This is a genomic window from Leifsonia sp. 21MFCrub1.1 (genome assembly GCF_900107895.1).
Lineage (GTDB): Bacteria > Actinomycetota > Actinomycetes > Actinomycetales > Microbacteriaceae > Leifsonia > Leifsonia soli.
In genome coordinates this window covers 3,224,910-3,340,252 of record NZ_LT629867.1, presented here as the reverse complement: position 1 = coordinate 3,340,252, position 115,343 = coordinate 3,224,910, and the positions used below count along the sequence as shown (strand labels likewise).

The 115,343-nt window shown below is 68.2% G+C and carries 102 protein-coding genes, 1 tRNA gene and 2 pseudogenes (2 of these 105 cut by a window edge); 73 read left to right on the top strand and 32 right to left on the bottom strand.

What is annotated here, in order from left to right:
* Positions 1-293: the 3' portion of a hypothetical protein gene (locus tag BLW09_RS18965; RefSeq protein WP_157696965.1), read on the top strand. Its footprint begins 103 nt before the window's first position; the window shows 293 of its 396 coding nt (coding positions 104-396); the start codon falls outside the window, past its left edge; it ends in the stop codon at positions 291-293.
* 43 nt (positions 294-336) lie between these two features.
* Here the strand turns inward: BLW09_RS18965 and BLW09_RS15700 are convergent, their stop codons facing one another.
* Together BLW09_RS15700 and BLW09_RS15695 are read right to left on the bottom strand one after the other, a co-directional pair.
* Positions 337-3,072 (bottom strand): AAA family ATPase, encoded by a 2,736-nt coding sequence (locus BLW09_RS15700; RefSeq protein WP_231946902.1) that lies wholly within the window; start codon positions 3,070-3,072, stop codon positions 337-339.
* Between the two features lie 593 nt (positions 3,073-3,665).
* Positions 3,666-4,691, bottom strand: a complete 1,026-nt coding sequence (locus tag BLW09_RS15695) for a LacI family DNA-binding transcriptional regulator (RefSeq protein WP_231946900.1) — start codon at positions 4,689-4,691, stop codon at positions 3,666-3,668.
* A gap of 159 nt (positions 4,692-4,850) precedes the next feature.
* Between BLW09_RS15695 and BLW09_RS15690 the strand changes: the two genes are divergently transcribed.
* Genes BLW09_RS15690 through BLW09_RS15670 form a run of 5 tightly spaced genes read left to right on the top strand, consistent with a single transcriptional unit; the run spans position 4,851 to position 12,006 of the window.
* Complete coding sequence (locus BLW09_RS15690) at positions 4,851-6,767, top strand: glycoside hydrolase family 127 protein (protein ID WP_231946898.1); 1,917 nt, start codon at positions 4,851-4,853, stop codon at positions 6,765-6,767.
* Positions 6,768-6,815: 48 nt separating this feature from the next.
* Positions 6,816-8,057, top strand: a complete 1,242-nt coding sequence (locus tag BLW09_RS15685; protein WP_089914805.1) for an ABC transporter substrate-binding protein — start codon at positions 6,816-6,818, stop codon at positions 8,055-8,057.
* A 57-nt stretch (positions 8,058-8,114) separates the two neighbouring features.
* Entirely contained in the window at positions 8,115-9,083 is a 969-nt protein-coding gene (locus BLW09_RS15680) for a carbohydrate ABC transporter permease (RefSeq protein ID WP_089914803.1), read from the top strand.
* On the top strand, positions 9,083-9,913 hold the full coding sequence (locus BLW09_RS15675) for a carbohydrate ABC transporter permease (RefSeq protein ID WP_089914801.1): 831 nt from the start codon (positions 9,083-9,085) through the stop codon (positions 9,911-9,913). The genes BLW09_RS15680 and BLW09_RS15675 overlap by 1 nt, the downstream gene beginning before the upstream one ends.
* On the top strand, positions 9,910-12,006 hold the full coding sequence (locus BLW09_RS15670; protein ID WP_089914799.1) for a hypothetical protein: 2,097 nt from the start codon (positions 9,910-9,912) through the stop codon (positions 12,004-12,006). Before BLW09_RS15675 ends, BLW09_RS15670 begins: the two co-directional genes overlap by 4 nt.
* A 29-nt stretch (positions 12,007-12,035) precedes the next feature.
* On the opposite strand, the gene BLW09_RS15665 is transcribed toward BLW09_RS15670, so the two are convergent.
* Positions 12,036-13,064 carry a LacI family DNA-binding transcriptional regulator gene (locus BLW09_RS15665; protein WP_089914797.1) on the bottom strand — a complete coding sequence of 343 codons (1,029 nt, stop codon included), beginning with the start codon at positions 13,062-13,064 and terminating at the stop codon, positions 12,036-12,038.
* Positions 13,065-13,226: 162 nt separating this feature from the next.
* Here BLW09_RS15665 and BLW09_RS15660 point away from each other — a divergent pair, with 162 nt between their 5' ends.
* Genes BLW09_RS15660 through BLW09_RS15640 form a run of 5 tightly spaced genes read left to right on the top strand, consistent with a single transcriptional unit; the run spans position 13,227 to position 19,243 of the window.
* Positions 13,227-14,519 carry a sugar ABC transporter substrate-binding protein gene (locus BLW09_RS15660; RefSeq protein ID WP_157696964.1) on the top strand — a complete coding sequence of 431 codons (1,293 nt, stop codon included), beginning with the start codon at positions 13,227-13,229 and terminating at the stop codon, positions 14,517-14,519.
* Between the two features lie 20 nt (positions 14,520-14,539).
* Positions 14,540-15,481, top strand: coding sequence for a carbohydrate ABC transporter permease (locus tag BLW09_RS15655; protein WP_089914794.1), 942 nt, complete (start codon positions 14,540-14,542; stop codon positions 15,479-15,481).
* Positions 15,481-16,353, top strand: a complete 873-nt coding sequence (locus BLW09_RS15650; protein WP_089914783.1) for a carbohydrate ABC transporter permease — start codon at positions 15,481-15,483, stop codon at positions 16,351-16,353. Before BLW09_RS15655 ends, BLW09_RS15650 begins: the two co-directional genes overlap by 1 nt.
* A 14-nt stretch (positions 16,354-16,367) precedes the next feature.
* Entirely contained in the window at positions 16,368-18,278 is a 1,911-nt protein-coding gene (locus BLW09_RS15645) for a glycoside hydrolase family 127 protein (protein WP_331712806.1), read from the top strand.
* Positions 18,269-19,243: an NAD-dependent epimerase/dehydratase family protein gene (locus BLW09_RS15640; RefSeq protein WP_089914777.1), complete on the top strand. Its 975-nt coding sequence runs from the start codon at positions 18,269-18,271 to the stop codon at positions 19,241-19,243. Before BLW09_RS15645 ends, BLW09_RS15640 begins: the two co-directional genes overlap by 10 nt.
* 220 nt (positions 19,244-19,463) lie before the next feature.
* On the opposite strand, the gene BLW09_RS15635 is transcribed toward BLW09_RS15640, so the two are convergent.
* Positions 19,464-20,345, bottom strand: coding sequence for an ArdC-like ssDNA-binding domain-containing protein (locus BLW09_RS15635; RefSeq protein ID WP_089914775.1), 882 nt, complete (start codon positions 20,343-20,345; stop codon positions 19,464-19,466).
* A gap of 512 nt (positions 20,346-20,857) precedes the next feature.
* Between BLW09_RS15635 and BLW09_RS15630 the strand changes: the two genes are divergently transcribed.
* On the top strand, positions 20,858-21,163 hold the full coding sequence (locus BLW09_RS15630) for a hypothetical protein (protein WP_089914771.1): 306 nt from the start codon (positions 20,858-20,860) through the stop codon (positions 21,161-21,163).
* A 48-nt stretch (positions 21,164-21,211) separates the two neighbouring features.
* Here BLW09_RS15630 and BLW09_RS15625 read toward each other — a convergent pair whose 3' ends face one another.
* Both BLW09_RS15625 and BLW09_RS15620 read right to left on the bottom strand, forming a co-directional pair.
* Positions 21,212-21,571 (bottom strand): hypothetical protein, encoded by a 360-nt coding sequence (locus BLW09_RS15625; RefSeq protein ID WP_089914769.1) that lies wholly within the window; start codon positions 21,569-21,571, stop codon positions 21,212-21,214.
* Positions 21,559-22,305 (bottom strand): hypothetical protein, encoded by a 747-nt coding sequence (locus BLW09_RS15620; protein WP_089914761.1) that lies wholly within the window; start codon positions 22,303-22,305, stop codon positions 21,559-21,561. The genes BLW09_RS15625 and BLW09_RS15620 overlap by 13 nt, the downstream gene beginning before the upstream one ends.
* A 347-nt stretch (positions 22,306-22,652) precedes the next feature.
* On the opposite strand from BLW09_RS15620, the pseudogene BLW09_RS19350 reads away from it, so the two are divergent.
* A pseudogene (locus tag BLW09_RS19350) lies at positions 22,653-23,042 on the top strand (IS110 family transposase); the annotation flags it as partial.
* A gap of 53 nt (positions 23,043-23,095) precedes the next feature.
* Here the strand turns inward: BLW09_RS19350 and BLW09_RS18960 are convergent.
* The 3 genes from BLW09_RS18960 to BLW09_RS15605 form a co-directional block, all read right to left on the bottom strand.
* On the bottom strand, positions 23,096-23,299 hold the full coding sequence (locus BLW09_RS18960) for a nitronate monooxygenase (RefSeq protein WP_157696963.1): 204 nt from the start codon (positions 23,297-23,299) through the stop codon (positions 23,096-23,098).
* Positions 23,300-23,398: 99 nt separating this feature from the next.
* Complete coding sequence (locus BLW09_RS15610; RefSeq protein ID WP_089914754.1) at positions 23,399-24,709, bottom strand: ABC transporter permease; 1,311 nt, start codon at positions 24,707-24,709, stop codon at positions 23,399-23,401.
* Entirely contained in the window at positions 24,706-25,410 is a 705-nt protein-coding gene (locus BLW09_RS15605) for an ABC transporter ATP-binding protein (RefSeq protein WP_089914751.1), read from the bottom strand. The genes BLW09_RS15610 and BLW09_RS15605 overlap by 4 nt, the downstream gene beginning before the upstream one ends.
* Before the next feature lie 166 nt (positions 25,411-25,576).
* Here BLW09_RS15605 and BLW09_RS15600 point away from each other — a divergent pair, with 166 nt between their 5' ends.
* From BLW09_RS15600 to BLW09_RS15590, 3 genes are all read left to right on the top strand, one after another.
* Complete coding sequence (locus tag BLW09_RS15600; RefSeq protein WP_157696962.1) at positions 25,577-26,761, top strand: sensor histidine kinase; 1,185 nt, start codon at positions 25,577-25,579, stop codon at positions 26,759-26,761.
* On the top strand, positions 26,758-27,426 hold the full coding sequence (locus tag BLW09_RS15595; protein WP_089914745.1) for a response regulator transcription factor: 669 nt from the start codon (positions 26,758-26,760) through the stop codon (positions 27,424-27,426). Before BLW09_RS15600 ends, BLW09_RS15595 begins: the two co-directional genes overlap by 4 nt.
* A gap of 94 nt (positions 27,427-27,520) precedes the next feature.
* Entirely contained in the window at positions 27,521-29,092 is a 1,572-nt protein-coding gene (locus BLW09_RS15590) for an MDR family MFS transporter (RefSeq protein WP_231946897.1), read from the top strand.
* Positions 29,093-29,121: 29 nt separating this feature from the next.
* Here BLW09_RS15590 and BLW09_RS15585 read toward each other — a convergent pair whose 3' ends face one another.
* Complete coding sequence (locus BLW09_RS15585) at positions 29,122-30,147, bottom strand: LacI family DNA-binding transcriptional regulator (protein WP_172824228.1); 1,026 nt, start codon at positions 30,145-30,147, stop codon at positions 29,122-29,124.
* A gap of 179 nt (positions 30,148-30,326) precedes the next feature.
* On the opposite strand from BLW09_RS15585, the gene uxaC reads away from it, so the two are divergent.
* The 3 genes from uxaC to BLW09_RS15570 are packed head-to-tail and all read left to right on the top strand — an operon-like array spanning position 30,327 to position 34,314.
* Entirely contained in the window at positions 30,327-31,715 is a 1,389-nt protein-coding gene (gene uxaC, locus BLW09_RS15580; RefSeq protein WP_089914738.1) for a glucuronate isomerase, read from the top strand.
* Positions 31,712-33,097, top strand: coding sequence for a mannitol dehydrogenase family protein (locus BLW09_RS15575; protein WP_089914735.1), 1,386 nt, complete (start codon positions 31,712-31,714; stop codon positions 33,095-33,097). Before uxaC ends, BLW09_RS15575 begins: the two co-directional genes overlap by 4 nt.
* Positions 33,094-34,314, top strand: a complete 1,221-nt coding sequence (locus tag BLW09_RS15570; RefSeq protein ID WP_089914732.1) for a glycoside hydrolase family 1 protein — start codon at positions 33,094-33,096, stop codon at positions 34,312-34,314. Before BLW09_RS15575 ends, BLW09_RS15570 begins: the two co-directional genes overlap by 4 nt.
* 78 nt (positions 34,315-34,392) lie before the next feature.
* Here BLW09_RS15570 and BLW09_RS15565 read toward each other — a convergent pair whose 3' ends face one another.
* Positions 34,393-37,029 (bottom strand): family 78 glycoside hydrolase catalytic domain, encoded by a 2,637-nt coding sequence (locus tag BLW09_RS15565; RefSeq protein WP_442911294.1) that lies wholly within the window; start codon positions 37,027-37,029, stop codon positions 34,393-34,395.
* Between the two features lie 126 nt (positions 37,030-37,155).
* Between BLW09_RS15565 and uidA the strand changes: the two genes are divergently transcribed.
* The 5 genes from uidA to BLW09_RS15540 are packed head-to-tail and all read left to right on the top strand — an operon-like array spanning position 37,156 to position 43,807.
* Positions 37,156-38,958: a beta-glucuronidase gene (gene uidA / locus BLW09_RS15560; RefSeq protein WP_089914725.1), complete on the top strand. Its 1,803-nt coding sequence runs from the start codon at positions 37,156-37,158 to the stop codon at positions 38,956-38,958.
* A gap of 32 nt (positions 38,959-38,990) precedes the next feature.
* Complete coding sequence (manD, locus tag BLW09_RS15555) at positions 38,991-40,229, top strand: D-mannonate dehydratase ManD (RefSeq protein WP_089914720.1); 1,239 nt, start codon at positions 38,991-38,993, stop codon at positions 40,227-40,229.
* Between the two features lie 41 nt (positions 40,230-40,270).
* Positions 40,271-41,644, top strand: coding sequence for an MFS transporter (locus tag BLW09_RS15550; RefSeq protein ID WP_089914716.1), 1,374 nt, complete (start codon positions 40,271-40,273; stop codon positions 41,642-41,644).
* Between the two features lies 1 nt (position 41,645).
* On the top strand, positions 41,646-42,182 hold the full coding sequence (locus tag BLW09_RS15545; protein ID WP_089914713.1) for a gluconokinase: 537 nt from the start codon (positions 41,646-41,648) through the stop codon (positions 42,180-42,182).
* On the top strand, positions 42,179-43,807 hold the full coding sequence (locus BLW09_RS15540; RefSeq protein WP_089914709.1) for a hypothetical protein: 1,629 nt from the start codon (positions 42,179-42,181) through the stop codon (positions 43,805-43,807). The genes BLW09_RS15545 and BLW09_RS15540 overlap by 4 nt, the downstream gene beginning before the upstream one ends.
* Before the next feature lie 14 nt (positions 43,808-43,821).
* Here BLW09_RS15540 and BLW09_RS15535 read toward each other — a convergent pair whose 3' ends face one another.
* Positions 43,822-44,403: an acyl-CoA-like ligand-binding transcription factor gene (locus tag BLW09_RS15535; protein WP_172824227.1), complete on the bottom strand. Its 582-nt coding sequence runs from the start codon at positions 44,401-44,403 to the stop codon at positions 43,822-43,824.
* A 120-nt stretch (positions 44,404-44,523) separates the two neighbouring features.
* Here BLW09_RS15535 and BLW09_RS15530 point away from each other — a divergent pair, with 120 nt between their 5' ends.
* A complete protein-coding gene (locus tag BLW09_RS15530) occupies positions 44,524-45,357 on the top strand; it encodes an SDR family NAD(P)-dependent oxidoreductase (RefSeq protein WP_089914704.1) in 834 nt (277 codons plus the stop codon).
* A 7-nt stretch (positions 45,358-45,364) separates the two neighbouring features.
* Here the strand turns inward: BLW09_RS15530 and BLW09_RS15525 are convergent, their stop codons facing one another.
* The gene (locus tag BLW09_RS15525) at positions 45,365-45,994 is read right to left on the bottom strand and encodes a TetR/AcrR family transcriptional regulator (protein ID WP_157696961.1); all 630 of its coding nucleotides are present in this window, start codon (positions 45,992-45,994) and stop codon (positions 45,365-45,367) included.
* A 178-nt stretch (positions 45,995-46,172) separates the two neighbouring features.
* On the opposite strand from BLW09_RS15525, the gene BLW09_RS15520 reads away from it, so the two are divergent.
* The 10 genes from BLW09_RS15520 to BLW09_RS15475 all read left to right on the top strand — a co-directional run bounded on the left by BLW09_RS15520 (position 46,173) and on the right by BLW09_RS15475 (position 58,856).
* Positions 46,173-47,498, top strand: a complete 1,326-nt coding sequence (locus tag BLW09_RS15520; protein ID WP_089914699.1) for an ABC transporter substrate-binding protein — start codon at positions 46,173-46,175, stop codon at positions 47,496-47,498.
* Positions 47,495-48,436, top strand: coding sequence for a carbohydrate ABC transporter permease (locus BLW09_RS15515; RefSeq protein WP_089914695.1), 942 nt, complete (start codon positions 47,495-47,497; stop codon positions 48,434-48,436). Before BLW09_RS15520 ends, BLW09_RS15515 begins: the two co-directional genes overlap by 4 nt.
* A gap of 19 nt (positions 48,437-48,455) precedes the next feature.
* Entirely contained in the window at positions 48,456-49,355 is a 900-nt protein-coding gene (locus BLW09_RS15510; protein ID WP_089914692.1) for a carbohydrate ABC transporter permease, read from the top strand.
* A 39-nt stretch (positions 49,356-49,394) separates the two neighbouring features.
* Positions 49,395-51,614, top strand: coding sequence for a beta-galactosidase (locus BLW09_RS15505; RefSeq protein WP_089914689.1), 2,220 nt, complete (start codon positions 49,395-49,397; stop codon positions 51,612-51,614).
* Complete coding sequence (rhaI, locus tag BLW09_RS15500) at positions 51,607-52,770, top strand: L-rhamnose isomerase (protein ID WP_089914686.1); 1,164 nt, start codon at positions 51,607-51,609, stop codon at positions 52,768-52,770. The genes BLW09_RS15505 and rhaI overlap by 8 nt, the downstream gene beginning before the upstream one ends.
* Before the next feature lie 7 nt (positions 52,771-52,777).
* On the top strand, positions 52,778-53,152 hold the full coding sequence (locus tag BLW09_RS15495) for a hypothetical protein (RefSeq protein ID WP_157696959.1): 375 nt from the start codon (positions 52,778-52,780) through the stop codon (positions 53,150-53,152).
* A gap of 49 nt (positions 53,153-53,201) precedes the next feature.
* The gene (locus tag BLW09_RS15490; RefSeq protein WP_089914680.1) at positions 53,202-55,238 is read left to right on the top strand and encodes a bifunctional aldolase/short-chain dehydrogenase; all 2,037 of its coding nucleotides are present in this window, start codon (positions 53,202-53,204) and stop codon (positions 55,236-55,238) included.
* Positions 55,235-56,665, top strand: a complete 1,431-nt coding sequence (locus BLW09_RS15485) for a rhamnulokinase (protein WP_089914677.1) — start codon at positions 55,235-55,237, stop codon at positions 56,663-56,665. The genes BLW09_RS15490 and BLW09_RS15485 overlap by 4 nt, the downstream gene beginning before the upstream one ends.
* A gap of 11 nt (positions 56,666-56,676) precedes the next feature.
* A complete protein-coding gene (locus tag BLW09_RS15480; protein ID WP_089914674.1) occupies positions 56,677-57,918 on the top strand; it encodes an alpha-hydroxy acid oxidase in 1,242 nt (413 codons plus the stop codon).
* Between the two features lie 512 nt (positions 57,919-58,430).
* On the top strand, positions 58,431-58,856 hold the full coding sequence (locus BLW09_RS15475) for a hypothetical protein (RefSeq protein WP_089914671.1): 426 nt from the start codon (positions 58,431-58,433) through the stop codon (positions 58,854-58,856).
* A 19-nt stretch (positions 58,857-58,875) separates the two neighbouring features.
* On the opposite strand, the gene BLW09_RS15470 is transcribed toward BLW09_RS15475, so the two are convergent.
* The 6 genes from BLW09_RS15470 to BLW09_RS15445 form a co-directional block, all read right to left on the bottom strand.
* Complete coding sequence (locus BLW09_RS15470; protein WP_089914668.1) at positions 58,876-59,211, bottom strand: hypothetical protein; 336 nt, start codon at positions 59,209-59,211, stop codon at positions 58,876-58,878.
* A 111-nt stretch (positions 59,212-59,322) separates the two neighbouring features.
* Positions 59,323-60,846, bottom strand: a complete 1,524-nt coding sequence (locus tag BLW09_RS15465; protein ID WP_089914665.1) for an ATP-binding cassette domain-containing protein — start codon at positions 60,844-60,846, stop codon at positions 59,323-59,325.
* The gene (locus BLW09_RS15460; RefSeq protein ID WP_089914662.1) at positions 60,843-61,733 is read right to left on the bottom strand and encodes an ABC transporter permease; all 891 of its coding nucleotides are present in this window, start codon (positions 61,731-61,733) and stop codon (positions 60,843-60,845) included. Before BLW09_RS15460 ends, BLW09_RS15465 begins: the two co-directional genes overlap by 4 nt.
* A 1-nt stretch (position 61,734) precedes the next feature.
* Positions 61,735-62,775: an ABC transporter permease gene (locus tag BLW09_RS15455; RefSeq protein WP_089914660.1), complete on the bottom strand. Its 1,041-nt coding sequence runs from the start codon at positions 62,773-62,775 to the stop codon at positions 61,735-61,737.
* A 21-nt stretch (positions 62,776-62,796) separates the two neighbouring features.
* A complete protein-coding gene (locus BLW09_RS15450) occupies positions 62,797-64,344 on the bottom strand; it encodes an ABC transporter substrate-binding protein (RefSeq protein WP_089914657.1) in 1,548 nt (515 codons plus the stop codon).
* A gap of 31 nt (positions 64,345-64,375) precedes the next feature.
* Positions 64,376-65,170 carry a DUF427 domain-containing protein gene (locus BLW09_RS15445; RefSeq protein WP_089914654.1) on the bottom strand — a complete coding sequence of 265 codons (795 nt, stop codon included), beginning with the start codon at positions 65,168-65,170 and terminating at the stop codon, positions 64,376-64,378.
* 146 nt (positions 65,171-65,316) lie between these two features.
* Here BLW09_RS15445 and BLW09_RS15440 point away from each other — a divergent pair, with 146 nt between their 5' ends.
* The 3 genes from BLW09_RS15440 to BLW09_RS15430 are packed head-to-tail and all read left to right on the top strand — an operon-like array spanning position 65,317 to position 69,007.
* The gene (locus tag BLW09_RS15440) at positions 65,317-66,345 is read left to right on the top strand and encodes an LLM class flavin-dependent oxidoreductase (protein ID WP_157696958.1); all 1,029 of its coding nucleotides are present in this window, start codon (positions 65,317-65,319) and stop codon (positions 66,343-66,345) included.
* Positions 66,342-67,673: an LLM class flavin-dependent oxidoreductase gene (locus BLW09_RS15435; RefSeq protein ID WP_089914647.1), complete on the top strand. Its 1,332-nt coding sequence runs from the start codon at positions 66,342-66,344 to the stop codon at positions 67,671-67,673. The genes BLW09_RS15440 and BLW09_RS15435 overlap by 4 nt, the downstream gene beginning before the upstream one ends.
* Complete coding sequence (locus BLW09_RS15430) at positions 67,670-69,007, top strand: NtaA/DmoA family FMN-dependent monooxygenase (protein ID WP_089914644.1); 1,338 nt, start codon at positions 67,670-67,672, stop codon at positions 69,005-69,007. Before BLW09_RS15435 ends, BLW09_RS15430 begins: the two co-directional genes overlap by 4 nt.
* Before the next feature lie 246 nt (positions 69,008-69,253).
* On the opposite strand, the gene BLW09_RS15425 is transcribed toward BLW09_RS15430, so the two are convergent.
* A complete protein-coding gene (locus BLW09_RS15425; protein ID WP_089914641.1) occupies positions 69,254-69,673 on the bottom strand; it encodes an SRPBCC family protein in 420 nt (139 codons plus the stop codon).
* 246 nt (positions 69,674-69,919) lie between these two features.
* Between BLW09_RS15425 and BLW09_RS15420 the strand changes: the two genes are divergently transcribed.
* The 9 genes from BLW09_RS15420 (at position 69,920) to BLW09_RS15380 (ending at position 79,645) form a co-directional block, all read left to right on the top strand.
* Positions 69,920-70,483 carry a flavin reductase family protein gene (locus tag BLW09_RS15420; protein WP_089914638.1) on the top strand — a complete coding sequence of 188 codons (564 nt, stop codon included), beginning with the start codon at positions 69,920-69,922 and terminating at the stop codon, positions 70,481-70,483.
* 82 nt (positions 70,484-70,565) lie between these two features.
* Complete coding sequence (add, locus tag BLW09_RS15415) at positions 70,566-71,660, top strand: adenosine deaminase (RefSeq protein ID WP_089914635.1); 1,095 nt, start codon at positions 70,566-70,568, stop codon at positions 71,658-71,660.
* Between the two features lie 11 nt (positions 71,661-71,671).
* Positions 71,672-72,385 carry a GntR family transcriptional regulator gene (locus BLW09_RS15410; RefSeq protein ID WP_089914632.1) on the top strand — a complete coding sequence of 238 codons (714 nt, stop codon included), beginning with the start codon at positions 71,672-71,674 and terminating at the stop codon, positions 72,383-72,385.
* A gap of 144 nt (positions 72,386-72,529) precedes the next feature.
* Positions 72,530-73,552 carry a BMP family ABC transporter substrate-binding protein gene (locus BLW09_RS15405; RefSeq protein ID WP_089914629.1) on the top strand — a complete coding sequence of 341 codons (1,023 nt, stop codon included), beginning with the start codon at positions 72,530-72,532 and terminating at the stop codon, positions 73,550-73,552.
* A gap of 20 nt (positions 73,553-73,572) precedes the next feature.
* Positions 73,573-75,087, top strand: a complete 1,515-nt coding sequence (locus BLW09_RS15400; RefSeq protein WP_089914626.1) for an ABC transporter ATP-binding protein — start codon at positions 73,573-73,575, stop codon at positions 75,085-75,087.
* Positions 75,080-76,165 carry an ABC transporter permease gene (locus tag BLW09_RS15395; RefSeq protein WP_157696956.1) on the top strand — a complete coding sequence of 362 codons (1,086 nt, stop codon included), beginning with the start codon at positions 75,080-75,082 and terminating at the stop codon, positions 76,163-76,165. Before BLW09_RS15400 ends, BLW09_RS15395 begins: the two co-directional genes overlap by 8 nt.
* On the top strand, positions 76,162-77,121 hold the full coding sequence (locus BLW09_RS15390; RefSeq protein WP_089914617.1) for an ABC transporter permease: 960 nt from the start codon (positions 76,162-76,164) through the stop codon (positions 77,119-77,121). Before BLW09_RS15395 ends, BLW09_RS15390 begins: the two co-directional genes overlap by 4 nt.
* Positions 77,118-78,266: an acyl-CoA dehydrogenase family protein gene (locus BLW09_RS15385; RefSeq protein ID WP_089914614.1), complete on the top strand. Its 1,149-nt coding sequence runs from the start codon at positions 77,118-77,120 to the stop codon at positions 78,264-78,266. The genes BLW09_RS15390 and BLW09_RS15385 overlap by 4 nt, the downstream gene beginning before the upstream one ends.
* A 2-nt stretch (positions 78,267-78,268) precedes the next feature.
* Entirely contained in the window at positions 78,269-79,645 is a 1,377-nt protein-coding gene (locus tag BLW09_RS15380; protein ID WP_231946895.1) for an LLM class flavin-dependent oxidoreductase, read from the top strand.
* Positions 79,646-79,829: 184 nt separating this feature from the next.
* On the opposite strand, the gene BLW09_RS15375 is transcribed toward BLW09_RS15380, so the two are convergent.
* The 5 genes from BLW09_RS15375 to BLW09_RS15355 all read right to left on the bottom strand — a co-directional run bounded on the left by BLW09_RS15375 (position 79,830) and on the right by BLW09_RS15355 (position 84,450).
* Positions 79,830-80,618 carry an ATP-binding cassette domain-containing protein gene (locus BLW09_RS15375; RefSeq protein WP_197682028.1) on the bottom strand — a complete coding sequence of 263 codons (789 nt, stop codon included), beginning with the start codon at positions 80,616-80,618 and terminating at the stop codon, positions 79,830-79,832.
* Positions 80,615-81,715 (bottom strand): ABC transporter permease, encoded by a 1,101-nt coding sequence (locus BLW09_RS15370; RefSeq protein ID WP_157696955.1) that lies wholly within the window; start codon positions 81,713-81,715, stop codon positions 80,615-80,617. The genes BLW09_RS15375 and BLW09_RS15370 overlap by 4 nt, the downstream gene beginning before the upstream one ends.
* An 89-nt stretch (positions 81,716-81,804) precedes the next feature.
* Positions 81,805-82,821: a substrate-binding domain-containing protein gene (locus BLW09_RS15365; RefSeq protein ID WP_157696954.1), complete on the bottom strand. Its 1,017-nt coding sequence runs from the start codon at positions 82,819-82,821 to the stop codon at positions 81,805-81,807.
* A gap of 130 nt (positions 82,822-82,951) precedes the next feature.
* On the bottom strand, positions 82,952-84,040 hold the full coding sequence (locus BLW09_RS15360; RefSeq protein WP_089914605.1) for a transaldolase family protein: 1,089 nt from the start codon (positions 84,038-84,040) through the stop codon (positions 82,952-82,954).
* The gene (locus BLW09_RS15355; protein ID WP_089914603.1) at positions 84,037-84,450 is read right to left on the bottom strand and encodes a tautomerase family protein; all 414 of its coding nucleotides are present in this window, start codon (positions 84,448-84,450) and stop codon (positions 84,037-84,039) included. Before BLW09_RS15355 ends, BLW09_RS15360 begins: the two co-directional genes overlap by 4 nt.
* Before the next feature lie 131 nt (positions 84,451-84,581).
* Between BLW09_RS15355 and BLW09_RS15350 the strand changes: the two genes are divergently transcribed.
* The 9 genes from BLW09_RS15350 to BLW09_RS15310 all read left to right on the top strand — a co-directional run bounded on the left by BLW09_RS15350 (position 84,582) and on the right by BLW09_RS15310 (position 95,317).
* Entirely contained in the window at positions 84,582-86,024 is a 1,443-nt protein-coding gene (locus tag BLW09_RS15350) for a sugar porter family MFS transporter (protein ID WP_089914598.1), read from the top strand.
* Positions 86,025-86,114: 90 nt separating this feature from the next.
* Positions 86,115-87,074, top strand: a complete 960-nt coding sequence (iolC, locus tag BLW09_RS15345; protein ID WP_197682061.1) for a 5-dehydro-2-deoxygluconokinase — start codon at positions 86,115-86,117, stop codon at positions 87,072-87,074.
* Positions 87,061-87,981, top strand: coding sequence for a class I fructose-bisphosphate aldolase (locus tag BLW09_RS15340; RefSeq protein ID WP_089914596.1), 921 nt, complete (start codon positions 87,061-87,063; stop codon positions 87,979-87,981). Before iolC ends, BLW09_RS15340 begins: the two co-directional genes overlap by 14 nt.
* A 34-nt stretch (positions 87,982-88,015) precedes the next feature.
* A complete protein-coding gene (locus BLW09_RS15335; RefSeq protein ID WP_089914593.1) occupies positions 88,016-89,554 on the top strand; it encodes a CoA-acylating methylmalonate-semialdehyde dehydrogenase in 1,539 nt (512 codons plus the stop codon).
* Positions 89,555-89,573: 19 nt separating this feature from the next.
* Entirely contained in the window at positions 89,574-90,485 is a 912-nt protein-coding gene (gene iolB, locus BLW09_RS15330) for a 5-deoxy-glucuronate isomerase (protein ID WP_089914590.1), read from the top strand.
* Positions 90,482-92,392, top strand: coding sequence for a 3D-(3,5/4)-trihydroxycyclohexane-1,2-dione acylhydrolase (decyclizing) (gene iolD / locus BLW09_RS15325; RefSeq protein ID WP_089914587.1), 1,911 nt, complete (start codon positions 90,482-90,484; stop codon positions 92,390-92,392). The genes iolB and iolD overlap by 4 nt, the downstream gene beginning before the upstream one ends.
* A gap of 35 nt (positions 92,393-92,427) precedes the next feature.
* Positions 92,428-93,372, top strand: a complete 945-nt coding sequence (locus BLW09_RS15320; protein ID WP_089916980.1) for a sugar phosphate isomerase/epimerase family protein — start codon at positions 92,428-92,430, stop codon at positions 93,370-93,372.
* A gap of 37 nt (positions 93,373-93,409) precedes the next feature.
* Positions 93,410-94,438 (top strand): Gfo/Idh/MocA family protein, encoded by a 1,029-nt coding sequence (locus BLW09_RS15315; protein ID WP_089914584.1) that lies wholly within the window; start codon positions 93,410-93,412, stop codon positions 94,436-94,438.
* Between the two features lie 9 nt (positions 94,439-94,447).
* On the top strand, positions 94,448-95,317 hold the full coding sequence (locus BLW09_RS15310; protein ID WP_089914581.1) for a sugar phosphate isomerase/epimerase family protein: 870 nt from the start codon (positions 94,448-94,450) through the stop codon (positions 95,315-95,317).
* 15 nt (positions 95,318-95,332) lie between these two features.
* On the opposite strand, the gene BLW09_RS15305 is transcribed toward BLW09_RS15310, so the two are convergent.
* Positions 95,333-96,091 (bottom strand): GntR family transcriptional regulator, encoded by a 759-nt coding sequence (locus BLW09_RS15305; protein WP_089916977.1) that lies wholly within the window; start codon positions 96,089-96,091, stop codon positions 95,333-95,335.
* A gap of 325 nt (positions 96,092-96,416) precedes the next feature.
* On the opposite strand from BLW09_RS15305, the gene BLW09_RS19215 reads away from it, so the two are divergent.
* The 6 genes and pseudogenes from BLW09_RS19215 (at position 96,417) to BLW09_RS15280 (ending at position 100,073) form a co-directional block, all read left to right on the top strand.
* Positions 96,417-96,713, top strand: coding sequence for a flavin reductase family protein (locus tag BLW09_RS19215; protein WP_231946894.1), 297 nt, complete (start codon positions 96,417-96,419; stop codon positions 96,711-96,713).
* Positions 96,596-96,934 (top strand): flavin reductase family protein, encoded by a 339-nt coding sequence (locus BLW09_RS19315; protein ID WP_331712805.1) that lies wholly within the window; start codon positions 96,596-96,598, stop codon positions 96,932-96,934. The genes BLW09_RS19215 and BLW09_RS19315 overlap by 118 nt, the downstream gene beginning before the upstream one ends.
* Before the next feature lie 328 nt (positions 96,935-97,262).
* Positions 97,263-97,339 (top strand) — tRNA-Met (locus BLW09_RS15295).
* 164 nt (positions 97,340-97,503) lie between these two features.
* A pseudogene (locus BLW09_RS19210) lies at positions 97,504-97,829 on the top strand (glucosamine-6-phosphate deaminase); the annotation flags it as partial.
* On the top strand, positions 97,786-98,226 hold the full coding sequence (locus BLW09_RS19345) for an SDR family oxidoreductase (protein ID WP_089914578.1): 441 nt from the start codon (positions 97,786-97,788) through the stop codon (positions 98,224-98,226). The pseudogene BLW09_RS19210 and the gene BLW09_RS19345, both read left to right, overlap by 44 nt.
* Positions 98,223-100,073, top strand: a complete 1,851-nt coding sequence (locus BLW09_RS15280) for a glycoside hydrolase family 2 protein (RefSeq protein ID WP_197682027.1) — start codon at positions 98,223-98,225, stop codon at positions 100,071-100,073. The genes BLW09_RS19345 and BLW09_RS15280 overlap by 4 nt, the downstream gene beginning before the upstream one ends.
* A 7-nt stretch (positions 100,074-100,080) precedes the next feature.
* On the opposite strand, the gene BLW09_RS15275 is transcribed toward BLW09_RS15280, so the two are convergent.
* The gene (locus tag BLW09_RS15275) at positions 100,081-101,166 is read right to left on the bottom strand and encodes a LacI family DNA-binding transcriptional regulator (protein WP_172824225.1); all 1,086 of its coding nucleotides are present in this window, start codon (positions 101,164-101,166) and stop codon (positions 100,081-100,083) included.
* A gap of 180 nt (positions 101,167-101,346) precedes the next feature.
* Here BLW09_RS15275 and BLW09_RS15270 point away from each other — a divergent pair, with 180 nt between their 5' ends.
* From BLW09_RS15270 to BLW09_RS15250, 5 genes are all read left to right on the top strand, one after another.
* The gene (locus BLW09_RS15270; RefSeq protein WP_089914573.1) at positions 101,347-102,720 is read left to right on the top strand and encodes an ABC transporter substrate-binding protein; all 1,374 of its coding nucleotides are present in this window, start codon (positions 101,347-101,349) and stop codon (positions 102,718-102,720) included.
* Positions 102,721-102,724: 4 nt separating this feature from the next.
* Positions 102,725-103,648, top strand: a complete 924-nt coding sequence (locus tag BLW09_RS15265; RefSeq protein ID WP_197682026.1) for a carbohydrate ABC transporter permease — start codon at positions 102,725-102,727, stop codon at positions 103,646-103,648.
* Positions 103,645-104,538 carry a carbohydrate ABC transporter permease gene (locus BLW09_RS15260; protein WP_089914570.1) on the top strand — a complete coding sequence of 298 codons (894 nt, stop codon included), beginning with the start codon at positions 103,645-103,647 and terminating at the stop codon, positions 104,536-104,538. The genes BLW09_RS15265 and BLW09_RS15260 overlap by 4 nt, the downstream gene beginning before the upstream one ends.
* Before the next feature lie 39 nt (positions 104,539-104,577).
* Positions 104,578-105,609 (top strand): DUF2804 domain-containing protein, encoded by a 1,032-nt coding sequence (locus BLW09_RS15255; protein WP_089914567.1) that lies wholly within the window; start codon positions 104,578-104,580, stop codon positions 105,607-105,609.
* A 181-nt stretch (positions 105,610-105,790) separates the two neighbouring features.
* Positions 105,791-106,111, top strand: a complete 321-nt coding sequence (locus tag BLW09_RS15250; RefSeq protein ID WP_089914564.1) for a hypothetical protein — start codon at positions 105,791-105,793, stop codon at positions 106,109-106,111.
* A 61-nt stretch (positions 106,112-106,172) separates the two neighbouring features.
* On the opposite strand, the gene BLW09_RS15245 is transcribed toward BLW09_RS15250, so the two are convergent.
* On the bottom strand, positions 106,173-107,189 hold the full coding sequence (locus BLW09_RS15245) for a DUF2804 domain-containing protein (RefSeq protein ID WP_089914561.1): 1,017 nt from the start codon (positions 107,187-107,189) through the stop codon (positions 106,173-106,175).
* Positions 107,189-108,442, bottom strand: a complete 1,254-nt coding sequence (locus BLW09_RS15240; RefSeq protein WP_089914558.1) for an MFS transporter — start codon at positions 108,440-108,442, stop codon at positions 107,189-107,191. The genes BLW09_RS15245 and BLW09_RS15240 overlap by 1 nt, the downstream gene beginning before the upstream one ends.
* A gap of 56 nt (positions 108,443-108,498) precedes the next feature.
* On the opposite strand from BLW09_RS15240, the gene BLW09_RS15235 reads away from it, so the two are divergent.
* Complete coding sequence (locus tag BLW09_RS15235; RefSeq protein WP_197682025.1) at positions 108,499-108,978, top strand: SDR family NAD(P)-dependent oxidoreductase; 480 nt, start codon at positions 108,499-108,501, stop codon at positions 108,976-108,978.
* A gap of 61 nt (positions 108,979-109,039) precedes the next feature.
* A complete protein-coding gene (locus BLW09_RS15230) occupies positions 109,040-109,480 on the top strand; it encodes a helix-turn-helix domain-containing protein (RefSeq protein ID WP_197682024.1) in 441 nt (146 codons plus the stop codon).
* Positions 109,481-109,502: 22 nt separating this feature from the next.
* Here the strand turns inward: BLW09_RS15230 and BLW09_RS15225 are convergent, their stop codons facing one another.
* The 3 genes from BLW09_RS15225 to BLW09_RS15215 form a co-directional block, all read right to left on the bottom strand.
* Positions 109,503-110,357: a serine/threonine-protein kinase gene (locus BLW09_RS15225; RefSeq protein WP_157696953.1), complete on the bottom strand. Its 855-nt coding sequence runs from the start codon at positions 110,355-110,357 to the stop codon at positions 109,503-109,505.
* 793 nt (positions 110,358-111,150) lie between these two features.
* Complete coding sequence (locus BLW09_RS15220) at positions 111,151-111,342, bottom strand: hypothetical protein (protein WP_089914550.1); 192 nt, start codon at positions 111,340-111,342, stop codon at positions 111,151-111,153.
* 4 nt (positions 111,343-111,346) lie between these two features.
* A complete protein-coding gene (locus tag BLW09_RS15215; RefSeq protein WP_157696952.1) occupies positions 111,347-111,583 on the bottom strand; it encodes a hypothetical protein in 237 nt (78 codons plus the stop codon).
* A gap of 180 nt (positions 111,584-111,763) precedes the next feature.
* Between BLW09_RS15215 and BLW09_RS15210 the strand changes: the two genes are divergently transcribed.
* The 4 genes in view from BLW09_RS15210 to BLW09_RS15195 are tightly spaced (at most 40 nt apart) and all read left to right on the top strand, a layout consistent with a single transcriptional unit that may run on beyond the window.
* Positions 111,764-112,705 (top strand): ABC transporter permease, encoded by a 942-nt coding sequence (locus BLW09_RS15210; RefSeq protein WP_231946893.1) that lies wholly within the window; start codon positions 111,764-111,766, stop codon positions 112,703-112,705.
* Positions 112,705-113,541: an ABC transporter permease gene (locus BLW09_RS15205; RefSeq protein WP_089914544.1), complete on the top strand. Its 837-nt coding sequence runs from the start codon at positions 112,705-112,707 to the stop codon at positions 113,539-113,541. The genes BLW09_RS15210 and BLW09_RS15205 overlap by 1 nt, the downstream gene beginning before the upstream one ends.
* Before the next feature lie 40 nt (positions 113,542-113,581).
* Positions 113,582-114,649, top strand: coding sequence for an ABC transporter substrate-binding protein (locus BLW09_RS15200; RefSeq protein ID WP_089914541.1), 1,068 nt, complete (start codon positions 113,582-113,584; stop codon positions 114,647-114,649).
* A gap of 33 nt (positions 114,650-114,682) precedes the next feature.
* Positions 114,683-115,343 carry the 5' portion of an ABC transporter ATP-binding protein gene (locus BLW09_RS15195; RefSeq protein ID WP_089914538.1) on the top strand. The gene runs 476 nt beyond the window's last position, so the window shows 661 of its 1,137 coding nt (coding positions 1-661); its start codon is at positions 114,683-114,685; its stop codon lies beyond the right edge, outside the window.

Genomic DNA, 115,343 nt, shown 5'->3' with positions numbered 1-115,343 from the left:
TGATCGCGTCTGCTCACGTCCGCCAGACGTGTGACCTCTACAGCAATCGCTTCATTGCCTGGGTGGATCATCATCGCGGAAACTTGGAGCCCGAGCTTGTCGAGCATGCCGCGAGGGTCTCATCTGTAGATGGACGCCGCCCACTGATTTTCACGCGGGGTGGTGTGCTCCCGGACGCCCAAATGCGAGCCGATGCGCTTGGAGTTGCCCTTTTTTGCTATGTGGCTATCGACGGCTCACTTGAGGGCGCAAATGGGCTTGGCTATCAGTTGCGCGATAGCGGCCTGTCTTGACGAGCTCCGCAATCCTCAACGCTGAGCCGACGTTGCGCAGTCCTCAACGCTGAATCGACGCTGCGCGACCCTGAGGTTCTGGCGAGGACGGGGCCGGACCGGTCACCGACGGATCAAGAGTCGCAGCGCGGCGAAGCTCCTGACGCGCCGCCGCTCGCGATTTCTCGAGTGTCTCCTCGATCGGTTGCCGCTGCATCATCTCCACTAGCTCGCGCTCGGCGGCTGATGGCGTTGGAGCGACGAGGACGATGTCGTTGCGCTCGCGTCCGCGAGTAAGCCCTACGTAGAGGCCAGACGCATCAACGCCGGGACCAACAAGCGACCTGTCCGTCGTTTCGCCTTGCACGCCGTAGACGGTCGATGCGTAACCCAAGTGCACGTACTCGGCGGCATACGACATGCTGACCCTCCGAACGTCTGACGAGTTGCCGGCTGCACCAAGAACGACGTGCTCGTCCGTAATCTTTTGCACCGTCCAGGACCGGCGATTATCGACGCCGGTCGTCGAGTCGTTGCGCCGCGTCTGAACGATGTCGCCAATGCCAATCACCTGTCCGGCTTGTCCGATGAACTGGCGTCTTCTCGACACCTGGCCGGCCGCGAGCCGGCGGGCTTGGATGGCCTCGCTGATGCTTTGCGATTCGGCGTGAGTCGCGGTCACGAGGGCAATCGTTTCACCGCGCCGACTGGCCTGGAACCACGCATCGACCATCGCCGCACCCGCATCCGCATCGCTGTTGACACGGGCCACGTGTCCGGTCTCAATCAACTCCTGTGCGATTGCGTGCATGTCTTCAGAGCTGTCCGGCTCCCGGAGCCGCAAGCTCAATTGCGCCCACCCGGGATCACGGAATCGATGAATAGTGGTGAGCTCGATGCGACGGGGCGCGCGGTTCCAGAACAGCGCCATGGCGCCGGAATGTCCGACCGGAAGGGCCTGGCGCTGATCACCAACCATCGCGACTCCAGCTCCGGTTCGCGCGATAACGTCGAGAAGCGCGTTGGCAGCTTCGAGTTCGAGCATGCCTGCTTCGTCGACGACGATCCGGTCACCTGGACGAATTGCCTGAGTCGGGCCTCGATAGGTGACGCCAGAATCCCGATCGACGTCTCCCGGATTCAGCTTGCTCCAGCCCACGCTGCCCGCGTCGTTCGTCTTCCAGCGCCACCCGAAGTCGTAAAGGAGCTGGTGAAGAGAGGATGACGAGCTGTTGGCCTCCCTGCCTGCGACGGACGAAGCCTTCTTTGTCGGCGCGACGATGATCATGTTCCTGCCGCTCTGTCGGAGCGCAGCACTCGCGACCTTGAGCATTGTGGTCTTACCAGCCCCAGCCGCACCGCTGATGCAAACGATCCCGGCGGTTCCCGCGAGCGATGAAGCACCCGCAAGCTGCTCGCCGGTCAATTCCTGTTCCGGTTCAACGCGGAGTGCGATTGCGATGACTTCGTTGCGCGCTCTATCGTCTCCGTCATACGAAAGCGGGTCAATCCTGTGGGCAACTGTGGTCTTCAAGGCCGCTGTCGACGTCGCCATTCGGTGTTTGACGTGGTGCGGAACCCCCGGTGAATCAATCAACGTGACGGTGCGCGATCGTGCGGCCAGGCTGGTGACTTTGTCAACGATGAATTCAAGTTCGGACCGGTTCGCTCGTACCCGGCTCCCCGCGACTGCGCGGATTGCTCCTGCTCGGATGTCCATATCGCTAAACCGTCCTCCAGTTCCTGTGGACCGCGAGTCGGCGTCAACGATGGCCTTCGCCGCAAGCAGGTCGATGTCGAGATCATCGAATGCCACCGACCGAATTGCGTTCTCGCCGCGGTGGTCTGCAAGTTCCGGGTCCGCGCGCAAGAGTTCGGTCATCACGACGGATGCCCAATCGTCCTCATCCAGGTGCCCCGGCTTGTTCGGTCGGCCCGCAGCCCAGGCCCACTGATCGATCTGAGTTAGAACGGTGGCAGAGGGCTCTTCACCGGGGTGCTGCTCTTTCCATTGACGGAGATGCACCGTCTTGTTGGATTCGATCTGCGCGGAGCGCTTCGATAGCGGCCGCACCAGGTGCTGGAGCTGCGCAATCTCTCCGTCCGAGTTCAGGGTAAAGCTCTTTGCAGCCAGTGCGGCGATCCAGGTTGGGTCGGTCCGGCAGGCTAGGTCGCCTTCTGCGTTGACGACGTTCTGGAACCTGAGCGCGACGCGAGTGTCGACGTTTGACCACTTTCCGTCGAGCCCTTGGACCTTGACGTTCAGCCACAGGTGGCGGTGCTTGTGCGGGTCCAACGAGCGGGATCGTTCGTGTCGCAGCTCGACGACCTCGATGCGAGCCAAGTCCTCACGGAAACAACCCTGCTTTCCGCGTCGCGCGTTGAGCTCGGTCTGCCACAGCTTGATAATCCTGTCCCGCAGCCGGTCCTGCAAGTCTTCGTACGCGTCCGCCAACGCGGGGTCCAGCATCGCCGCGATCGAGAACGACTTCGGCGCGTTGATCGTCGCATCAAGAATCAGATCGGCAACCGGCGACTCGAGATCGCGACCCCGACGTTCGCCGGTGAGCGGGTCGACACCGTCGACCCAATCCTTCAACTGTGAGCGGGTCAGCAGGTCGTCGCGGATGGCCCCGTTCTCCACGATGTAACGGGTCATCACCGCATCCGCATAGCCGGCCGCTGCCAGCGCACCGCCGGCAGTCTTAGCCGTCAGGGTGGCGTCGCAGACGCCGCCGAAGGCGTAGTGCACCGCCTGCTTGACCCCTTGGGCTGCCTGACCGCGCTTCCAGCGCGCCACTCCGCCTCTCACACTTAGAACTTCCGGTTTCGCGCGCATTTTGGCGCGCACGGAGCGCGCACACTCGAAGAGTGCCTACGTGCATTGCAGTTTCGACTTTGTTTGTAGTTCCTGTCCCTGTTCCGTCAGTACTCCCTACGTACTCCTTATGGCTTGGCCTTGCTCTTGAGCTTTTCCCGTGCCTCTACTCTTTGTGGCTGGCCCTCCAGTGCCCGCCCGACCACTTCCCCTAGAGGCGCTGTCGACGGCTCGGTGATCGCGCGCGCCGCCACGAACACTCGCGCACTGCCGCATCTGAATAACGGCTGACTTCCTTCTCGCCTAAACGATGAATTGGCCGACACTACGCTCTGGGTGTCGAGGTCGGTCCCGCCCGCGAAGTCGAGCGAGTGGTTCGCAGGGGACCCAGATCTCTCACCGAGCAGCTTGGAGCGAAGGCGGCTTCTGCTCGTCGCACCGCCACCCGGTCCCGGAAAGGCTGGACGATGGAGAATCAACACTGTCCGGGACGCGAGTCGTCTCGCAACGGCGTCGGTGCCAGCGCGTGGCCAAGCGGGTCGAGTAGTTCTCGGCTGCTGGAGAAGTCCTGAAGGTTAGCTCGTCGCGACAGTTGAGTCACGCGTAATTAGACGGGGCGCAACCGCGCGTACGCCACCGACGAGCTCGTTCGCACCATCGTCGAGCAGGGCGTGGGCGGCGAGTCGGCCTAGTTCTTCTAGACCCATGTCGATGCTGGTCAGGCGCGGGCGGGCGTTCTCGGTGACGACGCTCCAGTTGTCGAAGCCGATCACGGCGACATCGTTCGGGGCGTCCTTGCCGACGGCGTGTAGTGCTTCGAGCGCGCCGCGCGCGACGAGGTCACTTCCGCCGATCACAGCGTCGATGGTCGGATCCTGGTTGAGGAGCGCGCGGGTCGCGCCCCGGCCCCATGCCTCGTCCCACGGACCGAACCGAGGGGGCGCCGCGAGCGAGAGGCCGTGGGAGGCGAGGGCCTCCTCGACGCCGTGGGCGCGGTCGCGCGCGGCCTGGTACTCCTCCTCGCCGTCCACCAGCGCGATCCGCGACCGGCCCGAGGCGAGCAGATGTTCGACCGCGAGGCGGCCGGCCGCGACGTCGTCGGTGACCAGCGAGGTGTCGTCGGGGTCGTCGGAGGGGGCGTAGACGTAGACCGTCGGGACCGGCAGCGGGCCGAGGGTCGTCCGCGGGTCGGTGCGGGAGCCGACGATGATGAGGCCGTCGACCCGGCGCGAGAGCAGCGCCTGCAGGTGGTACTGCTCGCGGATCGAGTCGCCGCGGGCGTCGCACAGGAACACCGCGGTCTTGCCCGCGCCGAAGGCGTCTTCGGCCCCCATCATGATCGGGATGGAGAACCGGCCTTCGAGGTCGCCCGTGATCAGGCCGACGGTGCCGGTGCGGCCGGCAAGCAGGCCGCGGGCCATCTGGTTGGGCGAGAACGACAGGCGCTCCGCCACAGCGACGACGCGGTCGCGGGTCTCGGGCGCGACGCGGTCGCGGCCGTTGAGGGCCTTGGAGGCGGTCGCCACTGAGACGCCCGCCTCGCGCGCGACGTCGCTGAGGGTCGCCGCCCGGTTCCGGGCCGCGCGCGACTCGATGCTCACGGTGTCGCCCCTTTCGCTTGACGGCGTGCCGGACATCACTCTATCGTAGAGAAAACCTTTTCGCATTTGTTTCGCAGACCGCCGGAGATGTCGAGTTAATCCGCGCATCCGGCGGAGCGGTGGCGCGAAACGCTTTGATAGAGAACGAGTGAGTGCAGAGTGGCAATCGAACAAGCGACACGGCCGGAGGCCGCATCGGCCGTCGTCCCGTCCCGCGGCCGGCTGACGCCGGTCGGTGCGTCCGACGTCGAGATCACGGGCGGGTTCTGGGCCGACCGTCAGGCCGTCAACGCGGCGACCACGATCGACCACTGCCTCACCTGGATGGAGCGCCTCGGCTGGATCGCGAACTTCGACCGCACCGCCGCGGGTGCAGGGCCGGACCGCGACGGCCGCGAGTTCGCCGACTCCGAGATCTACAAGCTTCTGGAAGCGATGGCCTGGGAGCTCGGCCGCGCCCACGACGACGACCTCGAGCGGGCGTACGACGCCCTGGTGGCCCGCGTCGCCGCAGCCCAGCAGCCGGACGGCTACCTCGGCACCCGGTTCGGGTCGCCCGGGCAGCCCGCCCGCTACTCCGACCTGGAGTGGGGGCACGAGCTGTACTGCGCCGGCCACCTCATCCAGGCGGCCGTCGCCCGCCTCCGCACCGCCGGCCGCGACGCCCTCGTCGAGACCGCGCTCCGCGTCGCGGACCACGTGTACGAGGAGTTCGGGCCGGACGGGCGCCAGGCCGTCGACGGCCACCCGGTGATCGAGCCGGCCCTCGTGGAGCTGGCCAGGGCCACCGGCGAGCAGCGCTACCTGGAGCTCGCGAAGCTCTTCGTCGACCGGCGCGGTCACGGAACCCTCGACGGCGGCGAGATCGGGCTCGCCTACTTCTCGGACGACGTGCCCGTCCGCGACTCCGACGTGCTGCGCGGGCACGCCGTCCGCGCCCTCTACCTGGCCGCCGGAGCGGTGGACGTGGCGATCGAGTCCGGCGACGACGAGCTGCTCGACGCGGTGAGGACCCAGTGGGATACCACGGTCGCCCGCCGCACCTACCTCACCGGCGGCATGGGCTCCCGGCACGAGGGCGAGTCGTTCGGCGACGACTTCGAGCTCCCCAGCGATCGCGCCTACTCGGAGACCTGCGCCGGCGTCGGCTCGGTCATGCTCAGCTGGCGGCTGCTGCTCAGCGAGAGCGACGCGAAGTACGCCGACCTCATCGAGCGCACCCTCTTTAACGTGGTCGCCACCGGCCCCGACTCGCGCGGCGACGCCTTCTTCTACGTGAACCCGCTGGAGCGTACGGTCCTCGGCGTGGAGGCCGATCCGGACCACCCGAGCGAGCGTGCAGCGTCGAGCCAGCGGGCCTCCTGGTTCGCCGTCTCGTGCTGCCCGACCAATATCGCCCGCACGATCGCGAGCCTGTCGGCATACGTCGCGACCGTGGACGAGAGCGGGCTGCAGCTGCACCAGTTCGCGCCGGCGCGCATCCGCACCGCGCTTCCGGGCGGCGAGTCCGTCGCGCTGACCGTCGCCACCGGCTACCCCTACGACGGCACCGTCGAGGTCACGGTCGACGAGGCTCCCGCGCGCGAGTGGACGCTGTCGCTGCGCGTCCCGTCGTGGGCGCGGGGCGCCGCGACGGTCGACGCGGTCGACGCGACCACGACGATCGAGGGCGGCTACGCCCGCGTCTCCGGCGCACTCCCGGCGGGCTCGCGCGTCACGCTGCGCCTGCCGCTGGAGCCGCGTGTGACGGTACCGGACGCGCGCATCGACGCCACCCGCGGCTCCATCGCCGTCGAGTCCGGACCGCTGGTCTACGCCGCCGAGACGCTCGCCGACGACCCGGTGCAGCTCGAGCGCGTGCGTGTCGCGCGCGACGCGGCACCGATGCGCGGCGACGCCGACACCATCACGCTTCCCGTCGCGCTCGACACCCGTCCCGACGACGCCTGGCCGTACGGTCAGGCGGACGAGGACCGGGCGGAGCCCGCCGGGCAGACCGAGCTCCAGCTCATCCCGTACCACCGCTGGGCCGAGCGGGGACCGTCGCGCATGCGCGTCTGGCTCCCGCTCGCCTGAGCACCCTCCATCCATCACTCCCGAACACAGCAGGGCAAGGAGGCCCACATGAACAGATCAACCCGAACCGTCATCGCGCTCACCGCGGTGGCCGCAGCGTCGGCGCTCGCGCTGAGCGGCTGCAGCGGCTCCGGAGGCGCGTCCTCCGAGCCGAAGACGCTCACCATCGGCTACTCCGGCGGCGGCGTCGTCGACACCTACATGAGCCAGATCATCGCGCAGGCGAAGAAGGACGTGCCCGGCGTCACGCTGAAGACGCAGGTGTACCCGACCTACGACGACCAGCTGAACCAGCTGCCGACGCAGTTCGCCTCCGGCACCGCGCCCGACATCATCCTCTGGGACAACTCGGCCCCGATCGCGCAGTTCGCCGACGGCGGCGCCATCAAGCCGATGGACGACCTGGTGAAGGGCACCGACGTCGAGCTCTCGAACTACCCGGACGCCCTGGTGAAGGGCTGGACGATCGACGGCAAGCTGTACTCGGTGCCGTCGTACCTCCAGAACTCCGGCTTCGCCTACAACCAGACCGTGCTCTCGGCGGCCGGCGTCACCGACCTGCCCCAGACGATGGACGAGGTGGGCGCGGATGCGGCGACCGTCAAGAGCGCGACCGGCAAGGCCGGTGTCGTTGTGCTCGACAACCTCTTCCACCTGACGCAGTACGCGATCGCGTTCGGCGGCGGCTGGGACTACGGCAAGGCGATCGACTCGACCGAGAACGTGAAGGGCCTCGACTTCCTGCTCGGGATGATCAAGAAGGGCGACGCCGCCACCGCGAAGCAGCTGGGCGCCACCTGGGACGGCGAGGCCTTCGGCAAGGACCAGGCCGCGATGGCCGACGCCGGTCCCTGGTACATCGGCTTCATGTCGACCACCGCGCCGAACACGAAGTACTCCCTGCAGCCGATGCCGGGCACCGAGAAGGGCAAGGAGGTCGTCGCCACGTACGGCGGCGGGTTCAGCATCTCGGCGAAGACGAAGTCGCCGGAGACGGCCGCGAAGGTGATCGCCTCCCTCACCGGCGACAAGGCCCAGAAGGCGATCATCACGACCGGCCTCGGCTACGTGCCCGCCATGACGAGCTACGCCGCCGAGTACCGCAAGGCCACGCCCGCGTACGCCGCGTTCACCGACAAGGTCCTCGCCGACGGCAAGGGGCTCGACTACCCGAAGCAGGCGACGGAGTTCGGCAACGCGCTGGTCTCCGGCTTCCAGCAGCTCGTCGCCGACGGTTCGACCTCCTCGAAGGCGCTGCTTCAGGACCTGCAGAAGAAGTACGGTCAGTAGACCCAGACCGGGCGGGCGCGCCCCCTCGCGCCCGGCCGCCGATCGGAGACACCCCCAGTGAACCCCACCCCCACGACTGCGACGGCGGCGAGCCGGCCCGCGGCCCGGCCCCGCGGCCGCGCGGCGACCGGCCTCGTCCGGCGCGGCCTCATCGGACGCAGCGAGGCCCGCACGGCCTGGCTCATGCTGGCGCCCGCCCTGGTGCTGCTCGCCTGGTGGTGCGCGGCGCCGATCGTGCAGTCCGTCATCCTCAGCTTCCAGCAGGTCAGCAAGTACGAGCTGTCGCAGCGTGAGTTCGCCGGCCTGCAGAACTACGCGCAGCTGTTCGCCGACCCGGCGTTCGGCCGCTCGGTCGGCATCACGGTGACCTTCGTGCTCGGGGTGGTGCCGGCGCAGACGGTCCTCGCGCTGCTCGTGGCCTCCGCCCTGCATGGCGCGACGCGGGGAAAGGCGGCCTTCCGCACGGCGTTCTTCGTGCCGTACATGACCTCGACGGTCGCCATCACCACGATCTTCATGCAGCTGTTCGTCAAGAGCGGGCCCATCACCAGCCTGCTGACGGTCTTCGGGCTGCCCAACACCACCTGGTACGCCGACCCCAACCTGGCGCTGTCGTTCCTGGTGATCATCTACGTGTACATGTTCGTCGGGCTGTACATCGTGATCTTCGTCGGCGGGATCGAGACCGTCCCGGCCGAGCTGTACGAGGCGGCGCAGATGGACGGCGCCGGCGTGTTCCGCCGGTTCTGGACAGTGACCATCCCCGGCATCCGCCCTTTCGCGGTCTTCGTGCTGGTCGCGGGCGTCATCCAGGCCGTCCAGGTCTTCGACCAGGCGTACGTGATCTCCGGCGGCACCGTGCTCGGCAGCCCCGCCGGCGCCACCTCGACGATCGTCATCTACATCTACCAGCAGGCCTTCCGACTCTCGAACATCGGCATCGCGAGCGCCGCCACCGTGCTGCTGCTCCTCGTCGTGGTCGTGGCCGGTGTGATCAGCCGTCGCATCGGCTCGAAGGAGGCGTGATGGCCACCAACTGGAAGGCCCGCAAGCGGGCCGCGGCGTCGGCGCGCTACGGGTTCCTCATCGTGTTCGGGCTGATCATGCTCGTGCCCCTGCTGTTCGTGCTCTACGTCTCGGTGCTCCCCGCCTCCTCGTACCCGGGGGTCGTCGCGCCGACGGGCTGGACATTCGACAACTACGTCTACGTGTTCCAGCACGCGCCGATCGCACGCTGGTACCTCAACACCGCGATCGTCACGGCGTGCGTGGTCGCCGGCGCGGTCATCGTCAACACGCTGGCCGGCTGGGCCCTCGCGCGGTTCCGGTTCCGCGGCAAGGGGCTTATCTTCCTGGCGGTGGTCGCGATCCTGATGATCCCGCTCCAGGCGTACCTCATCCCGCTCTACCTGCAGGTGGTCGACCTGGGCTGGCTGAACACGTTCCAGGCGCTGATCATCCCGTTCCTGGCGAACCCGCTGCTCATCTTCCTGATGCGCCAGTCGTTCTCGACGCTGCCGAAGGAGCTCGAGGAGGCCGCGGCGATCGACGGCGCCGGCCGGTTCCGCACCTTCCTGCAGATCGGCGTGCCGCTGTCGGTCACGGCGATCGCGACCCAGGCCATCCTGTCGGCGACCTGGACGTGGAACGGCTTCCTGGTGCCGGTCACCTTCACCAACGACAAGGACATGTTCATGCTGACCGTCGGCCTGAACAGCCTCCAGGCGCAGAACTACACGCTGCCGACCGTGCAGATGGCGGGCGTGGTCCTGCTCACCATCCCGGTCGTCGTGATGTTCCTGATCTTCCAGCGGTTCATCGTCCCGAGCCTGGCGTCGACCGGGATCAAGGGATGACCTCGCTCCGGCCCGGCGACCGGTCCGGCGGGCTCGAGCTCGACCTGGACGGCCGCCGGTTCGCGCTGGCGGCGCCGGTGACGATCCGCTTCGCCGGCGGCGCCGAGCTGCGCGTGCCGTACGACGTGACGGAGTCGGACGGCGACGCGCTCGTCGGCACGGCGGAGCTGGTCGCGGGGCCGGGGTGCCGCCTCCGGGTGCGCGACACGTGGACCGCGGGGAGCCGGGGCGTGCGGGTGACGCGCGAACTGTCCGTGACCGGCGACGGTGACGGCGCCTTCCAGTCCGCCGTCGCGCTGCCGCTGGACTGCTCGCTGGAGGCGGCCGCGCCCTTCCTGCCGGGGGTGATCTACGGGGACGCCGCGCCGGTGCCCGCGCTCGCGCTCGGCTCGCCCGCCCTGCGGGCCGGGGGCCTGCGGACCCTGATCGTTCGGGAGGACCGCGCCGCTGCGCCCGTCTTCGCCCTGCGCGAGGGCGACGGGCGCTGGGTGGCCGTCGCCCACCTGGACCCGATCGGCGAGACCATCGCCGCCGACGGCGCGGATCTCCCGGGCGAGCGGCTGGTGGATGCCCGGCTGCTGTACGGCTCCCTCGGGGCGTCCTCGCCCGGCGAAGGCGACGGTGTCGAGCTGGGGTTCTGGTATCCGGGCACGGAGGGCGAGTACACCTACGAGTCGGGCGGCCTGCCGTTGCGGCAGCTCCACCGGCCGCGCGAGCGCTTCCACCCGCTCGCCGACGGGCTTCTCCAGCGCTACACGGTCGAGCTGCGCGCGGGCCGCGCCGAGACGGTGTTCGACCTCCACCGCGACCTGTCGGAGTGGATGTGGGACGCGTTCCGGCCGGCGATCGAGCCGGTGGCGGTGGAGGACTACCTCGCGGCGACTGTCGACGTCCTGGCCGGTCAGGTGCAGCAGCGCTCGGGCGTCACCGGGATCGCCCTGGAGTCGGACCCGACCGTCGGCCGGCCCCTCCCGGGCTCCCGTGCCGCCGTCATGGGCTTCGTGGGGGCGAACACCGATGCGGGCGCCGCACTGCTGGACGCCGCGTCCCGGGAGATCAGCGAGGACCCGGCACGATCGCGGGCGCTGGGGGCGGCGATCCTCGACGCGTTCGCCGCACTGCCCGCCGACCCGACCGGGGGTGAGGGCTTCGACCTCGGCACCGGCTCGGTGACGACCTATCGGACCCTCGACGGCCGCCCCGCGGTCTTCCTCCGGGCGCTGGCGGAGGGGTGGTCGGCGGCCCTGCGCGGACACAGGATCGAAGCCGCCCGGGGGGAGGAGCATCCCGCCTGGGTGTCGTGGGCGGTGGCGGGCGCCGCGTGGCTGCTCACGCAGCAGCGCCCGGACGGCCACTTCCCGCGCGCCTGGGGCCTCGACGGAGCGGTGCTCCAGCACTCGACGACCTCGTCGGCGCTGGCGGTGCGGTTCCTGCTAGAGACCGCGGCGACCACCGGCGACCCCCGGTACTCGGACGCCGCGCTCGCCGCGGCCGAGGCGTCGTGGCGGGACGGCGGCTCGCGCGGCGCGTGGGCCGGCGCCACGCTGGACAACCCGGACGTCGTGGACAAGGAGGCGTCCACCATGGCGTTGGAGGCCTACCTGGCCGTCCACCTGGACACCGGCTCCCCGGACTGGCTGGAGCGCGCGCGTGCCGCGGCGATCGTGGCCGAGACCTGGATCCACCTGTGGGACATCCCGATGGCGGTCGACGGCGACGGCGACGCCGCGCACTGGAAGCGCGGCCGACCGACGACCGGGATGCAGCTCATCACGAGTGGCGTCACCATGTCGGACGGCTTCCTGCAGGTGAACGCGGCCGCCTTCGCGCTGCTCGGCGATCTCACCGGCGAGCGGCACTGGATCGACGTCGCGCGCCTCGTGCACCACGGCAGCAAGGCCATGCTGGCCGTCCCCGCGCGCACCTTCGACCTCGCCGGACCGGGCTGGCAGCAGGAGCACTGGGGCTTCGCCACCAACCGGGGCCGCGGGCTGAACCGCTCCTGGCTGCCCTGGACGGCGGTGGCCACCATCGACGGCGCCTTCCGGCTACTCGACCTCCCGCGCGGTCTCGGGGACGACGTCCTCCGCTGACCGATGGATGGGAGCGCCGCTGAGCGCCCTCAGGCCTCCAGCGCGGTGGAGGCCCGGACGACGAGACGGACCGGCAGGGACTCGACGCCGGACTGGGTGTCGCCGTCGATGGCGGCGAATAGCCGCTGGGCCGCCCTCCGGCCCAGCTCCTCCAGGTTCATGTCGACGCTGGTGAGCTGCGGGCGCGACTCCGTGGTAAGGGTCTCCCAGTTGTCGAAGCCCATGACGGCGACGTCGGTCGGCACGCCGATGCGCTTCTCGCGGAGGATGTCGAGGGCTCCGCGGGCGATCTGGTCGTTGCCGCAGATGATGCCGTCGAGGTCCGGGTGCTGGTCGAGGAGCGCCAGGGTGGCGGTGCGGCCCCACGACTCCGACCAGCTGCCGTAGACAGCGTCGTCTGCGACGAGGTCGAGCCCGGCGGCGAGGAGCGTCTCGCTGATGCCGGCGGCGCGGTCGCGGGCGGCGAGGAACCTGCGCTCACCCGTGATGTGCGCGATCCGGCGGCGGCCGGTGGAGATCAGGTGCTGCGCGGCGAGCACCCCGGCGCCCACGTTGTCGGGCACGAGCGAGAGGTCGGCCGGGTCCTCCGACGGGCCGTACACGTAGATGACCGGCACCGGCAGGTCGCGGCCGAGCGACGGGCGGGGGTCGGTGTCGGCCGCGAGTACGATGAGCCCGTCGACCTGGCGGCTGAGGAGCGCCTGCAGGTGGTACTGCATGCGGATCGCGTCGCCGCGGGCGTCGCACAGGAACACCGACATGCGCCCCGTGCCGAAGGCATCCTCGGCCCCGGTGAGGATCGGGATGCTGAACCGGCCGATGAGGTCGTCGGTGAGCAGCCCGACCGTGCCGGTCTGGCCGTTGAGGAGGCCCTGCGCGAGCGGGTTGGGGCGGAAGTTGATCTGGCGGGCGGCCTCCAGCACGCGGGTCCGCGTGTCGGGGTGCACCTGCTCCCGGTTGTTGAGCGCCTTCGAGGCGGTCGCGATCGAGACTCCGGACAGCGCCGCCACATCGCGGAGGGTGGGATGGCGTACGCGTCCCTCGTTCGTCCCGCTCACCCGCAACCTCCCCGCCCTGCTCCCGAAACCCTTTCGGTCTGAACATCATATGCAGTTGACGGATGCGCGGGAAGCCATGTACATTGCTTGGCAACCCGTCACGAAAAGCTTTTCGGTAATTTTCGTGGTCGCGTCCCAATCGCATCCAACGAAGGATCAATGATGGCATTCAACGAAGAACGAACCCCGGCATCCCGCCGGGGACGCCGCGCCCGCCTGGGCCTCATCGCCGGCGCGATCGCCGCCGCGGCGGGCCTCGTGCTGTCTGGCTGCTCCGGCAGCGGCGGCAGCGCCCCCAGCGGCGGATCCAACACGCTGACGGTCTGGCACTACTTCAGCGACCCCAACCAGGTGAAGGTCATGACCGACTACGCCGACCTGTTTGAGAAGGACAACAAGGGCGTCACGGTCAAGAACGTGTACGTCCCGTACGACCAGATGGACCAGAAGCTGATCGCCTCCGCCGGCGCCAAGACCGGCCCGGATGTCGTCGTGTTCAACGGTGCGGACGCCAGCAACCTCGCCCTGAGCGGCGCGCTCGCGCCCCTCGACAGCAAGTGGTCGTCGTTCGCCGACAAGGGGCAGTTCCCGTCGTCGGTCGTCCACAAGCTGAACGGCAAGACCTACGCGGTCCAGGGTTACGTCAACCTGCTGGGCCTCTGGTACAACAAGGACATCCTGGACGCCGCCGGCGTGAAGCCGCCGACGACCCTCGACGAGCTGGACTCGGCGATGGCGAAGGTCAAGACCGCGGGCAAGTCGGGCATCACCCTCTCCGGCCTGCCGAACTCGCAGGGCGAGTGGCAGGCCTACCCGTGGCTCACCGCCGCCGGATTCGACCTGGCCAAGCCCTCGACGAAGGCGCTCACCGACGGCCTGTCGCGCGTCTCCGACTGGGTGTCGAAGGGCTACCTCTCGAAGGAGTCGACGACCTGGGATCAGACGGTTCCCTTCCAGAAGTTCGCGGCCGGCGACGTCGCGTTCGCCGAGAACGGCAACTGGCAGATCGGCACGGCGAAGTCGACCGCGAAGTTCAACTACGGCGTCGTCCCGCTGCCCCTCGGCAGCAAGGGCAAGGTCTACCTGGGCGGCGAGGGAGAGGGGATCGGCGCGTTCAGCAAGAACCAGGACCTCGCCTGGAAGTACCTGCAGGCCACCTACTACTCCAAGGCGGGCCAGCTGATCGCCCTGAAGGACTCGGGGACCATCCCGGCCCGCGCCGACACCGCGTCCGACTCCGCCGTGACCGGCGACCCGCTGATCAAGCCGTTCGCCGAGTCCGTGTCGAAGCTCGGCGCCAACTATCCCGACGAGGCGGTCCCCGCCGCAGGCGTCGCCAACCAGCAGCTCGCCGGAGGCCAGGCCTGGAGCTCGGTGCTCGGCGGATCGGCCTCGCCGTCCGATGCGGCCGCCGCGTACAAGCAGCAGCTCGACCAGGTCCTGAGCGCCAAGTAAGGGAACGACCGGTACCGACGATGACAACGGCACAACAATCGCACCGCCGCACCACCCGCCTGAGCTCGTCGCCGGCGCCGGCCGCACGACGGAGGAGGCGCGCGCTCGACGGGCGCCTCCTCTACGTGCTCCCCGCGGCCATCGTGCTCGCGGTGCTCGCGGCCTACCCGCTGATCCAGCTGGTCCGCATGAGCGTCAGCGCCGTCACCTCGGCGACGCTCAACTTCGACTGGGCCTTCGTCGGCCTGGCGAACTTCACGAAGAGCTGGCAGCAGGGCGACACCCCGGCCGCCCTGCTCAACACCCTCGTCTTCGTCGTGATCGTCACGGTGCTCGGACTCGCCGGCGGGTTCGCCGCGGCGGTGGCGCTCCGCTCCAACACGAAGGCGTCGGCGATCCTGCTGGGGCTGATGGTCTTCGTCTGGGCGCTCCCTCCGGTGGTCAACGGAAGCGTGTGGAAGTTCCTGCTCGGCGACAACGGACTCTTCAACTCCGTGTTCCACCTGTTCGGCGCCTCGTCGTTCCCGTTCCTCTACGACACCCGGTTCGCCCTGCTGTCCGTCGCGCTGGTGAACTCGTGGGCGATCATCCCGTTCAACGCGCTGGTGTACCGGGCGTCAATCCTCGGCATCCCGGAAGAGGTGTACGAGGCGGCCCAGCTCGACGGCGCGAGCCCGTGGCAGGAGATCCGGCACATCATGATGGCGGCCGTCCGGCCGACCACGCTCGTGCTCGCCGTGCTGACCATCGTGTACGCCTTCCGCAGCTTCGACTTCATCTACGTGATGACCTACGGCGGCCCGGGCAAGTCGACCAACACCCTGCCGTTCCTCGGCTACCTGCAGGCCTTCGTCCGGTACGACTTCGGGCTGGGCTCGTCCACCGCGATCATCGCCGTGCTGTTCGTGATCGTGCTCGCCGTCGTCTACGCACGCAGCGTGCGAAAGGAGGAACTGGACTGATGACCACCCAGCCCCGCCTCGCCGCCCCCGCACGGCCCGCCCGCAAGCGCGGAGCGGCCCGCCGGCGCACCCCCGTCGCGGTGCTCTCCCGCGTCCTGCTTTTCGTGATCTACGGCGTCCCCGTCCTGTGGATCCTGCTCACCTCGCTGAAGGACCCGGGAGACGTGCTCTCGGACAAGGCCGCCTTCTTCTTCCGGCCCACCCTGGACGCCTACGCGAGCGTCGTCCAGTCCGGGGGACTGTACGAGGCCCTCGGCCAGTCGTTCCTGATCGCGGCGGGCACCACCATCCTGACGCTGCTCGTCGCCATCCCCGCCGGCTACGGGCTGGCGCGCGTCGGCGGCCGGATCACCACCATCTGCCTCGCGCTGCTGATCGTGCTGCAGATGGTGCCGCAGACCGCGAACGTCATCCCGCTGTTCCAGATCTTCGGCAGCTGGGGGCTGCTGGACTCGACGCTGGGCGTCATCCTCGCCGACACGGCGCTGCTCATCCCGTTCGCCGTGCTGCTGCTGCGCCCGTTCTTCCGGGCGGTGCCGGAGGCGCTGGAGGAGGCCTCGGCGATCGACGGCGCGTCCACCTGGCGCACCTTCCGCTCGATCATCCTGCCGGTGGCGCGCAATGGGGTCGCGACGGCCGCGACGCTCGTGTTCCTGCTGTCGTGGGGCGAGTTCCTCTACGCGGTCAACTTCCTGCTCACCCCCGGCAAGTACCCGCTGAGCGCCCTGCTCGCGCAGCAGGTCTCCGCCTTCGGCATCAACTGGCCCGGCCTGATGGCGTTGGCCGTGCTCACATCCATCCCGATCCTCGTGCTGTTCGCCTGCACGTACCGACTCCTGCGCGAGGGCCTCACCCTCGGCGCGGTGAAATGACTGGAGACACACCTGTGCCCGATACCTCACTCAGCCTCGACCACGGGCGGCCCGTCGCGCCCTCGACGGGAGCATTGCGCCCGCTCGGCATCGACGACGTCCGCCTCCGCGGCGGGTTCTGGGGCGACCGCCAGGAGCTTAACCACCGCGCGATGATCGAGCACTGCGAGTACTGGGTGGAGCGCGCCGGGTGGGTGGCGAACTTCGACGCCGCCCGCGCGGGGACGCTGCCCGGAGCGCACACCGGCCGCGAGTTCGCCGACTCCGATGTCTACAAGCTGCTCGAGGCGATGGCGTGGGAGATCGGACGCACCGGCGACGAGGCGATGGATGCGCGGTTCCGGGCGATCGTCGACCGGATCGCGCCCGTCCAGGAGGCCGACGGCTACCTCAACACCTACTTCGGCCGGCCCGGGCAGGGCGCGCGGTACAGCGACCTGGAGTGGGGCCACGAGCTGTACTGTTACGGGCACCTCATCCAGGCCGCCGTCGCCCGCGGCCGGACCACGGGCCCCGACCTCTTCGTCGAGATCGCCCGTCGTGCGGCGGACCACGTGTGCGAGGCGTTCGGACCGGACGGCATCCAGGGCGTCTGCGGGCACCCGGAGATCGAGGTCGCGCTCGCCGAGTTCGCCCGCTACACCGGTGACCCGAAGTACCTGGAGCAGTCCCGGCTCTTCATCGAGCGCCGGGGGCACCGGACGCTGGCGGACATCGAGTTCGGTCGCCAGTACTTCCAGGACGACACCCCGGTCCGTGACACCGATGTCATGGCCGGCCACGCCGTCCGGGCCCTGTACCTGGCGGCGGGAGGCGTGGATGTCGCCGTGGAGACCGACGACGGCGAGCTGCTGACGGCGCTGAAGACCCAGGTCGCGAACACGACCGCGCGGCGCACGTATGTGACCGGCGGCATGGGCGCCCACCACGAGGGCGAGTCGTTCGGGCTCGACTTCGAGCTGCCGCCGGACCGCTCCTACTCAGAGTCGTGCGCGGGCGTCGGCTCGGTGATGGTGAACTTCCGGCTGCTCCTGGCCACGGGTGAGTCGCGCTACGCGGACGCTATCGAGCGGACGCTCTACAACGTCGTGGCCGGTTCCCCTGGCGAGGACGGCACCTCCTTCTTCTACACGAACACGCTGCACCAGCGGGTCCCCGGTGCGACGCCTCCGGCCGACGAGCAGAGCCCGCGTGCGGCGTCCAGCCTGCGCGCGCCGTGGTTCGAGGTCTCCTGCTGCCCGACCAACGTGGCGCGGACCTTCGCGTCGCTGGGGGCCTACGTGGCGACCAGCTCGCCGGACGGGCTCCAGCTGCACCAGTTCGTGACCGGCACCATCCGGGGCGCGGTCGCCGAGGGGCCGATCGCGATGACCGTAGAGACCGCCTACCCGGACGAGGGCACCATCACCGTCACCGTCTCCGAGACGGTCGATTCGGAGTGGGAGCTCGCGATCCGGGTGCCGGGCTGGGCGCACGCCGGCGGCACCCTCGTCGTCGACGGGCAGGAGCGGACGGTGGTGCCCGGCACCGCGCGGGTACGGCGGCGGTTCGCCGTCGGCGACACCGTCACGCTGCAGCTCGACGTGTCGCCACGGCTGACCTACCCGGATCCGCGAGTCGATGCGGTGCGCGGAAGCGTGGCGGTGGAGGCGGGTCCGCTCGTGCTCTGCGCCGAGTCGGTCGACCTTCCCGAGGGCGCCGATGTCAACAGCCTGCGCATCGTCGACGCCGAGGCTCCGCGTGTGCGCGACGGGCAACCGGTGGCGACGGCGCGCCTGGCGGGCTTCGAGTCGACCGACTGGCCGTACGCGGATGCTTTGGGGCGACCGGCGCTGTCCGAACCTTTCGAGCTGCCCCTGATCCCGTACCACCGCCGCGCCAACCGCGGCCCTGCGACCATGAGAGTGTGGATGCCATGCGCGTAGCAGTCATCGGAGCCACCGGCCACGTCGGAAGCTACCTCGTCCCCCGGCTGGTCCGCGCGGGACACGACGTGGTCGCCGTCAGCCGCGGAAAGAGCGAGCCGTACCATCCCGACGCGGCGTGGGACGAGGTGGAGCGCGTCCACCTCGACCGCGAACGCGGCGAAGCGGACGGGACCTTCGGCGAGAGCATCGCCGAGCTCGGCGCCGACGCAGTCATCGACATGGTGTGCTTCACCCCGGAGTCCGCCCAGACGCTGGTCGATGGCCTGCGCGGCCGGGTGAATCTGCTGCTGAGTTGCGGGACCATCTGGATCCACGGTCCGGCGACCGCTGTCCCGATGAAGGAGGACGAAGCGCGCGAGCCGTTCGGCGACTACGGCGTGGGCAAGGATGCGATCGAGCGCCTCCTGCTCGCCGACTCCGCCCGCCCCGGTGGTGTCCCGAGCGTCGTGCTGCACCCCGGCCACATCACGGGGCCGGGCTGGAACATGATCAACCCCGCTGGCAACCTCGACCTCGACGTCTGGCGCCGGCTGGCGACGGGGGAGGAGCTCGTCCTGCCGGACTTCGGACTGGAGACCGTTCACCACGTCCACGCCGACGACGTGGCCCAGGCGTTCGAGGCCGCGCTGACGACACCGGAAGCCGTCGGCCAGGGATTCCACGTCGTCTCGGACCGGGCGCTCACCCTGCGGGGCTTCGCGACCGCGGTGGCGGGCTGGTTCGGTGCAGAACCCCGGCTGCGTTTCGAACCGTTCGAGCGCTTCGCCGAGATCGTCGGGGCCGAGCACTCCGCGGCCACATGGGAGCACATCTCGCGCAGCCCGTCGGCCTCGATCGACAAGGCCCGCCGGGTGCTGGGCTACGAGCCTCGCTACAGCAGCCTCGAGGCGGTCGCCGAGGCGCTGCAGTGGCTGATCGCTCACGCAGAGGTCGACGTCGAAGGCCGCGTGCTCGCCCGCTAGGTCAACGCCCAGAGCGAAATCGGTTTCACATTACGAGGCGGCCTGCGTTTGACTACATTTTGACTACAACCGTGTGAGCTCTACAGAGATCTCGCGTCATCACAGGAGCTCCATTTCGTTGACGTTCCGCGAAATTTGAGCCAGGACCAGGGGGCCAGTGGGCCCCGAACTAGGGTTCAAATCCCACCATCGACCGCCCCAGCCCCGGATTGACAACGCTTCAGCCCGAGCCGCTTGCGGCGTCCCACTGGGCAATCACCTGGCCAAGCGTCTGCGCGCATCCGAGGACGCGCGCTGCAGTCTCCCGGATGAGGTCGATTTCTTCGTTTGCCCATCCGGTGATGTAGCCGATGCTGTACGCGCTGGTGTCGAGGCCGTGGAGCCCAGCAACAATGTAGGCGACAGACTCGGCCTCCACTTCCATGCGGCCACGGTGCTGGCGGTAGTCGTTGACGTCGTCGATGTGCTGCAGGGTGATGTGGGCCGCTTCATGGATGAGTGTCTTTGCGGTGTGCTCCGGCGAGAGGTTGTCTCTAACCACCACGGTGTGGCGGTCAGGATCGGTGTACCCGTTTGCGTGGGCTAGCGGTTCGCGGTTGACGTCCCATCCGTCGCTGCGAAGGTATGCGGTGAGTGGCTCGAAGAGTCCGTGATCGTCTTCGCCGGCGAGTTGCTGGGCAGGGTTTTCCGGTATGGCGGTGGTCCCGGGGATCGGGTCGGTTTGCGAGATGTCGAACACGGACAGCACGGGGAAGTAGTGGGAAATTTGCTGTTCCTCGTTCGGGCTTGACTCGTCCTCCAAGTTGGAGGTCTTCTTGGTGCTGTGGCCGAAGATCTTGATCGCGGACTCGCTCTTGCGAACCTGACGGCCTTTAGCTTGCCATTGCCGGTATCCGGCGACCATGGTCGCGTCCGGGTTCTGGGCGAGGATCAGCAGCAGATTATTCAGGCTGTATTGATGGAAGGAGCGGGCGAAGTCGAGGAATCGCCGCCACTGCCCGCTCTGGGCAAGCTGTCCCACTTGTTCGAGGATTGAGTTGTGGAGTGCTTCGGCCTGCGCTTTGCGTTCTTCCGCACTGTGCTTAGTGGACGTGGTGTTCATGGTGTGCTCCCTCGTGTGATCAACCGTTGTTTGGTGCCGTCCGGCAGAGGGAATCAAGGGGGAGCGTGAGCGCCGAGAGTGCCCGCCGATCTGCCGCGAGATAAGCCCGGAGGGCGCGTGGCAGATCGGCGGGAACGGCAAGGTGCGTCAGCGACCTACGATGACGGACTCGGACAGGTCACCAACAGGTAGAAGGGCCGTGCTGCGGTAGCAGCTCCACCGGCTTCACCAGCCGCTTTGATCGCAGGTGTCGTTGTGGCCCGGGTGGTTCGTATTGTCGGGTGCTGTTGTGGGTGTAGCCGCCTGCGGGCGGCCCTGTACCTGCTGTCTTTGTTTGTCTTTCCGCCGGCCGATCGTAGCTCGTTCCCGGTGCGCCCGTGCCGGGCTTTCGCGGCATATCCTCACTCGCTATCGCTCCCTCCGGTATTCCACGGTCCCGGCACTCCGGCCCCTCCCACTCGCAATCGATCTCTCCGCCGGAAGGCAAACAAAAACGATCGACAGGGGAGTGAATGACCATGCGGGTATTCGTCATCGACACCAGGAACATGGGCCCGGAACTGCAGGGCGGACTGATCGGGGTGGTCGGGTCGGTGTTCCCGACCGCGGAGGAAAAGAAGGAGTGCGTGGAGACGGTCAGCCGCTACGCGGGGGATGGGTGGGCGATCGCCGCTGACCCGCGCACGCTAATCGGCCGACTAGCGGCGTTGACCGCCGAAACGGCTGCGGTGCCGTTTCTTGCGTTGGACCGGGTCGCTGCGCAATGGGGATCCGTAATTGGTGGGCAGCCGGCGTCTGTAGACCGGGCGCTGTCCTGAGCCTGTAGCCGGTGGCCACAGGGTGGGTCCCGCCCTCAGTGGCGGGACCTACTGGGTGGCGGTCAGTCGTTCTTGCCGTGTCCCCGGTCGCTTCTGACGCGATTGGTTCATCCAGGTGGTTCCGGTCACGATCTGCTCAACATCGCTGAGGCTGTATCCCCACGCAACGAGCTGCGAGAGGTAGGCGGTGGGGTGGTACCAACTTTCTTTGCTGGTGACGGATTCGCAGACGCCGGGCACGACCGCTAGAGCGACATGCTGCTCTTTGGATGGAGCTTGTTCGATGAGCGTGACGAGCTTGTCCGCCTCGAAATAGCTGCTCCGTTCAAGTCGGAGCAGCTGGTGGGCGAGCTCGTTGCCGTCGCGGGTGGCGGAGCTGAGTGCTTGCCGGTCCCTCAGCGATGACACCGGCAGTGTCCTTCGGAAGAGAGCTGCGGGAAAAGCAGCGTAGCGAGCCATTCGCAGCGCACGGCTTCTGCGGGTGCCAACGCCTTGTTATTGGCGATGAGGGTGCGGCGTTCCGCTTTCTGCTCGTCGGTCATCGGCCGGGACTTGGTTTGGCTGCCGCCGTAGCTGTGAGAGCCGGCCGCCTTGGCGTCGAAGTAGCTGACGTTCGCGTCACCGTCCGCGTAGACGCGGACGTGTGCGGCGCGCCCGTCGATGCTCTCGACGTCCTCCACGGTGACGCGTTGGTCATCGGCGGTAAGGAGTTCGCTGATCCGTGTGTATTCGGAGTCGTAGTGGCCGGGATCGGTGTCAAGGATGGTGTACCCCCGACCGGCCAGCTCGGCTTCGGCGTCGGCCTTGATGGCGGCGCGGGCTTTGTCGTCGCGAGCCCGCTGGGCCGCGTGCGCGAACTGTGTCGGGTCGGTGGTCGCCACCTGAATGAGGTCAGCGCGGACGTCGTCGTCACCATCAAATTCGATCAGCATCGCCGCCTGATCCAGAGTCAGCTGGTGCTCCTTGCTGGCGGACGCAGCCACCTGGTTGTCGACGATGGCGAGGGCGGTCTTGACCTCCTTCTGCTTGGTGCCGGTGCGCCGGACGATCGCGGTGACGGAGAGTCCTTTGAGCGAGAGCTGCTGGAACGCGGCCGCCCGGTCGCTGTCGGTGAGGGCTTCCCGTTGGTCGTTCTCGACCATCTGCGCACCGGCCGTCGCCTCGATTAGGCGACGTTCCTGACGACGGCGAACGGCCTCAGCCGATCACTGGCCTGGATCCGGCGCCGTGCTGACGGTGGAGTCTGGTCGCGAATGAGGGGCGAGTTCCTATGGCTCGAACCTCAGACGCGCGTTGATCGCCGGCGGGGTCGACGTGTGACGTCCGGCCGCCGAAGCGGCCGGCTCCCGCGGGCCGGGGCAAGTCGGATGGGATCGACGCTATCGCTGCACCTCGGACCGCTCTACCGTCAGAAGTCGAGCGGCTGACGACGCCGCGATCGGATGGGTCTGCGCGCAGCGCTGCGCGTGCTGCTGGTTCCCCACAGGTGATGGATGGCCGGCCAACGGCGGAGCGAAACGCGCTGACGGCTCTGTTGCGCAGCTTTGACCTCGGCGTCGACGTCCGCAGGCCGCTCACTGACACCCAGGTGAAGGAGGTTGCCGGGTGGCGTCAACGCGCGAACGACGACGCCGCAATCGCCACGATCGGGCAGGAAGCCCGCCCGCTCGCAGTCTCGGTCCAAGCGCTCACCGCGCAGCTGGCGAGAGAACCAGGCGGCGGTGGCCTCTCACGTTCAGGAGCACGCGCCGAGGTTGTAGCAACTGCTCGGCGGCGGCGTCGCCGTCACACCGGCGCGATCCTGGTCTCCGCCTACTCGCACCAAGGCCGAGTGCGCAGCGAGGCCGCCTTCGCCGCTCTGGCTGGGGCGTCGCCGTTGGAGGCTTCGAGTGGGAACACGACCAGGCACCGGCTGAACCGGTACGGCGACCGTCACCTGTCCGTGAGTAGCAGGATGGTTCCGACGGCGACCGCCTCGGCACCAGCATTCAACAGGTCCGGCACGCTCTCGGGGCCATCGACTCCTCCCGCCGCGATCACGGGCACAGAGGCGGAGGCCACCAGGCCTATATGAGCCTGGGCGTGGACACCGCTTCGGGTCTCCGCGACGCACGTTGGCCAGAGGCGGCCACGCATGAGAGGCCCCAGACTACCCACGGTGAGACGGAGACAGTCGCGGCAGAGTCCTGCGGTCGCCCACCTTCATGCAACCGCCACGCATGATCGCATGTCTGTCTATTCGTAACGGAGCGATGTCACAGGATCGGCTGTCGCGGCCCGTACAGCGGGCAGCGTTCCGGAGACGAACGCGATGGCCATCACCAGGAGGATGGTGCCGACGATAGAGACCGGGTCGAATGTAATGAGGGTCAGGCCCGGGAGATTCGAGAACAGTCCGTTCGAGAGGGCTCCGCTGATCGCGGCCCCGACGAGCATCGCGATCCCCGCTCCGAGGGCACTGCCCAGGAAGCCGATGAAGGTCGCCTCGAGGCTGAAGAGCGAGAATACCCTCGCCGAGCCCATGCCCATGGCCTTCATGAGTCCTATCTCGCGGGTCCGCTCCTGGACCGACATGTAGAGGGTGTTCACGATTCCGAACGCCGCCGCGAGCAGCGCGATGATGGCGAAGGCGTTGAGGACCAGAACGATCGCGTCGATGACGCTGGTGATGGTGCCGAGTTGATCTGCGACGGTGCGGCCGGTGAACCCGGCTTTGGCGAGTCGATCCTTGATCGCCTGGATGTCGTCGCTCGTTGCCGAGGAGTCGAACCTCGCACTGGCGCTGGCATAGCGGTCGGCCTGCTCGGCGCTGAGCCCGGTGCTCTGTGCATCGAACAGTGCGTCGCTGAGGACGCTGTTGATCAGCAGGCTGGCACCGGTCGGGCTCGCGAGGGCGTCCTTGGTGACACCGACGATAGTGGCCTCGATCGTGTGCTTCGCCCGGTCGGCGTCGGTGATCCCGAACGTCAGGGTGCTCCCGATCGCGTCCGAGGCGCTGCCGAACCCGAGGGGGTCGACGTACGCGGAGGGGATAGCTACTTGCGGGGTGCTCGCAGTCGAGTCGGGCGCTGCCCCTGCGCCGAGGACGGTGGTCTGGCCGGGGATGAGGCTCGCGACTCCCGCGACGTACCTGGTCCCACCAGAGGCCTGGACGTAATCGGGATTGATTGTTCGCACGGGCTGGACGGCGACCACTCCTTGGATTCCGCCGATGGTCTCGATGTCGTGCGGAGTGAGCGCGGTGACGGTCGAGCCCGGAATCCCGCTGGAGACCGCATCCGGATTGTATTCGCGTGGGGCGCCGTTGGCGGACGGGGCAGCGGGAGCGGTTCCGTCGTTCCCATCCGCCTTGGTGACTGTCATCGAATCGGCGGCGCCGACGCCGGAAACGGTGTTTGCGATGTAGTCGTTGATACCGGTGCCGAGCCCGTTGGTGAGCGTGAGGGTGAAGGCGCCGACGAAGATCGCGAGGATCGTGAGTATCGTGCGAGTCTTCGAGCGGAAGGTGTTTGCGACGGCCGATCGGATGAGGTCGGTGGTCTTCATGCTGCAGCCTCCACATTCGTGCTGCCGTCGACGATCAACCCGTCGCGGATGACGATGCGGCGATCGCAGCGCGCGGCGAGGTCCTCGTCGTGCGTGACGACGATGAGGGTGATTCCGTGCTCGCGATTGAGGGAGAAGAGAATGTCCTCGACGACGGCGCCGGTGACGGTGTCGAGGTTGCCGGTGGGCTCGTCGGCGAAGATGATTCGCGGATTGTTCACCAGTGCGCGTGCGATCACCGCACGTTGTTTCTGCCCGCCCGAGAGGTTCAGCGCCTTGTTCTTGGCCTTGTCCGCGAGGTCGAGTTGCTCGAGAGCGGCCATCCCACGGCGCTTACGTTCGCGGCCGCTGACGCCGGCGATCTTCAGCGGGAGCACGACGTTCTCGAGGACGCTTTCGTTGCCGGTGAGGAAGAACTGCTGGAACACGAAGCCGAAGGTCGTGTTGCGGATGCGGTTCAGCCGCGCGCCCCGGAGACCGGCGGTGTCCGCGCCTTCGAGGGCGATGCGCCCGGAATCGGGTCCGTCCAGCAGCGCGAGCACGTGCATCAGCGTGGACTTGCCGGATCCGCTCTTGCCCACGATCGCGATGGATTCGCCTTCACGGATGTCGAAGCTCACGCCTTTCAGCGCTTCGAAGCGGCTTTGTCCGCGGCCGTAGGACTTGTGCACGTCCTCGACCTGCAGGATGGGGGTCGGCATGGGGGGCTCCGTTCTTTCGTGGTGCGTCGAGCGTCCCAATCCCCCCGGGTGCGCGCGTCCCCCGATCGCGGACGCCGCTGTACTGCGTTCGCGGTAAATTGCGCTCCAGCGTCGTAGGAGTGAGGGGATTCGCCCGTCCTCCCCTCACACTGAGGGAGTGACGCACGTGACCGACGTACCGGAGATCCCGGCGCAACCTCATCCGAAGGTTCCACGGTGGGTGCCGGAGGCGGTCATCACCGTGATCCTCGTCGTCGCCGCTTTCCTTCCCTCGCCGATCCCCGAGTTCCGCCCGACCGGTCCGGTGTCGACCGTGCTCGTGCTGTTGCCGATCGCGATCTTGCCGTGGCGACGGCGGTGGCCGCTGGTCGTCCTGATCGTGCTTTTGGGCGTGTTCGGGGCAGCCGCGGCAACGGGCACGTTGTCGCCGGGAGTGGGGATCGCGGTGGGAGTGGCGATGTTCCAGGTGTCGTTGCATGGTCCGCGCCCGCGAGCACTGATCATCGGTGGATGCGCGGTGGTCGCGATCATGCTGCTGACCCTTCTCGTGTCGGTCGGAACGGTTCTGGATCCGCGGGTGGTCCAGTTCGGGCTGATCGTGGCGTTCGCGACGGCCGCCGGAGATGGCGCGCGCTCGCAGCGCGCCTACATCGCGGCGATCACGGAGCGTGCCGAACGCGCAATGCAGACGCGGGAGACCGAGGCGCGTCGGCGGGTCAGCGAGGAGCGCCTGAGGATTGCGCGCGACCTGCACGACGCGGTGGCTCACCAGATCGCGGTGATCAGCCTCAATGCCGGGGCCGCCTCCTCGGCGATCGGGACGCACCCGGAGAAGGCCGAGGACTCCCTCGCCACCATCCGGTCCGCCGCACGCACCGTGCTCGGTGAGATCGGGGATCTGATGGCGATGCTCCGCACCGAGGACAACGGTGAGACGACGCCATCTCCTCAATCGGGGCTCGGGCGGCTCGACGAACTCGTGGACCAGTTTGCCGCCTCCGGATTGGATGTGAACACCCGGATCGAAGGAGATCTCCACCGGGTCTCCGGTGCGGTGGACCTGGTCGCGTACCGTGTCATCCAAGAGGCGCTCACCAATGCGCACAAACACGGCGCTGAATCCCGGGCTCACGTCCTCATCCGAGTCGAGACGGACGACGTCGTCGTCACGATCGCCAACCCGATGGACACGAGCGCACCGGCCGCCCGCAGAGACGGACATTCCGGGCTCGGCCTCATCGGATTGCGGGAGCGCGTCGCGTCGGTCCGTGGGACCGTGACGGCCGGTCCGGCGGCGGCAGGGTGGAAGCTCGTGGCCCGGATACCACTCGAGTCGGAAGGGTCGGTATGACCACCGTTCTGATTGTCGACGACCAAGCCTTGATCCGGCAGGCGGTATCCGACATCCTCTCGGGTCACGACGATATCGACGTGGTCGGGCACGCCCAGGACGGGCGTGAAGCGGTCAAGCTGGTGGTTGAGTTGCGACCGGACGTGGTCGTGATGGACATCCGGATGCCGGTGCTGGACGGAATCGGCGCGACAGCGGAGATCTGCAACGATCCGGAGTCGACGAACACGAAGGTCCTCATCCTCACCACGTTCGAGGAAGACGAGTACCTCGTCGCGGCGCTGCGCGCCGGTGCAAGCGGATTCATCGGCAAAGGCGCAGAACCGGACGAGATCGTCCGCGCAGTCCGGGCCGTGCACGACGGCGATGCGCTGCTGTCCCCTGTCGCGACACGGGCACTCATCGATCGGTTCGTCGCGTCACCGGCGCAACGGGGGCCGTCTCATCCAGCACCGGAGCTGGCGCACCTGACGCAACGCGAGCGAGAAGTCCTGCTCATGGTCGCTCAGGGCTCCTCCAACCAGGAGATCGCCGAAATGCTGTTCATCTCTCCGCATACCGCGAAGACGCACGTCAACCGGATCATGATGAAAGTCAGCGCGCATGATCGTGCCCAATTGGTGATCCTCGCCTACGAATCCGGCCTCCTCACTCCAGGGAGCTGATCGCGCGGCGCCTGCCGTCGTACTGCGCTGGCGGTATGCGAAGTTGCCGCGTTCGCGGGACGCCCCGCCGCACGCCCGACGGGAGCATGGATGGGTGACTGAACCGACTGCTCCCGCCCCCGCCCGAGAGGCATCACTCGACCCCAGCGTGCGGGCAGGCAAACGCCGAATCCTGCTCGTCTTCGCAGGGCTCCTGGTCGCGATGCTTCTGGCGTCGCTGGATCAGACCATCTTCTCCACCGCGTTGCCGACGATCGTCGGTGAACTCGACGGCGTCAACCACATGCTCTGGGTCACCACCGGCTATTTGGTCGCCTCGACGATCATGATGCCGATCTACGGCAAGCTGGGCGACATCATCGGTCGCAAGGGGCTGTTCATCGGCGCCCTGAGCATCTTCCTGATCGGGTCCATCATCGGCGGCGCCGCGCAGGACATGACGTGGTTGATCGTGGGCCGAACCGTGCAGGGTCTGGGCGGCGGCGGTCTCATGATTTTGGCCCAGGCGATCATCGCCGATGTCGTTCCCGTTCGGGAACGCTCGAAGTATATGGGCGTGATGGGCGCCGTGTTCGGTATCGCCTCCGTCGCCGGCCCGCTCCTCGGCGGCTGGTTCACCGAGAGCATTGGCTGGCGGTGGGCATTCTGGATCAACATTCCGCTGAGCCTGCTGGCCATCGTCTTCGCCATGGTGTTCCTGAAGCTTCCCCGACACACGGCTCGGATCAGGTTCGATGTCTGGGGAACTCTCACGATGGCGATCGCGGTCACCTCGATCATCCTCATCGCCTCGTGGGGCGGCACCGAATACGACTGGGATTCGCCCACGATCCTCTGCCTCATCGTAATCGCAGTGGTCTTCTCCGCCCTGTTCGTGCTCGCGGAATACAAGGCAGTGGAGCCCATCATCCCGCTGCAGCTGTTCCGGTCCCGCAACTTCGTCATCGCCACAGCAGCGGGCCTGTTCATCGGTGTCGCGATGTTCGGCGCGATCGCCTACCTGCCGACCTACCTTCAGATGGTCACCGGCGTCAACGCCACGGCTTCCGGTCTGATGCTGCTTCCGATGATCGTCGGTCTCATGTCCACCGCGCTCACGACGGGGTTCCTCGCCTCGAAGACCGGCCGATACAAATGGATGCCGATCGCGAGCATGATCGTCATCGGCATCGCGCTGTGGCTGTTGTCGACCCTGACCGTGGACACGCCGCTGTGGGTTCTGCTCGCGTACCTGTTCGTCCTCGGCGCGGGCATCGGGCTTGCGATGCAGATCCTCATCCTCATCGTGCAGAACGCGTTCCCCGACTCCCAGGTCGGCACCGCTACTGCGTCGAACAACTTCTTCCGCGAGATCGGCGCCTCCCTCGGTGGCGCTGTGGTCGGCGCGCTCTTCACGACGCGCCTCACCGACCTGCTGACGACGCGGCTGCCCAGCGGAGCCGGTGCCCCCGACTCGAACTCGCTGACACCGGCCGCCGTCAACGACCTGCCGTCACGGTTGCACGACATCATCGTCGGCGCCTACAACGACGCCCTCACCCCGGTGTTCGCGCTCCTCATCCCCATGGTCGTCGCCGGACTCCTTCTGGTCGTGTTCATCAAGGAGACGCCGCTGCGCAGCTCGCTCGAAACGCAACCCGGACGTGAATCAGTGCTCGACGACTAGGTGCACGGACCTGGTGCCGGCGCGAGACGCTACCGCAGATCCGCCACCGATTCGCGGCTGACGAAGCGCGTGGGCAGCGAGGGGGAGTGCTCCTCGTCGCCCTCGTCGATCTCGATGAGGAGCCGGTGGGCTGCGGCTTCGCCCAGTTCCCGCAGGGGACTCTTGATGGTGCTGAGGGCGGGGGTCGGCAGGTCGGCACCGAAGATATCGTCGAACCCGACGATGCTGAGCTGGGCCGGGACTTCGACCTCCTGCTTGCGCGCCGCTCGCAGCAGGCCGAGCGCCAGGAGGTCGTTGTAGGCGAAGACCGCGGTCACGTCGGCCGCGAGGACGCGGGGCAAAGACTCCGCACCGCCCTCGCGAGTCGGAGCCGCCGAGGCGATCTCCACGATCGACATGCCGCGCTCGACGGCGTAGGTGAACAGCGTGCGCCACCGGACGCCGTTCATCCAGGATGCGTCCGGTCCTGAAAGGTACGCGATCCGACGGTGGCCGAACTGGTGCAGTTGATCGAGGGCGGCGCTGATTCCCGGACGGGGATCGGGGACCACCGCGGTCACCCCCTCCACGAGCCGGTTGGCGACGATGAGCGGCTTGACGGAGGCGAGCTCGGCGATCTGCTCGTCCGTGAGGCGCGAGGCGACCAGGAACAGCCCGTCGACCGAGGTCTGCAGGCGCTGCGCCGTCGCGAGTTCGAGTTCCGGCGACTCCTGGGACTCGGCGAACACCAGCGTCAGGCCGTTGGCCGTTGCGACCCGCTCGGCACCGCGGACGACGTCGAAGTAGACCGGGTTGGTGATGTCGGACACGAGAAGAGCGAGCGTGCCGGTCTTGCCGGTCGGCAGCGCCCGTGCCATCGGATTGATGCGGTAGCCGAGCTGCTCCGCGGCATCGCGGATACGACGCTCGGTGGCCTCCTTGAGGCGGCCGGGCTTGTTCAGTGCACGCGAGACGGTCGACGGGCTCACGCCGGTGAGCTTGGCGACATCGTAGATGGTCGCTGGCGGCTTCCGGGCGGTCGTGCGGACAGGCGCCGCTGCGTCTGATTCGCTCACGGGGCTCCCTCTGCACTGCGTCGTCGATGGTCGGCAAACGGTTGGCACAGTCTATCCGACGAGGGGATGCGATCGGCGAGGCGTTGCCGACGAGTCGCCAGGCGATGGCGGGCGAAGAGTCGAGGAAAGCCATTCGGCAATCGGTTGACAAAATCCCATACCCACGGTGGAATAGTGCCATGCACCAGCCGCGACGCCGCGATCCCGACCGCCTCCTGCCCGCGGAACCTCGCACCCGCGGGATCGCACGCGATCTGTACCGGCGGGTCGCGGACGCCCCGATCGTGTCACCGCACGGTCATGTCCCCGTCGAATGGCTGGCAGAGGACCAGCGATTCCGTGAGCCCGCCGACCTGCTGATCACCCACGACCACTACGTGACCCGCTTGCTGCACGCCGGAGGAATCGATCTCGGGCGGCTCGGTGTCGGGCAGGCCGCCGACCCGCGGTCGGTGTGGCGTCTGCTCGCCGAGAACTGGCACCTCTTCGCAGGCACGGCCTCCGGTTACTGGCTCGAGGAGGCGCTCGCCTCAGTGCTGGAGATCGAGGAGGAGCTCAGCCCGGCGACGGCGGATCCGATCTACGACCGGATCGCCGCCCGGATCGCTGAACCGGACTTCACGCCGCGTGCGCTGTTCGAGCGGTTCGGCATCGAGGTGCTTGCGACGACGGACGACCCGCTCGATGATCTGGACCACCACGACGCGCTGCGGGAATCCGGGTTCCGCGTCGTCCCGACCTTCCGGCCGGACCGCTACCTCGACCCCGACGCCCGCGGGTTCCGCGACAACGTCGACCGCCTCCTTGCCGTCACAGGTCAGCCGGCCACGTTCGCCGGCTATCTGGCAGCGCTGGAGGAGCGTCGACGCCACTTCGTCGACCACGGTGCGGTCTCCGCCGACCACGGCGTCGAGGAGCCTGTCACTCTCGACCTGCCGCACGACGACGCTCAGCAGCTGTTCGCTGCGGTCACCGCAGGAACGGCGGACGACCCTGGCAAGCGCGCCTTCCGCGCTCACATGCTGTTCCAGATGGCGAGGATGAGCGTGGACGACGGGCTCGTCATGACCGTGCACGCCGGCGTCCTGCGCAATCACCACACGGCCACGTTCGACGCGTACGGTCCGGACACCGGTCATGACATCCCGGTGCGCACCGATTTCGTGCGCGGCCTGCGACCGCTCCTGGAGCGGTTCGGGAACGCGGACGGCTTCCACCTGGTGCTCTTCGCCGTCGACGAGACCGTGTACTCCCGCGAGCTCGCCCCGCTGGCAGGCTTCTACCGGAGCGTGTACATCGGGGCACCGTGGTGGTTCCTCGATGCGCCGGAGGCGATCGGCCGGTTCCGCTCGGCGGTGACGGAGACCACAGGGTTCTTCCGCGGGTCCGGCTTCATCGACGACACCCGCGCCTTCCTGTCGATCCCCACCCGTCACGACACGGCACGACGTGCGGACGCCGCCTTCCTCGCGCGCTGGGTGGCCGAGGGGAGGCTCGCACTCGGCACCGCCGAGCGGATCGCCGACGAACTCGTCGGACCGCTGCCGAGAAGGGTGTTCAAGCTGTGACCGCCGCATCCACCGCCCCGCTTCTCACGCACGACGCGCTCCCGCATCCCGATCGCGTCCCGCCGGTGCGCATCGTGCACCTGGGGCTCGGTGCCTTCCACCGCTCGCACCAGGCCTGGTACACCGCGCACGCCGCGGACTCCGACCAGTGGGGGATCGCCGCGTTCACCGGGCGCACGCCGGACGCGGCCGAGGCGCTCGCCGCGCAGGGATGCGTCTACACCCTGATCGAGCGCGGGCCCGAGGAGGACCGCTTCGAGCTCATCGGCAGCATCGTGCAGGCGACGGCCGGCGGTGACCTCGCCGGTTTCGTCGCCACGCTCGCCGGCCCGGAAATCGCGGTCGTCACGCTCACCGTGACGGAAGCCGGTTACCGGGTGGATGCGGCGGGCGAGCTGGACGTGACCGATCCTGACGTCTCCTCCGACATCCGGCTCCTGCGACGTCTGCTCCGTCGGCGAGAGGCTGCCCCGCCGGCCCGGGACGAGGTGCCGACCACGGTGCTCGGCCGTCTGCTGCTCGGGCTGAACGAGCGCAGGCTCTCGGGCGCCCCGCCCATCGCGATCGTCCCGTGCGACAACCTGCCCGACAACGGCCCCCTGGTCCGGCGCGCGCTGGACCGGCTGGCGAGGGAGGTCGACCCTGCGCTGGCCGATTGGCTTCCGCGAGGCGCGAGCTTCGTATCCACCTCGGTGGACCGCATCACGCCGCGACTCGAGCAGGAGGACCGGGAGCTCGTGGCCGTCGCGACGGGCTGGTTCGACGAGACGCCCGTCGTGACGGAGCCGTTCGCCGACTGGGTGCTGGCGGGTGAGTTCCCGTCCGGACGACCGCAGTGGGAGACCGCGGGCGCCCGGTTCGTCGACGACATCACCCCGTGGGAAGCGCGGAAGCTGTGGATGCTCAACGGAGCCCACACGCTGCTCGCATCCTCCGGGCGGTCGCGCGGGCACGCCACCGTCGCCGAGGCGTTCGCGGATCCTGTGTGCCGTGAGCAGGTCGACGAGCTGTGGGTGGAAGCTGCCAGGAATCTCCCCACGGTCGAGACCGCCGAATATCGGCTCGCCCTGGCAGAGCGGTTCGCGAACCCGCGGATCGTCCACCGGCTCGCTCAGATCGCCGAGGGGTCGCGGACGAAAATGCGGCTCCGCATCGTCCCGATCGCGCTGGCCGAGCGGAAGGCGGGCCGTTCCGCTGTCGGCTGCGCGACTGCGGTCGCCGCGTGGATACGTCAGGAGGCCGCAGACGACGATCCACGAGCGGCGCTCCGGGAGCTCGCACCCGAGCTCGCGGACGACGAGGAATTCGCGACGACGGTTCAGACCATCCTGTCGGCCATGATGGCCGGCTCCGCACCCGAGAAAGCAGGAACACTCCGATGACCACCTTCCCCGACGGCTTCCTCTGGGGCGCCTCGACGGCGCCGCACCAGATCGAGGGCAACAACCTCAACAGCGACTTCTGGGTCAATGAGGGCCGCGTCCCCGGTATGGAGCGCAGCGGCGACGCCTGCGACAGCTACCACCGCTACCGCGAGGACATGCAGCTGCTCGCCGACGCCGGACTGAACTCGTACCGGTTCGGCATCGAGTGGGCGCGCATCGAGCCGGAGCCCGGCCTCATCTCGCGGGCCGAGCTGGCGCACTACCGCCGGATGATCGATACCGCGAACGAGCTCGGCCTCACCCCCTTCGTCACGCTGCATCACTTCACCAACCCGAGGTGGTTCGCCGAACAGGGCGGCTGGACCGCACCCGGCGCGATCGACCGGTTCCGCTCATACGTCGAGGCGGCGACGACAATCCTGGACGGCGTCGAGTGGGTGGCGACCATGAACGAGCCCAACATGCTCGCGATGATGACCGGCATGGCGGTCTTCATGCAGCAGGCGCAGGAGAAAGGCGAGGGATGGCAGAGCCCGACCGTCGACACGGACGGGCCGCGCCCCGCTCTGCCGGCACCGAGTCCCGAGATCGGCAGGATCTTCGTGGAAGCGCACCACGCCGTTCGCGACATCGTGCGCGAGCGCACCGGTGCGAAGGTCGGCTGGACGGTCGCCAACCGTGCGTTCGAGACCCGGCCCGGCGGCGAGGAGAAGCGGCGCGAGCTCGAGTACATCTGGGAGGACCTCTACCTGGAGGGCTCGCGAGGCGATGACTTCGTCGGAGTCCAGTCGTACTCGGCGCAATGGGTGAACGCCGACGGGATCGAACCCCACCCGCAGCGCCCGGACAACACCCTCGTCGGCACGGCGTACCGGCCGGACGCCCTCGGGATCGCCGTCCGGCACACCGCCGAGGTCACGGGCGGCGTGCCGATCGTCGTCACGGAGAACGGCATCGCGACCAGCGACGACTCCCGTCGCATCGCCTACACCGACGAAGCGCTGCACCACCTCGGTCTCGCGATCGCCGACGGGGTGGATGTGCGGGGTTACCTCCACTGGTCTCTGCTGGACAACTACGAGTGGGGTCACTGGGAGCCGACCTTCGGGCTCATCGCCGTGGACCGCGAGACCTTCGCGCGCACTCCGAAACCAAGCCTGGCATGGCTGGGCGAGGTCGCCCTCCGCAACGGGCGGGCGGCGGCCGCGGCGTAGCGCGCGCTCATCCCGACGGAGAAGGACGGGGCCCGGCAGCCATGCTGCCGGGCCCCGTCGCTGTCGCGCGTGCGGTGATCAGATGTTGCTGCTCACCGAGAACCGGCCCGCGCGAACGGGCACGGTCGTGCCGTCGGAGAGGACGACCGTCCCGGTCGTCGCCGGTGGCACCGTTCCCTTGACGATGAGCTGCCCGTCCTCGATGCGCCACGACGCCTCGATCGTCCCCTGAGGGGTCGTGTACGAGCCTTCGGCCCAGGTCACGCCGCCGCCGATCACCGGGCGCAGCACGAACGCCTCCCAGGCGGCCGACCCAGGCGCCTGATCGAGTCCGAGAAGGTGCGTGTGCAGGAAGCGGATCACCGCGCCTTTGGAGTAGTGGTTGAGCGACTCGTGGGCGACGCCGTTCTCGTCCACGCCGTCCCAGTCCTCCCAGATCGTCGTCGCTCCCCGGTCGAGCATGCCCAGCCAGGACGGCGACGTCCGCCGGAACAGGAGCTCGTACGCCACGTCGGCGTGACCGGTCTCGGCAAGAACAGGCAACAGATCGGCGGTGGAGAGGAACCCCGTGCCGAGGTGCGTGTCGGCCGCGCGGATGAGCTCCACGAGCCGCTCCGCCGCCGACGCACGCAGATCGTCGGGGATGAGTCCGAAGCTGAGTGCCCGCACGTAGGCAGCCTGGGTGTCCGTGATCGTCCGTCCGACGGGGCGGAGGAACTCCGTCCTCCACGCTGCGAGCACGTTGGCGGCCAGCGCTTCGTAGCGCTCGGCGTCGCCCTCGCGACCGAGCACACGGGCGATCCGCGCGAGCTCGGACGACGAGCGATAGAAGAACGCGGTGCCGATCTCGCCTTTGTCCTCCATGAACCACGCCATCGGATTGGCCTTGAGCGGGTCGATGAGGTCGCCCTCCGGGGTGCGGAGCTTCGGCTCGCACCACTCGCCCCAATGGAACGAGCCATCCCAGAGGAACTGCTCGTGGGGCAGCGGCTCGGCGGAACGCTCCACGCGGGAGGGGTGCCGCCGGGTACGGGCGGTCTCGGCGACCCACTCCACCCAGCGGGTCATCGCCTCCCAGTTCGCCGCGAGCTCGTCCCGGTCGCCGTAGGCCTCGTAGAGCACCCAGGGGACGTGGACGATGGCGTCGCCCCATCCGGCGGACCCGGTCATCTGCGCGACCTGGAGTTCGGGATGATGCTTGACCTGACGGCCGTCGGGCGAGAAGTTCGCGATTCGTCCGTCGTCGAGCTGATCGTCGCGGACCGACTGCAGCCATTTCCTGGTGAACCCGTGCACGTCGAACAACCGGACGGCCGTGGATGCGAACACCTGGTAGTCGCCCGTCCAGCCGATCCGTTCGCGCTGAGGGCAGTCGGTCGGGATGTCGACGGCGTTCCCGAGGAAGCTCCACGCGGCGACGTCGTGCAGGCGGTTGAGATCGTCGTCGCTGCAGCGGAAGGAGCCCGTCACCGCCAGGTCGGTGTTCACGACCTGCATCCGGACCGATTCGGGCGACAGGGGAACATCGCCCCGGGTGATCCGGGCGTACTGGAAGCCGTGGATGGTGTGCCGGGGCTCGAACACGGAACCATCCACGCCGGCGGAGACGACTTCGTCCCGCTGGTCGAGGACGACCAGGCCGTCGCCCTCGCGCTCCGAGTCGAGGTGCGACATGTCGAGATCCCCGCCCGGGTCGAGGTGCTCGCCGTGCTCGATCACCGTCCGGCTGCCGTGCGGGCCGAGATCCGTCAGACGGGTCCAGCCCGAGGCGTTCTGACCGAAGTCCGCGATCCACTGGCCGGACGGCAGCTGCGTGAGGGAGACGGGAGCGCGCTCCGCGACGCGACGGACCGGTGGGGCGGGCGACCACGACACCGGTGGTCCCGCAACCCCTCCGACTCGGACACCGCCGAGATGTGTCGGCTCGATGGTCAGGTCGGTGGCCTGCCCGTCCATGAGCCCGGCGCGCACCACGGTGGATGACCAGCTGGTCCAGCTGTCGTCGGTGCGGAGGATGTCCGTGCTCCCGTCCTCGAAGCGCAGATGCAGTTCGGCCCGAGCCGCGACCTGTTTACCTCCCCAGGCTGCCGGCGCATGGAACGCACCGACCTGGCCGAGCCACCAGCCGTCGGTGACCAACAGGTGCACGGTGTTCGTGCCATCACGAAGAAGCGCGGTGACATCGGATGCCTGCGCATACACCGTCCGGTCGTAGGAGGTGGAGCCCGGGGAGAGCTCCGCGGTGCCGACTCGTTCTCCGTTGATGAATGCTTCATAGACACCGAGCGCGGTCGCATAGAGGCGTGCGCGGACGACCGTGCGATCGAGAGAGAAGTCCCGGCGGAACTCGTGCCCCGGGCGCTTGCCGTACGGGTGCTCCTCACCGACAACCTCGGCGGGGGAGATCCACTCGGCAGCCCAGTCCTCGTTCAGGAGCCCCGCCTCGAAGGTGTGCTCCTCGCTCCAGCCCGACCAGGCGGAGCGCACCCGCCAGCGCACCTGCTCGCCGCTGCGCAGGGGGCGCCAGGGCCAGCCGTTGAGCCGGTGTCCACCGACGGTGGTCGGTTCCTGTGGCACGCCGTCGATCGTGGCGGCGAGCTCGTACGCGCCCGCGTCGTCGGCCGGCAGCCATGAGAGTCGAGGACGCGGGCCGGAAACCGGAAACTGGTCCCCTCCCGCATCGATCCGTAGTCCGGTGGGAGCCGTCTCGGTCATCGGCGTCATCGCCTCCAATATGCGTCAATCGCGGGGTTGCATTTCCCATTATGGCAATCGCTTGCCGAAACTCCAAAAACCTGCTGTACTAGATCCACTGTCCCCGCAGTGCCGCGTAGGAGAAGCATGCTCAGCACCCGAACCACCCCCACCCGCGATGTCGTCGGCCTCGACGGCCTCTGGCGTTTCGCGCTTGACACAACGGTCGGCCCCGAGCCGTGGACGGCCCGCCTCGACACTGCGCTGGAGGCTCCCGTCCCGGCGAGCTACAACGATCTCTTTGTCGACTCGACCATCCGCGACCACGTCGGTGTCGTCTGGTACCAGCGCGACGCCCGCGTGCCGCGCGGTTGGAACGGCGAGCGGATCGTGCTGCGGTTCGGCTCCGTGACCCACGCGGCGAAGGTGTACGTGAACGAGCGCCTGGTGGCCGAGCACGTCGGCGGCTACACGCCCTTCGAGGCGGACCTCACCGACATTGTGCAGGCCGGGGAGGGGTTCCGCCTCACCGTCGCCGTGGACAACCGCCTCACCAACGTGACGATCCCGCCGGGATCGGTGACCACCGGGGCGGATGGGCGCGAGCGGCAGTCCTACTTCCACGACTTCTACAACTACGCGGGCATTGCGCGTTCCGTGAAGCTCTCCAGCACACCGCTCTCCTACGTCGACGACATCACGGTGATCACCGACCGCGACGGTATGGCGGGTATCGTGGACTACAGCGTGCGCACGGGCGGTGCGGACGACACGATTCGGGTGCGCGTCCGTGTTCTCGACGAGGACGGTGCCGAGGTCGCGGTGGGCGACGGCGCATCCGGGGCAGTCCGCATCGACGACGTGCACCTCTGGAAACCCGGCGCGGCCTACCTCTACGACCTGGTGGTCGAGTTGGTGCGCGACGGGGAGCTGGTCGACAGCTACACGCTGCCGTTCGGCGTCCGCACCGTCGAGGTGCGCGGTACGGAGTTCCTCATCAACGGGGAGCCGTTCTACTTCACCGGCTTCGGCAAGCACGAGGACACACCGGTGCGCGGCAAAGGCCATGACGACGCCTACCTCGTCCACGACTTCCAGCTCCTCGAGTGGACGGGGGCGAACAGTTTCCGCACCAGCCACTATCCGTACGCGGAAGAGGTCCTCGACTTCGCCGACCGCCACGGGATGGTCGTCGTCGACGAGACCGCCGCCGTCGGCCTCAACCTCGGCGTCCAGGGCGGCCTCACCGGCATCCCGCCGACACCCACGTTCGCCGAGGAGAACTTCGGCGGCGAGACGAAGAACGTCCACGCGCAGCACCTGCGCGAGCTCATCGAGCGCGACAAGAATCACCCGAGCGTCGTCATGTGGAGCATCGCCAACGAGCCGGCCTCGAACGAAGAGGGTTCTCGCGAATACTTCGAGCCCCTGGTGAACCTCGCTCGCGAACTTGACCCCACGCGTCCCCTCACGTACGCCGCAGTCATGTTCGCGACGCCGGCGAACGACAAGATCGGCGACATCTTCGACGTGCTGTCGATCAATCGGTACTACGGCTGGTACGTCTTCACCGGCGACCTGGTGACCGCGGAGTCGGTTCTCGAGCAGGAGCTGCGCGGCTGGGTGCAGCGCTTCGGAAAGCCGATCATGATGTCGGAGTACGGTGCTGACACCCTGCCCGGGCTCCACTCGGTGTGGGACATGCCCTGGACCGAGGAGTACCAGACCGACCTGCTCGCGACCTACCACCGCGTTTTCGACCGCATCCCCGAATTCGTGGGCGAGCACATCTGGAACTTCGCCGACTTCATGACGGGTCCCGGCATCCATCGGGTGGACGGCAATAAGAAGGGCGTCTTCACCCGCGATCGCAAGCCGAAGGGCGCCGCGTTCTCGCTCCAGAGCAGGTGGCGCGGCCTCGACGGCCGCAAGCCCGGCAGCGCCTCCTGATCCGCTCCAGCCACGAATTCGAGGAACACTCCATGCGCATCGACAAAGCAGAGGTCATCGTCACCAGTCCCGACCGGAACTTCGTGACGCTGAAGCTCACCACGGACGACGGGCTGACGGGCCTCGGCGACGCGACCCTCAACGGCCGAGAGCAGGCGGTCGTCGCTTACCTCGCCGAGCACGTCGTCCCGTTGCTGATCGGCCGGGATGCGTCCCGGATCGAGGACACCTGGCAGTTCCTGTACCGCAGCTCCTACTGGCGGCGCGGTCCAGTGACCATGGCCTCCATCGCGGCGGTGGACATGGCCCTCTGGGACATCAAGGGCAAGGCGGCGGGGATGCCGGTGTACCAGCTTCTCGGCGGCGCCTCCCGCACCGGCCTGCTGGCGTACGGCCACGCGTCCGGCCGCGACCTGCCTGAGCTGTTCGACAGCGTCCGCGAGCACCAGGAGAAGGGGTACCGGGCGATCCGCATCCAGTCGGCCGTGCCGGGCCTCAAGTCCATCTACGGGATCGCGTCCAACGCCACCTACGAGGCCAACCAGGGGGTCCGATACGACCACGAGCCCGCTCAGCGCGGCGGTCTGCCCAACGAAGAGGACTGGGACACCCGCTCCTATCTCCGGCACATGCCGACGGTGTTCGAGGCGGTCCGCAGCGAGTTCGGGCCCGAACTGCCGCTGCTCCACGACGGCCACCACCGGATGACCCCAATCCAGGCCGCCCAGCTCGGCAAGTCGCTGGAACCCTACGACCTGTTCTGGCTCGAGGACTGCACGCCCGCCGAGAACCAGGAGACGCTGCGGCTCGTCCGCCAGCACACCACGACGCCGCTCGCGATCGGCGAGATCTTCAACACCGTCTGGGACTACCAGCAGATCATCCGCGAACAGCTGATCGACTACGTCCGTAGCGCGGTCACCCACACCGGCGGGATCACGCACCTCAAAAAGGTGCTCGACTACGCGTCGCAGTACCAGATCAAGTCCGGCATGCACGGCCCGACCGACATTTCGCCGGTCGGCATGGCCGCCGCGATGCACCTCGGGCTCGCCATCCACAACTTCGGCATCCAGGAGTACATGCAGCACGGCGCGAAGACCGATGCCGTGTTCCAGCAGTCCTACACCTGGCAGGACGGGTTCCTGCATCCCGGCGACCAGCCGGGTCTCGGGGTGGAGCTCGATGTCGACGAGGCAGGAAAGTACCCCTATATCCGCGCCTACCTGCCCTACAACCGGCTCGCCGACGGCACCGTCCACGACTGGTAGCAGTTCCCCCTCTGTCCCCCTTGACGAAGGAGTCAAACCCGATGCGCAAATTCAGCAACCTCGACACCAAATCCTCACGCGCCGTGAGGGTAGAGGCGACGACGGTCCTTCCCACGACAGCCGGCCCGGCAGCCGGCCCGCAGAACCAGGACGTGAACGGGCCGGACCTCGTCGCCCCGCCGCTAACGCGTGTCAGCGCAGGCTTCCTGTTCTGGATCACAGTGGCGAACTTCGGCGCGAGCCTGGCGCTGATGGTGCCGCTCACGTACTCGCTGGCCGTCCGCGTCACCCAGCTGGCTCCCGGCCACGAGGAGGTGCTCGGCTACGTCACCGGCACCGCGCAGCTGATCTACCTGGTCCTCAGCCCGCTGCTCGGCGTGTGGAGTGACCGGCTGCGGTCGCCGTTCGGCCGACGTACCCCGTTCATCGTTGTCGGCTCGCTGGTCGGCCTGGTGGCGGTCGCGTTCATCGCCATCGCTCCCAACATCTTCCTCGTCGGTGTCGGCTGGGTGGTCGGTCTGCTCGGCTGGGCGACGGCCGGACAGGGCATCCAGACGCTGCTCGCCGATCGCGTGCCCGAGGAGCAGCGCGGACGCGCGTCCGCGCTCACCGGCGTCACGACGCAGATCGCACCGGTGTTCGGTATCGGCATCGCCTACGCCGTGGTGTCCTCGACCCTCATGATCTTCGTGCTCCCTGCCGTCATCGGTCTGGTGCTGATCCTGGCCTTCGTGTTCATCAAGCGCGAGGGAAGCTCGCGCGCCATCGTCCGCAACGATGCCATCGGTGTGAAGACCCTCTTTGGCTCCTACGTCTTCAACCCGCGCAAGTACCCGGACTTCGGATGGAACTGGCTTGGCCGCTTCATCTTCTTCATGGGTCTGTACTTCAACACCACCTTCGGCACGTTCTTCTACGCACAGCGCCTGCACATCCCTGTCATCCAGGTCGCCGGCGTGGTTGCGGCGATCGGCATTATCGGAGTGGTCGCTGCGGCCGGCGGCGCCCTCCTGGGCGGCTTCCTCTCCGACAAGCTGGGCCGCCGCAAGCTGTTCACGATGATCGGTTCCCTGCTCTTCGTCGTCGGTGCGTGCGTCGAGGCGTTCGCCCACTCGCTGGCTCCGTTGATCATCGGTTCCGTGATCATGCAGCTCGCGATCGCCGCGTTCAGCGTCGTCGACCAGGCCATCGTGTTCGCCGTCCTGCCCAGCAGGGCGGAGGCCGGCCGCTATCTCGCGGTCGTGGCGTTCGCGCAGAAGATCCCGAGCGCGATCGCGCCGCTCATCGCGCCGCTGATCATCACGATCGGGGCCGTCGGAGCCGACAAGAACTACACAGCGCTCTACCTGATCGGGGCCGTGTTCGCACTGATCGGCGGTCTCATCATCTTCACCAAGGTGAAGAGTGTCCGCTGAGATGACGAGCGACGTGCAGCCGCCCGCCGTCGTGGTGATGGGAGTCTCCGGGTCGGGCAAGACCACTGTCGGGCGGCAGCTCGCCGAGCGCCTGGGCGTCGCGTTCGTCGACGCCGACGATCTCCACCCCGAGTCGAACCGTCAGAAGATGGCGGGCGGGACACCGCTCACGGACCACGATCGATGGCCGTGGCTGGATGCGGTCGCGCGGACGGTGAGCGCCTGCCTCGGCTCCGGTCGGGGGATCGTCGTCGCCTGCTCGGCGCTGCGCCGGAGTTACCGGGATGCGCTCCGCGCCGGCGCGGGAGCGGACGTCGTCTTCGCGCACCTGACGGGTTCGGCCGACCTCCTGCACGCCCGCATGGCGGCCCGCCCCGGGCACTTCATGCCTCCGGCGCTGCTCCGATCGCAGCTGGAGACACTCGAGCCGCTGGAACTCGATGAGGCCGGGATGGCGTTCCCCGTCGTCGAGGACCCCGCGTCCATCGCGTCCGGTATAGAGGACTGGCTGGCGTCCCGGGAAAGGATCGTCGCATGACCACCACTGCATCGTCCGCTCCCGATCCGCTGGCGCGCGAGAGGGTGGACGGCTCGCTGGGCCGCATCCAGATCTCGAACGTGCCGCTGCCCGACCATGTTCGCTCTCCCTCCGCCACCTACCTGCCGTCGGGGAAGGTGTTCGTGCTCTATCGCACGGACGAGCACGACGCGGCGGAGGACTGGTATCACGCCGCCGTGGTCGAGGACGACGGTTCCGGATTCACCGACGTCTTCTCCGGCCGCATCCCGCAGAAGCCCACCGCGAACGGCGTCCGGCACATGCCGTTCGCGGACAACCGGCGGGTGCTACTCGGCGACTACGTGCTCGAAACGAGCCCCGACCTCGACACGGCGACCGCAGCAACGCTCGTCGACGTGGAGTACCCCTGGGGGCTCGCCTCCGATCCGCTGACCTCCCACCATTGGTCGGAGATCATCGTGTCGCAGGACGAAGAGCACATCGCCTGGACCATCCTGCGCACGGACCTCAGTGCCGTCGTGGCGCTCGGGAGGCTGCAGCGCGAGCCGGATCGGTACACCATCCAGGACCCGGCGATCATCAGTAGTCCGACCGTGCTGACGCCGGACCCGGAGCGCGACGGCTACTTCACCACTCGGTCTCTCCTCGGCGGCGAGGTGAAGCAGTTCGTGCGCGGGGGAGCAGCCATCGCCTCCGTGGGCGACGGCGGGGCAGCTCTGACGGACTCGGTGATCCAGGACCTTCGGACCGAGACGGTCGAAGCGATCACCCGAACGCCCGGATACGACGAGACGACGGTCCTGTCGCCCGATGAGCGACTGGGGATCACCATGTCCGCTCGCGCGTCGGCCACGACGGACCCGATCTTCCTCGGGCTGCTGCCGCGACCGCACGGCCAGTTGGCGACACTGGAGCTCTCCTGGGTGATCTACCTCTACGTGGTCGACGGCGTGCGGAGGTTCCGTCCTGGCAACATCGGGCCGGTCCTGGTCGACCTCGAACGCTCGAGGAGTGAGCGGGACTATGCGGGTGTCCCGCTGAACAGCGCGGACTCGTCCTGGGTCTATGTCTCGCCCATGTCGTGGCATCCGGGCGGCCGGAAGACGATGTGGATGGAGATGCTGCGAGGAACCTTCGGCGGCAACGGGCCCACGTTGCGTATCCGGACGGCGGAACTCCTGGACCACACGCCGGACGAGCCCGTCGGGACCGTGCCGACTCCTTCCGCTCCGTATGGCATCAACGGCCAGGCCGCACGCGATCTCCTAGCGCGTCCCGCGCCAGTCGTCCCTTCCGGGCGGATCGCGGGAGCGGCGTCCGGCTACCTGGAGTTCGAGCGGACATCGGACGGGCGGGGGAGCTTCGCCGCGTCAGTCCGGTATGTCGACTACAGCGACGACGGGCGGAATGTGTACAGCGGATTCGAGCGGTCCAGCGGATCCCTCGCGAACGGCGCGGTCTACGAGGCGAACATCGACCTTGCCGGAGAGCCGGACGGGGAGATGCGGCTCCGCGCCACCTGGTCCGGGGTGCGAGACGGTACGCGACTCCTCTTCGGCACCGGTGAGGACGGAACGCCGCTCTCCTACGGATTCGCCCGGTACGGCGACGCCACGGCGCGCGTGGAGGACCTCGTGGAGTAAGGCGATCGTGACCGTCAGCTGCGCCGCTCCGGATCCTCCGCTCGCGCGACCGACGCCAGGCCGTCGAGGGCGCGCGCGACCGTATCCGCGGGGGTCAGCGTTTCGTCGTCCTGAACGGCCCACCAGGCGAGCGCCGCCATGATCGTCGATTGCAGCGCCGCCGCGGCCGCCTGCGGAACGACATCGTCCGCCGGCAGCCCGAGCCTGCGAGAAAAGAACCCGATCGTCTCGTCGCGCCACTGGCGGTACGTCTCGGGGCGTGTCGATTCGAGTTCCGGTTCGGTGGCGATGAGGCGCATACGCGCGCGCCCCACCGCGAACGCGTCCGCGTCCTGTGCGAACACCGAGAGGATCGCCGCGGAGATCGCCTCCCAGGGCGGAAGGGCGTCGTCTGCCTCGGAGAGGGCTCTGCGCAGCGCGTCGAGCGCACCCTCGATCCCGCCCCAGACGATGTCCGCTTTCGCCGGGAAGTAGCGGTGCAGGGTTCGTACGCTGATGCCCAGTTCGTCGGCGATGCGCTTCATCGTCACCGCGCCGTAGCCGTCGCGCCGCAGGACCTCGATAGCGCGTGTCCGCAGGTCGTCCTCGTCGGCCACGGGAGGACGACCTCGATTCCCCGCTGTCGCGACCATGGTCCGACCGTAGCCGATTGCTCGCCGGATATTTATGACATAGTCTGCCAATAATCGTATTCCGTTCAGCCATGGAGGTCTGACATGCCCTATCCCTACCCTGACGTCTCGGGTGCTTCGATCGCGGAACTCGCGTCGCTGGCCGGACGCCGCGCCGTCGTGACGGGTGGCGCCCAAGGGCTCGGAAAGGCGATCGCGGCCCGGCTCGCCGAGGCGGGGGCGGACCTCCTCATCCTCGACATCAACGAGGCGCCGGCGCGCCAAGCCGCAGCCGAACTGGCCGACCGGTACGGCGTGACCGCGGTCGGCACCCGTGCCGACGTGTCGGACACCGCGTCGGTGGTGGCCGCTGCCGACCTCGCGGTCTCCGAGCTGGGCGGACTCGACATCTGGGTCAACAACGCCGGCCTGTTCCCCAATGCGCCCGTGCTCGACATGCCGGACGAGATGTGGGATCGCGTGTTCGCCGTCAACGCTCGCGGGGTGTTCCTCGGTTCGCGTGAGGCGGCCCGGCGGATGGCGGCCGACGGCTCCGGCGGCGTGATCGTCAACATCATCTCGACCGCGGGCTTCCAGGTGGCGTTCCCCGGCATGGCGGCGTACGTGAGCTCCAAACATGCGGCGCGGGGCCTCACGAAGTCGCTCGCCGTGGACCTGGCGCCGCTCGGCGTGCGGGTGCTCGGCGTCGCGCCGAGCTTCGTGCCAACCGAAGGCAACCTGGCCGCCGCCAAGGCCGGTGCCGAACAGGCCGCCGCGGCCGGTATCGAGATGCCGCCGCTGGATGTCATGAGCCACAGCAGGATCGGCCGGCTGGGAACGCCGGACGACATCGCGCGCGTCGTGCTCTTCGCGGCCAGCGATCTCTCGCTGATCATGACCGGCAGCACGCTGCTGGCCGACGCGGGGGAGACGCTGTAGGACGTCGTCAGTCGCTGCGCTCGGTCGCTCGATCGATCTCGGCCATCGAGACGCCGAGGATGCGTTCGATCAGGGATTGGAGCTCCACGGCGATGTCGAAGTCCTGCTCCGCCAGCCACTGCAGCTGCAGGCCCTCCCACGCGGTGTGGATCCAGCGCGACGCCCGGTAGGGCGCGATGGCGCGGTCGACGACTCCGACGGCTTGGAGGCGTTCGATGCTCTGGACCATGCGCTCGTCACCGGCGCGCCACCGCTCTTTGAAGTACTCGTGGGCGGGATGCGCGGGGTCGCTGGATTCGCCGAACATCGCTGTGTGCAGGCGCACGACATTGATGCGGCTCAGGCTCTCTGCAGCCCGGGCGGGCGCACGCCGAACGGACTCGCCGAGCGGCATCGTCGACCACTCGTGCTCGTCGGAGAGCCGGAGGGCTGCCAGAAGCAGATCGTCTTTGGTGGGGAAGTGGTAGAGCACGCCCGGCTCGCTGAGGCCGGCGCGCTGGGCCACCTCGGCGGTGATCAACGAGCGGTGACCCTTCTCGAGCACGATCTCGAGGGCCGCTTCCGCGATGGCGCGGCGGCGCTCCCTGGTCTTCGCGTAGCTGCCGCGCGGACCGCGCACGCCGACCGTATTCGTCATGCAGAAAACCATAGACCAAACATCCTAAAACTATTAGTCACTAGGAATTGACTTTCGATGCAGGGTCTGGCTACGATCCAAGTGCAAACTCTATAAGCGACTCAGAGTTAGCGGTTCTGCACTTCCCATTCCATCGACCGGAGCGCCCCGCTCCGGCGTCTTTCAAAGGTGAGGACGAATGCTTCCACGCGCATTGAATCGATACAAGGTCCGCCGAGGCGCTACTGTCGCCGCCGCGACCATCGCAGCAGCCGCGCTGCTGCTCACCGGCTGCACGTCGAGCAGTCCGGCTGCGACCACGAGCGCGACTGCCGAGAAGGACGTCCATTTGACGTTCCTCAACCAGTCGCGGGGCCAGGAGATCGTGCTGAACGAACTCGCCAAGAAGTACGGCGAGGAAACTGGTGTCACGGTCACCGTCGACACCCCGGGTCCGGTGGACTATCTGCCGAAGCTCCAGGCGGACGCGCAGTCGAAGCAGATGCCGGACATCTACTCGTCGTTCAACCCCGTCTCGATGGCGCCCTTCTACAAGGCGGGATGGGCACTCGACCTGAGCGCGGAGCTGAAGGACGGCTGGAGCAAGAACTTCACGCCCGAGGTCATCAAGCTCGCCACCTTCGCGAAAGGCAACAACCTCGGCGTGAAGCCGGGCGTCTACACCGTTCACTGGGAGAACCAGTCGTACGGCCTGATCTCTGACTCGGCGAACTCGGGCATCGATGCAGCCAAGCAGCCGAAGACGGTCTCTGATCTCATCAAGCAACTGGCGGCCAGCAACAAGAACGCCAACGGCGGCTTCTCCGTCGCCGCCTCCCTCACGCCGCAGTTCGTGCAGTACCTCGCATCGAACTGGCTGACGGACAAGCAGATCAACGACACCTTCGCGGGCGACTACAAGTGGACGTCCGACGGCTGGGCCAAGGCCTTCCAGGTGATCGCAGACCTCAAGAAGGCCGGCGCCATCCAGGGCGACGCCATCCCGGGAGGCCAGAACGACAACCCCACCGTCGAGACGAACTTCTTCACAAAGCACAGCGTCGGAACGATCTTCGACGCTTCGCCGGGTGTCTCGGTCGCACACAAGACGGCTCCGGACTACACGTCGTTCTTCTCGATGGCGTTGCCGAAGGCGTCCGACGCCAAGTACTCGCCCCGCTCGCCGGGCGTCCCCGGCAAGGGTGCGGTCATCAACCCGCGCGGCGAGCACGTCCAGGCGTCCCTCGCCTTCGTGAAGTGGCTCACCGAGCCGGCACAGCAGGAAGTGTTCGCCAAGGAGGCGTACATCATCCCGACCAGCCCGTCGCTGCTGAAGAGTGCGAAGCTGCCCGACACGCTCGTCGGCTTCGCCGAGGGCACGAAGAATCAACAGGTCATCCCGAACACGTTCAGCGCGCAGGTCACGGATGCGATCAACCGCGATGTGCAGAGCCTCGTGCTCGGCCAGATGACGGTGAAGGATCTCCTTGCCGACGTCCAGAGCGCACAGGACGCCAGCCAGTGACCACCGCTCTCCGCACCACGTCTGCGCGGCGCTCCTTTGGGGCGCCGCGCAGACGGCGCAGGATCGGCGGACGCAAAGCGCTGACCGGGTACCTGTTCCTGGCGCCCGCGATCGCCTTGATCGCGGTATTCACGCTGGTGCCGTTCGTCGAGTCGATCGTGCTCAGCTTCCAGTCGTGGGACGGCGTCAGCCCGGACACCCCGTGGGTCGGCGGCCTGAATTATGAGGCCGCTTTCAAGAACGCCGCGTTCTGGGCATCCATGAAGAATGTGCTCATCTTCGGAGTGGTCGGCTTCGTGGTCGGCAACGGCGTCTCGATGATCATGGCGCTCGCAGTCAACGCGATCCGCAAGGGCCGCACCTTCTTCCGCACCGTCTATTATCTGCCGAGCGTGCTCTCGGTGGTCGTCGTCGGCATGGTGTTCTCGGCCATGCTGGACCCGCGCTCAGGCGTCGTGAACAAGATCCTCGGGTGGGTGGGACTGGGTTTTCTCCGCCACGACTGGCTGAATGACCCCAACGTCGCGATGCTCGCCGTGATCGGCGTGTTCCTCTGGCTGCACTGGGGGTTCGGCTTCATTCTGTTCCTCGCTGGCCTCCAGGACATCCCGAAGTATCTGTACGAGGCGGCGGAGCTCGACGGCGCCCGCGGCTGGGCGAAGTTCCGGTACATCACCTGGCCGCAGCTCGCTCCGGTGACGACAGTTGTCAGCCTGCTCACCCTGCTTGCCGCATTGCAGATCTTCGGCACGGTGCAGGTGCTCACCAACGGCGGCCCTGGCTATACCACCATGGTGCCCACCCTCCAGATCTTCACGCAGGCGTTCACGTACAACAACTATGGGGCTGCAGCGGCTATGTCCGTGATCTTCGGAGGCGCCCTCATTCTCCTGTCGCTGTTCCAGCTCGGCTTCTCCCGCCGTCGGGCCGACGGCTGACCGCGGAAGGAAGACGACCATGACGACGACAACGAATGCACCCGAATACGCCGGCGTCCGCGAGCAGACGACGCCTTCGCAGGCTCGCACGGGCCGCAGGCCACTGCGCCCAGGTCGCGTGGCGCTCTACGCCCTGCTGGTGTCCGCGGCCCTGAGCGCCCTGTTCCCCATCCTGTGGATGATCTCCGGATCGATGCAGAGCCTGCCCGAGCTGTTGAAGGGCGACGCGCTGCTCCCGGCCGTGCCGCAGTGGCAGAACTTCACCACGGCCTGGGTCAAAGGCAACCTCGGCGTTTACCTGACGAACAGCATCATCTACACGCTGTGCGCGGTCGCGGGGATCCTCCTGGTGTCGAGTCTGGCGGGGTACGCCCTTGCCCGGCTCGACTTCAAGGGAAAGGGCGTCTTCACCGCGCTGATCCTCGCCGTGATGATCATCCCGGCACCCGCCATGTTCCTCGCCCAGTACAAGGTGCTGCTCGCCCTCGACCTCGCGAACACCCGGCAGGGATACATCTTCATCCTGATCACCACCGGCATTCCGATCTCGACCTTGATCATGAGGAGCTTCTTCGCGTCGCAGCCGAAGGATCTCGAAGAGGCGGCCGCACTCGATGGCGCGTCGGCGCTGGGCACCTTCTTCCGCATCATGCTTCCGCTGGCCCGCCCGGGCCTCGCGGCCGTCGCGGTCATCCAGGCGTTCGCGGTCTGGAACGAATACCTGATGGCGCTCGTGATCTTCAACGACAATGCCTTGATGCCGGTGCAGCGAGGGCTCACCAGCTTCGTGTCGGCCGAGACCCCGCAGCCGCAGATCCTGCTGGCGGCGACGCTGATCTCCATCGTGCCCGTACTCGTCTTCTACCTCTTCGCCCAGCGCCAGATCGTCGACGGCATCAGCGCCGGCGCGATCAAGTAGGTCCGCGACTCCCGCGACCGGAAGGAACCCTGTACCGTCATGCGTCCTCTATTCACCGACAGCCCCTGGTTCGGCGGCGACTACAACCCCGAGCAGTGGCCAGAGGCGGTGTGGGACGAGGATGTGGAGCTCATGCGGCGTGCGGGCGTCAACCTGGTCACCGTCGGCGTCTTCGCCTGGTCGCTGCTCGAGCCGGAGGAGGGCAGATACGAGTTCGCCTGGCTCGATGATGTGCTCGACCTGCTGCACGAGAATGGGGTGAAGGTCGACCTGGCGACGGCGACGGCCGCGCCGCCTCCGTGGCTCTCTCACCGGTACCCGGAGTCCCTGCCGGTGACGGCCGACGGTGTTCGGCTCTCACCGGGCTCCCGACAGGGCTACTGCCCCAGCTCGCCGGCCTACCGGCGGAGCGCCGCCCGGCTGACGCGAGCGTTGGCCGAGCGCTACGGAACGCATCCGGCCGTCGTGATGTGGCATGTCAACAACGAGTACGGATGCCATGTCTCGCGCTGCTATTGCGATGAGTCCGCTGCTGCCTTCCGGCGCTGGCTGACCGCGAAGTACGAGACGGTCGGCGCTCTGAACGAGGCGTGGGGGACCGCCTTCTGGTCGCAGTCCTACTCGACCTTCGACGAGATCCTGCCGCCGCGCGCCACCCCCGCGTACCCGAACCCGACGCAGTCCCTGGACTTCGAGCGGTTCAGCTCCGATGAAATGCTCGCGTGCTTCCTCGAGGAGAAGGCGATCCTCCGCGAGGTCACTCCCGACATCCCGGTGACGACGAACTTCATGGGCCTGTTCCGCGGTGCGGACTACTGGCGGTGGGCGGAGCACGTCGATGTCGTCTCTGACGACCTGTATCCGGATCCCGCCGACCCGGATGCCGCCCGCGGTTCCGCGCTGGCCCGCGACCTCATGCGGTCCCTCGGACGCGGTCGGCCGTGGATCCTGATGGAGCAGTCGCCGAGCGCCGTGAATACCCGGCCGGCGAACGCTCCCAAGGCGCCGGGCCAGATGCGTGCGCTGTCGTATCAGGCGCTCGCTCGCGGAGCCGACGGCATCCTGTTCTTCCAATGGCGGCAGTCGGCTTCCGGAGCCGAGAAGTTCCACTCCGCGATGGTGCCTCACGCCGGCACGGACACGCGCATCTGGCGTGAGGTCGAGCAGCTCGGCGCTGAGCTCGGTACCCTGGGACACCTGATGGGCAGCCGGGTCAAGGCCCAGGCGGCCCTCGTCTTCGATTGGGACAGCTGGTGGGCGATCGAGCAACAGGGCCTCCCGGCCACCTCGAGCTACCGGACCCTGGTCGCCCGTTGGCACGCCGCGCTCACGGAGGCGGGGCTCACGGTCGATCTGACGCGAGGTGACGAGGATCTGACGGGCTACGCGATCGTCATCGTCCCGAGTCTGTTCGTGACGACGGACGCACAGGCTGCGGCCATCGACGAGGCGGCACGCGCCGGGGCGACCGTGCTGGTCACCGATCAGACGGGAATCGTGGATGAGAACCTCCGGGTGCGCCTCGGGGGGTATCTGGGTGAGCTCCAGTCGACGCTCGGCGTGTGGATCGAGGAGTTCTGGCCGCTCGCCGGCGCGTGGGCGCGCCCGGGAGCCATCCCGGTCTCGCCCGAGTCGACGGTGGCGCCGACGGTTTCGGTGCGCGGCCCCGTGTTCGACGACGGCGTCGCAACCGGCATCGAGTGGACCGAAGTCGTCCATGTTCGCGAGGCGCACGTCCTGGCGGTCTTCGATGGTGGACAACTCGGCGGATGGCCGGCCCTCACCCGGAACGTTCGGGGCGACGGCACCGCGTGGTACCTGTCCACCCGGCTGGAGCGGGACGGCACCGCAGCAATCGTGCGTCGGCTCATCTCCGAGAGCGGACTGGAGGTTCGCCGCCCGGTCAGCGACAGCGATGCCGGATTCGTCGAGTCCCTCCAGCGTGGCGAGGCACAGTTCGTGATCAACCACGGTGCCACCGCGGTGACGCTGGCGGGAAAGGGCACCGATCTTCTCACAGGTGGCGACGCGCTAGGGCTGACTCTCGAACCGCAAGGCGTCGCCGTCATCGGGTCGCGGGCGGTGATCGACCAAGACGTGAGCAGCGGCAACCTGTTCGGGCGGGTCGAATCGTCGATTATTCAACGGACCTCCGCTCCGGCTGTTTCGAAGCCAGAGCAAGTCGAAGTTGTCGTTGGCGACGAGGCGTCATTAGGCGGAGTCACTCGCATCATCCGAAAGGCACAAGACATTGACTGACCTCAGACCTATCCGCGATCGGCTGGCGTTGCAGGCGATCGAGCTGCCGAGCTGGGCGTTCGGCAACTCGGGCACCCGGTTCCGTGTGTTCGGGACGCCGGGCACGGCGCGCGACCCGTTCGAGAAGATCTCGGACGCCGCGCAGGTGCACAAGCACACCGGGCTGGCGCCGACGGTCGCCCTGCACATCCCGTGGGACCGGGTCGACTCGTACGCCGACCTCCGCAAGCACGCGGAGGACAACGGGGTCGAGCTGGGGACGGTGAACTCCAACACGTTCCAGGACGACGATTTCAAGTTCGGCTCGGTCACCCACGCGGATGACCGGATCCGGCAGAAGGCGATCGATCACCATTTCGAGTGCATAGACGTGATGAACGAGACCGGGTCGCGGGATCTGAAGATCTGGCTGGCGGACGGCACGAACTATCCGGGTCAGGATTCGATGCGCGCCCGGCAGGACCGGCTGGCGGACAGTCTGCAGAAGATCTACGAGCGGATCGGCGAGGGCCAGCGGCTGGTGCTGGAGTACAAGTTCTTCGAGCCGGCGTTCTATCACACGGATGTTCCGGACTGGGGGACGAGCTATGTCCAGACCGCGGCCCTCGGCGAGCGCGCGGTGGTGTGCCTGGACACCGGGCACCACGCACCCGGGACGAACATCGAGTTCATCGTGATGCAGCTGCTGCGGCTCGGGAAGCTGGGGTCGTTCGACTTCAACAGCCGGTTCTACGCCGATGACGACCTGATCGTGGGCGCGGCGGACCCGTTCCAGCTGTTCCGGATCATCTTCGAGGTGATCCAGGGCGGCGGCTACGCGAACCCTGAGGTCGCGTTCATGCTCGACCAGTGCCACAACCTGGAGGCGAAGATCCCCGGGCAGATCCGGTCGGTGCTGAACGTGCAGGAGGCCACCGCGAAGGCGTTGCTGGTGGACACCGACGCGCTGGCCGCCGCGCAGGCTGCGAACGACGTGCTGGCCGCGAACACGGTGTTCATGGATGCGTTCAACACCGACATGCGTGCCGACCTGGCCGCATGGCGCGAGTCGCGCGGACTCCCGGCCGACCCGATGGCCGCGTACAAGGCCTCCGGGTACCAGGAGCAGATCGAGGCCGACCGTGTCGGCGGCACCCAGGCCGGATGGGGGGCGTGAGCGGCCCATGTTGCTCTATGTCCCGGCCGGAACCAGCGAAGCGCTCCGTGTGACGGCCACTGTCGCGGGAATGCCGTGGGCCCGCGCGCGCCTGACCGTCGACGTGCTCTGGGACGACCACGTGGAGGGCGACGACCAGGTCGGGGGTGACGGAGGGCTTCATCCCACGGGGGACGTCGTCATCTCCAACGTTCGGGTTCTCTCGTCGAGCGCGACCGTCGACGCGGGCGGGGCCGCTCGCGCGGTATTGGATCGCGTCGTCCGAGAGCACGCCCCAAACGCGCACGACATCGATCTCCTGTATGGCGATGACCGGGCGCGTGTCCTGTTCCAACAGTTTCTTTCGCCCGCCGTCAACGGGGCGCTCCTCCACCACCAGTGATCTGATCACTGAGCAATCCATCGATACCAAATCTTCAAGGAACTGCCTCATGACGAACGAGACTGTCGCATCCCTGATCGCCCGCTCGAACCGGCTCGGGTCGGACCCGGCGAACACGAACTACGCGGGCGGGAACACGTCCGCGAAGGGCACCGAGATCGACCCGGTGACCGGTGAGCCGGTGGAACTGCTGTGGGTGAAGGGCTCCGGCGGTGACCTGGGCACGCTGACCGAGCAAGGCCTCGCGGTGTTGCGCCTCGACCGCCTCCGCGCTCTGCAGAACGTCTACTCCGGTGTAGAGCGCGAGGACGAGATGGTCGCCGCGTTCGACTACACGCTTCACGGCAAGGGCGGTGCGGCACCCTCGATCGATACGGCGATGCACGGCCTAGTGGATGCGGCGCACGTCGATCACCTGCACCCGGATTCCGGCATCGCCATCGCGACGGCGGCCGACGGGGAGCAACTGACGCGGACGATCTTCGGCGGCCGCGTGGTGTGGGTGCCGTGGCGGCGTCCCGGGTTCCAGCTCGGGCTCGACATAGCGGCGATCAAGCGAGCGAACCCGGAGGCGATCGGCACCATCCTGGGGGGCCACGGCATCACGGCCTGGGGCGACACGAGCGAGGAGGCGGAGGCCAACTCGCTGTGGATCATCCAGACCACGGCGGACTACATCGCCGAGCACGGCCGTCCCGAGCCGTTCGGGCCGGTCCTGCCGGGCTATGAGGCGTTGCCGGAGGGCGAGCGGCGGGCGAAGGCGGCGGCGCTGGCTCCGCACCTGCGCGCCATCGCATCCACCGACCGGGTGCAGGTCGGGCACTTCACCGACGCGGACGTGGTGCTGGACTTTCTGGCCTCCACCGAGCACCCGCGGCTGGCCGCACTGGGCACCTCCTGCCCGGACCATTTCCTGCGCACGAAGGTGAAGCCCCTAGTGCTCGACCTCCCGGCGGATGCGTCCATCGAGGAGTCGGTGGCGCGGCTGGAGGAGCTGCACGAGCAGTACTGGGCCGACTATCAGGCGTACTACGACCGCAACGCGACGGCGGACTCACCGGCCATCCGCGGGGCGGACCCGGCGATCATCCTGATCCCCGGCGTCGGCATGTTCTCCTACGGCAAGGACAAGCAGACCGCTCGGGTGGCGGGCGAGTTCTACGTCAACGCGATCAACGTGATGCGCGGGGCGGAGGCGTTGTCGTCGTATGCGCCGATCGATGAGGCGGAGAAGTTCCGCATCGAGTACTGGGCGTTGGAGGAGGCGAAGCTGCAGCGGATGCCGAAGCCCAAGCCGCTCGCCGGCCGCATCGCGCTGGTCACCGGCGCCGCGTCCGGGATCGGGAAGGCCATCGCGAGCCGGCTCGCCGCCGAGGGCGCGTGCGTGGTGGTCGCCGACCTCGACCTCGCGAAGGCGCAGGCCGCCGCTGCCGAGATCGGCAACGCGGACGTCGCGATCGGCGTGGCCGCGGACGTGACCGACGAGAAGGCGGTCGACGCATCCATCCGGGATGCGCTGCTCGCCTTCGGCGGGCTCGACCTGGTGGTCAACAACGCCGGCCTGTCCATCTCCAAGCCGTTGCTGGAGACCACGAACGCCGACTGGGACCTTCAGCACAACGTCATGGCCAAGGGGTCGTTCCTGGTCTCCCGCGCCGCCGCGAAGGTGCTGATCGACCAGAAGCTCGGCGGTGATATCGTCTACATCTCGTCGAAGAACTCGATCTTCGCCGGGCCGAACAACATCGCGTACTCGGCGACGAAGGCCGACCAGGCACACCAGGTGCGACTGCTCGCGGCCGAGCTGGGGGAGCACGGCATCCGCGTCAACGGCATCAACCCCGACGGGGTGGTGCGCGGGTCCGGGATCTTCGCGGGCGGCTGGGGCGCCAAGCGCGCGGCCGTCTACGGGGTGCCGGAGGAGGAGCTCGGCCAGTACTACGCCCAGCGCACCCTGCTCAAGCGTGAAGTGCTGCCCGAGCACGTGGCCAACGCGGTGTTCGTGCTGTGCACCAGCGACCTCGACCACACGACCGGCCTGCACATCCCGGTGGATGCGGGAGTCGCAGCCGCCTTCCTCCGATGAATGCGAATGGGACGGGCGCAGGCACCGTCGCCGCCGTCGACCTCGGGGCCACCAGCGGACGCGTCATGTTGGGCCATATCTCGAAGGACGCGATCCGGCTAGAGGCGGTGCACCGGTTCGACAACCGCCCAGTGCGAACCTTGGACGGGCTCCACTGGAGCATTGTGGAACTGTATCGGGACGCGGTGGAGGGTCTGGCCATCGCCGCGCGCCGCGCACCGGCACTGGCCGGTATCGGGGTGGACACGTGGGCGGTCGATTACGCCCTGATGCGCAGGGGGAACGTCCTGGGGCTGCCGTACAGCTACCGGGATGATCGCACCAATGCGGCCGTCGACAGCGTCCACCGAACGATCACTCCTGAGGCCCTGTACGTCCGGAACGGGCTGCAGCACCTTCCCTTCAACACTGTGTTCCAGCTCGTCGCCGACCAGCAGGCCGGCCTGCTGGATGTCGCTGACCGATTCCTCCTGCTGCCTGATCTGTTCGGCTACTGGCTGACCGGCACCGGCGTCGCAGAGCGCACCAACGCCTCCACGACCGGACTCCTAAACGCCGGCACCGGCGACTGGGATAGGGATATTGCCGGCGAGCTCGGCATCCCAGCACGAATCTTCCCCGAGCTGGTCGCCGCGGGCACGGAGCTGGGCACATTGACCGCCTCAGCTCGTCGAGGGATCGGTGACAGCACTGCACGAGTGATCTCGGTCGGGTCGCACGATACCGCCAGCGCGGTGGTCGCCCTCCCCACGACGAGCAGCGATAGCGCCTACATCTCCTGCGGGACATGGTCGCTCGTTGGCGTCGAACTCGAGCACCCCATCTTGACGGACGAAGCGCGGCGATCCGGGTTCACCAACGAGGGCGGTGTCGACGGACGCACCCGCTTCCTTCACAACGTGATGGGCCTGTGGCTGCTGTCGGAGTGCGTCCGAGAGTGGCGACGGACCGAGGAACGGGTCAGCCTGGCTGAACTCCTGGAGCAGGCCGAACGCGTCTCCGAGCCGGTACCCATCTTCGACGCCGACGACGAGACCTTTCTCGCCCCGGGCGACATGCCTCGCCGCATCGAGGAGTGGCTCGTCAGCCACGATCGTCCGGTGCCAACGACCCGCGCGGCTCTGGTCCGCAGCATCCTCCTCAGCCTCGCGCGTTCCTACGCGTCAGCGATCCGACAGGCCGCGCAGTTGTCCGGGAAGACCGTGAACGCGATCCACATCGTGGGCGGCGGCAGCCTGAACGCTCTCCTGTGTCAGCTCACCGCCGACGCTGCCGGGCTTCCGGTCATCGCCGGCCCCGCCGAAGCGACCGCCCTCGGCAACGTCCTGGTACAAGCGCGCGCTCTCGGCTGGGTCAGCGGCGACCTCGAAACCTTGCGCGCACTCGTCATCCGAGACACCCCCACCATCCGTTACGACCCCCGTTAGGATCCCTGCCCATGGTTGATCGGCAGTTGCCTCGTCCCGCCGAGTTGTTGGAGTTGATGCGGTTCAAGCGGCCGGAGCTGAATCTGAGGAAGCGGCGCCTGGAGTCGGCGTTGACGATCGAGGACCTGGCCAGGATCGCTCGCCGTCGGACGCCTCGGGCGGCGTTCGATTACACGGAGGGCGCGGCGGAGGGGGAGTTGTCGTTGGCGCGGGCGCGGCAGGCGTTTGAGGATGTGGAGTTCCATCCCTCGATCCTGCGGGACGTGTCCACTGTCGACACGTCGTGCCAGATCTGGGGTGGTCCGTCGGCGTTGCCGTTCGGGATCGCGCCGACCGGGTTCACGAGGTTGATGCAGACCGAGGGGGAGACCGCCGGTGCGGGTGCTGCCGGGGCGGCGGGGATCCCGTTCACCCTGTCCACGTTGGGGACCACCTCGATCGAGGGGGTGAAGGCGGCGAACCCGTTTGGGCGGAACTGGTTCCAGTTGTATGTGATGCGGCAACGGGAGATCTCGTACGGGTTGGTGGAGCGGGCGGCGGCGGCCGGGTTCGACACCCTGTTCTTCACCGTGGACACCCCGGTGGCGGGGGCCCGGTTGCGGGACAAGCGCAACGGGTTCTCCATTCCGCCGCAGCTGACCCTGGGCACGATCCTGAATGCGATCCCGCGGCCGTGGTGGTGGTACGACTTCCTGACCACCCCGAAACTGGAGTTCGCGTCCCTGTCGGCCACCGGCGGCACCGTCGGGGACCTGTTGAACGCGGCGATGGACCCGTCGATCAACTACGAGGACCTCGCCATCATCCGCCAGATGTGGCCGGGGAAACTGGTCATCAAGGGCGTGCAGACCCTGGAGGACGCCAAGACCCTGGTGGATCACGGGGTGGATGGGATCGTGCTCTCCAACCACGGCGGCCGGCAACTGGACCGCGCCCCCATCCCCTTCCACCTCCTCCCCACCGTCGCCCGGGAGGTCGGGCAGCACACCGAGATCGCGATCGACACCGGCATCATGAACGGCGCCGACATCATCGCCGCCTACGCCCTCGGCGCCAAGTTCACCCTGATCGGCCGCGCCTACCTCTACGGGCTGATGGCCGGCGGCCGGGAAGGAGTCGACCGCACCATCCAGATCCTCACCGACCAACTGATCCGCACCATGAAACTCCTCCAAGTACGCTCCCTGGCCGAACTCGGCCCCCACCACGTCACCCAACTCACCCGCCTGCAGCCACATCAACGTACAAGCTAGGCTAGGACGCTGCCGTACACGTAAACCTCAAGAACCACAGCCAAGCCGATTCTCGCAACCGAGGGATGAAGAGCGCACCCACTTGGGTCGCCGGTGCTGGAGGAGTGGGACCGGCGGGCCGTACAGCGCTTGTTCGCGGCCATCGACGGGTTGCGCACGCTGCAATCGGGCCGCCGCCCTGCCGGCTTGTCGTGCGGGCTTCGACCACATTGGAACTTTATCCCCGACGGCGCTCCCCGTGCCGACCTCACCCTGCGGGAGGAGTGGCACTCGCACGCTTCTGGACCTCAGTCCCGCAGTTCAGCAGATGGCCTGTCTGAAGTTCCCGATGGGATGGGTTTGCCGACTCGTGATCTGTTCCGCTAGGGCGCCCGACGACCTGCGGCGCGTCCGCCGTGGGACCGTGGTTCCATCTTGTGGCCGCCGGTGCGCGCTCCTATCTTCTTGTGTGGAACGGCACGGTGGTCTGAGGCGACCTGCCTCTCTCGTGTCGGCGGGAGTGGGAGTGTGCGATGGATGAGACCGGTCGGATGATGTCCATGATGAGCGACTCGGCCGAGGGGCCGATGGCGGGCATGGACATGACGGTGATGCAGCGATGTATCGAGGCGTGCGCGGCGTGTGAGCAGGCGTGCACGATGTGCGCCGGCTGGATGTCGGCGGACGGGATGTCGGGTTCTGCGATGTGCATGAGCTGCGCCGAGATGTGCAACACGATGATGCGGATGATGCTGCGCCCGATGCCGACGAACGAGGGCGAAATGGCCGCGATGATGGCCATGCTGCAGGCGACGTCGGCCATGTGCCGTGCGTGCGCGGCCGACTGCGGCGCGATGGGCGACAGCGCGAGCGCGACGATGTGCGCTCAGGTGTGCATGAACTGCGCGGACGCCTGCGACGCGATGATGGCGTCGATGAAGCCCATGATGGCGATGTGAGCGCTGCGGGCCTACCGGCTCAAGACTGCGCGAGGCTGACGTTCAGCAGCTCGTCGCCGGCGGTGAGCACGCCGTAGAGCGCGTGCACGGCGACGGGCGTGCCGGGCGTCAGCACCTCACTCAAATCGTCGAAGTGCCAGCAGCGGAGGCTCTCCCCCGTGAAGCCGGCGAGGTCGATCCAGCCGTCCTCGCTCGCCGAGACGACGAACGCGTCCACCCAGTGCGACGGCGTGGAGATCGCGGCCTGCCGTGCGATGGGGTGGAGGGCGTAGCCGTCGTCGAACATGCCTGCACCCTGCCCGGAGGCGGCCCGGAGCAGGGCGTCCTGTGCGGTGGGGCTGGGCTGACGGGTCACGGTGTCCTTCTTTGTCTGTCGCGTGCGGTCTACCGAGGATAAGAGCCGCATCCACTTCGTGTCATTTGAGCCGTCACACGGTGAAACACGCGGCGGCGAGCCCGGCCGGCTCTACGCCAGAGCGGCACGCAGGGCGGTCGCCGCCTGCACGAGTTCGCGCGTGTACTCCTCCCTCGGGGAGCGGATGACGTCGTCCGCCGGCCCCTCCTCTACCACGCGCCCTCCGTTGAGCACGACGATCCGGTCGGCGAGCGAGCGCACGACGGCGAGGTCGTGGCTGACGAACAGGTACGCGACGCCCGTGCGCTCCCGGAGGTCCGAGAGCAGGTCGAGGATCTTCGCCTGCACCGAGACGTCCAGCGCCGAGGTGACCTCGTCGCACACCACGAGCGGCACGGGCCCCGCGAAGGCGCGCGCGATGGCGACACGCTGCTTCTGGCCGCCGGAGAGTTCGTGCGGGAGCTTGTCCAGCGTGTGGCCGGGGAGCCCGACGGTGTCCGCGAGCCGGCCTGCGTCCGTGTCGCCCCCGAGCAGGCGGATGGAGCGGGTGAGCACCTGGCGCACGGTCCGCCTCGGGTTGAGCGAGGCGTCCGGGTTCTGGAACACGACCTGCACGGGGATGCGCGCCCCCGTGTGCAGGATCCGCTCGCCCTGGTGGGACGTCAGCCCGGCGGCGATCCGGCCGAGCGTCGACTTGCCGCTGCCGGACTCTCCGACCAAGCCGACGATCTCGCCGGCGCCGACGGTGAGGGAGACGCCGTCGAGCGCGGACTTGCGCCCGAAGTCCTTCCGTACGTCCCGCAGCTCCAGCAGAGGGACGCGCGGGCCGGGACGGCGGGAGGTGCTGCCCTCCATCGAGGGGAGAGCCGCGACGAGGTCGCGTGAATAGGGATGGGTGGGCCGGGTGAGCACGCGCGTCGCCTCGGCCCGCTCGACGATCCTGCCCCGCTGGAGCACGGCTACCTCGTCGCAGTGCGATGCGACGAGCGGGAGGTTGTGGCTGATCAGCAGGGTCGCGAAACGCCTCTCCCGGCGCAGGCGCTCGATAAGGGCGAGGATGCCCGCCTCCACCCGGCTGTCGAGTCCGGTCGTCGGCTCGTCGAGGATCAGCAGCCGCGGGTCCGTCGCCAGCGCCATTGCGATCACCACCCGTTGCTGCTGCCCGCCGGAGAGCTCGTGCGGGTATCGGCGGACGATCTCCTCCGGATGCGGGAGGTCGACGTCGCGGGCCGCTTCGATCGCGGCCGCCCGTGCCTGCGCGCGAGAGGCGCCTGCGACGGCGAACACCTCGGCGAGCTGCGCGCCGACCGTCGACGTGGGGTTCAGGGCGAGGCCGGGCTCCTGGTAGACGACCCCGATCGAGTCGGCGCGGTATCGCCGCAGGCTCTCGCGGTCCAGCAGCAACACTCTGTCGCCGGCGATCTCCAGGCGGTCGGCGGCGACTGTGGCGTTGGCGGGCAGGTACCGGGTGAGGGCCAGCGCGATCGTGCTCTTCCCCGACCCGGACTCGCCGACCAGTCCGTACGACTCCCCGGCGTGGATGGTCAGGTCGACATCCTCGACCACCCGGCGGCGATCGCCGTCGATCGTGTAGTCGACGCGGAGCCCCTCGACGCGGACGACGGCTTCGCTCACCGGTCCAGCACCTCCTTCAGGTTGTCCGCGATCAGGTGCACGGCGACGACCAGGGACGCGATCGCGGCGGCGGGGAACAGGACGGTCCAGCTCGCGCTCTGGAGGTAAGCGCGGTTGTCGCTGATCGCGAGGCCCCAGTCCGGAGACGGCGGCGCCGACGCGAGCCCCAGGAAGGACAGCGACGACGACAGGAAGATGGCCGCCGCGAGGCTGAGGGTCGCCTGGATGAGGATCGTGGGGAAGACATTCGGCAGCAGCTCCCAGAACAGGATGCGGCTGGTCGACTCCCGCTGCAGCTGGGCCGTCACGATGTACCGCTTGCCCATCTCGGTGAGCACCGCCGCGCGGACGATCCGCGCGATTGCGGGCGCGAAGACCAGTCCGACGGTGAGGATGAGAGTCGGCACCCCTGCGCCGAACGCCCCGACGATGACGAGCAGGAAGATCAGCGTGGGCAGGGCGAGGAAGACGTCGAAGACACGCATGAAGGCCGCATCCACCCAGCCGCGCCGATAGCCGGCGATCAGGCCCATCGTGCTGCCGAGCGCCGTCGCCAGGACGACTCCGGCGGGCCCGATGGCGAGCGCGGGCTCGGCGCCGGCGAGCACGCGCGCGAACACATCCCGGCCGATGTCGTCGGTGCCGAACCAGTGCGCGCCGGAGGGGGCGGCCAGCTGGCGACCGGTGTCCGCGAACGGCTGCAGCCCGAACCAGCGCCAGCCGACGGCCGCGACGACCCAGAACAGCACGACGACCGCACTCACGACGAAGGTGGGACGCCGCAGCAGGCGCACGACGGTGCCGCGCCGGGCGCGCGTCTCGGTCGTGGGGGCACTGGCCGTGCCGGGGGTTCCCGTGGCGGTCAGCCGGAGGTCTTCGATCGCCATGTCACTCCCTCGAGTCGAATCGGATGCGCGGATCGACGAGCGCGAAGACGACGTCGGTGAGCAGTAGCGCCAGCAGCGAGATGACGCCGGTCACCATGACCCCGGCCTCGAGCAGCACGATGTCCTTCTTCTGGGTCGCCGTGACCAGCAGGGCCCCGAGCCCGGGGTAGCCGAACAGGGACTCCACGATGGCGGAGCCGCCGAGCAGCGTGCCGAGGTAGATGCCCAGCAGGGAGATCGTCGGCACCAGGGCGTTGCGGGCGACATGTGCGCGCACGACCTGGGCGGGCCGGAGCCCCTTGAGCACGGCGGTCCGATGGTACTGGGAGGTGAGGGTGTCGAGTGTGCCCGTCCGCACCATCCTCACCAGGACGGCGAGGTACGCGAGCGCGAGTGTGACCGCGGGCAGGATCATCGCCCGCAGGTGCAGCAGCGGGTCGGAGGACAGTGCGTCCGCCGCGGAGCTCACGGGCACCCAGCCGAGCCAGACGGCGAACACGATGAGGAACACGATGCCGATGACGAACTCCGGCACCGCGGACAGCGACATCAGCACGATCGTGATCACGCGGTCGGTCCGCTTGCCCTCCCGGTAGGCCTGCACCGCGCCGAGCGCGATCGCGACCGGCACCATCAGGGCGAAGGCGAGGGCTCCCAGCAGCAGGGAGTTGCCCAGGCGGCTCAGGATGAGCTGCGAGGCGGGCTCCGCGTACACGATGCTGGTGCCCCAGTCGCCGGTGAGGAAGCCGCCGAGCCAGTGCAGGTACCGCTCGACGATGCCGCCGTCGAGCCCGTGCTCCGCGTTCCACGCCGCCACCTGGGCGGCCGTGGCGTACGGGCCTAGCGCGTTCCGTCCGGGATCGCCGGGGACGACCTGGACCAGCCAGAACACGAGCACGGACACGACGAGCAGCACGAGCGGGATCTGGACGGCGCGCCGCCCGATCACACCGGCCAGCGCGAGATGGCGCGGCGGGAGCGACGACAGCCCCCGCCGCCGCGCCGGATCGCGGTCGCGGAGACGGGGGCTGGTCGTTGTCATGTCGGTCGTCGTCTCGGCGGGTCAGCCCGTGATCGAGATGCCCTTGAAGGAGTAGCCGGTGTAGAAGTCGAGAGCGCCGGGGAACTGCCCGTGCACCCGCTTGTTCTGCAGCACCTTGGCCTTGGCGAAGGTCGGCACGATGACCGCGAGGTCGTTCCACTCCGTGGAGGCGATCTCGTTCACCAGCTTCTGCCTGGTCGCTTCGTCGGTCGCCTTGTCGTACGCGGCCGAGGTCGCCTCCAGCTGCGGGTTGGAGTAGTGGGAGGCGTTCCACGCCGCCCCCGCGGTGAAGATCAGCGAGATGTACTGCGACGGCGCGCGCACCGCCCAGTTCGTGATCGTCAGGGGGGCGTTCAGCCAGGGCGAGTCGGCGCCGTCGGCGTAGTACTGCTCGCTGGTGAGCACCTTCAGCCCGACCTTGAAGCCGGGGACGGCGTTGAGCTGCTGCTGGAGCACCTCGCCGTAGAGCTTGTTGTCGGTGGTGATGTCGAACGACACCGTTTTGCCGCCGAGCAGCTCGGCGACCTTGGTCGTGTCCTTCTCGCGCTGGTCGAGCCCATGGGGCTGGACAGGGTAGTCCGGGATGTACACGGTGTCGTTCGCCACGACCGCGTTGCCGCCGTAGACGTTCTTCACCAGGCCCTTCCGGTCGATCGCCCAGGCCACCGCCTGGCGGACCTTCGCGTCGGTGAAGGGGGCGGCGGTGACGTTGAGGAAGATGCCGTCGAACTTGTTGTAGCCGGAACTGACCTCGGTGTAGTCGGAGGCCTTGACGGCGGCGGCGACCTCGCTGGTCTGGTCGATCCTGTCGATCTCACCGGCCTGGAACGCGAGCAGCTCGGCCTGGCTGTCGGCGTAGACCTTGAGCTCGACCCCGGCGACCTTGACGTCCTTCGCATCCCAGTACTTCGGGTTCTTGGAGAACTTCGCGCCCTGTCCCGGCGTGTACTTGTCGAGCACGAACTGGCCGGCACCGACGGGATGCTTCAGCCAGTCGCCCGGGGTGTAGCCGGCGGGCAGGATGGCGGTGTTCGCGCCGGTCAGCAGCCGGGGGAAGTCGGAGAACGGACGGTCGAGCGTGAAGGTCACGGTCTGGTCGTCGGACCCGACCGCGACGGACTTCAAGATGCCGTCGAACGAGCTCTTGCCCGGCGACGTGCTGTCGGCTGCGGTGATCGCCTGGAAGGTGGAGACGACGTCCTTCGCCGTCACCGGGCTGCCGTCGTTGAACTCGGCGCCGTGGCGTAGGTCCACCGTCCAGGTGAGTCCGTCCGCGGACGGCTTCCACGACGTGGCGAGGCGCGGGACGAGGGCGCCCTTCGCGTTGAGGCTGATGAGCCCCTCCTGAGCGAGCCCGGTGAGCAGCATGGCGTTGTAGTCGGCGGCCGTCAGCGGGTCGATGTCGCCGCCCGGGTCCGAGATCGGGATGCGGTAGGTCCCGCTTGCTCCGCCGGTGGACGAGGACGACGCGGGGGTGGACGCGCAGCCGGCGAGCAGCAGGGCGGCCGCAGCGACGGTGGCGGCGAGCGCAGTGATGCGTCGTCGCGGGATCGTGGTGGGGGTGGTCATGTTCGGGTTCTCCTGGTGGGGGATGGGTGGGTCAGGCGGGTACGCCGTCGACCGTGAGGTTGAGGCGTTCTGTGTAGAAGGCGATGCGCCCGGCAATGGCCATCACGTCGGTGGACGGCTCGCCGTAGGTCCAGGCGATGTCGTCGAGGGCTCCGTGCGCGGTGCCCCAGTAGCCGGTGGTGCGGCCCTTGTACGGACACTCGGTCACGGTCGTGCCGGGGGTCAGGAGGTCGAAGCGGACGTGCTCCGGCGGGAAGTAGTAGCGCGGGATGAGCCCGGTCTCGTACACCACGACCGTCTCGTCGCTATCGGCCAGCACGACGCCGTCGCGGGAGACCGTGACGCGGCGGCTGCTCGGCAGCGCGTCCACCCGGCTGAACGGGTCGCGCGGGTGGGCGAACACGGGCTGCTCCTCCTCTAGCCAGCGGTCGAGCACGCCGGGGAACCAGCTCACGCCGAGGAAGCCGGAGAGCTCGGGGGCGGCCCAGCGCCAGGCCGCATGCTTCACGACCCGGTCGCCGACCCGGAGGTCGAACCACTGCGCCGGCGGCCGGCGCGGCCGGTAGTAGCCGAGGTCGCCCTCCGGCGGGTCGGTCTCGACCAGCAGGTCGGTGCGCACGTCCTCGACCGGGAAGCCGTACTCGGGAACCTTGTGGCGCGGCTCCCAGACGAGGAGCTGGCGGTGGCTGTCCACCACGGCCGTGCCGTCCACGAAGCCGCGGACCCAGCGCTCGCTGGGGTGGAAGCTCCACACGTCCGGGTAGGCGGGGAACCGCTGCACGAGGGTCTCGGTGACCGGCGGTAGCCAGGTCTGTTCGTTCGACATGGGGAGAACCCAAACCCGTCGTGTCCGTGCGGCGCCAGCCCTGGCGACACACAACGACATTTCCGACACACGGCGAAACACGGCGAGACGGATCGGCCGCAGGCGTGTCTACAGTGGCGGCCTTCCACGAGAATCGGAGCCCTGTCGTGACTGATCGGATCGTCGACGCGCCGCTGCAGCTCGGCCTCTTCGCGCATTTCGCCGAGGAGTCGAGCGAGGCCGAGTCGTACCTCGAGTTCCTTCGCCTGTTCGAGCATGCCGAGAAGGCCGGCTTCGGCTACGCCTGGGTCCGGCAGTTCCACTTCCGCAGCTCCGGGAGCGCCCGCTCCGGCGGCCTCCCGTCGCCGTTCGTGCTGCTGGCCGCGCTCGCCGAGCGCACCGAGCGGCTTCGTCTCGGCACGGCCGCGATCACCCTGCCGCTGGAGGACCCGGTGCGCGTCGCGGAGGATGCGGCGGTGCTGGATGCGATCAGCGGCGGCCGGCTCGAGCTGGGGGTCGCGAACGGCGTCGGCGCCCCGGGGACGGCCGAGGCGCTCGGCCGGTCGCTGCCGGAGGACCGCGACGATCGCCGGCAGCGGTTCCTCGACGCTCTCGACGTGCTGCTCGGCGCGCTGCGCGGCGATCCGCTGACGGCCGACGGACACACCCTCGCCCCGGTCGCGCCGAGCCTGACGGAGCGCATCTGGGAGGCGACTCTGACCGCGGAGAGCGCCCGGGCCGCGGGGGAGCGCGGCTACGGCGTGCTGGTCGGCACCACGCAGACGGTGCCGGCCGAGACGACCGCCGCCGCCTACCTCGACGGGCTCCCGCCCGGGGCCCTCCCACGGCTCGGTCTGTCCACCCTGGTCCTCCCCGCCCGCACCCGGGAGGAGGCGCTGCGCGGCGCCGAGGAGGGCATCGAACGCAAGTGGGCGTGGGGCAAGGACTTCCTGCCTCCAGCGACGACGCTGGCCGAGAAGGCGGCGTCGCTCGGGCTGCATTACGGCACGACGGACGACATCGTGGAGTCGATCGCCACGCATCCCGCCTTCCGGTCCACGACCCACCTGCAGGTGCAGCTGGAGTTGGTCTACGGCAGCTTCGCGCAGCGCCACGACGCGCTCGATCAGTTCACCGCCGAGATCGCGCCGGCCCTCGGCTGGTCGTCGCCCGCTCTCGTGGGGGTCGGACGATGACCGCGCGGCATCCCCTCGTCCTCGGCGCCGGGCTCTTCTACCCGGGCGGGGAGCACATCACCGGATGGCGTTCGCCCGCCGCGGAGCCGACCCGCTACCTCGAGCTGGACTACTACGCGGACTTCGCCCGCACGGCGGAGGCCGGGCGGTTCGCCACGGTGTTCCTGGCCGACGAGCTGTACGTCTGGGACCGTTACGAGTCCGGCGTCGACCACGGCGTCAACATCCGTCCGGAGCCGCTGACCCTGCTTTCCGCGCTCTCGCAGCTCACGACCAAGATCGGCCTTGCGGCGACCATCTCCACCACGTACAACGAGCCGTACCACGTCGCCCGCAAGCTCGCCTCGCTCGATTACCTGAGCGACGGCCGGGCCGCCTGGAACCTGGTGACGAGCGCGAGCGACGAGGAGGCGCGCAACTTCGGCCGCGACGCCAACCTGGATCACGCGGTGCGCTACCGGCGCGGCGAGGAGTTCGTCGAGGTCGTGCACGGGCTGTGGGACAGCTGGGACGACGACGCCTTCCCGCACGACAAGGCGACCGGGATCTTCGCCGACCGGGACAAGGTCCACGTGCTCGGGCACGAGGGCGAGTTCCTGTCGGTGCGTGGGCCGCTCAACATCCCGCGGCCGCCGCAGGGACACCTCCCGCTGTTCCAGGCGGGCGCTTCCGAGGCGGGACGAGCGCTCGCCGGCCGCACGGCGGACGCCGTTTTCACCCTCGGCTCGGACAACCTGGAGGAGGGGCGGCGGCTCTACAAGGACTACAAGCTCCGCGCTCGCCGAGCCGGCAGGGACCCCGAGGCGGTGAAGGTGCTGCCCGCGCTACAGCCGATCATCGGCCGGACGCAGGCAGAGGCGGAGGAGAAGCTGCGCCTGCTGGAGGAGCTGACCCCGGAGCGCGTCGCCCTCGACCTGCTCTCGCACTGGCTCGGGGAGGACCTCGGCCGGCGCGAGCTCGACGAGCCGTTCGTCTTCGACGCCGACCCGGCGGGCTTCAACCAGTCGAAGTCGCTGTACGCGTCCATCCTGAAGGTGCTGGGCGAGCGCGAGTTCACGCTGCGCGAGCTTTACCGGGAGGTGCTGCGCCGGCGCTTCGTCCTCGGCACGCCGGACTCGCTGGCCGACCGGCTGGTCGAGGCGTACACGGAGCGGGCCGCCGACGGCTTCATCCTGATGTTCCCTACGCTGCCGGACAGCCTCTTCGACTTCGTGACCGAGATCGTCCCGCGCCTGACCGACCGGGGCGTGTACCCGGCCGAGTACGCCGGGGACACGCTGCGCGAGCACCTGGGGCTCGCCCGACCGGAGAGCAGGTACGCCGCATGACCAGACGCATCCACCTCGGCGCGTTCGCCTTCCACCCGGGCGGCGCGCACGTCACCGGCTGGCGGCACGAGACCGCACGGCCCGACCGGCACCTGACGATCGACCATTACAAGCACTTCGCGCAGACCGCGGAGCGCGGTGTCTTCGACACGATCTTCCTGGCCGACGGACTCTACTTCTGGGATCGCCACCCTTCCGGCGTCGACCACTACGGGCAGCTGCGGCTGGAGCCGCTCACGCTGCTCTCCGCGCTGTCCGTGCACACGAAGCACATCGGCCTGGCGGCGACGATCTCGACCACGTACAACGAGCCGTACCACGTCGCCAGGGCGCTGGCCTCGCTCGACCACCTGAGCGGCGGACGCGCCGCCTGGAACCTCGTCACCTCCCGCTACGACGAGGAGGCGCGCAACTTCGGCGGCGACAGCCACCTCGACCACTCCCGCCGGTACGAGCGCGGCGAGGAGTTCGTCCGCACCGTCGAGGAGCTCTGGGACAGCTGGGACGACGACGCCTTCCCTGCCGACAAGGAGAGCGGGATCTTCGCCGACCGCTCCCGCCTGCGCACGGCCGATCATCGCGGCGAGTTCTTCACGGTCCGGGGTCCGCTCAACATCGCACGGCCCGTGCAGGGCTACCCGGTGCAGTTCCAGGCCGGCGGCTCGCCGGCCGGTCAGCACCTCGCCGCCGTGACCGCGGACGCGGTGTTCGCCGGGTACCGCCCGCTGCCGGAAGCGCAGGCGTTCTACCGCGGGCTGAAGGAGCAGGTGAGCGACGCAGGGCGCGACCCGGACGCGTTCCACATCCTCCCGACCCTGCAGCCGGTGGTCGGGCGCACGCGCGCCGAGGCGGAGGACCTGGCCGAGAGCCTCCTCGCCTCCACGCCGGACGCGCTCATCGTCGAGGACGTGTCGCACTCGATCGGGCAGGACCTCACCGGCCGGTCGGCCGACGAGCCGTTCGAGTACGAGCAGCAGATCGACACCTCGAACGAGTCCCGGTCGCCGAACCGCCGCGTCGACGCCCTCCGGGCCCCGACCGGCCCGCGGACCCCGCGCGAGGTGTATGCACGGACGTTCCGGGAGGGGATCGTCGTCGGCACGGCGACCGACATCGCGGACGAGATCGAGGAGCGGGTGGAGGGTCGCGCCGCCGACGGCTTCATCGTCCAGTCGCTCACGCTGCCGTACAGCCTGGACCGCTTCGTGGAGCTGGTGACGCCCGAGCTGCAGCGCCGTGGGCTCACCCCCGAGCAATACACGCCGGGCACCCTGCGCGACCGCCTCGGGCTGAAGCGCCCGGAGCGGAGCGGGGCGCTGTCAGTGGGGGTGTGACCCGGTTCCCGGCTCGCGCCCCTCGGCCTCGGGCTCGGTCCGGGCGGCGTGCTCACGTCGCTCGGACGGCCCGGGATGCGGCCATCCGATGAGCCGCACGTCGTCCTCTGGGCAACCGCCCCGGGTGCCGACGCGCTCGGTCAACGGTCGTGCGCAGACCCACCAGTGATCCAGGCTCATGGCGATCCTCCTCCGGCGATGTGGCGGCAGGCTACGCCGATGGGAACGCCGTGTCGCCCGCGCCCGTCACAAAGCGAAAAGTCGCAGCGCGGCGAGCCGGGCCAGTTGTGCGGAGAGCTCGGCGGAGTAGGCGTCCGCGTGGCTGCCCGGCACCTTCCAGAGCACCGCCTGCACGCGCGAGCCGCCGTCGGCGGCGGAGACGAAGAACTCGAGCTCCGATCCGGGGAAGACGACCGGGCTCTCCTGCACGGCATCCCAGGCGATGAGCAGCCGCCTCGGGATCACGACGTCGAGGATGTGACCGGAGGCGCTCCTCCCGTCGCGCACGATCTCAAGCGAACCACCAGGGCGGAGGGAGACCTCGGCCCGATCGGCGAACCAGCGGCCGAGGAGCGAGGGTTTCGTCAGCGCGTCGAACACCACCGCCGGGGCGGCCGCCACGGTCGTCTCGGCGCGCACTTCGGCGACGTCGTCGTTCGCGAGCATCTCGTCACCTCCGACGCGACGGCGGGAGTCGAACCCGCAACGCCCCTGGTCTGCTGCCGGGGCCCGGGACCGCCCGGATCGCCGCGATGCGACCACGTTAGGAGGTGCCGATCACGACGACCAGGAAACGTTGCGAAAGATGAACCGGCGTAAAGCGGCGTAACACGGGTGCACGCAACTGGCGCGGTGGGGCGCATGATGAGCGCCACCTGTCCCGTGCCCTGAGCACCCGTCGGAGGAGTGTCCATGACCGAGCTGCGAGCCGCAGAATCCACCGCCGTCGACGAGCAGCCGGCCGCCCGGTTCCCGCTGGGCCTGACCGCCGACGAGTTCAAGCTCGCGTTCCGCAACCATGCCGCGGGTGTCGCGGTCATCACTGCGGACGATGGAGAGGGCCCGGTCGGGCTCACCGCGACGAGCGTCTTCTCGGTGAGCGCCGAGCCTCCGTTGCTGGTCTTCTCGATCTCGGCGCACTCGTCGAGCGCGCCGACCCTGCTCCGGGCGGAGAACGTGGTGGTCCATCTGCTGGCGGAGGACCAGCTCGACCTGGCGCAGCTGTGCGCCACGAGCGGGGTCGACCGGTTCGCCGACACCGGCATCTGGACCCGGCTGGTGACGGGCGAGCCCTACTTCCCCGCCGCGCACGCGTGGATCCGCGGTCGCGTCGTCGACACGATGAGCGCGGGGAACTCCACCATCGTGGCGGTGCACGCGCTGCAGTCGCACGTGCGCGAGGAGGCGGCAGCGCCGCTGGTCTACCACAACCGCACGTGGCACAGCCTCGGCAAGGCGTCGCGGCTGCCCGTCTGACACAGGTCGACCCGAACTTGTCAACAAGCCGCGGCGGCGAATAGAGTCGGCGGGCCACCCGCCGAAAGGACCGCCCTCGCCCATGCCCGCCGACGCCGTCGCCTCCACACTGCCCGCAACCCGCGCCGCCGGGCCCGCCCGCCGGATCGACGAGACCTGGATCCGCGCACTTCCGAAGGCGGAGACGCACGTGCACCTCGAGGGCAACTTCGAACTGGTGGATCTGCTCGACCTCGCCAAGGCCGCAGGGGAGCGCCTGCCCGGCCCCGCGGCCACGCTGTTCGACGTGTCGACGCACGACGCGAGCGACGGCTCCGGCGACCTCGCGGACTTCCTCCGGTTCCTGGACTGGGAGTGCGGGCTCGTCCGCACCGCCGAGCAGGCGGCCCGGCACGCCTACACTTTCGCCGCCCGCCAGACCGCCTCCGGCATCGGCTACACAGACGCCATCATCAACCCGACCCATTGGGGAGCGTGGGCGGGACGCGTCCCCGAGCTCTTCGACGCGCTGGCGGCCGGACTCGAGCAGGCGGAGCAGGACGGCCTGGCCGAGGTCCGCCTCTGCTACTCGCTGCTGCGCCAGCAGTCGGCCTCCGAGGCCCGCGAGGTCGTCGAGTGGCTGCGCGACGCGCGCCCCCGTCGCGTCGTCGCCCTGTCGATCGACGGCGACGAGCGGTCGGCGGGACGCGTCAGCGGCCGGTTCGCCGAGGCGTTCTCGCTGGCGAAGGAGGCCGGTTTCCGGCGGACGGTGCACGCCGGGGAGTCGAGCGGGCCCGAGGGCGTGTGGGACGCCATCCAGTTGCTCCACGCCGAGCGCATCGACCACGGGGTGCGGGCGGTGGAGGACCCGGAGTTGCTGCGCTACCTTGCCGACACGCAGATCCCGCTGGGTGTGTGCCCCCGGTCGAACGTCGTGCTGGGCATCTACGACGACTGGCGGGACCACCCGCTCGTCGCGCTGCGCGACGCGGGCGTCAACGTGACGATCAACACCGACGACCCGGCCCCGCTCGGCACCACGCTCGAGGCCGACTGGGCGGTGTGCGCGGAGACCTTCGGGCTCGATCAGGACGACCTCGTCGGCTTCGCCCGGGCCTCGATCGCGGCGAGCTTCGCCGACGACGCCACGAAGGCCCGGCTCGAGGCGGGCCTGCGCCCGTCGGCGCTCAGCCGCTAGATTCGGAGACTGTGACCGACCGCAGCCTCCACAACCAGCTCCTGCGCGAGGTCAGGGAGGCGGCGGCGGCCAACGCACCCCTCCCCGGTGAACTGGAGCTGACCGCCCGGCTCGGCTGCACGCGTCAGCAGCTGCGCAACGCCCTGGCGGAGCTGGAGCGGCAGGGCATCCTCCGCAGGCGGCAGGGTGCACCGACCACGGTCGACCAGGTGGGCCTGCGCATGAGCGTGCGGCTGGAGGACCAGTTCGAGCACACGGTGCTGCTCTCCCGCATGGGCTACGAGGCCGAGGTCGAGATCCTGCGGTCGGAGGTGGAGCCGCTCCCCCCGTCGATCGCCGCGCTGCTCGACGCGGAGCCCGGCAGCCCTGCGCTCCGCAGCGTCAAGCGCTGGCGTGCGGACGGCCGCCCGGCGATGCTCGCCTCCGGCTACCTGCTGCTGCCCGACGGCGCCCCGCGGGAGCTCGACGACTCCGTGTTCACCGCCGTCACGCAGGTGTGGAACGAGTCCCTGGTCTGGGAGGTGGCGACACCGGGTGCAGCGGCTCTCGACGCCGGGCAGGCCGCCCTGCTGGAGCGGCCGGAGGGCACGCCGGTGATGACGTTCGAGCTCATCGGCGTCTCCGTGAGCGGACGCCGGCTGTTCTACGCGTTCGAGCACCACCTCCCGGAGGTCGTCCGCTATTCGTTCGCCCGCACGGTTCGGCCGCCGTGGGACGGGGTCTGAGCCTCTGATCCGTCGCTCGCGGCGGAGTGTGGCGTTTTGTTTCGGGTCGTATCGCGCCGATCGCGTGGGCTGGGCAAACTTATCGACAAGTTGCGCACCCACATTCCGTGACTGCCCCCTCACACCCGACGAAAGGCGCCCGCCATGAAGCTGCGCTCCCTCCTCACTCCGTTGCTCGCCGTTCCCGTCGTCGCCGTGCTGGCCGCCTGCTCCTCGGGGGCGTCGGCCGGCGGAGACGCGACCTCCGCCCACGAGTTGAAGGTCGCCGTCGTGCTCGGCGGCCTGGCCAACGACGGCGGATTTAACCAGTACGCGGCCGACGCCGCCCACGCCCTCGAGAAGAAGGGCGAGATCAAGGCCCAGATCCGCGAGTCCGTGACGAGCTCCTCCGACGCTGAGGCGGCGTTCCGCCAGTACGCCTCGCAGGGCTACGACCTCATCATCGGCTGGGGCCTCGATTTCGCCAACTCGGTCTTCACCGTGGCGAAGGAGCAGCCGAAGGCGCACTTCGTCGCGACCGGTTCCGTCGACATCCTGAAGAAGGCCACCGCCAACGTCGAGACCTGGACGTACGCGAGCGACCAGCAGGGCTACCTGACCGGCTGGGTGGCGGGCAAGTCCGGTCTCTCGCCGGTCGGCGTCGTCGACGGCCAGCTGGCGCCGTTCAACGAGACCACGTACAAGGCGCTGACCGTTGGCCTCAAGGCCGCGAACCCGTCGGCGACCGAGCTCAAGCCGATCTTCACCGGCAGCTGGGAGGACCCGGCCCTCGCGAACCAGGCCGCGAAGGCGCAGATCGCGGCCGGCGCGAAGCTGATCGTCACCGGCGCGGAGGGCTACACCCCCGGCGTGCTCTCCGCGGCCAAGGCGGCCGGGATCGCCACCCTCGGCGCCTCGAGCACCTCGTCCTCGGACGCGAAGCAGGTCAACATCGGCCTGGTGAAGCTGGACTTCACGCCCACCCTCGAGGAGATCGTCGGTCACCTCGACAAGGGCGACTTCGGCAAGCACTCGTACACGTCGACGATCGCCAACAAGGGCCTGATCCTCGCCGACATCAACCCGGTGGATGCCGCGCCGCAGCTGCCGAAGGACATCGCCGCGCAGGTCGACGAGCTCGCGAAGAAGCTCGCCAGCGGCGAGGTGACCATCCCGTCGGTCGGCTGATCGAACCGGACCGGATCCCGATGTCGTCCGCACTCGCGCTCCTGGGCGTCTCCAAGTCGTTTGGAGGCGCCCAGGTGCTGCACGATGTCGAGCTGCGGCTCGAGGCGGGCAGCGTCCACGCGCTGGTCGGGGAGAACGGTGCGGGCAAGTCGACCGCCTTGAAGATCCTGGCCGGCCTGGAGCGGCCGACGGCAGGAAGTGTCGCCGTCGGCGCGGAGCCGGTGGCCTTCGCCGGCCGCCAGGCCGCGATCGAGCGCGGCATCGGCCTGGTCGCGCAGCAGCTCAGCCTCATCCCCGAGCTGACCCTGGCCGAGAACCTCATCCTCGGCCAGCCGGAGCGCATCGCCCGCCGCGGTCGCGCCGCCCGGCTGCTGCGCGAGGCTGCGGACCAGGCCGGACTGGCCGTCCGCCCCGACGTGCGCGTGCGCGAGCTCGGTCTCGCGCAGCGACAGCTCGGCGAGTTGGCCATCGCGCTGGCGCAGGGGGCGCGCATCCTGCTGCTCGACGAGCCGACTTCGGCCCTCGGGCCATTCGAGACCGCCGCCCTGTTCGACCGGGTGCGGGCACTCGCCCGGAGCGGCTACTCCGTCCTGCTCATCACGCACCGGCTGGACGAGGTCCGCCAGGTCGCCGACGACGTGACGGTGCTCTCGCACGGCAGGGTGACCCTTGCTGCGCGCGTCTCCGAGGTCACCGACGACGAACTGGTGCGCGCGATGGTCGGGTCGGTCCCCGCCGTCCCGCGGCGCGTCCACGACCTGGCGGGGGAGACCCGGCTGCGGCTGGAGGGAGTCTCGGCCTCGGGCGCGGGCGCCCGGATCGACGGCATCGACCTGGATGTCCGCGGTGGTGAGATCGTGGGCGTGCTGGGTGTCGCCGGCAACGGCCAGACCGCCCTCGCGGAGGCGGCGGCCGGCGTCCTGACCTTGGCCTCCGGCGCCGTTCTCGTCGACGGCGCCCCGGTCGGCGGCCGCCCCGAGAAGGCGGCCGAGACGGGGCTGGCCTATGTTCCGGAGGCACGCGAGCAGGCCGTGCTGCCGGATGCTCCGCTCACCCGGTCGGCCGTGCTGCGCACCCTGGGCAGCGGCCGCCGATTCCTCCGCCACGGGCTGATCGACTGGAAGGCGGCGCGGTCGTTCACCTCGGCGCTGCTCGAGCGTCACGATGTGCGGCCCGCGGACCCCGACCTGCCCGCCCGGGCGTTGTCGGGCGGCAACCAGCAGAAGCTTCTGGTCGGTCGCGAGCTCGACGGGAGCCCGGCCGTCGCCGTGCTGCACGGCCCCACCCAGGGACTCGACCTGCACGCTGGCGCGGTCATCCGCGGCGAGATCCGCTCGGCGGCCGCAGCGGGCGCCGCCATCCTGCTGGTCAGCGCGGACACGGACGAGATCCGCGAACTGGCCGACACCATCCTGATCCTCTCGAAGGGACGCATCGTGGACCGGTTCGAGGCCGATGAGTTCGACAGCACCCGCGTCGGCCGAGCGATGGCCGGGCTCACCGGCGCTGCCGCGGACGGAGTGCGCGATGAGTGACCTACTGGCGTTCGCGCGTCGTCGTCGCGGCTACCTGATCGCGCTCCTGTACGTGGTCGCGGGGTTCGCGGTCGTCCTCGCGTTGGTCGCGTCGACCGGGGGCGATCTGGGTATGGCCCTGAGCGGCTGGTTCACGGGCGCTTTCGGCGACGGCTACAACCTCACCCAGACCCTCGCCGACGCGACCCCGCTCGCCCTCGTCGCCATCGGAGTCTCGGTCGCACTGCGTGCCGACGTGATCACGATCGGCGCCGAGGGCCAGGCGATCGTCGGCGCCGTCTTCTCGACCGCGCTCGCCCTCCTGCTCGGCCCGTCGGCCAGTCCCGTCGTCGCGCTTCCGCTCGGCGCCCTCGCCGGCGTGGTCGGGGGCGTGCTGTGGGCGCTCCCCGCCGCCGTCGCGAAACTGCGCTGGGGCGTCACCGAGATCCTGTTCACCCTGCTGGCCAACTATCTCGCCGTCTCGCTGCTGACGTACCTGTTGCGGACGGTCCTGCGGGATCCGGCGACCAACGCGAGCCCGCAGAGCCCGCCCCTCCCCGTCCCGTCGCAGCTGCCGATGCTGCCGGTCGCCGGCCGCATCCATATCGGCATCGTGCTCGTCGCGGTGCTGCTCGTCGCACTGTGGTGGTGGTCGCGGACGCGCCAGGCGTTCGTGCTCGACGTCTACGGCTCGCGGCCGCTCCTGGCCGCCCGACTCGGGCTCACTCCCCGTCGTGCCGTGCTCACCGCCATGATCGTCTCCGGTGCCACGGCGGGCCTGGCCGGCTGGATGCAGGTGGCGGGAGTGACCCAGCGTCTCGAGCCCGACGTCTCAAGCGGCATCGGGTTCGCCGGCCTGGCGGTGGCCGTCCTCGGCCGCGGAAACCCGATCGGCATCGCGCTGGCGGCCGTGGTCTACGCCTCGCTCGGGACCGGGGCGGCCGGCGTGCAGATCGTCACGGGCACCGTCCCGACCGCCATCGGCACCGTGACCCAGGGGATCCTGCTCCTCACCGCGGCGCTGGCGCTCGCGGCCGTCAAGATCACCGGCCGGGAGCGCGCCGACTCCGTCGCCGCCAAGGCGGAGGTGGCCGCATGAGTCCGGTCGACTTCTGGACCGTCGTCCTGTCGGGCGCCCTGGCACTGTGTGCGCCGATCGTCATCGCGGGCCTCGGCGAGATCTTCCTCGAACGCACCGGCGGCTTCAACGTCGGCATTGAGGGGATGATGCTGCTCGGAGCGGTTCTCGGCGTCCTCGGCTCCCACCTGGGCGGAGTGTGGACAGGGGTGCTCGCCGGCATCCTGGCCGGGCTCGTCCTCGGTCTGCTCATGGGGGTCGCGTCTGCGCTCGCCAAGGCGGACATCATCATCGTCGGTATCGCGATCGGCCTCCTCGGCACCGGACTCAGCGTCTTCCTCTACCAGGCGATCAACCCGGCCGGTCACACCAACCAGACCGTGCAGACGCAGCCGCCGCTGCACCTGCCGCTCATCGAGCCCATCCCGGTGATCGGTCCCGGTCTCGCCGGGGCGGGCGTCTTCTTCTACTTGTCGCTCGTGCTCGTCGTGCTGTCCTGGCTGGTCCTCGACCACACCCGCTTCGGCCTGCGCCTCCGCGCGGTCGGCGACGACGAGGCCGTCGCGCGGACCCGCGGCATCGCCCCCGTCCGCTTCCGCGTTGTCGCCGCCATCATCGCCGGGGGATTCGCGGGGCTCGCGGGAGCGACCGTCCCCCTCGCCGAGATCGGCACCTTCTCGCCGGGCATGACCGGAGGCACGGGCTTCATCGCCCTCGCCGTGGTCATCATCGGCCGACGGACGCCGGCCGGCCTGATCGCCGGCGCGCTGCTCTTCTCGTTCTTCAACAGCCTGGCGCTGCTTGCACAGACCCAGAGCCTCGGTCTGCCCGTCGAACTCTTCCAGGCCCTGCCGTACCTCGCGACGCTCTTCGTGCTCTGCGTCGTCTCCCGCCGAGTCTGGCGGCGGTCGCGCGCATCGCGCTCCGTCACCTCCCCTCTGCCCTCCGCTGCACCCGAACCCGAAGGAGTCCGATGACCGCCCCCACCAGCCTGCACGACCTTCCGCCCCGCGAGAGAGAGCTGCTCGACGCCGTCGCGGAGCTGGCCACCGGCTTCGAGGCGGCGGCGGCCGGGTACGACGAGCGCGCCGAGATCGCGGTCGGCAACCTGACCGCACTGCACGACGCCGGGCTCGACGCCGCCGTCCTACCCGAGCACCTCGGCGGAACCGGCCTCAGCTACCAGGCCTTCGGCGAGGCGGTGCGCCTGCTCGCCGCCGCCGATCCCTCCACCGCCACCATCGTGACCATGCACACCGGTGCCGCGGTCGGCCTCGCCGAACTGACGCGCGAGCGCCGGGGGAGCTTCTTCTCCGACGAACTCCTGGCCGGCAAGCGCTTCGCCAACGCGCTCTCGGAGCCCACCAGCGGCAACCGGTTCCTCAACCCCCAGCAGGAGGCGCGCCCGGCCGACGGCGGCTGGCTGCTCGCGGGGACCAAGCGGTTCGTCTCCGGCAGCGAGATCGCCGACTACCTCCTCGTCAACGCGCTCGTCGACGGCGTCCCCACCTTCTTCGCCGTCATCCCCGACGACACCGTGACGATCATCCCGATCTGGGACACGCTCGGCCTGCGCGCGACCCGCAGCCAGCTGCTGTCCTTCGACCACACGCTCCTGCGGGAGGAGTTCCGCGGCCGCTCCCCGCAGCCGGGCGACTTCGCCGCCGTACCGGCCGGGCTGCCCGCCATCTCGCTCGGCATCGCCGACGCAGCCCTGGCTGCGCTCGTCGACCACGCGCGCAACCGCGCCATCCTCGGCAAGCCGCTGTCCCACCAGCAGTGGATCCAGCACGAGGTCGCCGACGCGCAGTCGAGGCTCGAGGCGGTGCACGCCTTCTTCCAGCGCACGCTCGCCGAAGCGGACGCCGGCCGGCCGGAGTTCTTCTCCAACCTGTCGCGTGCCAAGTACCTCGCCAACAAAGTCGCGGTCGACGTCGCCCAGCTCGGGGTCCGCGTGGGCGGAGCCTCCGGGTACCTGAAGCAGTCGCCGATCCAGCGGCACCTCCGCAACGCGCAGGCCGGCCAGCTCATGGCCTACTCGACCGAGGTGCTCGCGACGGAGATCGGCAAGGAGGTGCTCGGCGTCGAACCCGAGCCGGCGGACGAGGCGGAGGTGGCCTGATCGTGGCGGACCGGCAGCGGATGATCTTCAACGCCTTCAACATCTTCTCCGTGTCGCACCACGACCAGGGGATGTGGGCGTGGCCGGGCAGCGAGCAGCTACGGTACAACGATGTCCACTACTGGGCGGACGTCGCCAGGCTGCTGGAGCGCGGTCGCTTCGACACCCTGTTCTTCGCCGACGTGCTGGCGCCGTACGAGACCTTCGAGGGCTCGCGGGAGCGGGCGGTGTACAGCGGGATGCAGTTCCCCATCAATGACCCGGGCGAGCTCATCCCGGCGCTGGCGTACGCCACCGAGAACCTGGGCTTCGTGCTGACGCAGAACATCCTCCAGGAGCCGCCGTACGCCTTCGCCCGCAAGATGTCGACGCTCGACCATCTCACCCGCGGCAGGATCGCGTGGAACATCGTGACCACCTTCCTGCCGGGGGCGGGCCGCAACCTCGGCTTCGGCGGTCTGCCCGAACACGAGGACCGGTACGCGCGGGCCGACGACTACATCGACGTCGTCTACAAGCTTTGGGAGGCGTCGTGGGAGGACGACGCCGTCGTCCGCGACACGGCACGGCAGCAGTACTCCGACCCGGCGAAGGTTCACGAGATCAACCACGTGGGCCCGTTCTACGACGTGGTGGGGCCGCACCTGACCGAGCCGTCGCCGCAGCGCACGCCGTTCCTCATCCAGGCCGGAGTCTCGCCGCGCGGCCGCGACTTCGCCGGGCGCAACGCCGAGGGCCTGTTCATCAACGCGCTGACCCCGCAGGAGGCCGAGCCGGTGGTCCGGGACGTGCGCGCGGCGGCCGTGCGGCACGGTCGCCGCCCCGACGATGTCAAGCTGTTCGGCATCCTCGGCTTCGTGGTGGGCAGCACCGAGGAGGAGGCGCGGCGCCTGCACGAGGAGATCACCGACTTCCAGAGCATCGACGCCAACCTCGCCAAGCAGAGCGTCTTCCTCGGCTACGACTTCAGCCAGCTCGACCCGAAGGAGCCCATCGGCGAGATCGCCAAGCGGCCGGAAGGCCAGGAAGGCATCGTCGGCAAGCTGATCGCGATGTCCCCAAACCCGAGGTACACGATCGGCGAGCTGGTCCGCTGGTTCGGCAACCTCCGGGTCGTCGGCACGCCGGAGCAGATCGCCGACCACGTCGAGGCCTGGAACGACGCGGGCGTCGACGGCATGAACGTGCAGTACGTGGTTTCGCCGGGTTCGTTCGAGGACTTCGTCGACCACATCACGCCGGTGCTGCAGAAGCGCGGGCTGATGCAGTCGGAGTACCGCGAGGGCACCCTGCGCGAGAAGGTGTTCGGCAAGGGCCCGTTCCTCCCCGACGAGCACCGCGCCCGCGGGTTCCGGCGTGCCGCCTTCGGTGAGGGATAGGCCGCTTTCGGCAACCTCAAGCAGTCGCGGCTGCCGGCAGCGGCGTCGGTGTTAATCATGGCATTCTCCGTCACGTGGGCATCGAGCGGACTGCACGCGTTGTGTGCGGGCCATTTGTGAAGTCTTCATGCAATGTGGCAGCCGCGTTGCCTCACCGGCCGCTTACGGCCCGCCGCTCGCACGCCTACTCCTGGGCGCCCCCTTCGCGGTAGCTGCGCACTCCGTCGACTCCGCCAACGACGGCGGCGGTGAGCTCTTCGACCGAGGTATCTTCGCGCCGGACATCAAGGATTTTTCGTCCATGGTTCATGACGATGTGCCGGTCGCAAACCTGGTGTGCGTGGTGAAGGTTATGGGTGACGAGGAGGCTCGATACCCCTTCAGTTTTCAACTGGCGAAGATAGGCGAGTAGAGCCTCAGTGGCGCGTACCGCCAAAGCGCTGGTCGGCTCGTCGAGGATGAGTAGTCGCCGCTTGAAGTGCACGGCGCGCGCGATCGCCACGGCTTGCGCCTGACCGCCGGAGAGTGAACTGACGAGTTGCTTCGAGCTTTTGATGCCCTCAATGGTGACGACCGAGTCGAGGATGTCCGTGGCAATCGCGTCCATTTGCTTCAGCTTCATGAAACCAAGTCGGTTTGTAACCTCCCGCCCCATGAAGATGTTTCTTGTGATCGAGAGGGATGGTACGAGCGCGGAGTCCTGGAAGATCGTCTCCACCCCGTTCTCCTCGGTGACCCTGCGATCGACTCGGGGAACCGGCGCGCCGTCCCAGTAGTACGCACCGCTGGAGTAGGGAACGACGCCGGAAAGGATCTTGACGAGCGTCGACTTGCCGGCGCCGTTGTCGCCGAGAAGGCCGACGACCTCCCCCTTTCCGACATCGAAGCTCACGTCGCGCAGGACGGTGTTCGCACCGTAGGTCTTGGTGATGCCCTCGACGCGGAGGAGATAGTCGTCATTGTCCACGGTCACGATGCCTTTCCTTCGAAGAGCTTGTTGGCGACGGCCGCGACGACGATGAGCAGGCCTACGAACAGCTGAACGTAGAAGCCCGGAGCGTTGGCGAGGATGAGGCCGTCCTGGATGAGCTGGATGAGCGCAGCGCCGATGACCATACCGATGATGGATCCGCGTCCGCCGTTGAGAGAGCACCCGCCGACGACAGCGCCGGCGACGGACATGAGGGTGTAGGTGTCCGTCGTTCCCGGCTGGATGCTCGTGGTGCGGACGGCGGTGATCACTCCAGCGATCGCGACCAGTGCGCCGAGCAGCGCGAAGGAGAGGAGCTTGATTCTGGCCGGGTTGATTGAGATCGCTTTCGCGGCTGCGGCGTTTCCGCCGACGGCGAAGATGGCGTTTCCGGTCTTGTGCCGGTGGAGGAAGAGCCAGCCGGTGACACCGATCACCGTCAGCCAGATCAGCTGCGACCGGACGAAGCCGAGGTCGCCGGCGAAGACGGTCGTCGTTGTGCCGTCTGCGGAGAGGATCGCGGGCATCGTCCCATTGAATACGAACGCCATCCCGGTCCAGAAGAACCCGAGACCGAGGGTGGCGATGAACGACGGGATCTTGGTGATGACGACGACCAGCCCGTTGATGAGGGCGATCGCTGTGCCGGTGGCGAGGGCTGCAAAAAAGCCGGCGACCCAGCCGGCGACATTGGCCGTGTGGACGAACACGATGGCCGAGAGGCCGAAGTTGGCGCCGAGGGAGAGGTCGAACTCTCCGGCGATCATGAGGATTCCGGTCCCGATGGCAAGGATGGCGTACACCGGGATCGACTGGAAGATCACGCCCTGCAGGTTGGCCGGGTCGAGGAAGGGGAACGAATCGGGTGCGACCACGGCGGCGATGCAGAAGCCCAGCGTTACGACAAGGGTGATCAGGCCGATCTCCAGGGCGCCGCGGCCGCGGATATAGCGGATGCTCTCGAAGAACTTGCCCGAGATAGTATTCGGGACGTTGTCGGCGAGCCGGGTTCGGGCGGCGGCTGAGATGGGGGCGGTTGCCGGTGCCGTGAGTACATGTGTGGTGCTGGGAGGCTCGGGGGTCGGGGTATGAGTCGACACGGTTTGTCCTTCGGAAGTGGCCTGCCGGCCAGTGGGTGAGTGAGAGGTGGTGCACGGGAGGCCGGGGGCGCCTCCCGTGCACCGGCCGGTCAGTAGCGAACGCCCTGGAGGTCTTTCGCCTCGAGGAAGGTCACGTTGTCCTTGGTGATGAGTCCGTTACCGCCCGAGTTGATGTCCGCGGCCGAGAGGCCGAAGTCGATCTTGAGGACGCCCTGCATCACCGACTGGAAGCCCTGCACGTAGCCCTGCTGGTCGGCGGTCGCAAGCTCACGCCCGCTCTTGATGGCGGCGATCACCTGGGGAGAGGTGTCGAAACCGACGATCGGCACCTTCACTCCGGCCGCGTCTTCTGCCGCGACGGCGTTCCGGTTCGGGGTCCCACCGAGCGGGACGATCGCCTTGACATCCTTGTGCGCAGTCAACCAGGTGGTCATCGCGTCGAGAGCGTCGGAGTCGGTGCCGGAGGTGCGAAGGTAGACGCCCTTCACTCCCTTGGCGTCGAGCGCCTGCTGGACGCCGCCACCTCGCTGGATCGCGTAGGGCTGGCTCGGCTCTTCGGCGGGCAGGAGGACCGTGTCGCCGGAGGACAGGTCGGGGACGTCCTTCAGGAGTTGCTGGCCGAGGATCTTTCCGACCGCGGTGAAGTCCTGGCCGACGAACCCGTCGACGCACGCTTTGCCGTCGTCGGGGGCCGGGACGTTGTAGGCGATGATGCTGATACCGGCCTGGTGGGCCTCGCATGCCTGCTTCACCCACTTCTCGCCCGAGTTGAAAGGGATGAACATGAGGGCAGGCTTCTGGGCGATGGCCGCCTGGATGAGGTCGACCATCTTGCTGTCGTCACCGGCGGCGGTCTGATTCACCATCTTCAGGCCGCCGAGCTTTGCAGCGTCGTCCGCTCCCTTCTGGATCTGCGCCCAGAAGACGTCGCTCGCGGCGTTGTAGTAAGTGAAGAAGTACGCCTTGCGGTCGGCGGAGCGCTTTCCGAAGCCGTCGTCGAGTCCGTTCGAGCTCGGCTTCGTGGTCGAGCTGCAGGCCGCCAGCAGGGCTGCGGTGCTGGCGATCGCCAGAACCGCAAGCCCGCGTCGGGTGTTGATGAGTTTCACTTCGCTGTGTCCCTTCTCACCGGCCGAGGGGGCGACCGGGTTCGCATCGTTGCTGAGGGAACCATAGAGCGCATTACATCCTGTCGTCAATATGTCCGAACAAAGTTACTCAAGATTGTTACCACGGACCTCACGGCGCCGGGATCAGAACGTCGCGCACCAGCGCGTCCAGGGCCGCGTCGGCGTCGAGGAACTGCCTAAGTGTGATCCTCGTCGCCCCGAAATCGTCGAACTCCTCGACGGTCATTCCGTCAGGCTCGTAGGCCCGCCGGAAGTCAGGGAACCGCCGTGCGAGGGTGTCCAGGACTTCGGGATCCACGGCTCGCTCGATGCGGGATTCGACGGGGAGGTCATTGTCGTTGACCAGCCTCTGCCAGTCGAACGGGGGAGAGATGACCAGGTCGCCGCCGACGAGCTCGGACCACTGAAGCGAACTGCGGAAGGCGGCTGACAGGATGCGTGAGCGGTACCCGCGTTCGCGGAAGATCGAATAGCCCCGCTTCAGCGCCGCGACGCCCGCCCAGTCCAGGTAACCGGGATCGACGAGGATGCGCTCGCGCGCGGCCACGGTCTTCAGCCAGTCATCGAGTCGCCCACCCATGATCGTGACCACGGAGCCGAATTCCCGTTCGGGGAGGCCGTCCGCCGCGCGCCGATCCAGGCCGCGTTCGATGGCTTCCGCCGCCTGCACGGCCTGGGGGACGGTGAACGAGACGGTCACGTTGATGCTCACGCCGCGGTAGGTCGCCTCTTCGATCGCGCGAATGCCGACCGAGGTGGCGGGGATCTTGACGATGATGTTCTCGGCGAGAGCCGCGAAGCGGACGGCTTGTCCGATCAGGGCGTCGGCATCGCGGTGCAGTCGTGGGTCGGTTTGAATCGAGAGTCGGCCATTGAGTCCCCCCGACGCCCGGAAGGCCGGAACCAGCAGTTCCGCGGCCTCGATGGAGAGCTCCTCGACGACGCGCCAGCCGATCTGCGACTCGCCCCAGGTGGGGTTCTCGGCTGAGATGGCTGCGATCCGGGGTCGCCAGCGCTCGAGGTTGGCCTTGACGACGGAGAGGGCGATGACGGGATTGCAGGTCGCGCCGACCGCGCCGAACTCGATCGACTGCCGGAGTTGCGCGAGGTCGGCGGAGTCGTTCCAGAGCGCCGTCTGCGGGTACTGCTCGGCGGTACGCCGCAACGTGCTGGCGACGGCGGTGTCGGTGGCGGTCATGCGCCGGCGGCCGACGGTACGGCGAGCTCGCCGGTGAGGTACTGCGAGCGGCCGAAGCCGAAGGACCAGTCCTCTGGACCGTTCTCCACGTAGCCGATGAAGACGTCTTCGCCCGCAACGCCCACGCCCTCGAGGCGCTGCGCGATCTCTGCGAAGAGACGTTCCTTTGCCTCCGCAGTGCGGCCTCGCTGTGTGAAGATCTGGATCATGACGACGCCGTCGCTGCGCTCGAAGCCCAAGCCCGCGTCCTCGGCGATGATCGAGCCGGCCGGGCGCTCGGAGACGATCTGGAACCGGTCGCGCGGTGGGATGCGATATTGGGCGACGATCGCGTCGTGGATGGCGTCCGCGATGGTGCGGATCTCGGCCGCCGGGCGGCCTTCATTGAGCTCGATTCTGACCAGGGGCATGCGTGTCTCCGAGTGGGTTCGGCGGAAGGTGGTTGCATCTACTCTGACACATTGATAGTTTGTCCTGTCAAGCGCACTAATTAGTTTCAAAACGCCGCTCAAGGTCGAGACCGGAAAGGTGTCAGACGCATATGTCCCACATCCCCACCACCGCGACGGTGGCCAGCAAGGCCCTCCCTCCGCTCGGCGGTGATCGTCGCTTCAACCGCCGCGTCGGCGTCATCGCGGTCATCGCCACCTTCGGCGGGCTGCTATTCGGATACGACACCGGCGTGCTGAACGGCGCGCTGAGCTTCATCGTCGATTACTTCCACCTCAACGCGGTGCAGGAGGGGCTCATCACCTTCCTGCTCCTGATCGGGGCAGCGCTCGGCGCCCTCGTCGGCGGCCGCATCGCCGACTCCTTCGGCCGCAAGCGCACCATCATCGTGCTGGCCATCATCTTCTTCATCGGCGCGCTCGCGAGCGCATTCTCTCCCACCTACGGGATCTTCCTGGTGTCCCGGTTCGTCCTGGGCCTCGCCGTTGGTGGCGCTTCGGTGACCGTCCCCGTGTATCTCGGCGAAGTCGCGCCCTTCGAGAAGCGCGGTGGGCTTGTCAGCCGAAACGAGCTGATGATCGTCGGCGGGCAGTTCCTCGCCTTCCTCTGCAACGCGATCATCGGCAACGTCTGGGGCGGCAATGCGGAGGTCTGGCGCTACATGCTGACCATCGCCGCCCTGCCGGCGATCGCGCTGTTCATCGGGATGCTGCGACTGCCGGAGAGCCCACGGTGGCTTGCGCTGAAAGGCCGGAACGATGAGTCGCTAGCCGTCCTGAAAGACCTGCGCCGGCCAGAGCGAGCTGTCGCCGAGCACGCCGAAATCGTCCAGCTGATCGAGGACGAGCGGGAACTGACCGAGAACTACAGCGCGTGGGGCGAGATCAAGTCCCAGCCTTGGATCAAGCGCCTGATCGTCATCGGAATGGGCATCGCCGCCTTCCAGCAGCTGACCGGGATCAACTCGATGCAGTACTACGGCACGCAGGTGCTCGAACAGGCCGGTTTCACTCGCAACTCCGCACTCATCTTCAATGTGCTCATCGGAATGATCTCCGTCATTGCGATGCTCATCGCCCTTCCTCTGCTGAACAGGTTCAATCGCCGGGGGATGATGCTGTTCGGCTTCACCGGCATCCTGATCGCCCACCTGCTCGTCGGGATCTTCGGGATCGCACTGCCGCAGCACAGCCCCATCCGTGCCTGGCTTCTGCTCATCTGCATCCTGCTCTTCGTGGGTCTGATGCAGGGCACGATCGGCCCACTGGCGTGGCTGATGCTGTCGGAGATCTTCCCGCTGAGACTGCGCGGCGTCGCCATGGGCTTCGCGGTGCTGGTGCTCTGGGTGACGAACGCGATCATCTCCTTCGCGTTCCCTTCTCTGGTCGGCGCGCTGGGCTTCGGGACCTTCCTGCTGTTCGCCTTCGTCGCCGGGCTCGCGCTCCTCTTCGTCGGTGTGGCGGTGCCGGAGACCAAGGGGAAGACGCTGGAGAGCCTGGAGGAGCACTTCAAGCGCCTGTATGCGTCGTTTTGATCTTGTAAGTTTGACAGAACATAGGATGACCTTGTGACCGACCAGACCACCACCCCGACGGAGCCGTTGCACGCAACGAGCGAACAACGCGTGTCTTCCTCCTTCGACCTCATCACCGTCGGCCGCATCGGAGTGGACATCTATCCGCTGCAGGACGGCAGGGGGCTCGAGGATGTCGACACCTTCGGCAAGTACCTCGGCGGCAGCCCGACGAACGTCGCCATCGCGGCCGCCAAGCACGGCCTCCGCTCCGCCGTCATCACGGCGACAGGGGACGACCCGTTCGGCCGCTACGCCCACCGGGAGCTGCGACGACTCGGCGTCGACGACCGGTTCGTCGCGACGGTCCCGACGCTGAAGACCCCGGTGACCTTCTGCGAGATCTTCCCGCCGGACGACTTCCCGCTGTACTTCTACCGGGACCCGCTGGCGCCCGACCTCGCCATCACCGGCAAGCAGCTCGATCTCGACGCCATCAGCGGCGCCCGGATCTTCTGGTCCACGGTGACCGGGCTCTCGCGTGACCCCAGCCGTACGGCGCACCACATCGCGTGGGAGGCTCGCGGCCGCAAGCCGCTGACCATCCTCGACCTCGACTACCGGCCGATGTTCTGGACCGACCCGAAGTTGGCGACAGCCGAGGTCGCGCGCGCGCTGTCCAACGTCACTGTGGCCGTCGGCAATCGCGAGGAATGCGAGATCGCAGTCGGCGAGACCGACCCGCACCGTGCTGCGGATGCCCTGCTCGACCGCGGCGTCGAACTCGCGATCGTGAAGCAGGGGCCGCGCGGAGTGCTGGCGAAGACGCGGGAACAGACCGTCGAGGTGGAGCCCTACTTCGTCGAGGTCGTCAACGGGCTGGGCGCAGGCGACGGCTTCGGCGGCGCGCTGTGCTACGGGCTCTTGCAGGACTGGTCGCTGGAGCGAGTGATCCGGTTCGCGAACGTCGCCGGTGCCATCGTGGCCACGCGCCGCGAGTGCTCGACCGCGATGCCGTCCACGGCTGAGGTCGACGATGTGCTGAAGGAGCTCGAGAATGTCCACAGCTGACCTGGTCAACCGCACCCAGCGCATCCTCGATGAGCGGGCATTCGCCCGGCTGCGCGAGCTGCGCTACACCGATCCGGGTGCCGTCCGGTCCTCGCTCGACACCCGAAGGCGCCGACCCCTGGTGCGCGGCGACGGACGCCTGTTCATCGTCGCGGCCGACCATCCCGCTCGCGGGGCGCTGGGTGTCCGGAAGGACGGCATGGCGATGGCCGACCGCTACGGCCTCCTCGAACGGCTGGCGCTCGCGCTCTCCCGTCCTGGTGTCGACGGGGTCCTCGGGACCCCGGACATCATCGACGACTTGGCGCTGCTCGGTGCGCTCGACGACAAGATCGCCGTCGGCTCGATGAACCGTGGAGGCCTTCGCGGCTCGGTGTTCGAGATGGACGACCGCTACACGGGCTACGACGTGCCCGCGATGGTCCGGGACGGCGTGGACGCGGCGAAGCTGCTGGTCCGCGTCAACCTCGAAGACGCCGCAACCGTGCGAACGCTGGAGAAGACCGCGGATGCCGTGACCGCCTCCGCCGCTGCCGGGCTGCCGATCCTTCTGGAGCCGTTCATGAGCTCCTGGCGTGAAGGACGCATCGTGAACGACCTCACGGCGGACGCCGTCATCAACTCCGTGGCGATCGCGTCCGGCCTCGGCGCTTCGTCCGCCTACACCTGGCTGAAGCTCCCGGTCGTCGACGACATGGAGCGGGTGATGGCGGCCACGACCCTTCCGACCCTGCTGCTCGGCGGCGATGCCGACGGCTCGCCCGATCAGACCTATGCCTCGTGGGATGCCGCCCTCGGCCTACCCGGAGTGCACGGGCTCGTGGTCGGCCGGACCCTCCTCTACCCCCAGGACGGCGACGTCGCGCAGGCCGTCGACATCGCCGCCGGCCTGGTACACGGCCGCTGAGCGGCTGCACCACACGAACATCGAAGGAACCGCCATGACCACCACCACCCCCGGCACCGCTGACACCGCCCGCGACTCCGACCTGCCCGTTATCGCGCACTGGATCGACGGCGCCGAATACCCGTCGACGAGCGGCCGGACCGCACCGGTGTTCGATCCTGCACTCGGAGTGCAGACCAAGCGTGTCGCCCTCGCCGACCGAGCCGAGATCGATGCGGCCGTCGCTTCGGCCAAAGCGGCGTTCCCCGAGTGGGCAGACCTCTCCCTTGCACGCAGGCAAGCCGTCCTCTTCAAGTTCCGCGAACTCCTGGACGCCCGCAAGGGCGAGCTGGCTGAGATCATCACTAGCGAGCACGGCAAGGTGCTCTCAGACGCGCTCGGCGAGATCAGCCGCGGGCAGGAGGTGGTCGAGTTCGCGACCGGTCTGGCTCACCACCTCAAGGGAGAGTATTCGGAGCAGGTGTCCACGGGGGTCGACGTCTACTCGACGCGCCAACCGCTGGGTGTGGTGGCGATCATCTCACCCTTCAACTTCCCCGCAATGGTTCCGGCCTGGTTCTTCCCGGTGGCGATCGCCGCAGGAAACTCCGTGGTGCTGAAGCCCTCCGAGAAGGATCCGTCGGCCGCGATCTGGATCGCGAAGCTGTGGAAGGAGGCCGGGCTCCCGGACGGCGTCTTCACGGTGCTGAATGGTGACAAGGAGGCGGTCGACGGGTTGCTCACGCATCCGGATGTCGCATCCATCTCATTCGTCGGGTCCACCCCCATCGCCAAGTACGTGTACGAGACGGGCACGGCGCACGGCAAGCGCGTCCAGGCGCTCGGCGGTGCGAAGAACCACATGCTGGTGCTGCCCGACGCCGACCTCGACCTCACTGCCGACAGCGCGATCAACGCCGGCTTCGGCTCAGCCGGCGAGCGCTGCATGGCCATCTCGGTGGTCGTCGCGGTCGAGCCGGTCGCCGACGCCCTGATCGAGAAGATCGCCGAGCGGATCGCCGGGCTGCGGATCGGCGACGGGCGCCGAGGCTGCGACATGGGGCCGCTGGTGACGGAGCAGCACCGCGACAAGGTCGCCTCCTACATCGACATTGCGAAAGAGGACGGTGCCACCGTCGTCGTCGATGGACGCGACGTGAACCCGGACGGTGACGCCGGCGGCTTCTGGCTCGGCCCCACTCTGCTGGACAATCTGCCAACGACGTCGCGCGCCTACACGGAAGAGATCTTCGGCCCGGTGCTCGCGGTGGTCCGGGTGGCGAGCTACGACGAAGGAGTGGAGTTGATCAACTCGAGCGCCTTCGGCAACGGCACCGCCATCTTCACGAACGACGGCGGTGCGGCCCGCCGCTTCCAGAAGGAGATCCAGGTCGGAATGATCGGGATCAACGTGCCGATCCCCGTCCCGGTAGCGACCTTCTCGTTCGGCGGCTGGAAAGACTCGCTGTTCGGCGACACGAAAGCGCACGGCGTCGAGGGCGTGAAGTTCTTCACCCAGCTCAAGGCTGTCACCAGCCGCTGGCTCGACCCGTCGCACGGCGGAATCAACCTCGGCTTCCCCGAGAACGACTGAGACCGGAGGCGACGACCTGATGGCAGAGCGCAACGAGTGGTTCTTCCCCCGAGGCTCGCTCAGCGAGAGATGGTGGGAGTCGGCGGTGGACGCATCCATCGATGGCTGGAAGCACACCGGACTCCGGGTGGCAGAGCTTGCCGGCAACACCGTGCAGCTGCCCGCAGGAGACATCGAACGGATCGTTGTGCCGCTAGCCGGATCGTTCACCGTGTCCCACGAGGGACGCAGCACCCGGCTGACCGGACGATCCAGCGTCTTCGATGGCCCGACCGACGTCCTCTACGTGGGTCGGGGCCAGGAGATCGCCGTCACCGGCTTCGGCCGGGTCGCTGTGGCAGAGGCGCCGACCCGCGTCGACAAGCCCTCTGCCTACGTCGCACGCGAGGATGTCCCCGTCGAACTCCGCGGCGCCGGGCAGGACACCCGCCAGGTGCATAATTTCGGAACGCCGGCCGTGCTCGACGCTGCCTCGTTGATCGTGTGCGAGGTGATCACGCCGGCCGGGAACTGGTCGTCGCATCCGGCACACAAGCACGATGAAGAGGTGCCGGGTCACGAGTCTCAGCTGGAGGAGATCTACTACTTCGAGGCGGCGGCGGCGCGTTCGGTTTCCGCGCCGCCCACCGCCGACGCATTCGGGAGTTTTGCGACCTACCGTTCCGCGGCCGGAGACATCGAGACGAACGCCCTCGTGCGCACCGGCGACATCGCCCTCGTCCCTTTCGGCTACCACGGCCCCGCTGTCGCGCCCCCGGAGTACGACCTCTACTACCTCAACGTCATGGCCGGTCCGGGCGAGGAGCGCGTCTGGCTGGTCTCCGACGACCCGCGCCAGGCGTGGCTCCGCGACACCTGGGCAGACCAGGAGACCGACCAGCGCCTGCCGTACCGGCAGGACACGCCGACCACCCAAGGAGCCACCCCATGACCACCCGCAGGATGACCGTCAGCCAAGCGCTCGTCGAGTTCCTCGCCAACCAGTGGACGGTCGACGGCGACGTGCGCGAGCGCACGGTTCCGGGGATGTTCGGCATCTTCGGGCACGGCAACGTCGCCGGCCTCGGCCAGGCGCTCAAGCAGGCGAACGTGCAGGACCCGGAGCGGATGCCGTACTACCAGGCGCGCAACGAGCAGGCGATGGTGCACCAGGCCGTCGGCTTCGCCCGGATCCACCGTCGTCGCGCGACGCTGGCATCCACCGCCTCCGTCGGCCCCGGGGCTGCGAACATGCTCACCGGCGCCGCGCTGGCCACCGCCAACCGCCTGCCCGCCCTCCTGCTGCCCTCGGACACGTTCGCAACGCGCGTGGCCGACCCGGTCCTGCAGCAGCTCGAGCACCCGCACGACCTCGGTGTGCAGGTCACGGACGCCTTCCGCCCGGTCTCCCGCTTCTTCGACCGGGTGCAGCGGCCGGAACAGCTGTTCTCGATCGCGCTCGCCGCGATGCGTGTCCTCACTGACCCGGCCGAGACCGGCGCGGTGACCATCGCACTGCCGGAGGACGTTCAGGCCGAGGCGTTGGAGGTGCCGGAAGAGTTCCTGCAGCCACGGGAGTGGCACATCCGCCGCCCGCTTCCGGAGCAGTGGGCCCTGCAGGCGGCGGCCCAGGCCATCCGCTCGGCGGAACGGCCGTTCATCGTGGCCGGCGGCGGCGTGCTCTACTCCTCCGCCGAGGACTCGCTTCGCGCGTTCGTCGAGCAGACCGGCATCCCGGTCGGCACCAGCCAGGCCGGCGGCGGATCCCTGGCCTGGGATCACCCGCAGAACCTGGGTGGCGTTGGTGCCACCGGCACCAGTGCCGCGAACCGCCTGGCAGCAGAGGCGGATGTGGTCATCGGTATCGGCACTCGTTACAGCGACTTCACGACGGCCAGCCGTACCGTCTTCCAGGACGCCGGCGTCACGTTCGTGAACATCAACGTCGCCGCCTTCGACGCCTACAAGCACGGCACGCAACTGCCCGTGATCGCCGACGCCCGCGAGGCTTTGGACGATCTGCGCGACGCCCTGGAAGGAACAACGGTCAGCGCGGCATACGCCGACCGCATCGCTGCCGAGAAGCGCAGGTGGGACGAGGTCGCGGATGCGGCCCTCGCCCCGGCCGAAGCCGAGCTGCCTGGACAGCCCGAGATCATCGGGGCGGTCCAGCGCGCCAGTGCCCCGCGGGATGTCGTGGTCCAGGCTGCCGGATCGCTTCCGGGCGATCTGCACAAGCTGTGGCGGGTTCGGGATGCACTCGGGTACCACGTCGAGTACGCCTTCTCCACTATGGGCTATGAGATCGCCGGGGGGATCGGCGTGAAGCGCGGGCTCGAGGCGCTCGGCGACGACCGGGATGTGATCGTCATGGTCGGTGACGGCTCGTATCTGATGCTGCACACGGAGCTCGTCACCGCCGTTGCCGAGGGCATCAAGATCGTTGTGGTCCTCATCCAGAACAACGGATACGCCTCGATCGGACATCTCTCTGAAACGGTCGGCTCCGAGCGGTACGGCACCCGGTACCGCTACCGCGACCCCGCCGAACTCAACTTCGAACGCGGCGACTTCCTCCCTGTCGACCTCGCTGCGAACGCGCGCAGCTACGGGATAGACGTAGTCGAGATCGCGCCGGGACCGGACGCCGTCGACCGGCTGTCCGAGGCGGTCACGGCGGCGAAAGCGTCGCTGGCCTCCACCCTGATCCACATCGAATCCGACCCGTTCGTGTACGCACCGGACGGCGGAGGCTGGTGGGATGTGCCGGTCGCCGAGGCCTCTGAACTGCCGAGCACGCAGCGCGCCCGCGACGAATACGTCGAGCAGCAGAAGAAGCAGCGCCCACTCCTGGGCTGACAGCATGCCCAGCACCACCACGATCAAGGATGATGATGACTGACAGCGCACCAGACCAGCGACCGGCCGGAGGAACCGCGCCCGGCCTCCGTATCGGGACCGCGCCCGACTCCTGGGGCGTGTGGTTCCCGGACCACCCCCGGCAGACTCCCTGGGAGCGATTCCTGGACGAAGTCCAGGCCGCCGGTTACCACTGGATCGAACTCGGCCCGTACGGCTATCTCCCCACCGACCCGGAGCGGCTGCTCGACGAACTGGCCAAGCGCGACCTCCAGATCAGCGGCGGCACGGTCTTCACGGGCTTCCACAAGGGCCCGGAGCAGTGGGAGCGGGCACTCGAGCAGGTCGAGAAGGTCGCCACCCTCACCCGCGCGGTCGGCGGCGAACACATCGTCGTCATCCCCGACCTCTGGCGGTCGGACGCGACCGGCGAGACCCTCGAGCCCCGCACACTGACCGACGAGCAGTGGGCGACGCTCGCGGCCGGCCACGACCGGCTCGGGCGGGTCCTCCTGGACGACTACGGTCTCCGCCAGCAGTTCCACTCCCACGCGGACTCGCACGTCGGCACGCACCGCGAGGTCGAGCGCCTGCTGGCGCTCACCGACCCGCGCCACCTCAACCTGTGCCTCGACACCGGACACTTCGCCTACTACGGCGGCGACAGCGTGGCACTCATCAAGCAGCACCCGGAACGCATCGGCTACCTCCACCTGAAACAGGTCGACCCTCAACTGCTCTTCGAAGTGCTGAAGAACGACGTCGCCTTCGCCGACGCGGCCATCGACGTCATGGTGGAGCCGCCGGCCGGCATCCCCGACTTTGCGCCGATCATCGAGGCGGTCGCGGCCATCGACCCCGAGATCTTCGCGATCGTCGAGCAGGACATGCCCGGCGTCGATATCGACGTACCGCTCGGCATCGCCACCCGCACGCGGGAGTACATCTTCGGCTGCAGCCCGCTCACGCGCGTGCGCTGAGCGAACCCATTCACGACAGAGAAAGAGACCACAGTATATGAGCACCACCAGCACGCCCGACCTCCGGGTCGGCGTCGTCGGGGCCGGGATGATGGGCGCCGACCACATCCAGCGCATCACCCGTGTCATCAGCGGCGCCACCGTTTCAGCGATCGTCGAGCCGGACGCGGGCCGCGCTGAGGCAGCGGTCGCGACGGCGCCGGGGGCGCAGGCCTTTGCCAGCATCGAGGACGCCCTCGACGCCGGCGCCCTCGACGCGGTCGTCATCGCCACACCCGGGCAGTTCCACGAGCCGGTGCTGATCCCCGCCCTCGAGGCGGGCCTGCCGATCCTGTGCGAGAAGCCTCTGACCCCGGACAGCGCCTCGTCGCTGCGCATCGTGGAGCGGGAGCAGAAGCTCGACCGACCGCACATCCAGCTCGGGTTCATGAGGCGCTTCGACGAGGAGTACCGGCAGCTGCGCGAGTTGATCGCCTCGGCGCAGGCGGGCGAACTGCTCATGCTGCGCGGGGTACACCGCAACCCGGCCGTCCCCGACACGTACACCGAAACGATGCTGATCACGGACTCCCTCGTGCACGAGTTCGATGTGATGCCATGGCTCTCCGGGTCGCCGATCCGCAGCGTGGAAGTGAAGCATCCGCGACGAAACTCCCTCTCGCCGGAACACCTGCAGGAGCCGATCCTGGCGCTCATCGAGCTGGAGAACGGGGTGCTGGTGGACGTGGAGATGAACGTGAGCGTGCAGTTCGGCTACCACGTCGGCACCGAGGCCGTCTTCCAGACCGGTGTCGCCCGTATCGGGCAGCCCTCCGGCTTGCAGCAGTGGGCCGCCGGTCGGTTCTCCATCGCGGAGCACATGTCCTTCAAGACCCGCTTCGCGCGCGCCTACGACGCGCAGGTGCAGGCATGGGTGAACGCTGTGCGCGACGGCTCGCTCGTCGCCGGTCCCACCGCGTGGGACGGTTACCTGGTGGCACTCGCCTGCGAAGCGGGCGTCCAGGCCCTGACCCAGACCGGTCCGGTCGCCGTCGCCCCGACCGTCCGCCCCGCCTTCTACGCATAGGAGACCGACATGGTGAAGATCGCCTACGACCCGACGCCGCTGCACCACGACTTCGCGCTCCTGGACTTCCCGGATGCGGTCGCGCGGCTCGGCTACGACCAGCTGCACTTGACGCCGCATCCGGACTTCGCCCCGTTCTTCCGGCACCCGAAGGCCGACGACGAGCTGGTCGCCGCGCTGAAGAAGCGGGCGGCCGATGCGGGTGTTTCGATCGCCGCTCTGCTGCCTGTGCAGCGGATCAGCTGGCCCGGCGAAGCCGAGCGGCAAGCGGCCGTCCGGAACTTCGCGCGCGTAATCGAGCTGGCGGCGGAGCTCGAGGTTCCCGTGATCAACACCGAGTTCAGCGGCCGACCCGAAGAGTCGGAGGCGAGCGAAGCGTCGTTCTACCGCTCGATGGAGGAGTTGCTCCCGCTGCTTCACCGCGAGGGGATACGTCTCAACATCGACCCGCATCCCGACGACTTCGTCGAGGACGGCTTGGAGGCCTGGCGGATCATCCGGGGCCTCAATGACCCGTCGGTCGGGTTCGTCTACGTCGGCTCGCACACGTTCCACTACGGCGATCGAGCGACATCACTCATCCCCGAGCTCGGGGATCGCCTCGGCGCCGTCTACGCAGCTGACACGTTCGATCACGTCCGCTCGCACGGCCTCCGGTACATCACCAACCCGCCCGGAAATGCGGTGCGCGTGCACCAACACCTGGACATCGGTGACGGCGATGTGGACTGGCAGGAGCTGTTCGGCGCCCTGCGGACCAGCGGCTTCCTCGACCGTGACGACGCACTCATCGTCTCCAACGTCTTCGCCGAGGACGAACGGGCAGAGGAATCGGCGCGATCACAGCTGCGCAAGCTGCGAGAATTGATCGGAGCCTGAGTCCGCCAAGGAGAGTCAGCGGTCGACGAGGGTGATCTCGAAGGAGTACAAGTCGGGACGGTAGCAGTGCTGCCCGTACTCCACGGCGCGGCCGGTCGTGTCGAAGGCCGTTCGCGACATCGTCAGGACCGCGGCGCGTTTGCCAATGCCGAGCAGGTCGCTCTCGCGCGTGGTCGCCTCGCGCGCACCGATCCTCTGGTTCGCGATGCGCATGTTCACGCCACGTTCGCGGAGCAACTGGTAGAGACCGTGCTCCTCGAGATCATCGCGGCTGATCGTGGTGAAGTCGGTGGGGAGCGTGTTGTCGAGGATGGCAAGGGGCACGCCGTCGGCGGAGCGCAACCGGATCAGGTGGAGCACCGGGGCACCGGCCTCGAGGTTGAGGTGCGCTGCTTCGTCATCGTTCGCGGGGCGGATGTCGTGGCTGATCACCCGGGTTTCTGGCGTCTGCCCGGTATGGGAGAGGTCTTCGTACAAGCTGGTGAGGTCGACGTTCCGGGTCACCCGGCCGTGCACGACCTGGGTGCCGACGCCACGGCGGCGGACCAGGAGCCCCTTGTCGACGAGGTCTTGGATCGCACGGCGGACCGTGGGACGGGACAGCGAGAGGCGCTGGGCCAGCGCGATCTCGTTCTCGAGGCGTGCTCCGGGGGGAAGCACCTCGTCGCGGATTGCCTGCTCCAGCTTGGTTGCCAACTGGTAGTACAGGGGGATGGGACTGGTCTTGTCGAGGTCTGCGAAAAGATCACGGGGGAGGGGATACTCGCCTTGCATCTGGGCCATGTGCCACCTCCTAGTTTGTAAGAACAACCATACACGGAGCGCAGTTGTCTGCGACGTGGAGGACTCAGAAGTCATCTGAGGTTGGCGACGGACTCCCGGCTAACGAGACGCGTCGGTAGTGACGGGGCACCCGGGAGCTGTGCCCGTCCCGCCATCATGGATGGCGAGAGGCGACGAGGGAAGCGTTCGCTCCGTTGCGTGTCGTAAACCGGCGTAACGCGGGCGCGGAGATCGGCGTGAGTGGTGTGCCCCATGGGCATGACCGACGCACGCACCGCCCCGCGGAGGCCCACCGCCGACACCGCTTCACGTCCGGGTGACCAGCGATGAGTTCAAGCAGGCGTTCCGCAACCACGCTGCCGGCGTCGCGGTCATCACCGCGGATGACGGCTCGGGCCCGGCCGGCCTGACGGCGGCAAGTGTGTTCTCGGTCAACGCCGAGCCTCCGCTGCTCGTCTTCTCCCTGTCCTCTCAGCCCTCCAGTGCACCGACACTGTGGCTGGCCGAGCACGTAGTAGCCATCTGCTGGCGGAGGATCAGGTCGACGTCGCGCAGCGGTGCGCGACCAGCGGCATCGACCGCTTCGCCGGCACCACGCCCTGGACGCGGTTGATCACCAGCGAACCGTACTTCCCGTCCGCTCACACCTGGATCCACGGCCGGGTCATCAACACGATGAGCACCGGAACCGCCACAATCGTCGCCGTCCACTCCCGCCAGGCGCAACTGCCACCGTGGAGGCGTCACCGTTGGTGTACCACAACCGCACGCGGCACCGCTCGGGGAGGCCTCGCGTCTGGGCCGAGCGGCGGGCCGCCTGGCGGCCCGGCTTGACGAGTCGCCGGCTTGTGCCTATCGTCCCGAGCGATGAACAGCACCCGCCTGACGCGCGTCGGACTCTGGGTCCGGCCTAGACCCGGCGCGCTGCCGGAGCGGGTGAAGCTGCGGGCACGCAAGCGGGCGGTCGGGCGCGTCGCGAGTCTGTCCGCGGCGAAGGCCGCTGCCCAGCGGGCAGCCTGAGCGGCCCCTCAGCCGCCTGGACCCGTATCGTCCGGGGACTCGGCTTGCCCACATTTTGCCCACAATCGGTTTCGGGAGTAGGAAATCTCCGTCATCACGTCGGGTCTCTCACCCGCGGATTTCCGCGCACTTACGAGTGATCGGCGGGGGCTCAACGAGGCGGGCTAGAGCACACGGCTCATAATCGTGGTGTCGCGGGTTCGAGTCCCGCCCTCGCTACAAAACCCCCGGAATCAAGGTTCCGGGGGCTTTTAGTTTCTCCGAGAGACGCGGCCCCGCACACAGACCCGGCACATTCACTGCGCTCCCACCGCCTTGTCAGGGCGGCTGCGGCCCGTGCACCGCCGATGTTCTTAGCCATGTAGACGGCTGCCACCACTGCCGCGTCTCAAACCCGCATCAAGACCCTCACCGAGCAGACCCGGCGCGACAACGCCCCCTTCTTCGCGTGGCCGGAGGACATGCCCATGCACTGCGTCACCCAAGGGATCGGGACGATCCTGCGGGCGCGCCACCTCATCCCTCTGGCTTTCGGCCGGGCCAAGGCGGAGGCGGTCGCAGGAGCGGTGAGGGACCGCTGTCGGCTGCGAACCCCGGGTCCGCCATCCAGCTCCACCCACACGTGACCGTGATCGTGGACGAGCGCGCGGCCGCGCCCCTCGTGCTTGCCGACTACTACCGGCACGCATGGGCGAACAGGCTGGGCTAGCCGCGGCGAAGCCACGTCACGCGTTGAGGAGTTCGTCGAATACCTGGCTTGCCGCACCACCGAACTTCAACCGCTACGGCGGGCCGGCCGCTCTCACAACATCGCTCAGGCGGTTCTGTTTCTGGCGAGTGAGGAGTGGGCTTGGATCAGTGGCATCGTCGTGCCCGTCGATGGTGGGGCGACGGCAGTGGGGCTCGGTGGCGGCGCGCCCATCAGGCTGCCCGGCACGGGTCCGGTTGTGCGCCAGGTAGCGAACGAGTTCCTGGCGAGTTCCCGAATTCTCCAGGCAGGCCGACGGGAGTCTAGGCCGACGACCCCGGGATCCGTTTTGTCGGGTTCATCACTTCGTGTACGTTGCTATTGTTTCAACGTTGCAACATCAGGGAGGAACATGTGACCGTCGACCCCGTCCCGCTACCCCAATACCCGCGACCGCAGCTGGTCCGGAGCAGCTACCTCACTCTGAACGGTCGGTGGCAGTATGCCATCCGGTCGACCGCGACGGGCGGGGCGACGCCTCCAGCTGCGTGGGACGGCGAGATCCTGGTCCCGTACTCGCCGGAGGCTGTGCTCTCCGGGGTGGGGAGACGTCTACAGCCGGGGGAGACGCTGTGGTACCGCCGGTCGGTGGCGTTGCCGCCCGGGTTCGCAGCGGAGGGACAGTCTGTCCTGCTGCATTTCGGAGCGGTCGACCAGGATTGCGAGGTCCAGATCGACGGCGTGCCGGTCGGCGCCAATCGGGGAGGCTACTGGCCGTTCGCGATGGACGTCACGGAGAGCATCGCCGACGGGAAAACGCACGAACTGGTCGTCGCGGTGCGCGATGAGAGCGACAGCGGGTTCCGCTCGCGCGGCAAGCAGTCCCTGCGTCCGGGCGGCATCTGGTACACGCCGCAATCCGGGATCTGGCAGACGGTGTGGCTGGAGGCGGTGCCGGCGGTGCGCGTGGAGCGCATCGGCTATCGGACGCTGCTCGCCGAAAGCGCGATCGAGGTGACCGTTCATACGTCGCTGCCCGACGGCGCTTCACCCGAGCAGGGCGAGTTCGGTGTGCGGATCGAAGTCGCGGCGGCCGGAACCGTCATCGGGCGCGCCACTGGCGCGTCGGGACGGCCCGTTACGATCCCGATTCCCAGGCCGCGGCTCTGGACACCCGAAGACCCGTTCCTCTACGACGTGACGATCGTGGTGGGAGACGACATCGTTCGCAGTTATACCGGCATGCGCACCGTCGAGGTTGCGCCGGACGAACGCGGCGTTCCGCGGCTCCTGCTCAACGGCGCGCCGTACTTCCATGCCGGAGTTCTCGACCAAGGCTACTGGCCGGACGGCCTGTACACGCCGCCGTCCGACGATGCGTTCGTCCGTGACATCCAGGCCATGAAGGATCTCGGCTTCACGATGCTGCGGAAGCACATCAAGATCGAGCCGCTGCGCTGGTACCACCACTGCGACCGGCTCGGAATGCTGGTCTGGCAGGACCTCGTCAACGGAGGGCGGCGATACAACCCCGTCGTCATCACGGCCCCGGTACTCACGCCACTGCGACTCAACGATCGCCGGTATCGCGCGTTCGGCAGGCAGGACGCGGAGGGCCGTACGGAGTTCCGCGACGAGCTCGCTCGCACCGTGGAGCTGTTGTCGCCGTCGCCCTCGATTGTGTGCTGGGTGCCGTTCAATGAAGGGTGGGGTCAGTTCGATGCTCGCGACGCGGTCGACCGCATTCGGGCGCTCGACCCCGACCGGATCATCGACCACGCCAGCGGCTGGCACGACCAGCGCGGGGGAGACCTGCGGAGTCTCCACGTCTATTTCCGTCCGATCCGCCCGCGCCGCTCGTGGGGGCGCGACGGCCGTGCGGTTGTGGTCTCCGAGTACGGCGGGTACAGCCTGCGGATAGCGGGCCACGGTCACAGCGATCGCGAGTTCGGGTACCGCAAGCTGACGACTCCGGAGGCCCTGACGGCAGCGTTCGAGCATCTACACCGCACGGAGGTGCTGCCGGCGATCGAACGCGGGCTCTCGGCGATCGTCTATACCCAGCTGGCCGATGTGGAGGACGAGCTCAACGGCCTCCTCACCGCCGACCGGTCAGTGGCCAAGGCGGACGCTCAGCGCGTGGGCGCGGCGCTCGCCGAACTGGAAGCGGAGTTCGCACGCATCGCCCGCCGACGTGTCACCGAGGGGCAGGTGAGCGCGCCTGAAACGGTCGATTCGGGGCGCCTGCGCGCCCCGCGACGGTAGCGCAGAACTACCGTACGGTGGGCGGGAAGCCGGAGGAGTCACGGTGCACGACGGCGTACGGAGCGCGGGTGGTCCGCGGTTCGGCGTCGGGCTGATCGAGGCGGCGCAGCATCGCCGCAATGGCGAGCCGGGCGAGCTCGTCCATGTCGGGGGCGACGGTGGTCAGAGCGGGAGCGGTGTATGCGGCCTCCGCCGTGTTGTCCCAGCCGACCACGGCCACATCCTCCGGCACGCGCACACCGTTCTCGCGGAACGCGCGCAGCGCTCCGATCGCCAGGAGGTCGTTCGCGCAGAACAGTCCGTCGATCTGCGCACCCGAACGGATGAGCTCCTTGGTGCGCTCGTACCCCTCCTCGCGTGAGTAGTCGCCGTGCGGGTTGACCTGATCCCACTGTTCAACGGGCACGATTCGCGCGGGAGTGAGCCCCGCGGCCTCCAGGGCGCTGGTGAAGCCTGCCAGACGCAGGTCCGCCGGCGCGGCGCCGATGGTGCCGCTGACGACGTCTCCAAGGAACGCGATGCGTGTGCGGCCCGCGTCGATCATCGTCTGGGTGACCTCTCCCGTCGAGCTGACGTTGTCGACCACGACACTGTCGATATTGTCGCTGCGGAAGCGCTCGCCGAGGAGCACCAGGGGGGTGGGTCCGCGCTCCGCCTCGAACCGTTCGAGATCGATCGTCAGAGGACTGAACAGGATGCCGTCGGTGAGGATCGACTTGAAACCGGCCGCAACGCGCAGTTCGCGCTCCAGTGTGCCACGGGTCTCGTCGATGACGACGTCATAGCCCACCTTCTCGGCCTGCCCGACTACAGCGTGGGCCAGTTGCGCGAAGTAGGGATGCGACACGAACGGCACCGAAAGCGTCAGCAGATTGCTGCGTCCGCTGCGGAGCTGCCTAGCCGCCAGCTGCGGCCGGTAATCGAGTTCGGCGATCGCAGCCTCGACTTTCTCGCGCGTCGTCTCACTGATGTACCGGTGGCCGTTGATCACGTTGGAGACCGTGCGGTACGAGACGCCGGCTACTGCCGCAACGTCTTTGAGGGTGGGCGGCCCGCCCTGCCTGCGGCCGCGCCGCGGGGAATCGGTCGTCACTGGGATATCGTAACCGCTCCGACGGCCGATGTCCGGGATCCTTGCAACGTTGCGAGATCTTAATATTTCCACGTTGCAATATGTCGCACGGTCTGCTTGAGTGGCTCCTGCGACACCGGCGCGAGTCCCGTTACGCAGCACGGGTCGCAGATCTTCCACAACGACGAGGAGATGATTTTCATGACCCGAATCCCCCGGGTGAGCCGCGTACTCGGCATCGTGGCCGTCGCGGCCGCGGCCGTGGCGCTCACTGCCTGCAGCACAAGCGGCAGCGATAGCACCACGACACCTGCCGCCGTAAAAGGCGGAGGCCTCGGCACGGCCGACAAGCACGTCAAGATCACCATGATGTCCAACGACGCGTTCGCGCAGGTGTGGCAGACCAAGCTGGTGCCCGAGTTCAACAAGAAGTACCCGTACATCGACGTCACGATCGATTCGACGCCGTACGACAACCTGCTCGCCAAAGGCATGCTCAACGGCACGGACCCCGACCCGCAGTACGACTTGATCACGCTCGACGACCCGTGGACGCCTCAGCTGGCGAACGCCGGTGTCCTCCTCGACCTGAAGAAGTCCGCGGCCTCCTGGACCGAGAAGGGTTATGACTGGTCAGACTTCAACTCGGCGCCGCTCGGCTCGAGCGAGTGGGATGGCGGCCAGTATGGCGTTCCACTTCGCTCCAACATGCTGCTGATGTTCTACAACAAGACCCTCTACCAGAAAGCCGGTCTCGCTGAGCCGACCCCAGAGATCACCTGGAAGCAATACCTGGACGAAGCTCCGAAGCTCGTGCAGGACACTGACGGCGACGGCAAGACGGACTCCTGGGCGGCGGGCCTCACCTGGCAGAAGGGCGTGCTCTCGCCCACGTTCTGGCAGGCCGTGCTGAATTCCAACGGCGGCAAACTCTTCAGCAGCGACATGAAGCCCGGTTTCGACACCAAGGCGGGCGTCGCCGCGCTGCAGACCCAGGTGGACCTGCTGAAGTACGCACCTCCCGGAGCGACCGCCTACAACTATACCGAGCCGCTCGACGCGTTCCGCCAGGGCAAGGTCGCCACGATCTTCACGTGGGGCAGCGCCTACAAGTCGGCCGCTGTCGACCCGGCCGTGACAAAGCTCACGCCGGATCAGGTCGGCATTCAGACGATGCCGGCCGGATCTGCCGGACCGAGCACGCACCGCGGCATCTGGAGCGGATCGGTGTTCAAGAACTCGAAGCACCCGCAGGCGGCCTGGACCTTCCTGCAGTGGATGACCGATAAGGAGGGCGAGAAGTGGATCACCAACAATCTCGGCTCTTTCCCCGCCCGCAAATCCACCCTGGCCTCTACCCCGGAGCAGCAATGGCTAGTGCCGGTCTTCAAGACCCTGCAGTCCGCCTATGACGTGGCAGCCAAGGGCCAGATGTGGCGCGTGCGCTCAGTTCAGTCCAACGCAATCCAGCAGATCCTCGCGGATCAGACCAGCGCGGCGGTGATGGGCGACACGTCGAGCTCCGATGCACTGAAGAAGGCATCGGAACAGATCCACGAACTGCTGACGGAGTAGCACGATGACGGTCGCGCTCTCGAAGCCGCGGAAGGGCCGGTCTAGTGTGCCGGCCCGCCTGAAGGACATCGCCGGACGCTGGTCGTTCATGATCCCGGCGACGGTCGTCCTGGTGGCGGTTCTCGCCTATCCGCTGCTCTACACCCTGCAGATCAGCTTCTCGCACTTCGACCTCAGTACGTTCAGCCCGGGATCCTGGGTGGGGTTGGAGAACTATACAAAGGCGCTGGGAAACGAGTCGTTCCAGAACTCGCTCCTGGTCACCGGCATTTACCTGGTGCTGGCGCTTCCGCTGCAGATCGTCCTCGGGTTCGCGATCGCCTTCCTGCTCAACGCCGAGTGGAGGGGGCGCGGAGTGTTTCGCGCCCTCTTCCTCATCCCGATGGTCGTCGCACCCGTGGTCTCGGGAGGCATCTGGAAGATGCTGCTTGACCCGCTCTGGGGTGTGGTCGGGTGGGTGGGCTCGCTGGTCGGCCTTCCGACGGTCGACTGGTTCGGCAGCCCAGTCACAGCGATGATCAGCGTCGTCCTGATCGACACGTGGCGATCGGTGCCGTTCGTCGTCCTCATCGCCTCCGCCGCTCTGCTCTCCTTGCCCAAGGACGTGTTCGAGGCGGCGCAAGTGGACGGCGCCAACTGGTGGCAAACGCTCTGGCGCGTGAGCCTGCCGATGCTCGCTCCGATCATCGCGGCCACCTTCATCGTGCGCTGGCTCGGCGCGGTGAAGATGTTCGACATCGTCCTCACGACCACCAACGGCGGCCCGGGGAAGGCGACCGAAGTGGTCAATCTGTACATCTACCAGCAGGCGTTCCAACTGCTCCGCTTCAGCGAGTCGTCGGCGATGGCCGTGATCGTCCTGGTGCTCACCACGATCCTCACGCTCGTGTTCCTGTGGGGAAGCAAGAAGCTGGAGGACCGGGTATGACCACGACCGCCGAACGACCCACGAAACAGCTGGCCCGTCCGGCTGAGCCGAGCTCTGCCCGCTGGCGGAGGAACACCGGCCACCGGTGGCGGGTCTGGTCGGGGGTGGTCGTATGCATCCTCTTCCTGCTCCCGCTGGTGTGGATGGTGATCACCTCGTTCAAGCTGCAGCGCGACATCTTCACCGTGCCGCCGACGATCTTCTTCGACCCGACGCTCAGCCAGTACACGGAGGCGTGGGTTGGCCAGGGGCTCGGTCCGAAGATGGTGAACACTGTGATCGTCGCGCTCGGCGCCGGGTTGGTCTCGCTCGTCGCCGGAGCGATGGCCGGGTATGCGCTCGCGAGGCTGCGGATCCGCGGGGCGGCGACGATCGGCGTTCTCATCCTCGCCTCGCGCGGAGTGCCTCCCATCGCCCTCGCGGTGCCGATGTTCCTCGTCGCACGAACGCTCGGGGTCACCGACACCCACACCACGCTGATCCTGGCGTACTGCTCGTTCGTCATCCCTTATGTGATGTGGCTGATGCGCGGGTTCTTCCTGTCGCTGCCGAAGGAGCTGGAGGAGTCGGCCATGCTCGACGGCTGTTCGCGCATGGGCGCGTTCTTCCGGATCATCGTGCCGATCTCCATGCCCGGCCTGATCTCCACCTTCATCTTCAGCATCATTCTCGCCTGGGAGGAGCTGCTCTTCGCGCTCGTACTCACCAACCGCCGGGCGACCACGGTCCCTGTCGCGATCGCCGGCATGGTCGGCGACACCGAGCACGGCGCCAACTGGGGAGCGCTGGCCGCTGCCGGCACGCTCACTGTCATCCCCGTCGTGGTGCTGGCGCTCGTGGTCCAGAAGTGGCTCATCCGCGGCCTTGCCGACGGGGCCACCAAGGGCTGAGCGCACCGTCCCCTCCTCCACACCAGAAAAGAGAACCCTGTGAGACTACCCCTGCGCCCGGTCGCCCCGGGAGGTCAGCGCCTCGCCGAACGCGAGATCGTCAACACTGTCGACCTGTGCCTTCCGAGCGGCATCCTGAATCCGGAATCTGTCGGCTGGACTCGACACGCGCTGCACCGCACCTGGCTCCCCGGCTGGGGCCGCAACAAGCGCTTCGAGTACTGGGCGGTCACGACGCCCGACGCGATTGTGACGATGAACATCTCGCACCACGACTACCGTGCCAACGTCTCGGTCGGGTTCACTGAGCGCGACGGCTACCGGGAAATCCGCCAGGGCGGCAACACCTGGCTGCCCGGCCCCGGCGGGATGCGGGACCCGTTCAATCACGGACCGATGGAGGCCAGGCGCAAAGACGTGCTGGTGCGGCTCACCCCGCGCGGCACCGGCATGCACCTCTACGCCGAGTCACCGCGCATCCAGGCCGACATCCGCGTGCTCGCTCACCCCGGCCACGAGTCGATGGGGGTCGTCGTGCCCTGGAGCCCCCGCCGTTTCCAATACACCAAGAAGGACAACTGCCTCTCGGCGGAGGGCATCGTCGTGGTCGACGGTGTCACTCACCCGGTGGAGGCGCTCTCATCGTCTGCCGTGCACGACCGTGGCCGGGGGAGGTGGCCCTACTTCACGTTCTGGAACTGGGGCGCCGGAGTCGGCCGCACTTCTGACGGTCGCGACCTCGGCATTCAGCTCGGCGGCAAGTGGACTGACGGCACACCGTCGAGCGAGAACTGGGTGCGGATCGATGGCCGCCTCCACAAGATCGAGAACCACCTCGACTGGCGTTACGACCCCACGAACTGGACCGCCCCCTGGACGATCACCGGCCCGGACGTCGAGATCGTCTTCACACCGGAACACCACACGCAGCACCTCTTCGACCGTTGGCTCGTGTACAGCCGCGGCGATACCTGCTTCGGCCGTTACGACGGCCGTGTCGTCGTCGCCGGTACGGAAGTGACCTTCTCCGGCGTATTCGGACACGTCGAGGAGGTCGAGCGCCGTTGGTGATCACCACCGCGCACTCAGCCCCTGATTCCCTACCCCTGATCCCCTACCCCTGATCCCCCAGACCGCTCCGGAGTGCGAGGCGCTTCCACGGCGTCGCCGGAGCAGGGGCGGGGCGCGACTCCCACCGATGGCCGCGTCCCGCCCCACCTTGTCCGTTCAGTATTGCGACGAAGGAGTCCTCATGTCCCTCCCCACCAGCGCGCCGAGCGCTGTCCCATCCGTCCTGCGCATCACGACGGGCGATCTCGATGCTGCCGCCACGGGTAGCGTCGCTGGTGCGCGCTACCGCGCTCTCCTGACCGGCCCGGCCGGTTCCGGCACTGTGCGAGCAGTCACGCTCGACGGCGACGCTCCGCACGACCTCATCGTCGTCGAGTACGGCGATGGATCTCATTGGCGGACCTGGCTGCGCGGGGATCCATGTGCTGACGGTGTCGTCTACAGTCTGCTCGCCGAGATACCCACGAGCTTTCCGATGCGGGCGCCGGCGATCATGCGTTGAGGCGGAGGCGCCGTCGCATCGCTGGGCGATGGGTAGAGGTCTGATCAGCGATCGTCCGCAGTCACCACCGGTTGCGCACGTCCTCCGCCCAGCCGAGAAGCCCATCCACCGAGAGCGGGCCGTCGTCGGTCGGGATCGTGCCCGAATAGTGGCCGAAGCACTGGTGCCCCCGGCTCCCCACCACACCGAGCTCGGTGCGAGTGGCGTGATCCCAGAACGGCTCGAACACTAGGTCGACGCCGCCGCCGTGGATGTGCCAGGGCCTCAGCCAGTCGGTCTGGTCGTAGGTCCAGCGCAGCGACTCGTGAATCTTGTGCAGCCGGCCGTCGAGCACGGTCGCGTTCTCGGTACTGCCGGTTCCGTCAGTCCAGCGGCCGCCGAGCTGGATGCCGACGGCCCTGCCGTCCTGTGTCCCGGAGGCGGCACCCCAGTTCCAGCGTATGCGGTACGGCCAGCGTCCACGGCCGTGGTCGAGCACGGCCCAGGTGTCGTCGGCCGCCAGTTTCACCCTTGTGCCGCGCACCGTCACGGTTCCGGAGGCCGGTCGGCCCACATCCTTGACCGTGTATTGGAAACGGCGGACGCTCCACGGCACAACAACGGCCAGTCGTTCGTGACCGGCAGGCAGCGCCGCGAGCACGTCGAAGGAGACCTCGTCGGTGCGCGCGCGCAGTCTCGTGCCGTCCACCGTCTCGCTGAGCTCGATCTGGAGCCCAGAGGCGGTGGCGCGAGCCGGTCCGTCGCCCAGCGATGCGGGCAGCTCCGGTCGCGTCCACGGCGGTGCGACAGTGCCGTGTTCGATCGTCTCGCCCGTCATGCGGTCGTGGACCATCACGGAGTGAACGCCGGAATAGTCGAGCGAGGAGACTGTCACGGCGAGCAGGTGCGTCGGCGAGGTGACCGCCCAGTACTCCCACCGCTTATTGCGGCCCCAGCCGTGCCGTCCGCCGATGCCGGAGGTGTCGAGCAGCGGCGTGCGGCTCCAGCCGACGGCCGCTCGGTTCAGCCGGCCGTCCGGCAAGCAGAGCGCTGCCTGTTCGGTGAGCTCCCGTTCCCCTGTCGTCCCATCGGTCGTCATCAGCGAGCACCCCTGATCGGCACGACGGCGACGGCGCCAAGCAGGGCGAACCCGATACCGGCGACGAAGATGGACGAGTAGCCGCCGGTCAGGGCGATCAGCGCCCAGGCCACGAGCGGCGTCAGAGCCTGCGGGAGGGTCGTCGCGACGTTGAGAATGCCCATGTCGCGTCCGGTCGAGATCCCCTCCGCCGGGAGCACCTCGGTCATCAGCGCGAGGTCGACGCTGAGGTACACCCCATAGCCGAACCCGAAGAGCGCGGCGAGGGCGATCATCCCCGCCTGCGTCGGCCACAGCAGTGGGATGGCGAGGGCGCATCCCATGATGAGCGACGCGCCGATCACGAACGGCTTACGGCGGTGCAGGCGGTCTGACAGCTTGCCCGACGCATAAGTGCTGATCAGCGCCGCCAGCAACTGGACGACGGTCAGGATGCCGGCGAACGAGTTGGACGCCTCGACGCTCATGTGGATGTGGTCGCGAAGGATGTACAGCAGGTAGCTCTGCACGCCCTGGTACGCCAGGATCATCAGGAACCGTGCGGCGAACGCCCAGGCGAAGTCGGGATACCTGCGCGGGCTGACCCAGAATCCGGCGAGGAATGCACGCCAGTAGAACGGAGTGCGCTCGGCGTCCTTCGAGGAGAAGTCACGGTTGAACAGCACGAAGCCGAACGCGGAAAGTAGCACGAGTGCAGCGAACACCCCGTAGCCGACGCCGATCATCTCGGCGAAGTAGCCTGCACCGATCACGCCGGCGCCCATTCCGACGAGCGTTCCCATCGCCAGAACGGCGGATGCCACCCCGCGGCTGCGGGTTGGGACGCGGTCGGTGATGATGGCCGGGATAGGCGCGTTGAGCGTGTTCAGCAGGATCATCACCATGACGTAGAAGATCGTGATCCACAGCAGCGTGGCCGCGCCGGCGAGCAGCAGCATGAACACCGCGGCGCCGCCTGCGCCGATCAGCACCCACGGCGCACGGCGGCCGAGGCGGCTGCGCGTCCGGTCGGAGAATGCGCCGACGAGCGGCTGGATGAAGATCGTGGCGATGGATGCCGACGTGGTCACTATCGCCAGGTTGCCGACCTTCTGCATCGGGTCGAGGGTCTGCACCTGGTTCGGCACGAAAATGACGATGAACGCGGCATAGCAGGACAGCAGCACGGTGTTCACGAGGAACAGCCAGAGGAACAGTCTGCGCTGGCGGGTGGCTCCGGCGGCAGAGATGGTCTCTTCAGACGTTCGGGTCACGTTCAGCTCCTCTTCGAGTAGGAGGAGCTTATGGGACGGCGGATCTCTATTGCAACGTGGAAAGACGTTCGACCTGCAACAACGCAGGCATCCTCGGCGATGTGGCAGCTCCCGAGGAGATGACGGTCGAGCAACTCCGATCCGTCTATGAGACGAACGTGTTCGGCGTGGTCCGCGTGACCAACGCCTTTCTCCCGGTGCTTCGGAACGCGCCCGTACCGTCGGTCATCAACGTCACCAGCGGACTCGGGTCGTTCACGATGATCCACGACCCGGAACGTGTGGAATCGGAGTACACCCTCGCCGCGTACGGGTCGTCGAAGACGGCCGTCACGATGCTCACGATGCTGTATGCCAAGAGGACGACCGACGTGCGCTTCAACGCGGTGGATCCTGGCCAGACCGCGACCGAGTTCACGGGCCGTCTCGGACACAGCGTCGAGGAGGGAGCCGATGCCGCCGTCCGGCTCGCCACGCTCGGCGCACAAACGCCGACCGGAACGGTCACCGACCGCGACGGCGTCCTGCCCTGGTGACAGCGCAGCCGTTCGCGGTCAGTGGCCGGGGGTCGTGGTGGGGTCTTGGGACAACGGGCCGGTGGCGGCCCAACCGGGATGGGCGGCAGTGGAGCGGATCGCAGCGCTCCTCGCCCGGCTCCGACCGCGCGAGGCGGGCACTGAGGGGGAGAACCGATTGTTCCTGGCGTTCCGGGAGCGAGTCGAGACGGACTTCCGCGAGCGTCACGACGCCGAGCACTATGCGTGTGCCCTGGGGTACGCCCCGCGCACCCTGTCGCGGGCGGTGAAGCGGGCGACAGGGGCGACCGCGAAGGCCTATCTGGTGGAGCGGATCGCGCTAGAAGCCAAGCGGTTGCTCGCGCACGACGGGCTGACCTCGGCCGCGTGCGCTGCAGCCCTGGGGTTAACGGACGCCTCGAACTTCTCCGTGTTCTTCCGGCAGGCGACGGGGGAGAGACCCGGTGCGTGGCAGAGGGCGGCGGTCGGGACGGTCACCGGGCCGTCGGGTCGACCGGGTTGATCTGCCGATCCGGAAGCATCGCTCACGCGGAATCGCGTTCCCGGTCCGCGCGAAGGGCGCCCCGCGCAGCTGTGGCGACGTCCGCCGCGGTCGGCCTCCGCGACGCATCGGCGTGCGTCATCGCCAGGATGAGCTCGCGCCAGCGGTCGGGGATGTCGTCGGGCGTCTCCGGGTCGCGGTCCAGACGTGCGAGGGCCGATTGCACGGGCGTTCCGGGGAACGCGACGGTCCTCGTGAAGCACTCCAGCAGGACGAGGCCGAGGGAGTAGATGTCCGATGCCGGCGTCAGCGTCTCGCTGCGCACCTGCTCGGGGCTCAGGTAGGCGGCCGTCCCGAACGTCTCCTCCTCGATCTCTTGAGGACGCGTCGCGTGGATGGCGATGCCGAAGTCCGTCAGCCTCGCGCGCGGACGCGAGAAACGCGTGCCGTAGTCGACGACCATGATGTTCGACGGAGTCACATCGCGATGGATGACGCCACGGGCGTGAACGTATTCGAGTGTCTCGGCGACCTCGAACGCGACCTCGCCGATCTGCCTGGTCGTCAGCGGACCGGCATTCAGCACCGCGCGGAGGGTGTCTCCGTCGACCAGCTCGATGACCAGGAACGGGCGCGGGTCTGCGGGTGAGGAGTCGTCGACGCCCGCGTCGAGGATGGACACGACACCGTGGTGGCGGAGGCCGGCGAGCACGCCCACCTCGGTCCGGAATCGCGCGACGTCGTCGTCGCTTCCCGACGAGAACAGCTTGATCGCGACGTCGCGTCGCAGGTTCTCATCCCGGGCGCGGAAGACCATCGAGGAGCCGCCGCGCGCGAGCAGCCGCTCCGGCCGATACCTTCCGAGAAGAAGGGGGACCGGGGTCTCGGGTGTGTTCACCTCGACATCTTCCGGCATCCCGGCCGTCTCCGCCGCCGGGTGGACGGCGACGCAGGCGTGGGGTATGTGCGGAACCGCCAGGAGCGGGGTCTCGCTTCTGCGCCCTCGTGTGAACGGTTCGAGGCAGCCGGCGCTGTCGCGGTTGCTCCTTCCGCGCGTTGTTGGATGGGCGGTACACGATGGAAGGTGCGGCACCGAACACCTCGGCGATTCCTCGATGTCACGCGCGTCGGATAGGGGCTGAGCGAGCCGGTCGAACTTCGCGACAATCAGTGTGTCGCCGGCTCGGAGATCGTCTCGTCGTCGCCGCACCGCGCCCCGAGGTGTCGCGTTGCGCGGTGAGATCGCGCGCGATGGTGGAGACTCGCAGTGCTCACAAGCGGGCCCCCGGGCTCGGCGTCGGGACGTAGAAGCCCCACACGCCGTTCGACAACTCGGCGGCGGCAAACGTCACACTGTGTCCGTCTGAATCACGAATCGTATAGACATCCGCTCGCGTCCGCTGGCCTGGGTATGCGGGATGAGACGCGACGATCCACTTGTGCGTCGCGATCCAGTCCGCGGTGGCATTCGCCCATGGGTCAACACCGGATAGGTCGATCGGCTCGCCAGTGGAAATGCCCACCGCGATCCAGCCCGGAGTCTCAGTATCCCTGTCTGAGGCGAAACCCCACCTCTCGTCTGGTTCGAAGGTGCCTCGGGTCACAGTCCAATCATGCAGCCGATGCCCACGTCGGTAATGCGCAAGCCGTTCCCTGAGTGGCGCACGTTTCGCGCAGCTGAGCAGGAGCGCTCACTTTGGCCGCGGTCGTTTCGCGTACCTCCACACGAGCGCCGCAACGATAATCGCGACACCCACACCGACGACGAGCAGCACCCCGTCCGGCAGGGGGCCGGTGCTGCGCATCGTGTCGTCGCATGTCTGCCCGTTCGGCGGGGGGCTCGCGCACGACGCGAGGAACAGCTGGTCCAGCGAGGCCAGCACGGGACTACCGTGCTCCCCGGCGCGTCGACCTGCGACCGAGGGTCCACCCGGCGACGCCGGCGATCACCAGCAGACCGGCTACTGCCGTTCCCATGCCGGCGGCCCGCGCTGCCGTGAGCGGGTACATCCCGCTGAACGAGAACGACTCACCGGACAGTGGCGCATATGCGGTCCAGCCGAACTCGACCGGGGAGAGCAGCGCTGTCGCTGCTCCCATCAGGATCAGAACAACGGCTGCCACAAGAAGAGCCAACACCACGATCCGCCTTCGCATGTGCCCACGCTACCGAGGGGTCGCGGTGCGATATGCGCAAGCATGTAACCTGACCGCCACGCGTTTCGCAGGCCGCTCCCGTATCCCGCCGGTGAACACTCGCCCAACAATGGATCAACCCCACCGGGAAGCAGAGGAGGCAGCGACGTGACGACCGAGACCATCGTTCGCGCCGAGCCGGACACCGCTCCGGCGGCGCGGGGCGACGAGCAGGCGGGCCGGGGCCGCGCCCCGCGCGACAGGCGGCGCACGCGCATCGGCCTGTTGCTCATGGCCCCGGCGATCGTCGCGGTGCTGGGGCTCGCGATCGTCCCGATCGTCCTCGTCGCCCGCAATTCGTTCGCCGAGAGCAACGTCTACGGCGGCATCACCGGCGGTTTCACTTTCGACAACTATGCGCAGCTGTTCGACCCGGCCTACGGCAAGGTGCTCGGCTACAGCCTCGTCATGGCGCTGATCAACACCGTCGTCTGCCTGGTGGTCGGCTACATCGTCTCGTACTACATCGTGTCGCGGCCGCCCCAGCGCCAGTCGTTGCTGCTCCTGCTCATCATCGTCCCCTTCTGGACCGACTTCCTGGTCCGCACCTTCGCCTGGATCTCGGTCCTCGGCCGCGGCGGCCCCGTCTACGGCGTGCTCGGCGCGCTGGGGGTCGACACCGGCAGCCTGTCCCTGATCCCCAGCCAGGGTGCCGTGGTGATGGGGCTGCTGTACGCCTTCCTCCCGACCGCGATCTTCCCGATCTACGCCAGCATGCGTGCCATCGATCCGAGCGTGAAGGAGGCCGCCGCCGACCTCGGCTGCGGCTGGTGGCAGACCCACTTCCGCGTGCTGATCCCGCTCAGCTCGACGGGGATCGTCGCGGCGGCGATGCTCACCTTCGTCCCGACGCTCGGCGTCTTCGTCATCCCCGTCTTGCTGGGCGGCGGCAAGGACCAGCTCGTCGGGAACCTGATCGTCACTCTGTACACCGAGTTCCGCAACCAGCCGATGGGCGCCGCCGTCTCGATGGTGCTGCTCGTGCTGATGCTGGTCGCCATGGCGGTCGCCGGCCTCATCGCCCGCCGCGGACGGAAGAGGGTCGCCTGATGGATCGCGTCACGTCCTGGATCGCACGGATCGTGCTGGTCTTCCTCTACATCCCGATCGTCGCCGTCATCGTCTACTCGTTCAATTCGGCCGAGGGCGGATACCAGTGGAAGGGGTTCACCCTCGAGTGGTACGGCCAGCTGTTCGGCGACACCGCACTGCTGCAGACTCTGCTCGTCAGCGTGATCGTCGGCGTCCTCGCCGCCTCGGTGGCGACCGTGATCGGCCTGCTCGCCGCGATCGGGATGGTGCGGTTCCCTTTCCGGGGCTCCGCGGCGGTGCTCGGCGCGATCGCCCTTCCGCTGATCGTGCCCGAGATCGTCCTCGGCGTCGCGCTGCTCAGCGTCTTCAGCTTCGCGCACATCCCGCTCGGCATCCTCACCCTCGTGCTCGGGCACATGATCATCACGCTGCCGCTCACCACGCTCATCCTGATCGGCGCGTTCCGCACCCTCGACCCGAGCCTGATCGAGGCCGCCGCCGACCTCGGCTGCACCCCGTGGCGCACCTTCACCCGCGTGCTGTTCCCGCTCATGCGGTCGTCGATCCTCGCCTCGTGGCTGCTCGCCTTCACCGTCTCGCTCGGCAACATCGTGATCTCCACTTTCGTCTCCGGCGTCGGTTCCACCACGATGCCGCTGCGCGTGTACTCGCTGCTCAAGTCCGGACTCACCCCGGAGCTGAACGCGCTCGGGACGCTGCTGATCGTCCTCACCTTCGTCGTCGTCCTCTCCGTGGGCATCCAACAGATGCGACGGATCCTGGCGAGCCCATCCGGCGCCGCCGCTGCCGCACCGCCCGACACCAGCACCACCTCCATCCCCACCAACCGCTAGCCCCCACCCCACCCCGCCCCCTCCGAACGGGAGAAGACCCATGAAACGCACCACAGCCCTGATCGCGACCGCCGCGATCGCCGCCCTCGGACTCACCGCGTGCTCGAGCGGCTCCGGCGGCTCGTCGTCCTCCGCCGCCTCCACCCAGCTCAACGTCTACGCCTGGGCCGACGAGATCCCGAAGACCGTGATCTCGGCGTTCGAGAAGGAGACCGGGATCAAGGTCACCATCGACACCTTCGACGCCAACGAGACGATGATCTCCAAGCTCGCCGCCGGCGGCTCCGGATACGACATCGTCGAGCCGAGCCAGTACGCCGTCCAGCAGCTGGTCGGCCAGGAGCTCATCGAGAAGCTGGACCACTCCAAGATCGAGGGACTCGACAACCTCGGCAAGAAGTTCGCCGACCCGAGCTACGACAAGGGCAACGAGTACTCGGTCCCGTGGGTCTGGGGCACCACCGGCCTCGCCTACAACTCGACATGCACCGGCAAGGAGATCGACAGCTGGGACGCGCTGTGGGATCCGGCCTACAAGGGCAAGATCTACATGCTCGACAACATGCTGAGCGCCTACATCCCGGCCCTCCAGTACAAGGGCCTGAAGGCGACGACCACCAGCGAGAAGGACATCGAGAAGGGCACGCAGGCTCTGCTCGACCAGAAGCCCCTGCTCGCCGGATACAACTCCTCCAACTACGCCGACCTGCTGGCCTCGGGCGATGCCTGCGTCGCGGAGGCGTACGGCGGAAGCGCCATCGCCAAGGTGACCGCCGCGAACCCGAACGTCAAGTTCGTCATCCCCAAGGAGGGTGGGACGCTCTGGGTCGACGGCTTCTCGGTCGCCAAGGATGCGCCGCACCGCGACGCCGCCTACAAGTGGCTGAACTTCACCCTGAAGCCGGAGATCGCGGCCATGCTGACCAACGACGGTGGCAGCGCCACGCCGAACGAGGCGGCCAAGGCGAACATCACCGACAAGTCGCTGCTCGACAACGTGGCGGTGTACCCGACCGACGCTCAGCTCGAGAAGAGCGAGTTCATCGTCGACCCTGGCAAGGCTCTCACCTACTTCCAGCAGGGCTGGACGAAGGTCAAGGCCTCCTGAGGGCTCCGATCCGACGCTGAGGAAGACACCATCATGACCACGCTCGCCAGCTCGACGGCCCTGACGCCGACCTCCGGGGGGACCTCGGGGACGAAGCCCCCGGCCATCCGCCTCACCGGCGTCACCAAGACGTTCGGCAGCACCACCGTCGTCCAGCCCGTCGACCTGACCATCGGGGACAACGAGTTCTTCTCGATCCTCGGTCCGTCGGGATGCGGCAAGACGACGCTGATGCGGATGATCGCCGGATTCGAGACGCCGACGGGCGGATCGATCGAGCTGGCGGGCGAGTCGGTGGAGTCCCTCCCCACCCGCAAGCGCGACCTCAACATGCTGTTCCAGAGCTACGCGCTGTTCCCCCACCTCTCCGTCCGCGACAACATCGGCTTCGAGCTGAAGGTGCGCGGCAGGAAGCGGTTCCCCGACCGGGACGCCGCGGTGGATGCCGCTCTCGCTCTCGTGCGCATGGAGCGCTTCGCGCACCGCAAGCCCAACGAGCTCTCCGGGGGTCAGCGGCAGCGTGTCGCGCTCGCCCGCGCCATCGTCTCCCGTCCGGCGGTCGTGCTGCTCGACGAGCCGCTCGGCGCGCTCGACCAGCAGCTCCGCAAGGAGATGCAGGTGGAGCTCAAGCGCATGCAGCGCGAGGTCGGCATCACATTCGTGTACGTGACGCACGACCAGGAGGAGGCGCTCA

Coding starts and splice junctions, on each gene's coding strand:
- BLW09_RS15505 (WP_089914689.1), top strand. CDS start 49,395: ATGCGTCCTCTATTCACCGACAGCCCCTGGTTCGGCGGCGACTACAAC.
- BLW09_RS15540 (WP_089914709.1), top strand. CDS start 42,179: ATGACCACCACTGCATCGTCCGCTCCCGATCCGCTGGCGCGCGAGAGG.
- iolD (WP_089914587.1), top strand. CDS start 90,482: ATGACCACCCGCAGGATGACCGTCAGCCAAGCGCTCGTCGAGTTCCTC.
- BLW09_RS15320 (WP_089916980.1), top strand. CDS start 92,428: ATGACTGACAGCGCACCAGACCAGCGACCGGCCGGAGGAACCGCGCCC.
- BLW09_RS15495 (WP_157696959.1), top strand. CDS start 52,778: ATGTTGCTCTATGTCCCGGCCGGAACCAGCGAAGCGCTCCGTGTGACG.
- BLW09_RS15400 (WP_089914626.1), top strand. CDS start 73,573: ATGTCGTCCGCACTCGCGCTCCTGGGCGTCTCCAAGTCGTTTGGAGGC.
- BLW09_RS15475 (WP_089914671.1), top strand. CDS start 58,431: ATGGATGAGACCGGTCGGATGATGTCCATGATGAGCGACTCGGCCGAG.
- BLW09_RS15355 (WP_089914603.1), bottom strand. CDS start 84,450: ATGCCCCTGGTCAGAATCGAGCTCAATGAAGGCCGCCCGGCGGCCGAG.
- BLW09_RS15675 (WP_089914801.1), top strand. CDS start 9,083: ATGGCCACCAACTGGAAGGCCCGCAAGCGGGCCGCGGCGTCGGCGCGC.
- BLW09_RS15340 (WP_089914596.1), top strand. CDS start 87,061: ATGTCCACAGCTGACCTGGTCAACCGCACCCAGCGCATCCTCGATGAG.
- BLW09_RS15395 (WP_157696956.1), top strand. CDS start 75,080: ATGAGTGACCTACTGGCGTTCGCGCGTCGTCGTCGCGGCTACCTGATC.
- manD (WP_089914720.1), top strand. CDS start 38,991: ATGCGCATCGACAAAGCAGAGGTCATCGTCACCAGTCCCGACCGGAAC.
- BLW09_RS15200 (WP_089914541.1), top strand. CDS start 113,582: ATGAAACGCACCACAGCCCTGATCGCGACCGCCGCGATCGCCGCCCTC.
- BLW09_RS15420 (WP_089914638.1), top strand. CDS start 69,920: ATGACCGAGCTGCGAGCCGCAGAATCCACCGCCGTCGACGAGCAGCCG.
- BLW09_RS15520 (WP_089914699.1), top strand. CDS start 46,173: ATGCTTCCACGCGCATTGAATCGATACAAGGTCCGCCGAGGCGCTACT.
- BLW09_RS15350 (WP_089914598.1), top strand. CDS start 84,582: ATGTCCCACATCCCCACCACCGCGACGGTGGCCAGCAAGGCCCTCCCT.
- BLW09_RS15620 (WP_089914761.1), bottom strand. CDS start 22,305: ATGGTCGAGAACGACCAACGGGAAGCCCTCACCGACAGCGACCGGGCG.
- BLW09_RS15265 (WP_197682026.1), top strand. CDS start 102,725: ATGACGGTCGCGCTCTCGAAGCCGCGGAAGGGCCGGTCTAGTGTGCCG.
- BLW09_RS15460 (WP_089914662.1), bottom strand. CDS start 61,733: ATGGCGATCGAAGACCTCCGGCTGACCGCCACGGGAACCCCCGGCACG.
- BLW09_RS15250 (WP_089914564.1), top strand. CDS start 105,791: ATGTCCCTCCCCACCAGCGCGCCGAGCGCTGTCCCATCCGTCCTGCGC.
- BLW09_RS15305 (WP_089916977.1), bottom strand. CDS start 96,091: ATGCAAGGCGAGTATCCCCTCCCCCGTGATCTTTTCGCAGACCTCGAC.
- BLW09_RS15525 (WP_157696961.1), bottom strand. CDS start 45,994: ATGACGAATACGGTCGGCGTGCGCGGTCCGCGCGGCAGCTACGCGAAG.
- BLW09_RS15360 (WP_089914605.1), bottom strand. CDS start 84,040: ATGACCGCCACCGACACCGCCGTCGCCAGCACGTTGCGGCGTACCGCC.
- BLW09_RS15685 (WP_089914805.1), top strand. CDS start 6,816: ATGAACAGATCAACCCGAACCGTCATCGCGCTCACCGCGGTGGCCGCA.
- BLW09_RS15635 (WP_089914775.1), bottom strand. CDS start 20,345: ATGAACACCACGTCCACTAAGCACAGTGCGGAAGAACGCAAAGCGCAG.
- BLW09_RS15660 (WP_157696964.1), top strand. CDS start 13,227: ATGGCATTCAACGAAGAACGAACCCCGGCATCCCGCCGGGGACGCCGC.
- BLW09_RS15595 (WP_089914745.1), top strand. CDS start 26,758: ATGACCACCGTTCTGATTGTCGACGACCAAGCCTTGATCCGGCAGGCG.
- BLW09_RS15270 (WP_089914573.1), top strand. CDS start 101,347: ATGACCCGAATCCCCCGGGTGAGCCGCGTACTCGGCATCGTGGCCGTC.
- BLW09_RS15490 (WP_089914680.1), top strand. CDS start 53,202: ATGACGAACGAGACTGTCGCATCCCTGATCGCCCGCTCGAACCGGCTC.
- BLW09_RS15425 (WP_089914641.1), bottom strand. CDS start 69,673: ATGCTCGCGAACGACGACGTCGCCGAAGTGCGCGCCGAGACGACCGTG.
- BLW09_RS15430 (WP_089914644.1), top strand. CDS start 67,670: ATGACCAGACGCATCCACCTCGGCGCGTTCGCCTTCCACCCGGGCGGC.
- BLW09_RS15545 (WP_089914713.1), top strand. CDS start 41,646: ATGACGAGCGACGTGCAGCCGCCCGCCGTCGTGGTGATGGGAGTCTCC.
- BLW09_RS15610 (WP_089914754.1), bottom strand. CDS start 24,709: ATGAAGACCACCGACCTCATCCGATCGGCCGTCGCAAACACCTTCCGC.
- BLW09_RS15390 (WP_089914617.1), top strand. CDS start 76,162: ATGAGTCCGGTCGACTTCTGGACCGTCGTCCTGTCGGGCGCCCTGGCA.
- BLW09_RS15335 (WP_089914593.1), top strand. CDS start 88,016: ATGACCACCACCACCCCCGGCACCGCTGACACCGCCCGCGACTCCGAC.
- BLW09_RS15655 (WP_089914794.1), top strand. CDS start 14,540: ATGACAACGGCACAACAATCGCACCGCCGCACCACCCGCCTGAGCTCG.
- iolB (WP_089914590.1), top strand. CDS start 89,574: ATGGCAGAGCGCAACGAGTGGTTCTTCCCCCGAGGCTCGCTCAGCGAG.
- BLW09_RS15670 (WP_089914799.1), top strand. CDS start 9,910: ATGACCTCGCTCCGGCCCGGCGACCGGTCCGGCGGGCTCGAGCTCGAC.
- BLW09_RS15385 (WP_089914614.1), top strand. CDS start 77,118: ATGACCGCCCCCACCAGCCTGCACGACCTTCCGCCCCGCGAGAGAGAG.
- BLW09_RS15245 (WP_089914561.1), bottom strand. CDS start 107,189: ATGACGACCGATGGGACGACAGGGGAACGGGAGCTCACCGAACAGGCA.
- BLW09_RS15650 (WP_089914783.1), top strand. CDS start 15,481: ATGACCACCCAGCCCCGCCTCGCCGCCCCCGCACGGCCCGCCCGCAAG.
- BLW09_RS15630 (WP_089914771.1), top strand. CDS start 20,858: ATGACCATGCGGGTATTCGTCATCGACACCAGGAACATGGGCCCGGAA.
- BLW09_RS15485 (WP_089914677.1), top strand. CDS start 55,235: ATGAATGCGAATGGGACGGGCGCAGGCACCGTCGCCGCCGTCGACCTC.
- add (WP_089914635.1), top strand. CDS start 70,566: ATGCCCGCCGACGCCGTCGCCTCCACACTGCCCGCAACCCGCGCCGCC.
- BLW09_RS15315 (WP_089914584.1), top strand. CDS start 93,410: ATGAGCACCACCAGCACGCCCGACCTCCGGGTCGGCGTCGTCGGGGCC.
- BLW09_RS15550 (WP_089914716.1), top strand. CDS start 40,271: ATGCGCAAATTCAGCAACCTCGACACCAAATCCTCACGCGCCGTGAGG.
- BLW09_RS15450 (WP_089914657.1), bottom strand. CDS start 64,344: ATGACCACCCCCACCACGATCCCGCGACGACGCATCACTGCGCTCGCC.
- BLW09_RS15570 (WP_089914732.1), top strand. CDS start 33,094: ATGACCACCTTCCCCGACGGCTTCCTCTGGGGCGCCTCGACGGCGCCG.
- BLW09_RS15530 (WP_089914704.1), top strand. CDS start 44,524: ATGCCCTATCCCTACCCTGACGTCTCGGGTGCTTCGATCGCGGAACTC.
- uxaC (WP_089914738.1), top strand. CDS start 30,327: ATGCACCAGCCGCGACGCCGCGATCCCGACCGCCTCCTGCCCGCGGAA.
- BLW09_RS15310 (WP_089914581.1), top strand. CDS start 94,448: ATGGTGAAGATCGCCTACGACCCGACGCCGCTGCACCACGACTTCGCG.
- BLW09_RS18960 (WP_157696963.1), bottom strand. CDS start 23,299: ATGCGTGGCCGCCTCTGGCCAACGTGCGTCGCGGAGACCCGAAGCGGT.
- BLW09_RS15455 (WP_089914660.1), bottom strand. CDS start 62,775: ATGACAACGACCAGCCCCCGTCTCCGCGACCGCGATCCGGCGCGGCGG.
- uidA (WP_089914725.1), top strand. CDS start 37,156: ATGCTCAGCACCCGAACCACCCCCACCCGCGATGTCGTCGGCCTCGAC.
- BLW09_RS15435 (WP_089914647.1), top strand. CDS start 66,342: ATGACCGCGCGGCATCCCCTCGTCCTCGGCGCCGGGCTCTTCTACCCG.
- BLW09_RS15260 (WP_089914570.1), top strand. CDS start 103,645: ATGACCACGACCGCCGAACGACCCACGAAACAGCTGGCCCGTCCGGCT.
- BLW09_RS15640 (WP_089914777.1), top strand. CDS start 18,269: ATGCGCGTAGCAGTCATCGGAGCCACCGGCCACGTCGGAAGCTACCTC.
- BLW09_RS15205 (WP_089914544.1), top strand. CDS start 112,705: ATGGATCGCGTCACGTCCTGGATCGCACGGATCGTGCTGGTCTTCCTC.
- BLW09_RS15480 (WP_089914674.1), top strand. CDS start 56,677: ATGGTTGATCGGCAGTTGCCTCGTCCCGCCGAGTTGTTGGAGTTGATG.
- BLW09_RS15405 (WP_089914629.1), top strand. CDS start 72,530: ATGAAGCTGCGCTCCCTCCTCACTCCGTTGCTCGCCGTTCCCGTCGTC.
- BLW09_RS15605 (WP_089914751.1), bottom strand. CDS start 25,410: ATGCCGACCCCCATCCTGCAGGTCGAGGACGTGCACAAGTCCTACGGC.
- BLW09_RS15445 (WP_089914654.1), bottom strand. CDS start 65,170: ATGTCGAACGAACAGACCTGGCTACCGCCGGTCACCGAGACCCTCGTG.
- BLW09_RS15510 (WP_089914692.1), top strand. CDS start 48,456: ATGACGACGACAACGAATGCACCCGAATACGCCGGCGTCCGCGAGCAG.
- BLW09_RS15565 (WP_442911294.1), bottom strand. CDS start 37,029: ATGACCGAGACGGCTCCCACCGGACTACGGATCGATGCGGGAGGGGAC.